At 65.3% G+C, this 115,343-nt stretch carries 100 protein-coding genes and 1 tRNA gene (2 of these 101 cut by a window edge); 55 read left to right on the top strand and 46 right to left on the bottom strand.

The window, feature by feature from the left end; translation table 11 throughout:
• Positions 1-1,563: the 3' portion of a preprotein translocase subunit SecA gene (secA, locus tag XI02_RS43980; RefSeq protein ID WP_172646372.1), read on the top strand. The gene continues 1,302 nt to the left of window position 1, outside the view; the window shows 1,563 of its 2,865 coding nt (coding positions 1,303-2,865); the start codon falls outside the window, past its left edge; the stop codon is at positions 1,561-1,563.
• A gap of 266 nt (positions 1,564-1,829) precedes the next feature.
• Here the strand turns inward: secA and XI02_RS43975 are convergent, their stop codons facing one another.
• A complete protein-coding gene (locus tag XI02_RS43975; protein WP_244980890.1) occupies positions 1,830-2,459 on the bottom strand; it encodes a TetR/AcrR family transcriptional regulator in 630 nt (209 codons plus the stop codon).
• A 147-nt stretch (positions 2,460-2,606) separates the two neighbouring features.
• Between XI02_RS43975 and XI02_RS43970 the strand changes: the two genes are divergently transcribed.
• Both XI02_RS43970 and XI02_RS43965 read left to right on the top strand, forming a co-directional pair.
• Complete coding sequence (locus XI02_RS43970) at positions 2,607-3,704, top strand: HlyD family secretion protein (RefSeq protein ID WP_244980891.1); 1,098 nt, start codon at positions 2,607-2,609, stop codon at positions 3,702-3,704.
• 81 nt (positions 3,705-3,785) lie between these two features.
• Positions 3,786-5,306: a DHA2 family efflux MFS transporter permease subunit gene (locus XI02_RS43965; RefSeq protein WP_016847406.1), complete on the top strand. Its 1,521-nt coding sequence runs from the start codon at positions 3,786-3,788 to the stop codon at positions 5,304-5,306.
• 145 nt (positions 5,307-5,451) lie between these two features.
• On the opposite strand, the gene XI02_RS43960 is transcribed toward XI02_RS43965, so the two are convergent.
• Positions 5,452-5,886, bottom strand: coding sequence for a VOC family protein (locus XI02_RS43960; RefSeq protein ID WP_172646373.1), 435 nt, complete (start codon positions 5,884-5,886; stop codon positions 5,452-5,454).
• A 165-nt stretch (positions 5,887-6,051) separates the two neighbouring features.
• Positions 6,052-6,495 (bottom strand): MarR family winged helix-turn-helix transcriptional regulator, encoded by a 444-nt coding sequence (locus tag XI02_RS43955; RefSeq protein ID WP_016847408.1) that lies wholly within the window; start codon positions 6,493-6,495, stop codon positions 6,052-6,054.
• Between the two features lie 178 nt (positions 6,496-6,673).
• Between XI02_RS43955 and XI02_RS43950 the strand changes: the two genes are divergently transcribed.
• The 8 genes from XI02_RS43950 to XI02_RS43915 all read left to right on the top strand — a co-directional run bounded on the left by XI02_RS43950 (position 6,674) and on the right by XI02_RS43915 (position 15,547).
• On the top strand, positions 6,674-7,855 hold the full coding sequence (locus XI02_RS43950) for a substrate-binding domain-containing protein (protein WP_172646374.1): 1,182 nt from the start codon (positions 6,674-6,676) through the stop codon (positions 7,853-7,855).
• A gap of 79 nt (positions 7,856-7,934) precedes the next feature.
• Positions 7,935-9,119, top strand: a complete 1,185-nt coding sequence (locus tag XI02_RS43945; protein ID WP_172648999.1) for a substrate-binding domain-containing protein — start codon at positions 7,935-7,937, stop codon at positions 9,117-9,119.
• A gap of 274 nt (positions 9,120-9,393) precedes the next feature.
• Positions 9,394-10,908 carry an amidase gene (locus tag XI02_RS43940; RefSeq protein ID WP_069280563.1) on the top strand — a complete coding sequence of 505 codons (1,515 nt, stop codon included), beginning with the start codon at positions 9,394-9,396 and terminating at the stop codon, positions 10,906-10,908.
• A gap of 42 nt (positions 10,909-10,950) precedes the next feature.
• Entirely contained in the window at positions 10,951-11,808 is an 858-nt protein-coding gene (locus XI02_RS43935; protein ID WP_018269185.1) for a branched-chain amino acid ABC transporter permease, read from the top strand.
• Positions 11,809-11,812: 4 nt separating this feature from the next.
• Complete coding sequence (locus XI02_RS43930; protein ID WP_018269184.1) at positions 11,813-13,030, top strand: substrate-binding protein; 1,218 nt, start codon at positions 11,813-11,815, stop codon at positions 13,028-13,030.
• Positions 13,031-13,037: 7 nt separating this feature from the next.
• Complete coding sequence (locus tag XI02_RS43925; RefSeq protein WP_244980892.1) at positions 13,038-14,132, top strand: branched-chain amino acid ABC transporter permease; 1,095 nt, start codon at positions 13,038-13,040, stop codon at positions 14,130-14,132.
• Positions 14,119-14,853: an ABC transporter ATP-binding protein gene (locus tag XI02_RS43920; RefSeq protein WP_018269182.1), complete on the top strand. Its 735-nt coding sequence runs from the start codon at positions 14,119-14,121 to the stop codon at positions 14,851-14,853. Before XI02_RS43925 ends, XI02_RS43920 begins: the two co-directional genes overlap by 14 nt.
• Positions 14,846-15,547, top strand: coding sequence for an ABC transporter ATP-binding protein (locus XI02_RS43915; protein ID WP_038387036.1), 702 nt, complete (start codon positions 14,846-14,848; stop codon positions 15,545-15,547). The genes XI02_RS43920 and XI02_RS43915 overlap by 8 nt, the downstream gene beginning before the upstream one ends.
• A 6-nt stretch (positions 15,548-15,553) precedes the next feature.
• Here XI02_RS43915 and XI02_RS43910 read toward each other — a convergent pair whose 3' ends face one another.
• Genes XI02_RS43910 through XI02_RS43900 form a run of 3 tightly spaced genes read right to left on the bottom strand, consistent with a single transcriptional unit; the run spans position 15,554 to position 17,006 of the window.
• On the bottom strand, positions 15,554-16,042 hold the full coding sequence (locus tag XI02_RS43910) for a DUF3147 family protein (RefSeq protein WP_069280516.1): 489 nt from the start codon (positions 16,040-16,042) through the stop codon (positions 15,554-15,556).
• Entirely contained in the window at positions 16,039-16,386 is a 348-nt protein-coding gene (locus tag XI02_RS43905; protein WP_016843568.1) for a DUF3147 family protein, read from the bottom strand. The genes XI02_RS43910 and XI02_RS43905 overlap by 4 nt, the downstream gene beginning before the upstream one ends.
• Entirely contained in the window at positions 16,383-17,006 is a 624-nt protein-coding gene (locus XI02_RS43900) for a phosphatase PAP2 family protein (protein ID WP_172646375.1), read from the bottom strand. Before XI02_RS43900 ends, XI02_RS43905 begins: the two co-directional genes overlap by 4 nt.
• 198 nt (positions 17,007-17,204) lie before the next feature.
• Here XI02_RS43900 and XI02_RS43895 point away from each other — a divergent pair, with 198 nt between their 5' ends.
• Together XI02_RS43895 and XI02_RS43890 are read left to right on the top strand one after the other, a co-directional pair.
• On the top strand, positions 17,205-18,281 hold the full coding sequence (locus XI02_RS43895; protein WP_172646376.1) for a flavodoxin family protein: 1,077 nt from the start codon (positions 17,205-17,207) through the stop codon (positions 18,279-18,281).
• A gap of 169 nt (positions 18,282-18,450) precedes the next feature.
• Complete coding sequence (locus XI02_RS43890) at positions 18,451-18,681, top strand: hypothetical protein (RefSeq protein ID WP_069280513.1); 231 nt, start codon at positions 18,451-18,453, stop codon at positions 18,679-18,681.
• Positions 18,682-19,118: 437 nt separating this feature from the next.
• Here XI02_RS43890 and XI02_RS43885 read toward each other — a convergent pair whose 3' ends face one another.
• The 4 genes from XI02_RS43885 to XI02_RS43870 form a co-directional block, all read right to left on the bottom strand.
• The gene (locus XI02_RS43885) at positions 19,119-20,612 is read right to left on the bottom strand and encodes a murein L,D-transpeptidase family protein (protein WP_172646377.1); all 1,494 of its coding nucleotides are present in this window, start codon (positions 20,610-20,612) and stop codon (positions 19,119-19,121) included.
• Between the two features lie 229 nt (positions 20,613-20,841).
• Positions 20,842-21,804 (bottom strand): acetyl-CoA carboxylase carboxyltransferase subunit alpha, encoded by a 963-nt coding sequence (locus XI02_RS43880; protein WP_018269178.1) that lies wholly within the window; start codon positions 21,802-21,804, stop codon positions 20,842-20,844.
• Positions 21,805-22,069: 265 nt separating this feature from the next.
• Positions 22,070-23,053 (bottom strand): site-specific tyrosine recombinase XerD, encoded by a 984-nt coding sequence (xerD, locus tag XI02_RS43875; protein WP_172646378.1) that lies wholly within the window; start codon positions 23,051-23,053, stop codon positions 22,070-22,072.
• A gap of 16 nt (positions 23,054-23,069) precedes the next feature.
• The gene (locus XI02_RS43870) at positions 23,070-23,216 is read right to left on the bottom strand and encodes a hypothetical protein (protein ID WP_016843561.1); all 147 of its coding nucleotides are present in this window, start codon (positions 23,214-23,216) and stop codon (positions 23,070-23,072) included.
• 145 nt (positions 23,217-23,361) lie between these two features.
• Here XI02_RS43870 and XI02_RS43865 point away from each other — a divergent pair, with 145 nt between their 5' ends.
• The 3 genes from XI02_RS43865 to XI02_RS43855 all read left to right on the top strand — a co-directional run bounded on the left by XI02_RS43865 (position 23,362) and on the right by XI02_RS43855 (position 26,557).
• Complete coding sequence (locus XI02_RS43865; protein ID WP_172646379.1) at positions 23,362-23,994, top strand: shikimate kinase; 633 nt, start codon at positions 23,362-23,364, stop codon at positions 23,992-23,994.
• Positions 23,991-25,133, top strand: coding sequence for a 3-dehydroquinate synthase (gene aroB, locus XI02_RS43860; RefSeq protein WP_172646380.1), 1,143 nt, complete (start codon positions 23,991-23,993; stop codon positions 25,131-25,133). Before XI02_RS43865 ends, aroB begins: the two co-directional genes overlap by 4 nt.
• A gap of 116 nt (positions 25,134-25,249) precedes the next feature.
• Positions 25,250-26,557, top strand: a complete 1,308-nt coding sequence (locus tag XI02_RS43855; RefSeq protein ID WP_016843558.1) for an HlyC/CorC family transporter — start codon at positions 25,250-25,252, stop codon at positions 26,555-26,557.
• Positions 26,558-26,735: 178 nt separating this feature from the next.
• Here the strand turns inward: XI02_RS43855 and XI02_RS43850 are convergent, their stop codons facing one another.
• Together XI02_RS43850 and XI02_RS43845 are read right to left on the bottom strand one after the other, a co-directional pair.
• Positions 26,736-27,185, bottom strand: coding sequence for a hypothetical protein (locus XI02_RS43850; RefSeq protein WP_069280507.1), 450 nt, complete (start codon positions 27,183-27,185; stop codon positions 26,736-26,738).
• A gap of 118 nt (positions 27,186-27,303) precedes the next feature.
• Positions 27,304-27,579 (bottom strand): BolA family transcriptional regulator, encoded by a 276-nt coding sequence (locus tag XI02_RS43845; protein WP_172646381.1) that lies wholly within the window; start codon positions 27,577-27,579, stop codon positions 27,304-27,306.
• A gap of 109 nt (positions 27,580-27,688) precedes the next feature.
• Here XI02_RS43845 and XI02_RS43840 point away from each other — a divergent pair, with 109 nt between their 5' ends.
• Positions 27,689-28,327, top strand: coding sequence for a J domain-containing protein (locus tag XI02_RS43840; RefSeq protein ID WP_016843555.1), 639 nt, complete (start codon positions 27,689-27,691; stop codon positions 28,325-28,327).
• A 257-nt stretch (positions 28,328-28,584) separates the two neighbouring features.
• On the opposite strand, the gene XI02_RS43835 is transcribed toward XI02_RS43840, so the two are convergent.
• Positions 28,585-29,679, bottom strand: coding sequence for a citrate synthase/methylcitrate synthase (locus XI02_RS43835; RefSeq protein ID WP_172646382.1), 1,095 nt, complete (start codon positions 29,677-29,679; stop codon positions 28,585-28,587).
• 76 nt (positions 29,680-29,755) lie between these two features.
• On the opposite strand from XI02_RS43835, the gene XI02_RS43830 reads away from it, so the two are divergent.
• Entirely contained in the window at positions 29,756-30,979 is a 1,224-nt protein-coding gene (locus XI02_RS43830) for a citrate synthase family protein (protein WP_194483344.1), read from the top strand.
• Positions 30,980-30,982: 3 nt separating this feature from the next.
• On the opposite strand, the gene XI02_RS43825 is transcribed toward XI02_RS43830, so the two are convergent.
• A complete protein-coding gene (locus XI02_RS43825) occupies positions 30,983-31,645 on the bottom strand; it encodes a DedA family protein (protein WP_069280504.1) in 663 nt (220 codons plus the stop codon).
• A gap of 292 nt (positions 31,646-31,937) precedes the next feature.
• On the opposite strand from XI02_RS43825, the gene cobS reads away from it, so the two are divergent.
• The 5 genes from cobS to XI02_RS43800 all read left to right on the top strand — a co-directional run bounded on the left by cobS (position 31,938) and on the right by XI02_RS43800 (position 37,595).
• The gene (gene cobS, locus XI02_RS43820; RefSeq protein WP_018269176.1) at positions 31,938-32,939 is read left to right on the top strand and encodes a cobaltochelatase subunit CobS; all 1,002 of its coding nucleotides are present in this window, start codon (positions 31,938-31,940) and stop codon (positions 32,937-32,939) included.
• A 3-nt stretch (positions 32,940-32,942) separates the two neighbouring features.
• On the top strand, positions 32,943-33,353 hold the full coding sequence (locus XI02_RS43815) for a GNAT family N-acetyltransferase (RefSeq protein WP_172646384.1): 411 nt from the start codon (positions 32,943-32,945) through the stop codon (positions 33,351-33,353).
• Positions 33,350-35,248, top strand: a complete 1,899-nt coding sequence (gene cobT, locus XI02_RS43810; protein ID WP_018269175.1) for a cobaltochelatase subunit CobT — start codon at positions 33,350-33,352, stop codon at positions 35,246-35,248. Before XI02_RS43815 ends, cobT begins: the two co-directional genes overlap by 4 nt.
• A 3-nt stretch (positions 35,249-35,251) precedes the next feature.
• A complete protein-coding gene (locus XI02_RS43805) occupies positions 35,252-36,346 on the top strand; it encodes an esterase-like activity of phytase family protein (protein WP_026191985.1) in 1,095 nt (364 codons plus the stop codon).
• 136 nt (positions 36,347-36,482) lie between these two features.
• Positions 36,483-37,595: an NADH:flavin oxidoreductase/NADH oxidase gene (locus tag XI02_RS43800; protein ID WP_069280502.1), complete on the top strand. Its 1,113-nt coding sequence runs from the start codon at positions 36,483-36,485 to the stop codon at positions 37,593-37,595.
• A 21-nt stretch (positions 37,596-37,616) separates the two neighbouring features.
• On the opposite strand, the gene XI02_RS43795 is transcribed toward XI02_RS43800, so the two are convergent.
• A complete protein-coding gene (locus XI02_RS43795; RefSeq protein ID WP_244981107.1) occupies positions 37,617-38,339 on the bottom strand; it encodes an FAD-dependent monooxygenase in 723 nt (240 codons plus the stop codon).
• Here XI02_RS43795 and XI02_RS45920 point away from each other — a divergent pair.
• Together XI02_RS45920 and XI02_RS43790 are read left to right on the top strand one after the other, a co-directional pair.
• On the top strand, positions 38,220-38,546 hold the full coding sequence (locus tag XI02_RS45920; RefSeq protein WP_069280500.1) for a hypothetical protein: 327 nt from the start codon (positions 38,220-38,222) through the stop codon (positions 38,544-38,546). The two genes, XI02_RS43795 and XI02_RS45920, sit on opposite strands and share 120 nt — an antisense overlap.
• A 104-nt stretch (positions 38,547-38,650) precedes the next feature.
• A complete protein-coding gene (locus XI02_RS43790; RefSeq protein WP_172646385.1) occupies positions 38,651-39,751 on the top strand; it encodes an LLM class flavin-dependent oxidoreductase in 1,101 nt (366 codons plus the stop codon).
• 85 nt (positions 39,752-39,836) lie between these two features.
• On the opposite strand, the gene XI02_RS43785 is transcribed toward XI02_RS43790, so the two are convergent.
• Positions 39,837-41,519, bottom strand: coding sequence for a phospholipase D-like domain-containing protein (locus XI02_RS43785; RefSeq protein ID WP_172646386.1), 1,683 nt, complete (start codon positions 41,517-41,519; stop codon positions 39,837-39,839).
• A 228-nt stretch (positions 41,520-41,747) separates the two neighbouring features.
• Positions 41,748-44,015: a DUF2235 domain-containing protein gene (locus tag XI02_RS43780; protein ID WP_172646387.1), complete on the bottom strand. Its 2,268-nt coding sequence runs from the start codon at positions 44,013-44,015 to the stop codon at positions 41,748-41,750.
• Between the two features lie 222 nt (positions 44,016-44,237).
• On the opposite strand from XI02_RS43780, the gene XI02_RS43775 reads away from it, so the two are divergent.
• Complete coding sequence (locus tag XI02_RS43775) at positions 44,238-44,657, top strand: hypothetical protein (RefSeq protein WP_016843507.1); 420 nt, start codon at positions 44,238-44,240, stop codon at positions 44,655-44,657.
• Here XI02_RS43775 and XI02_RS43770 read toward each other — a convergent pair whose 3' ends face one another.
• Positions 44,658-45,275, bottom strand: a complete 618-nt coding sequence (locus XI02_RS43770; RefSeq protein WP_172646388.1) for a TetR/AcrR family transcriptional regulator — start codon at positions 45,273-45,275, stop codon at positions 44,658-44,660.
• 53 nt (positions 45,276-45,328) lie between these two features.
• Here XI02_RS43770 and XI02_RS43765 point away from each other — a divergent pair, with 53 nt between their 5' ends.
• The 4 genes from XI02_RS43765 (at position 45,329) to XI02_RS43750 (ending at position 52,189) form a co-directional block, all read left to right on the top strand.
• Entirely contained in the window at positions 45,329-45,586 is a 258-nt protein-coding gene (locus XI02_RS43765; protein WP_172646389.1) for a hypothetical protein, read from the top strand.
• A 286-nt stretch (positions 45,587-45,872) separates the two neighbouring features.
• Positions 45,873-49,346 (top strand): acyl-[ACP]--phospholipid O-acyltransferase, encoded by a 3,474-nt coding sequence (locus XI02_RS43760; RefSeq protein ID WP_172646390.1) that lies wholly within the window; start codon positions 45,873-45,875, stop codon positions 49,344-49,346.
• A 75-nt stretch (positions 49,347-49,421) separates the two neighbouring features.
• Entirely contained in the window at positions 49,422-51,197 is a 1,776-nt protein-coding gene (locus tag XI02_RS43755; RefSeq protein ID WP_172646391.1) for an NAD(P)-binding domain-containing protein, read from the top strand.
• 29 nt (positions 51,198-51,226) lie between these two features.
• Positions 51,227-52,189 (top strand): alpha/beta hydrolase, encoded by a 963-nt coding sequence (locus tag XI02_RS43750; protein ID WP_172646392.1) that lies wholly within the window; start codon positions 51,227-51,229, stop codon positions 52,187-52,189.
• A 117-nt stretch (positions 52,190-52,306) separates the two neighbouring features.
• On the opposite strand, the gene XI02_RS43745 is transcribed toward XI02_RS43750, so the two are convergent.
• The 4 genes from XI02_RS43745 to rpmB all read right to left on the bottom strand — a co-directional run bounded on the left by XI02_RS43745 (position 52,307) and on the right by rpmB (position 55,126).
• Positions 52,307-53,512: an ABC transporter substrate-binding protein gene (locus XI02_RS43745; protein WP_069280492.1), complete on the bottom strand. Its 1,206-nt coding sequence runs from the start codon at positions 53,510-53,512 to the stop codon at positions 52,307-52,309.
• Positions 53,513-53,783: 271 nt separating this feature from the next.
• Positions 53,784-54,011: a hypothetical protein gene (locus XI02_RS43740; RefSeq protein WP_016843499.1), complete on the bottom strand. Its 228-nt coding sequence runs from the start codon at positions 54,009-54,011 to the stop codon at positions 53,784-53,786.
• Between the two features lie 354 nt (positions 54,012-54,365).
• On the bottom strand, positions 54,366-54,563 hold the full coding sequence (locus tag XI02_RS43735) for a hypothetical protein (RefSeq protein ID WP_125459358.1): 198 nt from the start codon (positions 54,561-54,563) through the stop codon (positions 54,366-54,368).
• 254 nt (positions 54,564-54,817) lie between these two features.
• Positions 54,818-55,126, bottom strand: a complete 309-nt coding sequence (gene rpmB, locus XI02_RS43730) for a 50S ribosomal protein L28 (RefSeq protein WP_016843498.1) — start codon at positions 55,124-55,126, stop codon at positions 54,818-54,820.
• A 354-nt stretch (positions 55,127-55,480) separates the two neighbouring features.
• On the opposite strand from rpmB, the gene XI02_RS43725 reads away from it, so the two are divergent.
• From XI02_RS43725 to XI02_RS43700, 6 genes are all read left to right on the top strand, one after another.
• Positions 55,481-56,311, top strand: coding sequence for a DUF3108 domain-containing protein (locus XI02_RS43725; RefSeq protein ID WP_172649000.1), 831 nt, complete (start codon positions 55,481-55,483; stop codon positions 56,309-56,311).
• A gap of 877 nt (positions 56,312-57,188) precedes the next feature.
• Positions 57,189-60,722, top strand: coding sequence for a helicase-related protein (locus XI02_RS43720; RefSeq protein WP_194483343.1), 3,534 nt, complete (start codon positions 57,189-57,191; stop codon positions 60,720-60,722).
• Positions 60,723-60,751: 29 nt separating this feature from the next.
• A complete protein-coding gene (locus XI02_RS43715) occupies positions 60,752-61,036 on the top strand; it encodes an RNA-binding S4 domain-containing protein (protein WP_172646395.1) in 285 nt (94 codons plus the stop codon).
• 136 nt (positions 61,037-61,172) lie between these two features.
• Entirely contained in the window at positions 61,173-61,511 is a 339-nt protein-coding gene (fdxA, locus tag XI02_RS43710) for a ferredoxin FdxA (protein ID WP_016844914.1), read from the top strand.
• Between the two features lie 411 nt (positions 61,512-61,922).
• The gene (locus XI02_RS43705; protein ID WP_018269166.1) at positions 61,923-62,729 is read left to right on the top strand and encodes a CarD family transcriptional regulator; all 807 of its coding nucleotides are present in this window, start codon (positions 61,923-61,925) and stop codon (positions 62,727-62,729) included.
• Between the two features lie 14 nt (positions 62,730-62,743).
• Positions 62,744-62,956: a hypothetical protein gene (locus XI02_RS43700; protein WP_172646396.1), complete on the top strand. Its 213-nt coding sequence runs from the start codon at positions 62,744-62,746 to the stop codon at positions 62,954-62,956.
• A gap of 111 nt (positions 62,957-63,067) precedes the next feature.
• On the opposite strand, the gene XI02_RS43695 is transcribed toward XI02_RS43700, so the two are convergent.
• From XI02_RS43695 to cyoA, 7 genes are all read right to left on the bottom strand, one after another.
• Positions 63,068-63,604 carry a response regulator transcription factor gene (locus XI02_RS43695; protein WP_018269164.1) on the bottom strand — a complete coding sequence of 179 codons (537 nt, stop codon included), beginning with the start codon at positions 63,602-63,604 and terminating at the stop codon, positions 63,068-63,070.
• Positions 63,594-64,979 carry an ATP-binding protein gene (locus tag XI02_RS43690; protein WP_172646397.1) on the bottom strand — a complete coding sequence of 462 codons (1,386 nt, stop codon included), beginning with the start codon at positions 64,977-64,979 and terminating at the stop codon, positions 63,594-63,596. The genes XI02_RS43695 and XI02_RS43690 overlap by 11 nt, the downstream gene beginning before the upstream one ends.
• Positions 64,951-65,757 carry an SURF1 family protein gene (locus tag XI02_RS43685; protein WP_172646398.1) on the bottom strand — a complete coding sequence of 269 codons (807 nt, stop codon included), beginning with the start codon at positions 65,755-65,757 and terminating at the stop codon, positions 64,951-64,953. Before XI02_RS43685 ends, XI02_RS43690 begins: the two co-directional genes overlap by 29 nt.
• 194 nt (positions 65,758-65,951) lie before the next feature.
• A complete protein-coding gene (cyoD, locus tag XI02_RS43680) occupies positions 65,952-66,344 on the bottom strand; it encodes a cytochrome o ubiquinol oxidase subunit IV (RefSeq protein WP_172646399.1) in 393 nt (130 codons plus the stop codon).
• Positions 66,341-66,970 (bottom strand): cytochrome o ubiquinol oxidase subunit III, encoded by a 630-nt coding sequence (cyoC, locus tag XI02_RS43675; RefSeq protein ID WP_069280487.1) that lies wholly within the window; start codon positions 66,968-66,970, stop codon positions 66,341-66,343. Before cyoC ends, cyoD begins: the two co-directional genes overlap by 4 nt.
• Positions 66,967-68,970 (bottom strand): cytochrome o ubiquinol oxidase subunit I, encoded by a 2,004-nt coding sequence (gene cyoB, locus XI02_RS43670; protein ID WP_172646400.1) that lies wholly within the window; start codon positions 68,968-68,970, stop codon positions 66,967-66,969. The genes cyoC and cyoB overlap by 4 nt, the downstream gene beginning before the upstream one ends.
• A 10-nt stretch (positions 68,971-68,980) precedes the next feature.
• A complete protein-coding gene (gene cyoA, locus XI02_RS43665) occupies positions 68,981-70,147 on the bottom strand; it encodes a ubiquinol oxidase subunit II (RefSeq protein WP_069280485.1) in 1,167 nt (388 codons plus the stop codon).
• 244 nt (positions 70,148-70,391) lie between these two features.
• Between cyoA and XI02_RS43660 the strand changes: the two genes are divergently transcribed.
• A complete protein-coding gene (locus XI02_RS43660) occupies positions 70,392-71,681 on the top strand; it encodes an MFS transporter (RefSeq protein ID WP_172646401.1) in 1,290 nt (429 codons plus the stop codon).
• 175 nt (positions 71,682-71,856) lie between these two features.
• Here XI02_RS43660 and XI02_RS43655 read toward each other — a convergent pair whose 3' ends face one another.
• Positions 71,857-72,666 carry a transporter gene (locus XI02_RS43655; RefSeq protein WP_172646402.1) on the bottom strand — a complete coding sequence of 270 codons (810 nt, stop codon included), beginning with the start codon at positions 72,664-72,666 and terminating at the stop codon, positions 71,857-71,859.
• A 192-nt stretch (positions 72,667-72,858) separates the two neighbouring features.
• Between XI02_RS43655 and XI02_RS43650 the strand changes: the two genes are divergently transcribed.
• Entirely contained in the window at positions 72,859-73,260 is a 402-nt protein-coding gene (locus XI02_RS43650; RefSeq protein ID WP_172646403.1) for a cytochrome c family protein, read from the top strand.
• A 173-nt stretch (positions 73,261-73,433) separates the two neighbouring features.
• Here XI02_RS43650 and XI02_RS43645 read toward each other — a convergent pair whose 3' ends face one another.
• Positions 73,434-74,927: a M48 family metalloprotease gene (locus XI02_RS43645; RefSeq protein WP_018269161.1), complete on the bottom strand. Its 1,494-nt coding sequence runs from the start codon at positions 74,925-74,927 to the stop codon at positions 73,434-73,436.
• Positions 74,928-74,997: 70 nt separating this feature from the next.
• Entirely contained in the window at positions 74,998-75,744 is a 747-nt protein-coding gene (locus XI02_RS43640) for a thermonuclease family protein (RefSeq protein WP_172646404.1), read from the bottom strand.
• A 478-nt stretch (positions 75,745-76,222) separates the two neighbouring features.
• Between XI02_RS43640 and XI02_RS46175 the strand changes: the two genes are divergently transcribed.
• The 5 genes from XI02_RS46175 (at position 76,223) to XI02_RS43615 (ending at position 89,192) form a co-directional block, all read left to right on the top strand.
• A complete protein-coding gene (locus tag XI02_RS46175) occupies positions 76,223-83,737 on the top strand; it encodes an Ig-like domain-containing protein (RefSeq protein WP_194483342.1) in 7,515 nt (2,504 codons plus the stop codon).
• Positions 83,738-83,895: 158 nt separating this feature from the next.
• A complete protein-coding gene (locus XI02_RS43630; RefSeq protein WP_026191980.1) occupies positions 83,896-85,101 on the top strand; it encodes an ABC transporter substrate-binding protein in 1,206 nt (401 codons plus the stop codon).
• Positions 85,102-85,243: 142 nt separating this feature from the next.
• The gene (locus XI02_RS43625) at positions 85,244-86,038 is read left to right on the top strand and encodes an enoyl-CoA hydratase (RefSeq protein ID WP_076832822.1); all 795 of its coding nucleotides are present in this window, start codon (positions 85,244-85,246) and stop codon (positions 86,036-86,038) included.
• A gap of 3 nt (positions 86,039-86,041) precedes the next feature.
• Entirely contained in the window at positions 86,042-86,797 is a 756-nt protein-coding gene (locus XI02_RS43620; RefSeq protein WP_016840374.1) for a hypothetical protein, read from the top strand.
• Positions 86,798-87,077: 280 nt separating this feature from the next.
• Positions 87,078-89,192, top strand: a complete 2,115-nt coding sequence (locus XI02_RS43615; protein ID WP_172646406.1) for an acetate--CoA ligase family protein — start codon at positions 87,078-87,080, stop codon at positions 89,190-89,192.
• A 43-nt stretch (positions 89,193-89,235) separates the two neighbouring features.
• On the opposite strand, the gene XI02_RS43610 is transcribed toward XI02_RS43615, so the two are convergent.
• From XI02_RS43610 to XI02_RS43575, 8 genes are all read right to left on the bottom strand, one after another.
• Positions 89,236-90,177, bottom strand: a complete 942-nt coding sequence (locus tag XI02_RS43610; protein WP_018271587.1) for an IS110 family transposase — start codon at positions 90,175-90,177, stop codon at positions 89,236-89,238.
• A 286-nt stretch (positions 90,178-90,463) separates the two neighbouring features.
• On the bottom strand, positions 90,464-91,264 hold the full coding sequence (locus tag XI02_RS43605) for an enoyl-CoA hydratase/isomerase family protein (RefSeq protein WP_018269159.1): 801 nt from the start codon (positions 91,262-91,264) through the stop codon (positions 90,464-90,466).
• Positions 91,265-91,304: 40 nt separating this feature from the next.
• Positions 91,305-92,465, bottom strand: a complete 1,161-nt coding sequence (locus XI02_RS43600; protein WP_018269158.1) for an acyl-CoA dehydrogenase family protein — start codon at positions 92,463-92,465, stop codon at positions 91,305-91,307.
• Positions 92,466-92,495: 30 nt separating this feature from the next.
• On the bottom strand, positions 92,496-93,563 hold the full coding sequence (locus XI02_RS43595; RefSeq protein ID WP_172646407.1) for an acyl-CoA dehydrogenase family protein: 1,068 nt from the start codon (positions 93,561-93,563) through the stop codon (positions 92,496-92,498).
• 230 nt (positions 93,564-93,793) lie between these two features.
• A complete protein-coding gene (locus tag XI02_RS43590; protein ID WP_016842392.1) occupies positions 93,794-94,645 on the bottom strand; it encodes an IclR family transcriptional regulator in 852 nt (283 codons plus the stop codon).
• 2 nt (positions 94,646-94,647) lie between these two features.
• Entirely contained in the window at positions 94,648-95,781 is a 1,134-nt protein-coding gene (locus XI02_RS43585) for an NADH:flavin oxidoreductase/NADH oxidase (RefSeq protein ID WP_172646408.1), read from the bottom strand.
• A gap of 58 nt (positions 95,782-95,839) precedes the next feature.
• Positions 95,840-97,054, bottom strand: coding sequence for an ABC transporter substrate-binding protein (locus XI02_RS43580; RefSeq protein ID WP_172646409.1), 1,215 nt, complete (start codon positions 97,052-97,054; stop codon positions 95,840-95,842).
• A 15-nt stretch (positions 97,055-97,069) separates the two neighbouring features.
• Positions 97,070-98,866 carry an AMP-binding protein gene (locus XI02_RS43575; protein WP_244980893.1) on the bottom strand — a complete coding sequence of 599 codons (1,797 nt, stop codon included), beginning with the start codon at positions 98,864-98,866 and terminating at the stop codon, positions 97,070-97,072.
• Positions 98,867-98,901: 35 nt separating this feature from the next.
• On the opposite strand from XI02_RS43575, the gene XI02_RS43570 reads away from it, so the two are divergent.
• Together XI02_RS43570 and XI02_RS43565 are read left to right on the top strand one after the other, a co-directional pair.
• Entirely contained in the window at positions 98,902-99,663 is a 762-nt protein-coding gene (locus tag XI02_RS43570; RefSeq protein ID WP_016842387.1) for an N-acyl homoserine lactonase family protein, read from the top strand.
• Positions 99,664-99,752: 89 nt separating this feature from the next.
• Complete coding sequence (locus XI02_RS43565) at positions 99,753-100,535, top strand: SDR family NAD(P)-dependent oxidoreductase (RefSeq protein WP_069280560.1); 783 nt, start codon at positions 99,753-99,755, stop codon at positions 100,533-100,535.
• 187 nt (positions 100,536-100,722) lie between these two features.
• Here the strand turns inward: XI02_RS43565 and XI02_RS43560 are convergent, their stop codons facing one another.
• Both XI02_RS43560 and XI02_RS43555 read right to left on the bottom strand, forming a co-directional pair.
• Complete coding sequence (locus XI02_RS43560; RefSeq protein ID WP_016842385.1) at positions 100,723-101,001, bottom strand: GlsB/YeaQ/YmgE family stress response membrane protein; 279 nt, start codon at positions 100,999-101,001, stop codon at positions 100,723-100,725.
• Between the two features lie 36 nt (positions 101,002-101,037).
• The gene (locus XI02_RS43555) at positions 101,038-101,634 is read right to left on the bottom strand and encodes a YidB family protein (RefSeq protein ID WP_069280559.1); all 597 of its coding nucleotides are present in this window, start codon (positions 101,632-101,634) and stop codon (positions 101,038-101,040) included.
• 148 nt (positions 101,635-101,782) lie between these two features.
• Here XI02_RS43555 and XI02_RS43550 point away from each other — a divergent pair, with 148 nt between their 5' ends.
• The 3 genes from XI02_RS43550 to XI02_RS43540 are packed head-to-tail and all read left to right on the top strand — an operon-like array spanning position 101,783 to position 103,497.
• A complete protein-coding gene (locus XI02_RS43550; RefSeq protein ID WP_172646410.1) occupies positions 101,783-102,805 on the top strand; it encodes a 2-dehydropantoate 2-reductase in 1,023 nt (340 codons plus the stop codon).
• Between the two features lie 40 nt (positions 102,806-102,845).
• Positions 102,846-103,052 carry a hypothetical protein gene (locus XI02_RS43545; protein ID WP_172646411.1) on the top strand — a complete coding sequence of 69 codons (207 nt, stop codon included), beginning with the start codon at positions 102,846-102,848 and terminating at the stop codon, positions 103,050-103,052.
• Between the two features lie 22 nt (positions 103,053-103,074).
• Complete coding sequence (locus tag XI02_RS43540) at positions 103,075-103,497, top strand: CAP domain-containing protein (protein ID WP_172646412.1); 423 nt, start codon at positions 103,075-103,077, stop codon at positions 103,495-103,497.
• Here the strand turns inward: XI02_RS43540 and XI02_RS43535 are convergent.
• The 3 genes from XI02_RS43535 to XI02_RS43525 all read right to left on the bottom strand — a co-directional run bounded on the left by XI02_RS43535 (position 103,487) and on the right by XI02_RS43525 (position 106,302).
• Positions 103,487-104,161 (bottom strand): hypothetical protein, encoded by a 675-nt coding sequence (locus tag XI02_RS43535; RefSeq protein ID WP_038378594.1) that lies wholly within the window; start codon positions 104,159-104,161, stop codon positions 103,487-103,489. The two genes, XI02_RS43540 and XI02_RS43535, sit on opposite strands and share 11 nt — an antisense overlap.
• 192 nt (positions 104,162-104,353) lie before the next feature.
• Positions 104,354-105,451 carry a response regulator transcription factor gene (locus tag XI02_RS43530; RefSeq protein ID WP_069280470.1) on the bottom strand — a complete coding sequence of 366 codons (1,098 nt, stop codon included), beginning with the start codon at positions 105,449-105,451 and terminating at the stop codon, positions 104,354-104,356.
• A 200-nt stretch (positions 105,452-105,651) separates the two neighbouring features.
• Positions 105,652-106,302: a TetR/AcrR family transcriptional regulator gene (locus tag XI02_RS43525; protein WP_172646413.1), complete on the bottom strand. Its 651-nt coding sequence runs from the start codon at positions 106,300-106,302 to the stop codon at positions 105,652-105,654.
• Between the two features lie 84 nt (positions 106,303-106,386).
• On the opposite strand from XI02_RS43525, the gene XI02_RS43520 reads away from it, so the two are divergent.
• The 6 genes from XI02_RS43520 to XI02_RS43495 all read left to right on the top strand — a co-directional run bounded on the left by XI02_RS43520 (position 106,387) and on the right by XI02_RS43495 (position 113,406).
• Positions 106,387-107,889, top strand: a complete 1,503-nt coding sequence (locus tag XI02_RS43520) for an NAD(P)/FAD-dependent oxidoreductase (RefSeq protein ID WP_172646414.1) — start codon at positions 106,387-106,389, stop codon at positions 107,887-107,889.
• Positions 107,890-108,008: 119 nt separating this feature from the next.
• Positions 108,009-108,085 (top strand) — tRNA-Arg (locus tag XI02_RS43515).
• A 158-nt stretch (positions 108,086-108,243) separates the two neighbouring features.
• Positions 108,244-109,671, top strand: coding sequence for a UbiA family prenyltransferase (locus tag XI02_RS43510; protein ID WP_172646415.1), 1,428 nt, complete (start codon positions 108,244-108,246; stop codon positions 109,669-109,671).
• Positions 109,672-109,673: 2 nt separating this feature from the next.
• On the top strand, positions 109,674-111,059 hold the full coding sequence (locus XI02_RS43505; RefSeq protein WP_172646416.1) for an FAD-binding oxidoreductase: 1,386 nt from the start codon (positions 109,674-109,676) through the stop codon (positions 111,057-111,059).
• The gene (locus XI02_RS43500; RefSeq protein WP_172646417.1) at positions 111,059-111,805 is read left to right on the top strand and encodes an SDR family oxidoreductase; all 747 of its coding nucleotides are present in this window, start codon (positions 111,059-111,061) and stop codon (positions 111,803-111,805) included. Before XI02_RS43505 ends, XI02_RS43500 begins: the two co-directional genes overlap by 1 nt.
• Entirely contained in the window at positions 111,805-113,406 is a 1,602-nt protein-coding gene (locus tag XI02_RS43495; RefSeq protein WP_172646418.1) for a hypothetical protein, read from the top strand. Before XI02_RS43500 ends, XI02_RS43495 begins: the two co-directional genes overlap by 1 nt.
• A 32-nt stretch (positions 113,407-113,438) precedes the next feature.
• Here the strand turns inward: XI02_RS43495 and XI02_RS43490 are convergent, their stop codons facing one another.
• A complete protein-coding gene (locus XI02_RS43490) occupies positions 113,439-114,689 on the bottom strand; it encodes a glycosyltransferase family 87 protein (RefSeq protein ID WP_172646419.1) in 1,251 nt (416 codons plus the stop codon).
• A 307-nt stretch (positions 114,690-114,996) separates the two neighbouring features.
• Here XI02_RS43490 and XI02_RS43485 point away from each other — a divergent pair, with 307 nt between their 5' ends.
• Positions 114,997-115,343, top strand: partial view of a lipopolysaccharide assembly protein LapB gene (locus XI02_RS43485; RefSeq protein ID WP_069280557.1) — the 5' portion only. 412 nt of this gene lie beyond the right edge of the window; the window shows 347 of its 759 coding nt (coding positions 1-347); the start codon lies at positions 114,997-114,999; its stop codon lies beyond the right edge, outside the window.

Raw genomic sequence — 115,343 nt, 5'->3', positions numbered from 1 at the left:
AAGCGGCTGCAGCCGGTGCTGGTCGGCACGGCGTCGATCGAGAAGTCGGAAGTGCTGGCCGAGTACCTGAAGAAGCACGGCTACAAGCAGATCGACTTCACGTCCGAATCCGGCATGGAGAAGCTCTATGCCGCGGCGCGCGCCGGCAAGCCGGCAAAGCTGTTCGCGGTGCTGAACGCGCGCTTCCACGAGCAGGAAGCCTATATCGTCGCGGAAGCCGGCGTGCCGGGCGCGATCACGATCGCGACCAACATGGCCGGCCGCGGCACCGACATCAAGCTCGGCGGCTCGCTCGAGATGCGGATCCAGCAGGAGACCGCCGCGATCACCGATGAGGCCGAGAAGGCCAGGAAGATCGAGCAGATCAAGGCCGACATCGAGCGCTTCCGCGAGATCGTGCTGAAGGCGGAAGAGGATTTCGAGGTCGAGCCCGCCAAGGGCAACAAGTCCGCGAAAACCGTGAAGAAGCCGGGCGGCCTCTACATCATCGGCTCCGAACGTCACGAATCCCGCCGCATCGACAACCAGCTGCGCGGCCGCTCCGGCCGTCAGGGCGATCCCGGCCGCTCGAAGTTCTTCCTGTCGCTGGAAGACGATCTGATGCGCATCTTCGGCTCCGACCGGCTCGACAGCATGCTGCAGCGGCTCGGCCTGCAGGAAGGCGAAGCCATCATCCATCCCTGGATCAACAAGGCGCTCGAGAAGGCGCAGCAGAAGGTCGAGGCGCGCAACTTCGACATCCGCAAGAACCTCTTGAAATTCGACAACGTCCAGAACGACCAGCGCAAGGTGATCTTCGACCAGCGCGTCGACCTGATGAAGGACGACAGCGTCGTCGAGACCGTGACCGACATGCGCCACGCCTTCGTCGAGGACGTGGTCGCCAAATACATTCCCGAGCACGCCTATGCCGAGCAGTGGGACACCGCCGGCCTCAAGGACGAGCTGAAGCGCGTGCTCGATGTCGATCTGCCGGTCGACGAATGGGCCAAGGAAGAGGGCATCGCCGACGAGGAGCTGCTGACCCGCATCGAGACCCATGTCGACGAGCGCATGGCCGCCAAGGTCGCGCAATGGGGTCCCGACGTGATGCGTTACGTCGAGAAGACCATCCTGCTGCAGACGCTGGACCATCTCTGGCGCGAGCACCTGATCATGCTCGATCATCTGCGCCAGGTGATCGGCCTGCGCGGCTATGGCCAGCGCGACCCGTTGCAGGAGTACAAGACCGAGGCCTTCAACCTGTTCCAGGAGATGAGCGCGCATCTGCGCGAGGCCGTCACCGCGCAGCTGATGCGGGTCGAGATCGTGCCGCCGGAGGAGCCGCCGCAGCCGCTGCCGCTGATGGAGGCACACAAGCTCGATCCCAACACCGGCGAGGACGAGTTCGCGCAGGCCCGCCTGACCGAGGCGACCTACGCCCAGGCCTCGCTGGCGCCCGGGATGATTGCCACCGACCGCAATCCGAACGACCCCGCAAGCTGGGGCAAGGTCGGCCGCAACGAGGACTGCCCCTGCGGATCAGGCAAGAAGTACAAGCACTGCCACGGGCGGTACGCGTAAGCCATCGCACGCGCCGGCGGCCATCTCAGGCACGCACGTGATGCAATGTGGTCTTCGCGCTATCCGGAGCGGGTGCCCGCAGGCATCGGTATCTAAACCAGAGGCAATAACGGGCTCGATGACGGAGCGGAGCGCTGCGTTGCGCTCGTCCGCTTGAGTCCTCAAGAGTGGACACGTCGTCGGGCTGGGCAACCGTTCTTGTTTGCCTCTGACATCGACATCACGCGGGGCACTCCAGCTTCTGTTCAAGCCGTTGTGCCCGTCGCTCACCGAGCCGCGCCGACCATGAAAACACGAACGGCCGATCGAACAGCCGCTTCGGCTTGTGCGGATGTCGGCGGCGGTCGCAATCCCAAAACGACCTGAAGGTGCAGATCGTCGCGGATCATGCCAAGGAAGTGCTCGGCCAGTCTTTCGCAATCGCGCTGTTGAAGGCCCCATTGCTTCGCGTTCTCGCGAAGAACCGCAGCCAGCCGAGCGCTCGCCCGACCCGGGCCGGCGGCAAAGAAGGTTTTCGCTAGATCAGGGAAGCGCGCGCCCTCGCCGACGACAGTACGGTAAAGCTGAAGAGCTTCCGGAGACATGACAACGTCGATGTACCTTCTGCCGACCTCGTAAAGGGTTGATTCAAGGTCGTTGCGTTCGAACGTGCTCTCCGAGAGAGGCGCCATGGCGCGCTGCGAAATCTCCCCCACGATCGTCGCGAACAACTGCTCCTTGTTGCCGAAATAGCTGTAGATCGTCCGCTTCGATCCTCCGACCTTCGCGATCACCTCATCGACGCTCGCTCCAGCAAAGCCGGAACGAAAAAACACTTCAGTCGCTGCCTCGAGAAACTCCGCGCGTCGCGCATCTCTTTTCCCCGAGCCGCTCGAAGGATCATCAACTTCAGCCAAGTTTGTGCACCTCTCTGCTGCCAGCCGCTGTTCGTCGCGTCTCGCGGGCCCTTCCAACCATAACCCTCTCATCTTGACCTGCATCTCTCAATACGGTACGGTACCGTACCGTAGCAAATCAATTAGCCGACGCAAGGAAGCCTTGAGATGAGACGAATTGGACGCCGTGTGATCGTCGGGGCAGCCGTTTCAGTGACGATCTTGGCGGTTGAGATCGGATGGGCGTGGTGGGAGTACGCCCAATCGACAGAGACGACGGACAACGCGTACGTCCACGGCGATATCACCGCGATCGCGCCGAAGGTTGCAGGTTACGTCGCGGAAGTCGCAGTACACGACAATCAGGCGGTCTCAGCCGGAGACATCCTCGTCCGAATCGCGGACGAGGATTATCGCGCACAGCGGGACCGGGCTACGGCTTCGGTCAGCCAGGTCCAGGCGGCCATCGAGAACCTTGCGAGGCGTAAGGACCTGCAGCAGGCAGTCGTTCGCGAAGCTGAGGCGTCATCCCAGATGGCCCAAGCGGATCTGGATCTTGCCGAACGTCAATTCGGTCGGACCAGCCATCTGCTGCAAACCGGCGCAGTCTCCGTCCGTGTCCACGACACCGCCATTGCGGATCAAAGCCGCGCGCGAGCTGCGCTGGCGCGCAGCCAGGCAGCGATCACCGCAGCGCGCGAGCAAGAGGCAGTGCTCGCATCAGAATCGGCTCAATTCGCGGGGCGTCTCGCGGAGGCCCGAGCCGGCCTTTCGCTTGCTGAGATCGCTTTGTCCGAAACCATTATCCGCGCTCCGGTCGCTGGCATCGTTGGAAATCGCCGGGTTCGGCTGGGCGAGTATGTTCGCCCCGGCGGAAGTCTGCTCTCGATCGTTCCGGTTGACGGCGTCTGGGTGGTCGCCAACTTCAAGGAAACCCAGATTTCCCGGATGCGAGTCGGGCAGCCCGCCGAGATAACTGTCGACGGCTACGCGAATGTCAGAATGCGTGGAACGATCGACAGTCTTTCACCGGGCAGTGGTGCCGCCTTCAGCCTCATTCCGCCCGATAACGCGACCGGAAACTTCGTGCGGATTGTACAGCGTGTCCCCGTCAAGATCCGCCTCGACCACGCGAACGCATTACACGGCCGGCTCGTTCCGGGAATGTCCGTCGACGTGTCGGTTGACCTCACGACGCATGCGAAGCCGGCCCCAGGCCGCGCGCCTGAGGATGCCACGGTATCGCTCTTTCGCGAGGCGCACTAGGTCATGAGCTGCTCTGCGCAATCTGTGGCGGAGGCCTCTTCAGGTGAACGATCTGCCTTGCGAGGATGGGTCCTCCTCCTCTTGATCCTTGCGACAGCCACAGATGCCATCAACAGCACGGTGCTGGTGATCGCGCGGGCCCAGCTCATGGGTTCTACCCACACCACGACCGATGAGATCGCATGGGTCAACATGGCCTACCTCGCGGCAAAGCTCACCTGCTTTCCCGTCGCTGCCTGGCTTTGCGTTCGGGTAGCTTCAGGAAAGCTCATCCTTGCTGCCACGACGGTGCTGCTCGTGAGCTTGGTCGGCTGTGCGATGACTCACCACCTCGAAGTTCTCATCATGTGGCGCATTCTCCAGGGTGTCGCCGGTGCGGTGCTGCTCGTCTGCAGCCAATTTGTCTTGTTCGAAGCCTTTCCACGACGGCAGCAGGGCGTCGTGCAAGCGGCCTTTGCATTCAGCGTCATCATGGCGCCGACGACGTTGACGCCAGCGCTCCAGGGATGGGCGGTCGATACCGGAAGCTGGTCATGGATATTTTGGGCCAGTTTCCCGCTCGCACTCTGCGGATTGATCGCCGCTCTCCTGCTTCCCCTTGCCGGCATACCCAGAACGGAAAGCAGGCCATTCGATTGGACCGGCGTCAGCCTTATGGCTACCGCCATGACGGCGATCGTGTTCGTCACCCAGGAAGGCAGCCGATACAATTGGTTCGATGAGCCCGAAATCGTCGTGCTCACGATTGTCGCCATGATTGCCACTGTGTCGTTCGTCGTCTGGCAATTTGCGTCGCAGCGCCGTGGCGCGCTGATCGACTTCGGCGCCTTTAGGGACGAGCATTTCAGCTTCGGCTTCCTGGTGAGCTTCGTCGCCGGATGCGCGCTGTTCGGCAGTGCGTTTATCATTCCGGCTTTTGCCACGAACGTCCTTGATTTCTCGCCGACCTATGCAGGCTTTCTGCTGTTGCCGAGTGGACTTTGCGTGTGCGCCGGCCTGCTCGCGGCGGGTTCGGCGATCCAGTTCAGATCGCTCGATCCTACGAGGCCAATCCCCATTGGCATCCTCTGCTTCATGACGGCGATGTGGGTGATGTCGGGATCGACCTCACAAAGCGGATTACCCGATCTGGTTGCTGTCCTGCTCCTCCGCGGCTTTGGCCTGGGTTTGCTGTTCGTGTCTCTCACGCTCGTGACGCTCAACGGATTGAACGGCGTGGCTCTCGCTCACGGAATTGCCTTGTTCAATGTAGGGCGCCAGCTGGGAGGCCAGGTCGGGATCGGCTGGCTCGCGACCTATCTTGATCATCAGAACGTGCTGAACAGGACTGTGCTCTCCCAATTCATCACTCCTGGAAATCCGGCCTTCATTCAGCGCCGGGAAGCTATCGAGACGGCGCTGATTTCGAGAGGCTTCAACCCCGAAGACGCGGGACAAGCCGCGATCAGGGTGATTCAGCAGGAATTCGGACGCCAAGTCGCAACCGTGTCATTCAACGAATGCTTTCTGGCGGTCGCGGTGTTATTTCTCGGCGCCGCTCCAGTCCTGATCCTGGCCAAGATCATGCTGCATCGCCTTTCTCCTCATCGACCCATGCCATGAGAGGCAGACTCTGCCGGTGCATCCGACAAGTCTGGCCGCAGTCACACCCGATCGATATGAAGGCGAGCCGCGGCAGGTCGGTGCTGCCGCTGGCAAAACCAGCGGCTTGCACGGGCCGTATCGCAAGGGCTAACGCAGGGAGAGCTTACCCGGCGAAGGCCTTGTCGAGATCGGCGATCACGATCTTCTGCATCTTCAGCATCGCCTGCATCGCGCGATCGGCTGCCTTGCGGTCAGGGGCGCTGAGATAGCGGCCCAGCGCTGATGGGATCACCTGCCAGGACAGGCCGAATTTGTCCTTGAGCCAGCCGCAGCGCGATTCCTGGCCGCCGTCGGTGAGCTTCTCCCAGAAGTAGTCCACCTGCTCCTGGGTCTCGACGCTCAGGAAGAACGACACCGCCTCGTTGAACTTGTGCTGCGGCCCGCCATTGAGCGCGTGGAACCGCTGCCCCTCGAGCTCGAAGGTCGCCATGAAATCGTTGACGGTCTCGATCTTGGCGTTCGGAAACACCGATTTGTAGAAGGCGACGGCATCGCGGACGTTGTTGTCGAGCCAGAGGAACGGCGTGATCGAAGTCATGACGGGAAGTCCTCGCTAATTGTCGATCGGGGAAGCCTGCGCAACGGCACGCGAAGGCTGCGCCGCAGGGCGCGCCCCAAGGACGCACCAAACCGCCGCATCCCGACATTTCCTGCCGGTCTTTTTTCGGTGGTTTCGATAGGAATGCGCCGGGCCGGCGCGGCCTTAATTGGCGCTGCCGATCAGGCTTTCCAGCAGGCGCTTGAGCTCGGTGGTCGACTTGTCGCCATAGCTCTCGACGATGTGCTCCTCTTGGCTCACCGCGAGCGAGTTGAGCCGCCGGCACAGCGCCTTGCCGCGGTCGGAGACGAACATCAGCACCTTGCGGCGATCCTTGGGATCCTGGACGCGATAGACCAGGGCGTCCGACACCATGCGGTCGATCATCTTGGTCAGCGTCGGATGGTTGAGCAGCACGGCATCCGCAAGCTCGCCCATCGAGTGGCCGTTGCCGTCGGACAGCACTTTCAGGATGCGCCACTGCTCGACCGGCACGCCTTCCTTGGCGAGCCGCGTCTCCAACTGCCGGTTGATCTCCCGGTTGGCTTGCGCCAGCAGGTAGGCGAGATGTTCGGTGATCGGGGAATTTTCTTTCGGCGGTTTAGCCACGGCGTGAGACCTGGTTCCTGACCCGGTGAATGAATGTCCGGCAACTCATGCCGTTTCTATATGCACTTCAATTGTTGAATATTCAATATTTTCACCTAGGATATTCCCCCAACCAAGGGGCGGATGCCGCGACCGCCCGCTGGCTGCGTTGCGTACTGCTTCCCAGACAGGAGTTGGCGTGCTCTCGACGGTCTCTTTCCAGGCGTATGGCGGCATGCCCGTCGCGCCGCCGCTGCTGTTTCGAAACCCGTCGTCCTGCGCGGCCGATCTCGCTTTGACCGTCAAGCCGGGCTCGTCGCGGCGTGGCGGCACCGACAGCAAGCTTCGAATCGGCAATTTCATCACCTTCTCCGGGGCGCCCGGGATCTGGGGGCCGATCTCCGCCAACAGCGTCATGCTCGCGGTCGCCGAGATCAACCGGCGCGGCGGTATCCGCGGCCGCGAGGTCGAATTGTCGATGTACGACGCCGGCGGCTCGATCGAGGAGGTGGTGCGCCGCGCCGAGCGGGCGATCGCCTTCGACGAGATCGACGTCATCATGGGCTCGCATATCTCGGCGGTGCGCCTCGCGCTGCGCAAGGTCACAGCCGGCCGTATCCCCTATGTCTACACGCCGGTCTATGAGGGCGGCGAGCGGACGCCGGGGGTGATGGCGATCGGCGAGACGCCGCGCGCGGAAAGCCGGCCGGCGATCCACTGGCTCACCGAGGTCAAGAAGGCGCAGCGCTGGTACCTGATCGGCAGCGACTATGTCTGGCCCTGGCAGTCGCATCGCGCGGTGAAGCGCTACATCAAGGAGGCCGGCGGCCATGTCGTCGGCGAGGAATTCGTCCCGCTCGGCGAGGACAATCACGAGCCGCATCTGGCGCGGATTCGCGCCGCCAAGCCCGACGTCGTGCTGATCAGCCTGATCGGCACCGACAGCATCACCTTCAACCGCGCCTTCGCCGAGGCCGGGCTTGCGGCGACCACGCTGCGTTACGCCGGCGCGATGGACGAGACCGTGATGCTCGGCATCGGCCCGGACTCGACCGAGAACCTGTTCTGCGCTTCCGGCTATTTCGGCTGCATCGATTCGCGCGCCAATGACGACTTCCGGACCAGCTACCGCGCGATGTTCGGCGAGCATGCACCGCCGATCGGCTCGGTCGGGCAGTCCAACTACGAGGGGATGCGCTTTCTCGAGGCGGCGGCCAATCAGGCGCGCTCGCTGTCGATCGGACCGTTGTCCGCCGCAGCGCACAACCTCGTCTACAGCGGCGCCCGCGGCACCGTCACCATTCGCGACGGCCGCGCCGAAATGCCGATCTATCTTGCCGAGGCCGACGGTCTCGACTTCAATGTGATCAGGACGATCTAGATGGACCGGGCGATGCCGCGCTCGCCGCGCGGCTTGCCGGTGCCAGACAGGAGCAGGTGTGCATTCGACGCCCTACGTCATGGCCCGAACCTCGAGCAACAGGTATGGCGGCCTTCCATGCCCGCCATCCCTGCTGTTCCGGAACCTGACGTCGGCGCGGTCCGATCGGGTGTTTTCCCCGATGGATCGGGACGGTTTCGGTCCGCGCGGCGCGCGCAGCCGGTTGCGGATCGCCGGCTTCGTCTGCTGCACCGGCTCGCCCGGGATGTGGGGACCGGCCGCGACCTCAAGCGCGCAGCTTGCCGTCGCCGACATCAACCGGCGCGGCGGCATCCTCGGCCGCGAGATCGAGTTCTCGGTCTATGATGCCGGCGGACCGATCGAGGAGGTGCTCGACCGCGCCGAGCAGGCGATCGCGTCCGACGATGTCGATCTCATCATGGGCATGCACACCAGCGCGGTGCGCGTCGCGCTGCGTGGCCTGATCACCCGCAGCAAGATCCCCTACATCTACACGCCGGTCTATGAGGGCGGCGAGCGGACGCCCGGCGTCATCGCGATCGGCGAGACGCCGCGCTGGCAGAACCGGCCGTCGATCCACTGGCTGGCCGAGGCGAAGCGCGCCTCGCGCTGGTACCTGATCGGCAGCGACTATGTCTGGCCCTGGCAGTCGCACCGCGCGGTGAAGCGCTACATCAAGGAGACCGGCGGCCAGGTGGTCGGCGAGGAGTTTGTGCCGGTCGGCGAGGACAATCACGAGGCGCAGCTGGAGCGCATCCGTGCCGCGAAGCCCGATGTCGTGCTGATCTCGCTGATCGGCACCGACAGCGTGACCTTCAACCGCGCCTTCGCCGATGCCGGCCTTGCCGCCACCACGCTGCGCTTTGCCGGCTGTTTCGACGAGACTGCGCTGCTCGGCATCGGCGCCGACAAGACCGAGAACCTGTACTGCGCCTCCGGCTATTTCCCCTCCGTCGGCTCGCAGGCCGGCGACGATTTCAGGGAGCGCTATCGCGCGATGTTCGGTGCGTTCGCGCCGCCGGTCGGCTCGTGCAGCGAGTCGGCCTATGAAGGGTTCTGCCTGCTCGAGGCCGCCGCCAAGCGCGCCGGCACGCTGGACATGCGGCCGCTGCTCGCGGCGGCGGACAACCTCGTCTATCGCGGCCCGCGCGGCCCGGTCACGGTGCGCAGCGGCCATGCCAGGATGCCGATGTATCTTGCCGAGGCCGACGGCCTCGACTTCAGGGTGATCAAGGCGATCTGAGTCTTTCTTCACCTCTCCCGCTTGCGGGGGAGGTCGCATTGCATCGAAGATGCAATGCGGGTGGGGGTTCTCTCCACGATATGACTCGCGGTGGCACCCCCACCCCAACCCTCCCCCGCAAGCGGGAGAGGGAGCCTTGCGAAATAATACTTGAAAAGGAAAATATTTCCGTTTTCAATACAGCAACGGGGTGAGCGGTTCGCGCGGGCAACGCGCCGCTGCACCCTGCGTCGAGGGATCAAATCCAAAGATCAAAAGCTATCAGGAGAGCGCCGTGACCGTCGTCCTTCCCACGCCAACACAACTTCGTGCCGTCGCCGAGCAGTGCGGCCTGTCACTGACCGATGAGGATGTGGCCTCGTTCCGCGGCCTGATGCAGGGCTCGATCGACGCCTACAACGTGATCGCCGCGATGCCGGACGAACTGCCCAAGGTGAAATATCCGCGCACGCCGGGCTATCGCCCGTCGGCGGAGGAAAACCCGCGCAACGCCTGGTACTACAAGTCGACCGTAAAGGGCGCAGCGTCCGGCAAGCTCAAGGGCAAGACGGTGGCGCTGAAGGACAACATCATGCTGGCCGGCGTGCCGATGACGAACGGCTCGTCGACGCTGGAAGGCTATATCCCCGATTTCGACGCCACCATCGTCACGCGCATGCTCGATGCCGGCGCCGAGATCGCCGGCAAGACCCATTGCGAGCACTTCTGCCTGTCCGGCGGCAGCCACACCAACTCCTACGGAGCGGTGCACAATCCGCACAAGATGGGCTACTCGGCCGGCGGCTCGTCGTCGGGCTCGGGTGTCGTGGTCGCGCTCGGTGAGGTCGACATGGCGATCGGCGGCGACCAGGGCGGCTCGATCCGCATGCCGTCCTCGTTCTGCGGCACCTACGGCATGAAGCCGACCTGGGGCCTCGTGCCCTATACCGGCATCATGCCGATCGAGATCTTCGTCGACCACACCGGACCGATGACCGCGACGGTGGAGGACAACGCGCTGCTGCTTGAGGTGATCGCCGGCGACGACGGCTACGATCCGCGCATCAAGGCGCCCAAGGTCGAGGATTACACCAAGGCGCTGGGCAAGGGCGTCAAGGGCATGAAGATCGGCATCCTCAAGGAAGGCTTCGAGCAGCCGACCGCGGAAGCCGCGGTCAATGAAAGCGTGCGCGAGGCGGCCAAGCGCTTCAAGGACCTCGGCGCGTCGGTCGACACCGTGTCGATCCCGATGCACATGGTCGGCCCCGCGATCTGGACCCCGATCGGCACCGAAGGCCTGACCCAGACCATGATGTTCGGCGACGGCTACGGCCTCAGCCGCCCCGACCTCTATTCGACCTCGCTGATGGATTTCCATCGCGGCTGGCGCCGCCAGGCGGACTCGCTGTCGGAAACCACCAAGCTGTTCATGATGCTGGGCACCTACATCAACAACAGCTTCGGTCCGCGCTTCTACGGCAAGGCGCTCAACATCTCGCGCCGCCTCACCGCGGCCTATGACAAGGCGTTCAAGGATTATGACCTGCTGCTGCTGCCGACCACGCCGATGAAGGCGCCGGCGCTGCCGGCGGCCAATGCCAGCCGCGAGGACTATGTCGCCCGCGCGCTCGAGATGATCACCAACACCGCGCCGTTCGACATCACCCATCACCCGGCGATGTCGCTGCCCTGCGGCATGGTCGACGGCCTGCCGGTCGGGTTGATGCTGGTCGGCCGGATGTTCGAGGAATCCACCATCTACCGCGCCGCCCACGCCTTCGAGCAGGCCGGCGACTGGAAGAAGATGTGAGGCGCCGCTTGTTGCAGACGCAGGCTGGATGGATCGAGCGCCATGGCTAGCACTTTTGCCGCGGCGTTCGAGATCGTGAGCTTCGGCGCGATCATCGTGCTGGTGGTGCTCGGGCTCGGCATCATCGCCAGCATGATGGGCATCTTCAACTTCGCGCAGGGCGAGTTCGTCCTGCTCGGAGCCTATGTGACCTATCTGGCCTACGCCCATGGCGCGCCGGTCTGGGTCGGCATGGTCGCGGCGCCCTTCGTGGTCGGCGCGATCGGCTTCGTGCTGGAGGCGCTGATCATCAGGCGGTTCTACGCCGCGCCGATTGTGGCGATGCTCGGCACCTATGCGCTCGGCCTGATCATCCGCGAGAGCGTGCGCGGCCTGATCGGCGGCTTCTATCTCACGGTGCCGGAGCCGATCGGCGGCTCGATCGACCTCGGCTCGGTCCACATCTCGGCCTGGCGCTTCACCATCATCGTGATCACGCTCTTGGTGATGGGCGCCTGCTATCTCTTGCTGGCGCGCACCTCGTTCGGGCTTCGGGTCCGCGCCACGCTGGAGAATCCGGCGCTGGCGCGCGCATCGGGCATCTCGACGCCGCTGATCTACGGGGCGACCTTCGCGTTCGGCGCGGCGCTCGCCGGGCTTGCCGGCGCGCTGATCGTGCCGGTGTTCAGTCTGTTTGCCGACCTCGGCATCCGCTTCCTGATCCAGGGCTTCGTCGCCGTGATGGTCGGCGGGGTCGGCTCCTTCATCGGTCCGGTCGCCGGCGCCGGTGTGATCGGCACGCTCAGCGCGGCGCTGCCCTGGGTGATGTCTCCGGTCGTCGCCGACGTCCTCGTCTTCGTGCTCGCCATTGCCTTCATCAAATTCCGCCCGCAGGGCCTCATATCGGGAAAAGGGGTTTAGTCAGATGTTCGATCGCACCAATCTCTCGCGCCGCCGCTTCATGAGCAATTTCGCCTTCGCGACCGGCGCGCTCGCGACCGGGGTCGGCAGCTGGGTGGTCAGGCCCGACTGGGCCAACGCCGCCGAGGGACCGATCAAGGTCGGCATCGCGACCGACCTGACCGGCCCGATCGCCTATGCCGGCAACGCCGACGCCAACGTCGCCAAGATGGTGATCAAGGAGATCAACGCCGCCGGCGGCCTGCTCGGCCGGCCGCTCGAGCTCTATATCGAGGACACCGCCTCGAACGAATCGGTCGCGGTCGGCAATGTCCGCAAACTGATCCAGCGCGACAAGGTCGACATGGTGCTCGGCGGCATCACCTCGTCGATGCGCAACGCGATCAAGGATCCGATCGTGGCGCGCGGCAAGACGCTCTACATCTATCCGCAGCTCTACGAGGGCAAGGAGTGCACGCCCTATCTGTTCTGCACCGGACCGACGCCGGCGCAACAATGCGACACCTTCATCCCCTGGCTGATCAAGAACGGCGGCAAGAAATTCGCGCTGCCGAGCGCCAACTATGTCTGGCCGCACACGCTCAACGTCTACGCTCGCAAGGTGATCGAGTCGAACGGCGGCGAGGTGGTGTTCGAGGAGTATTACCCGCTCGACCAGGTCGACTTCTCGGCCACCGTCAACCGCGTCATCTCCAACAAGGTCGACGTCGTTTTCAACACCGTGATCCCGCCCGGCGTCGGTCCGTTCTTCAAGCAGCTCTATGAAGCCGGCTTCCTCAAGAACGGCGGGCGGCTCGCCTGCGTCTACTATGACGAGAACACGCTCAACATCAACCAGGCCAACGAGATCGAGGGGCTGGCGAGCTGCCTCGACTATTTCAAGGTGCTAACCAAGGAAGATCCGTTCGACGCCAAGCTGCAGGCGGCCTATGAAAAGGATTTCCCCGGCAACTTCCTGTTCGCGGCCGGCAGCGCCGCCACCGGAACCTATCGCGGCCTCAAGCTGTGGGAGGCGGCGGTCAAGGAGGCCGGCAAGGTCGATCGCGACTCCGTTGCGGCCGCGCTCGACCACGCCAAGATCGCCGAAGGGCCGGGCGGACCCGCGGAGATGGTGCCAGGCAAGCGTCACTGCAAGATGAAGATGTACACCGCTGTTGCCAAAGGCGGGAACTATGAGATCGTGGCGCGCAGCGACGGTCTCGTTGATCCCAAGGAATGCTGAGCGATCAATGGTTGGAGCAAGAGAAGCGGTCGCACGCGTCGGTGAGGAACCAGATGCCGTGACGGGCGAGGGTGCACCGGCCGCAAGCGCGCCGGCGGGACGGACGTCGGCAGGATGGAAGGTCCTGCCGATCGTGGAGGGGCTGGTGCTGTTGATCGCACTGGTCCTGCCATGGGTGCTGCAGGATTATCTCACGGTGTTCGCCACCCGCGTGGTGATCCTCGCGCTGTTCGCGCTGTCGTTCGACCTGGTGTGGGGCTATGCCGGCATCATGAGCTTCGGCCAGGCGCTGTTCTTCGGCGCCGCCGGCTACGGCGTGGCGCTCTTGGCACGCGACCTCAACGTCACCTCGATCCTGCTGATCCTGCCCGCCGGCACCTTGATCGGGCTCACTGCGTCGCTGCTGCTCGGCGGCTTCCTGCTGCTCGGGCGCTATCCCTCGAGCGTGATCTTCGTCTCGCTCGGCACCCTGACCGGCTCCTATGCCGCGGACCGGTTGGCGCGCGGCTGGTACTATCTCGGCGGCCAGAACGGCATCCCGTCGATCCCGCCGCTCACCCTCGGCAGCTACGAGTTCGAGGAAGGGCCGATCTACTACTACATGGTGCTCGGCATCCTCGTGGTCGTCTATCTGCTCTGCCGCTTCCTGGTCCGCTCGCAATTTGGCCTCGCGCTCGCGGGGCTGCGCGAGAACGAGCAGCGCATCGCCTTTTTCGGCTACAAGGCGCAGCACCTGAAGGCGATCATCTTCGCGGTCGGCGGCACCATCGCCGGTCTCGCCGGCAGCCTCTATGCCTTCCACGAGGGCTTCGTCTGGCCCAACATGCTGGGCGTCGTGTTCTCGACCCAGGTCGTGCTCTACGTTTTGTTCGGCGGCTCCGGCACGCTGATCGGCGCCGTGATCGGCACCGTGATCATCGAGGGCGTCAGCTTCTGGCTGTCCGACAATTACCGCGACGTCTGGCCGATCATCCTCGGCGTGCTGCTGCTGCTCGTCATCATGTTCCGGCCGCTCGGGCTGATCTCCTTCGTGCTCGGCGAGCGCGAGCGGGTCGGCAGTTTCGGCAAGGCCCCGAAGGAGACCGGCAATGCCGCTCCTTGAGGCGCAAGGGATCAGCAAGGTGTTCGGCAAGCTCACCGCGCTCGACGGTGCGGCGCTGACCGTCGGCGAGAACGAGTTTCACGGCCTGATCGGCCCGAACGGCTCCGGCAAGAGCACGCTGATGAAATGCGTTGCCGGCGCCGAGGTGCCGACCACGGGCAAGGTCTCCTTCGTCAACACCGACATCACCGCGTTCACGCCGACCGAGCGCGCCCGCGCCGGCATGAGCCTGAAGTTCCAGATCACCTCGGTGCTGCCGACGCTGACGCTGTACGACAACATCCTGCTGGCGCTGCAGGCGCAGTGCTCGCTGTTTGATCTGGTGCTCTCGCGCACCCGCAAGAGGCTGCACGATCAGGTGATGACGATGCTGACCCAGTTTCGGCTCGCCGATCGCGCGCATGATGCCGCCGCGGCGCTGTCGCATGGCCAGCAGCAATGGCTCGAGATCGCGATGGCGCTCGCCGGCAAGCCGCGGCTGTTGCTGCTGGACGAGCCGACCGGCGGCATGAGCCTCGAGGAGCGCCGCGTCACCGGCGAGCTGTTGCAGCCGATCAAGCAGCATTGCTCGCTCGTCATCGTCGAACACGACCTCGATTTCATTCGCGACATCTGCGACCGCCTCACCGTGCTCGACCAGGGCAAGGTGCTGGCCTCGGGGACGGTCGCGGAAATCCAGGCCAACAAGAGCGTCCAGGAGATCTATCTTCGCCGTGCCTGAGCAAACCTTCCTCGATATCCGGCATCTCGATGCCGGTTATGGCCGCAGCCAGGTTCTGTTCGATGTCAACATCGGCATTCCCTGGCGCGGCGGCGTCGCCGTGCTCGGCCGCAACGGCGCCGGCAAGACCACGCTGATGAAGACCATCGTCGGCGAGCTCGCAAGCTCGCAAGGCGAGTTGTTCTTCGACGGCCGCGACATCACGCGCCGCCGCACCGAGGAGCGGGTGCGCTCCGGCATCGGCTATGTGCCGCAGGAGCATTCGGTGTTCGCCCGCCTGTCGGTGCGCGACAACCTCGCGGTCGGCTCGCTGTTCAATCCGGATGCCAGCGCGGTCGATCGCGTGCTGGCTATCTTCCCGAAACTCGGCCAGCGGCTCGACCAGCCGGCCGGCACGCTGTCCGGCGGCGAGCGCAAGATGCTGGCGATCGGCCGCGCCATGCTCGGCAATCCAAAACTGCTGCTGCTGGACGAGCCGACCGAAGGCGTCTGGATCGGCGTGATCGAGGAGATCACCGAGCGGCTGATCGAGCTCGCCAAGAGCATCTCGGTCGTGATCGTCGAGCAGCATCTCGACCTCGCGCTGCGCGTTGCCGACTATGCCTATGTGCTGGACCGCGGCCGCGTCGCGCTGCAGGGCGGCGCGAGCGAGGTGCGGAGCGATCCGGAACTGCTGCGCTATCTGGCGCCGTAGCAGGCTTCAATGCGGCAGGCGGTCGGCCTTGCGGCCGATCACGCCGTCGCCCGGCGTCCGCGTCCGCCGTGCCGATCGCATCTCGCGACGCACATACCAGGCAGCGACCGAGCAGATCAGCCAGGCCAGCGATGCGGCGATGAAGGCGGCCGGCACGCTGCGGTCCACCGTCAGCGCGTAGACGATGGCAAATGCCAGCATGCCGACCGCGCCGAGTGCTGCGCCTGCGGCATCGAGCGCCGCGGCCTGCTGCCCGCGCCACGTGCCATCGAGGCCGGCGTTCCGCTTGCGGCGGATTTCATGCTTCTCGATCAAGGTCGCGCTGGCGCAGAAGATGGCGGGGAGTGCAAGAAAGGCGCCGCCGACATAGGCGCCGCAGGTGCTGCTGATCAGGCCGGTCAGGACGGTGACGCCGCCACCGAGCACGAAGCGGATCAGATATTCGGTCCAGCGGCTTTCCCTGAGCGAGGACAGTGAGACGCGGACCGGTGTCATGCCTGCCCTCCGGCAACGCCCAGCAAGCCGAAGACGATCGCGAGCCAGACGACAAGCGCCAGCAAGGTGGCGGGGGCAGCGCGGAGTCTTGCGCGAATCAGCAGTTGGCAGACCACGAAGCTATAGATGGCCAGCGCAACGGCGCCGGCCATCATCGCGCGGCTCTGCAGGCCGGCGTAGTCGGCGCCGTGCTGGTACACGGCGATGCCGAGGGTGGCGAGCGCAACCGACGGCGCCGCGCCGAACAGGCCGGCAAAGCTCTTTGGACGCAGAATGTCGCCCAGCATCGCGAAGGCCGACACCACGGCTCCGCCCACGAGAAAGCGGATGACATATTCGCTCATCGCGCCTTGCCCCGCGGCGGATCGTGACCGGGATAGCCGGTCCACAATCGCAGCAGCCGCTCGAGAACCGCCCCGAGCCCAAATCCCGCGATCACGTCGCTCGTCCAGTGTGCGAGAACCACAATGCGCGTCAGCGAAAGGCCGATCGCGACGGACTGGATCGCGCGGCGCGCGCCGGCGGGCAATGTCGCGGCCGCCGACGCCAGCGCGCCCATATGCAGCGCGTGGCCGGATGGGAAGGCGTCGTCGCGCTTGCCCGAGATCGGGATGCCGTTGGCGTGGCCGGTCACGGTCAGGCGATCCGGGCGGGTCTGGTTGAACAGCAATTTCAGGCCATGCGGCAGCAGCGATGCTGCGACCGTCACCAGCAGCACGTGATTGCCGGCGCGCTCGAGCGAGGCACCGCGCCCGCGTGAGGCGAGCCAGCCGGCGGCGGCGAGCGCAAGCAGGACCTTTTCGTCAGCGCCCCAGGTCAGTCCGCGGGCGATCTCTTCCGGCGCAGGTGCGGTGTTGCGGGCGATCGCACGCGCGATCATGGTGTCCGCCGCGGTCGGGCGAATGGTGATCGGGAAGGGGGCGCCTTGATGGCGGCGTGCGCGAACTCTGGCTGTCGTATGCATGGTCAGGTTCCCATCCAACGCGCCAGCCGCGGCATGGGTCCTAACAGGGCATGCAAGGAACCAAATGCAGATCGATGCTCTTGAACTCTTGCCCGTCTCGACCTGATCCCAAGGCTCAATTCCGAGGCTTCATCCCGAGGCTTCGCGCGCCAACCGGGATGCACGGCGGGCGATGGCTGTTCTCAGGGAGAGGTGTCGATGACGGAGCCGGACGTTCGCAAGGGGATGCCGCCGGTCAAGCTTTCGCGCGATGAATTCGAGCGGCGCTACCGGATGCGATTTGCCGATCCGGTCTTTCAATCCATGCAGACGGAGCTTGCGACGATCATCGCCGGCGCCTGGGACGCCTATCGTCATTCGCGCAAGGCGCCGGTTACCCGCAAGGCCGGCCCCGGCTTTGCCGATCCCGACTATGATCTCGCGGTCGATTGGCTGTCCGCGCGCGATGCCATCGATGAAGCGCAGCGCAGGCACGACGATCCAAACGAGGCGCCGCATATCCTGCTGATCAACGGCTCCTCGCGCAGCGAACATACGTGTCCCGGCGAGATGTCGAAAAGCTGGCGCTTGGTCGAGATCGCGGAGGCCGCCTTTCGCGAGATGGGCCTCGCGGTCGATGTGCTCGATCTGTCGCGGCTGACGTCCGAGTTCGGCAGGGAGATTCATCCCTGCAAGTCCTGCGTCTCCACCTCGATGGCGCTCTGCCACTGGCCGTGCAGCTGCTATCCGAACTACTCGCTCGGGCAAACCGACGACTGGATGAACGAGATCTATCCGCTGTGGGTGCGCGCGCACGGCATCATGATCATCTCGCCGGTCAACTGGTACCAGACGCCGACCGGGCTCAAGGCGATGATCGATCGCCTGGTCTGCGCCGATGGCGGCAATCCCGATCCGACCTCAACCCACGGCAAGACCGCGAGCGAAGCCAAGGCGCTCGAACTCAAGGGCTGGCCATACCCCAAGCATTTGCGCGGCCGGCATTTCGGCATCGTGGTCCACGGCGACAGCGTCGGTGCGGAAACCTGCCGTCGCTTTCTTGCGGACTGGCTCACCGACATGGAGTTGATCTCGGCCGGCGGCAGGGCCGAGATCGATGGCTATGTCGGCTACATGAAGCCCTATGCGATGTCGCATCGCGATCTCGACGACGACAGGGCCTTCCAGGAACAGGTGCGCAATGTCGCGCTGGCGCTCGGCGCCGCCGTCGACCTCGCGCGCACCGGGCATCTGGAAGATCCCGGCAAGGGGCTCGAGGACCCGCGGCCGAAGTAGGGTGGAATCCGAGTTCCCAAAGGAACGAAGCGCCCCGGCTGCCCGTTAAAGCATGATCCGGAAAAGTGCGAAGCGGTTTTCCGAAAAGATCATGCTCAAACAAAGAGCTAAAGCGCGATGACGATTCAACCTAATCACATCGCGCTTTAGGCCGCGGGAGGAAGTCACAATGCGCTATATTTCGATTGCAGCTCTTGTTGCGGCTGCCGTGATGAGCAGCGGTGCCGCGTTGGCGCAGCATTCCGGTACGCCATCGGAACAGAACGCATGTTCGCGCGATGCCCAGCGTTTCTGCCGCAAGGACCTCGGCAATGACGGCGCCGTGCAGAACTGCCTGCAGATGAAGCGGGCCAGCCTGAGCACAAGCTGCAAGAAGGTTTTCGAAAGCCACGGGATGTAACGGTCAGCGCGCACGCGAAGGTGACGGAGCGTGGTGTTCGAACCTGCGAGCTGGCGGTGCGGCAGCGACGAGGCGTCTGCGCGCGGTACTGACGCCCTGGGTGCGATCGGCACCCGGCGGAAAGAAGAGCAAAGCTCGGGCAAATCATGTCGCGAGAACGTCGCGGTGTGACTCACAGACAGCGCCACACATTCAGTGTCGTCCTGGCGAAAGCCAGGACCCATTACCCCAAATGAGAGTTATTGCGCGACGCTGGGGCCACGATCCCATTCACGATCAAGTTCGGTGGTTATGGGTCCTGGCTTTCGCCAGGACGACGACAATATTTGCGGCGGCGGCGCACAACAGACCGCAATTGCGCACCAGGCAGGGACGACACTGTGAGCTGCTTGAAATGCTTATCGCAAACGACCGGCGGCGCGTAGGTGCCGCCCTTGCTACTTCACCGCCGAGAAGCGGGTGTCGAACGAGTTGGTCTGCACCACAGGCGCGGAGCCGGCGAGTTGGGTCGACGACGTCGGGGCCGGCGCGGCTGCGGCGGTGGTGACCTGCGGCTTCGGCGCGGGTTTGGCGGCCTGCTTCGGCTCAGCCTTGGGGGCGACGCGAACCACCGATTGCGGCTTGGCCTCGGCGACCTTCGGCTTGGCCGGTGCGGCAGCGGCCGGAGCCGGCGGCGCGGTCGTCTTGCTGGCGTCGGCGGTGCCGCCGATGCCGACCTTGCGCGCGAAGCTGGAGAAGAAGCCTTCGGATTTGTCAGAGGTGGATTTGTCAGAGGCGGATTTGTCTGACGCGTTCGCCGAGGCAACGCGGGTGCTGGCCGACGGCGTGGTGGACGACGTTGTCGCCACGACCGGCTCTTCCTGCTGGACCGCGAGATTGGGCTTCGGCGGATTGACCGTACCGGGGATCGTGCCGGGCGCGCGTGCCAGCGACATCGACGCCAGCGCCTGGCTGTCGCCGCCTTCGGAGAGGCCGGTGTTTCCTTCCGGAATCTTCGAGGCGAAGATCGCGTTCATGCCGCCGTCGATGCCGGTGTTGAGGCGCGCAACGGGCGTACCCTTGGACACCAGCTTGGCGGTCTCGGCGGCGTCCTTCTGCTCCTTCTCGTGCACGGCGCTCGCGATCTCCTCGGGGATCACATAGGCCGGGCACTTCGCAGAGGCGTCGAACACCGGATCGCGTGTCGCGCCCGGCGCCTTCACCGCGTCGAACACGTACTTCTTCTCGCAGAAATCGACCCTCGGCTCCTGCTTCGTCACCTCGAAATGATCGTAGCCTTCCTTGATCATCTTCCAGAACGGCATGTTCGGATTGTTGCGGTGCTTGGCCATGTTCACCGGCGTCATCCGGAACGGATAGGCCTGCAGCTGGAACGCCTTCTGGCCGCCGAAGAAGGATTCGCGGCCGAGCGAATAGATTTCCGCGATCTGCTCGTCGGTCATCGCGTAGCAGCCGCGCGAGGAACAGTCGCCATGCACCATCAGCTGCGAGCCGGTGCGGCCGAACGCCTTGTCGAAGGCGTTGGGATAACCGGTGTTGAACGACAAGTAATAGGCCGATTGCGGGTTCATCTGGCTCGGGTTGATCGAGTAGAACCCTTCGGGTGCCTGGCGGTCGCCCTCGCGGACCTTCGGACCGAGATCGCCCGACCAGCGGCAGATCGGATAGGTCTTGAGCAGCGCGAACTGGCCGGAGCGGTTTTGCTTCCAGACCTCGAGCTCGGCCTCCTGCTTGAACAGCCGCACCAGGATCGGCGACTGCATGTCCATGTCCTTTTCGGTCATGGCAGCGACGAGCTTTGGCGGGACCGGCTGGTTGGCCTTGGCGTTTTGCGCGAGCGAGATCTGGTCGCTGTCACAACCGGCGAGCATGACGCCTGCGGCGAGGACCGCCGAGGTCAGAAGCGCGCGTACGAGCGTGCGATGAGTCAAGTCCGAGCTCCACACCCACCGGGCGATTTTCGCGACCCCAACACGGCGAATATGCCCTGAAGCCATTGTCTAAAATATTAGCCTTCGACGACCCCTGCTCGCAACCTGAACCGGGGCGGACAGCCCTCACGGTAGCAGGCATGGTTCAAGGAATGTTAAAGACCCGGCTCGGGGCCCAATTAGGGCAAAATTGGTCGATTTGGGCGAAAAATCGGGCCGTTTGGGCGCCTCAGCCGAGCTTGCGGCCGATGTCGAGAAACTTCTGTCGCCGCTGTTTGCGAATCGCGTCCGGATCAAGATTTCGTAGGTCGTTGAGCGCCTGGGCGATGGCATCGCCCGTGGTCGCGATCATCGCGGCGGGGTCGCGATGCGCGCCGCCCGAGGGCTCCTTCAGGATCTGGTCGATCACGCCGAAGCGCAGCATGTCCTGGGCGGTGATCTTCATGCTGTTGGCGGCTTCCTGCGCCTTGGTGCCGTCGCGCCACAGGATCGAGGATGCCGCCTCCGGCGAGATCACGCTGTAGATCGCGTGCTCCATCATCAGGACGCGGTTCGCCGTGGTGATGGCGATGGCGCCGCCCGACATGCCTTCGCCGGTGACGATCGCGACATTGGGCACGCCGAGCGACAGGCAGGCGTCGGTCGAGCGGGCGATCGCCTCGGCCTGGCCGCGCTCTTCGGCGCCGATGCCGGGATAGGCGCCGGCGGAATCGACGATCGACAGCACAGGGATGCCGAACCGGTCGGCCATTTCCATCAGGCGCACCGCCTTGCGGTAGCCTTCGGGGCGCGCCATGCCGAAATTGTGCTTGATGCGGCTCTCGGTGGTGGCGCCCTTTTCCTGGCCGACCACGCAGATGCTCTCGCCGCGGAAGCGGCCGAAGCCGCCGACCAGGGCCTCGTCGTCGGCGAATTTGCGGTCGCCGGCCATCGGCGTGAATTCGGTGATCAGGCCGCCGATGAAATCGGTGAAGTGCGGCCGCTGCGGATGCCGCGCCACCAGCGTCTTCTGCCACGGCGTCAGATTGGAATAGAGCTCGGTGAGCGCCTGCGCCGCCTTGTCCTCGATCCGCGCGACCTCGTCGCCGATGTCGCTGCCGCTCGCGGCAAGCGCACGCAACTCGTCGATCTTGGATTCAAGCTCGGCGACGGGTTTTTCGAAGTCGAGATAGCTGCGCATCGGGTCGGGCATCAACTCAATATAGGGAGGAACGGTGCGAGGGGCGAAGCGGTTTCGGCGTCGGAAAGAGAAGCTTTGTAACTTCAAACGGTTAACGCGCATCCGGGTGGAATGCACGCTTCGGGATCGCAAGCAGGTGACGCTCTTTCTGCGGAGACGAAGCGGAAGTCAAGGCGGATTGCTCGTAGCCCGGATGGAGCGAAGCGCAATCCGGGAAGCTATATCGGCGGAAATACCAATCCCGGATTTCGCTGCGCTTCATCCGGGCTACGGTCCGCTACGATTTCTCCGCCAACGGATGCAGGTCGCGGACCAGGCTCTTCAGCCGCTCCTCGACCACATGGGTGTAGATCTGGGTGGTCGAGATGTCGGTGTGGCCGAGCAGGGTCTGGACGATGCGCAGGTCCGCGCCATTGTGCAGCAGATGGCTGGCAAACGCATGACGCAGCACGTGCGGGGAGACCAACCGCGGCGCAAGGCCGGAGGCGCCCGCGAGCTCCTTCAGGTCGCGGGCGAAATGCTGCCGGGTCAGATGACCGCTCTCGCCGGAGGACGGAAACAGCCATTTCGACGGCGCGGCCTTCTTCGCCTTCGGCTGCATCACCTCCAGCGCGGCGAGATAGTCCGCCATCGCCTGGCGCGAGGCGTCGTTCAGCGGCACCAGCCGTTCCTTGTTGCCCTTGCCGCGCACCACGATCATTCGCGCATCGCGCCGCGCCGCGGAGACCGGCAGCGACACCAGCTCGGAGACGCGCAGGCCGGTGGCGTAGAGCACCTCGAGCAGGCAGTAGAGCCGCAGCGCGCGCAGCCGCTGCGCCGGCGAGACGTCGGTCTGGGTCAGCTCCTTGGCCCGGGTCAGCATGCGGTCGACGTCGGCGATCGACAGCACCTTGGGTAGGCCGCGGCCGCGCTTCGGGCCGGACAGGATCGCGGCCGGATCGTCGCTGCGGACCCGCTCGTTGAGCAGGAAGCGGTAGAGATGCCGCATCGCCGACAGCCGCCGCGCCACGCTGGTCGACTTGAAGCCGCGGGTATCGAGGTCGGCGAGGTAGCCGCGCAGCGTCTCGGTGTCGGCGCTCGTGAAGTCGGCGCCGGCATGGCCGAGGTAGTCGGAGAAGTCGGTGAGGTCGCGCCGGTAGGCGTCGAGCGTGTTGGCGCCGGCGCCCTGTTCCGCGGCGAGCATGTCGAGGAACAACGCGGTCAGTTTGGCGTCGGAGGACTTGGCGAGGGTCTTGGCGGGATGTTTGGCAGCAGCGGGCATGCCAGAATCATAGCGCCTATTTCTTGAGGAACTTATCCGGTGGGATGGTCACCGTCATTTCCCGCGGTTTCGGGTGCACGAAATTCGCCAGCGCGAAGACGATGCCGTAGCCGATCCCGAAAATCACGGCGACGACCGTCAGGAAGCGGAACAGGCTGGGCATGGAGGCGACTCGGGCGGCGAATTAACCAATGAAATCATCCAACATGTTCCCCGCGCGGTTGCAAGAGTCGCTGGTAAGGGTGTCGCCGGGGGTAGTATAGGTGGCTCGAATTCCGAACAATTCGTCCCAATATCCGAGCTTTTTGATGTCCGACGCAGCCGTACCGGCGCCCACCCACCCGACCCTGGAGGCCGACATCGCGGCCGTGCTGGGGACGCGGTCGATCGTGCTGGTCGGCATGATGGGGGCCGGCAAGTCGACCATCGGCCGGCGGGTGGCGGCGCGGCTCAAGCTGCCGTTCGCCGATGCCGACACCGAGATCGAGGCGGCGGCGCGGATGACGATCCCGGAGATCTTCGAGACTCACGGCGAGCCCTATTTCCGCGACGGCGAGGCGCGGGTGATCGCCCGCATCCTCGATAACGGCCCGATCGTGCTGGCGACCGGCGGCGGCGCCTTCATGCGCGAGGAGACCCGCAACCGGATCCGCGACCGCGCGATCTCGATCTGGCTCAAGGCCGACAGTGATATCATCATGCGCCGGGTGCGCCGCCGCGCCGACCGCCCGCTGTTGCACACCCCCGACCCCGAGGCGACCGTCAACCGCCTGCTCAGCGAGCGCGAGCCGGTCTACGGCACCGCCGATTTGACGATTGCCTCGCGCGACGTGCCGCACGACCGCATCGTCGACGAATGCCTCGAGGCCCTGCATGCGCATCTGTGCGGTGCGCGCCCGGCCGACGAGCCACCATCTGATGGATTGAACGCGACCTCATGACTGCGCCCTTGAAACACTCCGCCTCCGTTACCGTCGACGTCGCGCTCGGCGACCGCGCCTATGACATCGTCATCGGCCGCGGCGTGTTGCAGTCGCTCGGCGAGCGTGTCGCGGCGCTGCGGCCCGGCGTGCGTACCGCCATTGTCACTGACCGCACCGTCGCCAAGCACTGGCTGGAGCCGACCGAGGCGTCGCTCGCAGCGGCCGGCGTGCCGACGTCGCGGATCGTCGTCGAGGAGGGCGAGGGTTCGAAGAGCTATGCCACGCTGACCGAGGTCAGCGAAGCGCTGATCGCGGCGAAGATCGAGCGCAATGACCTCGTGATCGCGCTCGGCGGCGGCGTGGTCGGCGATCTCGCGGGCTTCGCGGCCGCGATCCTGCGCCGCGGCGTCGATTTCGTGCAGGTGCCGACCTCGCTGCTGGCGCAGGTCGATTCCTCCGTCGGCGGCAAGACCGGCATCAACTCGTCGCAGGGCAAGAACCTGATCGGCGCGTTCCACCAGCCGGTGCTGGTCATCGCCGACACCTCGGTGCTCGACACGCTGTCGCCGCGCCAGTTCCGCGCCGGCTACGCCGAGGTCGCGAAATACGGCATCCTCGGTGACGAGGCCTTCTTCGCCTGGCTCGAGAAGAACCATGCCGACATCTTCGCCGGCGGCGCCGGGCGCGAGCACGCGATCGCAACTTCCTGCCGTGCCAAGGCCGGCGTTGTGTCCCGTGACGAGCGCGAGACCGGCGAGCGGGCGCTGCTCAATCTCGGCCATACCTTCGGCCATGCGCTGGAAGCCGCAACCGGCTTTTCGGACCGACTGTTCCACGGCGAGGGCGTCGCGGTCGGCATGGTGCTGGCGGCGGAATTCTCGGCGCAGCTCGGCATGATCTCGTCCGACGATGCGGGGCGCATCGCGCGTCATCTGTCCGCGGTCGGATTGCCGACGCGCCTGCAGGATATCGCAGGCTTCGCGCAGGAAGGTCTTGCCGACGCCGACGCGCTCCTGGCGCTGATGGCGCAGGACAAGAAGGTCAAGCGCGGCAAGCTCACCTTCATCCTGCTGGAGGCCGTCGGCCGCGCCGTGATCGCCAACAATGTCGAGCCGCAGCCGGTGCGCGACTTCCTGCAAGCCAAGCTGAAGGCCTAGAGCGGGATGAACTCTTCGGATCGTCATCCCACTCTATTCTTTTTGATTTGAGCATGATCTTTTCGGAAAACCGCTGCACATGTTTCCGGATCATGCTCTAACCACGGATCAATTCAGTGGGATGGTTCACCTTCTCGATCGTGCTGCTCTGTCTCTTCATCTCGGCGTTCTTCGCGGCGAGTGAGACGGCGCTGACCGGCGCCTCGCGCGCCAGCATGCTGCGGCTGTCGAAGCAGGGCAACACCGATGCCGGTGTGGTGTCGAAGCTGTTCAACATGCGCGAGCGCATGATCGGCGCGCTGCTGCTCGGCAACAACATCGCCAATATCGGCGCCTCGGCGCTGGCGACCGGCGTGTTCACCGCCTGGTTCGGCGACGTCGGCGTGCTCTACGCCACCGCTGTCATGACCGTGATGGTCGTGGTGTTCGCCGAGGTGCTGCCCAAGACCATCGCGATCAACGCGCCCGACCGCATCTCGCTGTTGGTCGCGCGGCCGATGCGGCTGACGATCTTCGTGCTGGGGCCGCTGCTCACCATCATCGAGACCATCGTGCTGGCGCTGATGAAGCTGCTCGGCATCAAGGTCGGGGCGCATCAGGCGGTGCTGTCGCCGACCGAACGTCTGCGCGGTGCGGTCGATCTGTTGCATCACGAGGGCAAGGTCGAGAAGCAGGACCGCGACATGCTCGGCGGGTTGCTGGATCTCAGCGAACTGCAGGTCTCCGACGTCATGGTCCATCGTACCGAGATGACCATGGTCAACGCCGACCTGCCGCCCGAGGAACTGGTGCGCGAGGTGCTGGCGAGCGAATATACCCGCATCCCGCTGTGGCGGGAGAAGCCGGAGAACATCGTCGGCGTGCTGCACGCCAAGGACCTGCTGCGCGCGATGCGCGCCAACGACGGCGACATGTCCGCGATCGATGCCACCGCGATCGCGCTGCCGCCCTGGTTCGTGCCGGAGATGCGTCCGGTCTCCGAACAGCTGAAGGCGTTCCGCCGCCGCAAGACCCACTTCGCGCTCGTGGTCGACGAATATGGCGAGGTCGAAGGCATGGTGACGCTGGAGGACATCCTGGAGGAGATCGTCGGCGACATCTCCGACGAGCACGACGTCGTCGTTGCCGGCGTGCGCGCCCAGCCGGACGGCTCGGTCGTGGTCGACGGCTCGGTGCCGATCCGCGATCTCAACCGTGCGATGGACTGGCGCCTGCCGGACGAGGAGGCGACCACGGTCGCCGGCCTCGTGATCCACGAGGCGCGCTCGATCCCGGAGCGCGGCCAGAGCTTCACCTTCCACGGCTTCCGCTTCCGCGTGCTCCGCCGCGAGCGCAACCGCATCACCGCGCTGCGCATCGTCGCCGTCCCGCGCGAGACCGAACTGGACGAGAAGAAGCCGAAGCGGGCGGGGACGGCATTCTAGGGCTGGGCGGCAAGCGCAACTCGACCCTATCACCGTCACCCCCGCGCAACGGCTTCGCCGTTGTCGCTGGAGGAGCGCGTAGCGCGTCTCGAAGGGTCGACGGCCATCGGCCGGGCCGTGCATCCTTCGAGACGCGCTGCGCGCTCCTCAGGATGACGGGTCTGATGGATGTGCCTCGCTACTCGATATCGATCGAGATACCCGACAGCTTCCAGGCGCCGTCGGAGGGGATGAAGCCGAGCTGATACTTCACCTGCTTGGGCGTGGTGTCGAAATGCCCCTTCAGCCGCAGCACGCCCTTGTCGTCGACCTTGGCGTCCTCATCGAGCACGATCGGCTTGGCCACCACGGCGTCGAACACCGCATGCTTGTCGACCAGATCCTTGAAGATGGTCTTGAGCTTGTCGGGCGGAAACTGGTCGCGGAACGGCTTTGAGATCTTGGCATGGAACACGGTGAAATTGTTGGCGGCCACCGCATCATTGAGCGACACCAGGATGCTCTTGATCAGCACCTCCTGGACGAACGGGCTCGGCATGTCCAGCGCCGAGGCCGGGCGCATCGCGCTGATCAGGAGCAGGCCGGCGGCGGTGACGATCGACCGGAAACGTGGCCAGCAAGGGATCATCAATGGCCCCATATCATGCGTGGCGGTGCAATCCGTGGTTTCACCTGCTCGCCTATGGAGCAGGTCCATCCTGTTCTCATAAAGGAAAACCACCGCTTCGTCTTGAGGCAAGCGCGAACTAGCGCGGCTTTTCCCCGGGGCCGTGGGCGTGGATCGCCAGCGCATGCACCGAGCCGGCGAGTTCCTCCGCCAGCGTCGCATTTATCATGCGATGGCGTTCGATCCGGCTCTTCCCTTCGAAGGCCGGAGACACAATATATACCCGGAAATGCGTCTCTCCGCCTGGCCTGTGGCCGGCGTGGCCCTCATGCAGATGTGACTCGTCGACCACGTCGAGGCTTTCCGGCAAGAAAGCTTCACGCAACTTGTTTATGATAGCGTCTTTGGTGTTCATGGCGGCGGAGTTAGGTTCGCGACAGCTTTTCGTCAATGGTGCAAGCGGGAAACGAGGTCTGCGCAATGTCAAGACTTGAAGATTTGTGCATTGCGTAGTCAAAGAGAACATGCCGATCGATTCATCAAAATTCTTCGACTCCATTCGCATCAAGCCGACCAAGGTGAGTGCGAAGCGCCAGGCGCAGGCCGGCGAGCAGGCTGTGACCTGCGAGTGGGCGGGTTGCCAGAACAAGGGCGCGCACCGCGCCCCGAAAGGCCGCGAGAATTCGCGCGAGTATTGGCACTTCTGTCTCGATCACGTCCGCGAGTACAACCAGTCCTACAATTTCTTCCAGGGCATGAATCCTGACGACGTCGCGCGCTACCAGAAGGACGCGCTGACCGGCCACCGTCCGACTTGGAAGATGGGTGCCAACAACGGCAAGAAGGGCGACAGCGGTCTCGATGCCGCTTCCGATCCGTTCCACGTGTTCTCCGAGCTCAACGGCCGTGGCCGCTGGCGCCCCGGACCGGGCGGCGCGGAGCCCAAGCCCGAGACCCGCAAGGTCATGAACGCCGAGCGCAAGGCGCTGCAGGTGATGGGGTTAGGGGCCGAGGCGACGCTCGAAGACGTCAAGTCGAAGTACAAGGCGCTGGTCAAGCAGCACCATCCCGACGCCAATGGTGGCGACCGTTCCACCGAGGATCGCCTGATCGAGATCATCAAGGCGTACAATTATCTGAAGACCGTGGTGCGCGAGGCCTGAGGTCTTGCCTTCGTCGCCCCTGCCTAGTGCGCAGTTGCGCACGGAGCAGGGGCCCCATAACCACCGGCCGTTATCGTTTGCACAAGATGTCTGCCCGATTGCCCCATCGATGGGCCGCGGCGTATGGGTCCCGGCCTTCGCCGGGACGACGGCGGAGTATGTGGCTCCGCCATCGTCCAACGGTGCAGTTTTGTAGCCCGGATGAAGCGCAGCGCAATCCGGGCTCTTCCATCCGGGCTAGGGTTCGCGGTTAGCTCTCACCCCTTCGGCATCGCCCCGACATAGGACGAGCTCGGCCGGATCAGCCGCCCGGTGCGCCGCTGCTCAAGCGCGTGCGCGGTCCAGCCGGCGGCGCGGGCCACCGCGAAGATTGGCGTGAACGCCTGCCGCGGGATTTCCAGCCCATCGAGCAGGATCGCGGTGAAGAACTCGACATTGGTCTCGAGTGGTCGCTCCGGATTCTTCTTCCGCAGCGCCTCGCGGATATAGGCCTCGACCTCGGCGGCAAATGGCAGGTCGGCACCACTGGCCTCGAGGCGCTCGATCGCGACCTTCAGCACGTCGGCGCGCGGGTCGCGCACGCGATAGACGCGGTGACCAAACCCCATCAGCCGTTCGCCGTGCGCCAGCGCGCCGTCGACCCAGGGCTTGATGCGCTCGCGCGTCCCGATCGCGTCCAGCATCTCGAGCACCGGCTCAGGTGCGCCGCCATGCAGTGGGCCGGTCAGCGCGCAGTAGCCGCCGGTGATCGCCGCGAACAGATCGGCCTGGGTGGACGCGATCACCCGCGTGGTGAAGGTCGACGCATTCATGCCGTGGTCGCATACGGTGACGAGATAGGCGTCGAGCGCGGCGACCTCGCGCGGCTCGGGCTTGCGGCCCAGCAGCATCCACAGCGTGTCGGCGGCGTGGCCGGCATTCGGGTCCGGCGCGATCGGGTCATGCCCTCTGGCGTGCTGGACCAGGGCGCCCGCGATCACCGGGAAGGCGCCGACGATGGTCGCCTCGTGCTCCAGCCCGTTCTCGCCGCGAAGGCCGGCGATCGCCGCGCGGAAGCCGTCGACGATCGACATGCCGCGCGTCGCCGGCAGCAGGTCCGGCAACCGGGCGAAGGCGCGTTCGCGGGCGGCGCCAAGGCTGGCGCGGACATTGGCTTCGCTCAGCGCCTTGCCGGTGGCGCCGTTCCACAGCCGCGCGGTGACGCCCTCGAAGCTCGACTTGCCCGCGAGGTCGGCGACGTGCTCGCCGGCGATGATCAACTCGCCGCGCTCGCCGTCGACATGGCTCAACACGGTCTCGGCGGCGGGAACGCCGTCCAGACCGATCTGGCTCTTGGTGAGATGCATATTCATGGCCTGATCTCCTTGCTTCACCCCTTCAAGGTCAGGCCTCTCGACGAGTTGATCAATCTTGATTATATAAATCAATATGAAAAAATCCGCCGAGCTCTATCTCTCCGCCCGGGAGGCCGCGGCCGAACTCGCGATCTCGCCGGCGACCCTCTACGCCTATGTCAGCCGCGGGCTGATCCGCTCCGAGCCGTCGCCGGATTCGCGCAGCCACCGCTACCGCGCTGAGGACATCAGGGGGCTGAAGGAGCGCCGCGTGCCGTCGCCGGAGCCGCGCGGCTTCCGTAATTTCGACGCCGACCTGCCGGTGATGGATTCGGCGATCGCGACCATCACCGAGCTGGGCCCGATCTATCGCGGCGTCAACTGCGTCGATCTCGCCGAGCGCGACACGCTGGAGCACACCGCGACGCTGCTGTGGGACGTCGCCGGCGTCGATCCGTTCGCACCGGACAATTGTCCGCAGGTCTCGGACGAAATGCGCGCCATCGCTGAGGCCGCGCGCCGCGCCCAGCCGATCGACCGGACGGTCGCCGTGCTGGCGCTGGCGGCAAGTGCCGATCCCGGCGCCTTCACCCGCGCGCCGGACGGCCGCGCGATGGTCGGCGGCCGCATCCTGCGGCTGCTGGTCGCGACCATGCTGAACGCTGCGCCATCGAACGAGCCGCTGCACGAGCAGGTGGCGCGGGTCTGGACGCCTGACAACAAGCACGCGCCCGACCTGATCCGCCGCGCGCTGGTGCTGCTCGCCGATCACGAACTGAATGCGTCGACCTTCACCGCGCGCTGCGCGGCATCGACCGGGCTCAATCTGTACGACGCTGTCATCGCCGGTCTCGTCGCGTTGAAGGGACCGATGCATGGCGGTGCCGGCGTGCTCGCCTCGCGCCTCGTCAAGACGATGCTCGACAACGACGTTGCGCCGGTGGTTCGCGAGCGCGTCGCGCTTGGCGAGCGTTTCGCCGGCTTCGGGCACGGCGTCTACAAGAAGGGCGATCCGCGCGCGATCTCGCTGCTCGAGGCCCTGACGCGGGCCGGCGCGCCGCGCAAATTCACCAGGGAAGTGCCTGACAGAATCGCGGAGGCGACCGGCGAATTCGTCAACATCGACTACGCGCTGGCGGTGCTGGTGCATGCGCTGCGGATGCCCGCGGGCAGCGAGCTCGCGCTGTTTGCGATGGCCCGCAGCGTCGGCTGGATCGCGCATGCCAGCGAGCAGCTTCAGCATGGCAAGCTGATCCGGCCCCGCGCGCGCTATGTCGGTCCGGCACCCGGGCGGGCCGGTACGACCAATAGTATTTAGCTGCTATTTTGCCGGCCTGGCCGGTTCGATCAGGCCGCCGCCATGGCGGCGGCGGATGGTCCAGATCGCCAGCGCCAGGATCACGGCGCCACCTGCCACCGCAAACATCCAGAGATGCTTGCCGACATGTTGATGATGCGGCAGGCCGGCATAGTCGTGCAGCGCGGTCACGGCCAGCACGCCGGGCAGCACATGCGCCGGCGCCCAGAGCAGGATCGCGGGGATGTTGACCGCATAGAAGCGGGCCGGCGGCATGTCGAGCGCGCCGGCCGTGATCGGCACGAAGGCACGGATCGGCGGCACGAAGCGGGCGAAGAACACCGCAAGCACGCCCCAGCGGTTGAAGAAGGCCTCGCTCTGCGCCACCACCCGCGGATAGTTGGAGAGCGGCCAGGCCGACAGGATCTCGCGCTGGCTGCGGTAGCCGATGAGATAGGCGGTGCCGTCGCCGAGCATCGCGCCGGCGGCCGCCGCGGCGAGCACCGGGAGCAGCTTCAGTTCCCCGCCCGGCACCAGCGCGCTCAACGCCAGGATGATGGTCGAACCCGGTACCAGGGAGCCGATCACCGGAACCGCTTCCAGCAGGGCGGCCAGAAACAGCGTCAGATAGGCAAGCCAGGCATGGGCCGAAACGAACGCGATGAACGGGTCAAGGAATGAAGTCACAAAATTCCCATGCGGCGGTGGTATCGATTTGAGAGCTAACAACTCTCTGCCGGGGTGAAAAGTGCCCTGGAAAGACAGGGCGCCCACGCGCTGCGGCGAAAGTACGGCGTGATTCGCAGGGCAGCCTTTCAAAAACCGGCGTCCGGACCTATCTTCATGATAGGACAACGGAACTTTGATTGGCCCGCGGGCTTCTGCCGGCCGTTGCTCTCTGCTAGGCTTGTGCTTAGCACCCCATCCGCAGCCAAACGATCAATCTGGTTTCGGGAATGCCCGGGACCTCGGAGGATGAATGACGACCGCCGTCCAGACCAAAGCACAAGAACCCGTGGTCGGCCTGCCCGACATGAAGGTGTCGGTCCGGCAGGTCTTCGGGATCGATAGCGATCTGGAAGTTCCCGCCTATTCGGAAGTCGATCCGCATGTGCCGGAAACCGATCCGGACTATCGCTTCGATCGCGCGACCACGCTCGCGATCCTCGCCGGCTTTGCCAAGAATCGCCGCGTGATGGTCACCGGCTATCACGGCACCGGCAAGTCGACCCACATCGAGCAGGTTGCGGCCCGCCTCAACTGGCCCTGCGTGCGCGTCAACCTCGACAGCCACATCAGCCGTATCGATCTCGTCGGCAAGGACGCCATCGTGGTCAAGGACGGCAAGCAGGTCACTGAATTCCGCGACGGCATCCTGCCCTGGGCGCTGCAGCACAATATCGCGCTGGTGTTCGACGAATACGACGCCGGCCGCCCGGACGTGATGTTCGTGATTCAGCGCGTGCTGGAAGTCTCCGGCCGCCTGACGCTGCTCGACCAGAACAAGGTGATCAAGCCGCATCCGGCGTTCCGCCTGTTCTCGACCGCCAACACGGTCGGCCTCGGCGATACCTCGGGCCTCTATCACGGCACCCAGCAGATCAACCAGGGCCAGATGGACCGCTGGTCGATCGTCACCACGCTGAACTACCTCGCCCATGACGAGGAAGTGGAGATCGTGCTGGCCAAGGCGCGCCACTACCGCACGCAGGAAGGCCGCGACATCGTCAACAAGATGGTGCGGCTTGCGGACCTCACCCGCAACGCCTTCGCCAACGGCGACCTGTCGACGGTGATGAGCCCGCGCACGGTGATCACCTGGGCCGAGAACTCGGACATCTTCAACGACATCGGCTTCGCGTTCCGCGTCACCTTCCTCAACAAGTGTGACGAATTGGAGCGGCCGCTGGTCGCCGAGTTCTACCAGCGCTGCTTCAACGTCGAGCTGCCGGAATCCTCGGTCAACGTGGCGCTCAGCTAGTCCATGCCGAAACTCTCCGTCGAGCGCACAGTCACACAGACGAAGAAAGCGGTGCTCGGCGGATTGCTCCGCTACAACAACGAGAAGATGGGGAAGCAGAAGTACAAGCGCTTCGCCATCTCGCTGCGGCAAGATGACAAGATTGTCGGCGGCATCGTCGGCGAGGTCTGGACCGCGGTGTTGTTCATCCAGTTGTTCTGGATGGAGCAGAAGTTTCGCAACAAGGGCTTTGGCGCGAAGCTGATCAAGGCGATCGAGGACGAGGCGCGGCGCTTCGGAGCGACGCGATCCTATCTGGATACGATGAGCTTCCAGGCGCCGGGCTTCTACCGCGCCAACGGATATAAAGAGTTCGGTTCGATTGAGGGGTATCCCGGCGGCGTCACGCGCCATTGGTTTACGAAATCGCTATGACAACCTCCAACATCAAATTTCGCCCCGGATCCAAGGAAGCGCCGACCGAGCCGTTCAAGCGCTCGGTGTCGGCGTGCCTGAAGGCGATCGCCAAGAAGCCGGAGCTCGAAGTCTCCTTCGCCGCCGAGCGCCCCGGGCTCGCGCCCGGCAAGGCGCGGCTGCCGGAGCCGGCGCGCAAGATGACCAAGCGCGATGCGGCGATCGTGCGTGGCCACGCCGATTCGATCGCGCTCAAGATCGCCTGTCACGATCCCAAGGTGCATCGCAAGCTGATGCCCGGCAATCCGCAGGCACGCGGCGTGTTCGAGGCGGTCGAGCAGGCGCGAGTCGAGGCGATCGGCTCGCGGCGGATGGCGGGTGTTGCCAAGAACCTCACCGCGATGCTCGACGATCATTTCCACCGCGGCAAGTATGACGAGATCACCGATCGCGCCGACGCGCCGCTGTCGGATGCGCTGGCGATGCTGGTGCGCGAACGTCTCACCGGCATGGCCCCGCCCGCGGCCGCCAAGAAGATGGTCGATCTCTGGCGTCCGACCCTGGAGGACAAGATCGGCTCGCGGCTCGACAAGCTCAGCCGTTTCACCGAGGACCAGGCGAGGTTCGGCGACCTCGTCCACGATCTGCTGTCGGCGCTCGATCTCGGCGACGACCGCAACATGGATTCCGACGATGACGACGACCAGGACGAGAACCAGGACGGCGAGAGCGATCAGTCCGGCGCCGAGGGCTCGCCCGACTCCGATGCCGCGCAGGAGATGAGCGCCGACCAGGCGCAGACGTCAGCGGAAGAGATGAGCGAAAGCGCGATGGAGAGCGCGCAGGCCTCCACGTCGGACACGTTCGACGACGGTGAGCTCGGCGACGACGAGACCCCGGGCGAGGCGACGCGGCCGAATGCGCGCGGCCAGAACGAGCCGCGCGGTCCGGAATATCACGCCTTCGCGCCGAAGTTCGACGAGGTGATCGCCGCCGAGGATCTCTGCGATCACGACGAGCTCGAGCGGCTGCGCTCCTATCTCGACAAGCAGCTCGCGCATCTGCAGGGCATCGTGGCGCGGCTCGCCAATCGCTTGCAGCGCCGGCTGATGGCGCAGCAGAACCGCGCCTGGGAGTTCGATCTCGAGGAGGGCATCCTCGATCCGGCGCGGCTGTCGCGCGTCGTCACCGATCCCTATCATCCGCTGTCCTTCATGCACGAGAAGGAGGCCACCTTCCGCGACACCGTGGTGACGCTGCTGCTGGATAACTCCGGCTCGATGCGCGGCCGCCCGATCACGGTCGCCGCCACCTGCGCCGACATCCTGGCGCGGACGCTTGAGCGATGCGGCGTCAAGGTCGAGATCCTCGGCTTCACGACGCGTGCCTGGAAGGGCGGGCAGTCGCGCGAAGCGTGGCTCGCCGCCGGCAAGCCGGCCAATCCGGGCCGCCTCAACGATCTCAGGCACATCATCTACAAATCGGCCGATGCACCCTGGCGTCGTGCGCGTAAGAATCTCGGGCTGATGATGCGCGAGGGCCTGCTCAAGGAGAACATCGACGGCGAGGCGCTCGACTGGGCGCACAAGCGCCTGCTCGCGCGTCCCGAGCAGCGCCGCATCCTGATGATGATCTCCGACGGCGCGCCGGTCGACGACTCCACGCTGTCGGTCAATCCCGGCAATTATCTCGAGCGGCATCTGCGTCACATCATCGACGAGATCGAAACCCGCTCGCCGGTCGAGCTGATCGCGATCGGTATCGGTCATGACGTGACGCGCTACTATCGCCGCGCCGTGACCATCGTGGACGCCGAAGAGCTCGGCGGCGCCATCACCGAAAAGCTCGCCGAGCTGTTCAGCGAGACTCACGGCTCGGCGCCCGCGCCGGGCGTCCGGCGCCGCCTCCACTCGTGAGACATGCGCTCACTCCCTAGCCGCCGCCGTTTCCTCCAGGGTATGGCGGCGGGGCTGTCGGCCGCCGCATTGCCGCGTCTTGCGCAGGCGCAGAGCGCGACCCAGCCGCCGGCAACGCCGAGGCCGGCTGCGAAGCCGAGCCCCTATCGGGTCAACGAACCGGTTTCGATCGACGTCAACGCACGGCCGCTGCCGTCGTTCGACATCCGCGATCGCGCGCGCACGCGGTTCGGCGCGCTGGAGTATCGCAGCGGGCTGATCCTGACCTCGTCGTTCTCCGGCTTCGGCGGCCTCTCCGCGCTGCGGCTCGATCCCAAGGGCGAACGCTTCATCGCGGTCAGCGATCAGGGCAGCTGGTTCACCGGCCGCATCGTCTATCGTGGCCGGGAGATGGTCGGGCTCGGCGACGTCGAGGCGGCACCGCTGCTCGGCGCCGACGGCAGGCCGATCACCGTGACCCGTGGCTGGTATGATTCGGAATCGCTCGCGCTCGACGGCTCGTTCGCCTATGTCGGGCTCGAGCGGGTCAACCAGGTGCTGCGCTTCGATTTCGCCAAGGGCTTTACCCGCGCGCGCGGCGAGGTGGTGGCGCTGCCGGCGGCGGCCCGCAAACTTCCGAACAACAAGGGGCTGGAGGGCCTCGTCTTCGTGCCCAAGGCCATGTCCACGGGCCAGCCGCTTGCCGGCACGCTGATCGCGTTCTCGGAACGCGGGCTCGATGCGAATGGCAACCTGATCGCCTTCCTGGTCGGCGGCAAGACGCCGGGTCAGTTCAGCGTCCGCCGCAGCGAGAATTTCGACATCAGCGACGCGGTCCTGCTGCCGTCGGGCGGTCTGTTGATTCTGGAGCGGAAATTCTCCTGGTTCGGCGGCGTCGGCATCCGCATCCGCCGTCTCGCGCTGTCCGAGATCGCGCCCGGTGCCGTGGTCGATGGCCCCGCAATCTTCAATGCCGATCTTGGCAACGAGATCGACAACATGGAAGGCATCGATGCCCATGTCACGGAGGAGGGCGAGACCGTGCTGACCATGGTCTCCGACGACAATTTCTCCCTGATCCAGCGCAATCTGCTGCTGCAGTTCACGCTGCTGGACTGAGGCGCCGTCCCGGAGAGACGCGGTCAGGACATTGCTGATCTGCGCCCCGGCCCGCGCGGCCTTCCGGACGGTTGGTGATCGGCCGCGGTGCCTCTATCTTAACCGGGCCCTCTCCCCGATCCCGGATATCCGCCGCATGAGCACCCTGTTTTCCCCGATCGAACTGCGCGACCTGAAACTCTCCAATCGCATCATGGTCTCGCCGATGTGTCAGTATTCGGCCATCGACGGCTCCGCCAACGACTGGCACTTCACCCACATCAACATGCTGGCGCTGTCGGGCGCGGCGATGTTCTGCATCGAGGCCACCCATGTCGAGGATATCGGGCGGATCACGCCGGGTTGCCTCGGTCTTTACAACGACGCCAACGAGGCGGCGCTGAAGCCGATCCTGGCCTCGGTGCGCAAGCATTCGAAAGCGGCGGTCGCGATGCAACTCGCCCATGCCGGCCGCAAGGCGTCGAGCCAGCGCCCCTGGGAGGGCGGGCAGTTGATCCCGATTGCCGAAGGCGGTTGGCAGACGGTCGGACCATCTGACGTCCCGCACAAGGAAGGCGAGGCTGCGCCGGCGGCGCTCGACGACGCCGGCCTGACGCGCATCCGCGAGGCCTTTGTCGCGTCGGCAAAGCGCGCCGACCGGCTCGGCATCGATGCGCTCGAGCTGCACGGCGCGCACGGCTATCTGCTGCACCAGTTCCTGTCGCCGATCGCCAACAAGCGGACCGACCGCTATGGCGGCTCGCTCGAAAACCGCATGCGCTTCCCGCTGGAAGTGTTCGACGCCGTGCGCGCCGTATTCCCGGATCACAAGCCGATCGGCATGCGGGTGTCGGCGACCGATTGGGTCGAGGGCGCCTGGGACCTTGCGCAGACCATCGAGTTTGCCAGGCAGCTGAAGAAGCGCGGCGTCGACTGGATGGATGTCTCCTCCGGCGGCGTCTCGCCGTTGCAGAAGATCCCGCTCGGGCCGGGCTACCAGGTGCCGGCGGCGCAGGCGGTCAAGGAGGCGACCGGCGTCACCACGATGGCGGTCGGCCTGATCACGGAAGCCAAGCAGGCCGAGGAGATCGTCTCGTCCGGCAAGGCCGACATGGTCGCGCTCGCCCGCGGCATGCTCTACGACCCGCGCTGGGGCTGGCACGCCGCCGCCGAGCTCGGCGGCGAGGTGAGCGCGCCACCACAATATTGGCGCTCGCAGCCCTCGACGCAGAAGGCGCTGTTCGGCAAGACCACGTTCGGGACGCGCTGACAGCGCATCTTGCTTGTGAGGTCACTGCATGGCGGGCCCGAACCAGCGCGTCAGCGCAGCGTCGAGGCCCGTCGTGTCGGCGTCGTCGGCCGCCCAGGCGATGCAGGCATCCGGACGGATCAGCAGCGAAGCGCCGCCGCGTCGCGGCACGCATCGGACCAAGATGTCCCAGCGCGCCGCGATCGCCGACGCAGCTCCATCAGTCGCATCGACCAGCACGGCCCTGCCGTCCTCCATCTGATCGAACAAGGTTGTTTCCGCGCAGTCGTCGCCGAGAGCAAAATTGCCGGAGAGCCGGCCGACCGATGGATGGTCGCTGCCAAGATCGTAACGGATCCTGATGCCGCTGATCATCTCGCCGAAGTAGCGGGTGCCCTCGTCGAGGCTCATCAGGTCCGCGACGATCTCGCGCAAGGCGTCCGTCATGACATCAGGCCGCATCAAGGCGACCTGGGCGCGGGTGTTGGCGAGTACCCTTGCCGCGATCGGATGCCGCTCTTCCGTGTAGCTGTCGAGCAGGCTTTCGGGCATGCGATCGCACACGACCGCCGCAAGCTTCCAGCCGAGATTGACCGCATCGAGCAGGCCGACATTGAGGCCTTGTCCGCCGAACGGCGAGTGCACATGCGCCGCATCGCCCGCCAAGAGGACGCGGCCCCTGCGATAGCGGTCGGCCTGCCGCGCATTGTCGGTGAAGCGCGTCGCGGTCTTGACGGCGGTGACACGAACGTCGGCCCCGCTGATCCGGCGCAGGGTGGTCTCGATCTCCTCGCGTGTGCCCGGCGCGCCGCGTCGATGGTGGTCCCGGCGCTGACCGTCGCCTATGCGGAAGGGCTTCGCGAGCACAAGGTCCGCAGGTCGGCCGCATCGTCACGCGAGACCTTCCTGCGGATCATGGAGCGAAGCTTTTCCGGTATCGCGATCATGCTGAAGGATACGCCCTACGCATAAATCCGGGCCGAGCTGATGCGACAAGGCCATTGTTCTGCCGCAGCCGGGGCAGGTACTCTCGAAGCGCGTGCGGAAGACACGCATCGAACAAAGAGAGGAAACCCATGGAACTCGGATACTTCGCGATGCCGTCGCATCCGCCGGAGTGCGGATTGAAGGAGGGCCACGACTGGGACCTGCAGGTGCTGCGCTGGCTCGACGAGCTCGGCTACCAGGAAGCCTGGATCGGCGAGCACCACACCGCGCCCTGGGAGCCGCATCCGTCGCCTGATCTCCTGATCGCGCAGGCGCTGCTGCAGACCAGAAACATCCGCATCGGGCCCGGCGGCTTCCTGCTGCCGTATCATCACCCGGCGGAGCTCGCCAACCGCGTCGCGATGCTCGATCATCTCTCGAACGGGCGGCTCAACTTCGGCGTCGCGGCCTCCGGCCTGCCGAGCGACTGGGCGATGTTCAACGTCGACGGCATGTCGGGACAGAACCGCGACATGACCCGCGAGGCGCTCGAGATCATCCTGAAGATGTGGACCGAGCCGGCTCCCTGGACTCACAAGGGCAAGTTCTGGACCGTGACCAAGCCGGACACGATGTTCGATTTCCTCAAACCGCACATCAAGCCTCAGCAAGCGCCGCATCCGCCGATCGGCGTCGCGGGGCTCTCCAAGAATTCGGACACGCTGAAGCTCGCCGGCGAGCGCGGCTTCATCCCGATGAGCCTCAACCTCAACCCCGCCTATGTCGGCAGCCACTGGGACTCGGTAGAGGCGGGCGCGGCCAAGACCGGCCGCACGCCGAGTCGCAGGGATTGGCGAATGGTGCGCGAGGTATTCGTCGCCGACACCGATGAGGAAGCATGGAAGCTGTCGACCGGCGACATGATGGGCCGGATGATGGGCGAATACTTCCTGCCGCTGCTCGGCCACTTTGGTTTCAAGGATTACCTGAAGGCCTCGCCCGACGTGTCGGATAGCGACGTCACGGTCGAATATTGCGCGCGCAACAACTGGATCGTCGGCTCGCCCGCGACGGTCACCGAGAAGATCGAGAAGATCTACCAGGAGGTCGGCGGCTTCGGCGTGCTGCTGGTGTTCGGCTTCGACTACAAGCACAAGCCGGAAGCCTGGCACAATTCGCTGCGACTGCTGAAGCACGAGGTGCTGCCGCGGCTGAAGCATCTCGATGCCTCGGTCGGCCGCGCGGCGTAGGACTCGGGACGACGTGGAGAACGCGGGGCAGCGGCAACGCCGCCCCGCGTTTCACACCATAACTCCGGTCGAACGATCGCTGGCGTCAGGTGGTGCCGAGCCAGAACCGCGTTTCGCTTTCCGCCCAGCCCTTGCCGATGCGGTTGCTCAGCCAGCTGTCGCTGCGCTTCAGACCCTTGTCCTTCTGGCCCTCCGGCGTGTTGCGCCAGGCCTGCCAGCGATACTGCCCGTAGATGCTGACGATGCGCGCCGCATAGGTCAGCGCCAGCTGCGAATCGCCCCTGATGATGACGAGGTTGTCGTCGTTCTTGGTGCTGGCGCGGTCGGAGAAATTGTGCGAGCCGGTCATGACCACCGGGTTCTTGCCGGCCGGATCCAGCACGATCACCTTGCTGTGCACGGCGATCATGAATTTGCCGGTGTTCTTGATCTCGTGCTCCCACCAGTCCGCGGTCTTGTCGATGCCGGCAGGCCGGATCACGTCGGCGATCTGCTTGCCCTTGAAGACCTGCTGCTGTCCGTCACCGGCCAAGAGCTGCAGCTGATCCTTCGGACTGTCCTTGCCCTGCGCCGGGAAATTGTTGAGCACCCCGCGCACATAGAGCTTCTTGTCCTGCGCCTTCTCCAGAATCGGGCCGAGCAGGCCCTTGTTGCCGGGATTGAGCATCAGGCATACCGCGCCATGCTCGGTGTCCTCGATCATCTTGGTGGCTTCCTTGAGGTCGCCGCTCTTGGTGGTCGGCGTGAACCAGACGCTGACCTTCGACTCGCCGATAGTAAAAGGCCATTCGTGATCGCCGGCCACGGCCAGCGCCTTCGGCGATTTGCTGCCGTCGGCGTAGATCGCTTTCCAATGGTCGTGATAGGCCGCGGCGACCTTGTCGTCGGTGATCTCGAGCCCGTTGTTGTTCTGGGTGCACAGTCCGGTCCGGGTCCAGTTGGTGCTGCCGGTCCAGACCACCTTCGGCTTCTGCGCGCCGTCGCAGAACACCGCGAACTTGTTGTGGGCGTAGCGGCTCGGCGCGATCTTGCGGCGGACGATGTCGACGCTGGCCTTCTTCAGCACGGTGGCGTTCTTCTCGGTGTCCTTGGCCGTGGCATCGGACTTGCCGGTGCTGTTGCCGAGCACGACGTGCGCCTTGCCCTTCATCGCGGTCAGTGCGGCGATCAGCTCAGGGTCGTTGAGCTCGTAGAGCGCGAGATAGACGTCGCGCTTGCTCTTCCTGGCATCGGCCAACAGCGCGAGCAGGCGGGCGCCGAGCTGGCCCTTGAGGAAGTCGCGGATCTTGTTGCCCTTGGTCGAGATCGACTTCTCCAGGGTTTGCGCCGGCTTCTTGTCCTTGCCGATCGCGCGCGACAGCCATTGCGCCGAGATCGTGCCGCGGTTGAACCACGGCTTGAGCGGGCCCGACGGCATTGCGGAGACGTATTCGGTCCATGTCGCTGGCGCACTGTAGGCGGGCCTCACCTTGGTGGCGCCGTCCTTGAGAACCGGAACGACGCCATAGCGGACCGGCGCATTAGTCGGCGCCAGAAAATCGGTCCAGTTCGTCTTCTGCACCGGCCATTCGGTGCTCGGCCGATGTTCGCCCGCCTTGTGGCCTTGCGCCTGGTCCTCGAACCCGACCCAGGTGTCGACCACAGTCGCGCTCTTGCCCTGCTGCTGGCGATAGAGCGCAAAGCCGAGACAGTCCGGGATCATTGCCGCCACCTCCCAGACCACGAAGATGCCGTCGGTGGTCGGGAACGCCTGAATTGCGGAAATCATGGTGATGCCTCCAAATCGCTGGTGAGAAATATCCGGTCGATATGAACTTGGCGCGTCGGCGCCGCAGGAGATCGGAGATGTCGCCTCGGATCCTTCGGGCGTCGGGCAGATGATCTAGCAGGGAGAGTATGACAGGTAATTTACAACCCGGTCTGTCGACTGGATCACAGATCGATCACGCCGTACGGACTACTTGGGCCGCGATGCAGTGAGCCCGGTCGCGGCGTCCTACAGCAACCGCACCGTGACCTTCGCCTTGCCCTTATGATCGCCGTAGAACCATCGGTAGACCCAGGGGAGACCGATGACGGCCTCGTTGACATAGAGGAAGATCTCGCCGCTGCGATCGGCGGTGAACCTCGCCTTGTAGACCTGCGGGTCGGTTTTCGACACCGGCAGGGGGTCGAGGAAATACTCGTCGACGCCGGTCTCTCCGACCCGCGCGATCAGCCGAAACCATGGCCGGAACAGGATCCGCCGCAGGAAGATCGTGGCGTATCCACGCCAGCGCTTTGTGCCTTCGATGGTCGAGGTCCGGTATCCGATCGGCGTCACCGCGCGGCCGGCGTCCTCCCAGGGCTCCGACATCGTGATCGCGATCTCGTATTCAAACCCGGTGCGGACCTTGAGGCCGGTCGGCGCGCAGATCGCGCCGGTGTCGAAGCCGGCCGCATCCTGCGGGATGCCCTTGTCGACGGCGACCAGCTTGTCGGCCGCGGTCCCCGTGCAGAAGGCGCCCATGGAATCGAAGGCATTGAACAGGAAATGGCTGAGCAGGGTTGCACCGAACCAGACCAGCAAGGCTGTCAGCGCAAACGGCACGACATGCCGCTTTCCGACATTGAGGATCCACTGATAGACCGCGCTGGTACGGAATCGATAGATCGCATCGTGCATGAACCCGGAGAGTGGCGTCGGCTTCGCGCGGTCACGCCAGATGATCCGCATCCTGTCCCGGATCGTCGCGCTGAGCGAACTGCCTGCACCCATCAGCACGATGACAGCGAGGATGCCGCCCGCGAACCATTCCGGGTTGCCGGCGTACCAATCGGACCACCAATGAAGGGAATCGGGCAGGAACGATTGAACGAAGCGCACCAGCTCAGAGATCATCCTGACATAGGAGCTGAACTCCTGCTCCTTGTGCTGGTTATGGAACAGCCAGAACGCGGCCAGATGCAGCGACGCCGCCAGCGTGGCGAAGTAGGCGATCCGGCGCATCCAGACGTAATTCCACAGCTTCTCCTGCGCGGCATAGCGCGCCGGTGCGCCCGCGGGCGTCTCAAACGTATTGGGGCCGAGCGGGATGACCTGGCCGCTGCGCGAGACGACCACGTAGTTCGGCGGAAGTCCGATCGGGGCATAGGCATTGGCGCCGCTGTCGATCCGCTCGAACACGCTCTCGTGGATCTTCGGCATCGGCACGCTGACGCCGGCATGGGGATCGTTGCAGAGGTCGGCGACCTTGCGCGGACCGTACCGGTAATACGCGCCGAGGCCCGCCCGCGAATCGTAGAGGCGACCATCCTTGTCCTCGGATGACTTGATTGATTTGATCGCGTCAGGGTCGGCGACCGGCGCGCTCTTGAAGGCGAGGCCGCGCTTGACGGCTTGGTCGACCAGCCAGGCCAGCGGCACGAACGCGACGGCGTCGTCCGGATAGCCGCCGCCGACATTGGCATGCATTCCGACGAACCAGACCTGGACGAGACGCTCGCCATCGATGCTGGCCGGCACCGCCGGTGCGGGCTGCCCCGGCTCTTGCTCGGTCCAGAGCACCGGATGAAAGGTCGTCCGCTCGTCGTCGAGCGCCAGCGCGTGTCGCGCGCACTTGACCTTCGGGCTGAGGATCCGGTTCGGCAGTTCAAGCGGCCACACCCAGTTGGAGATGCCGCGCGTCATCTCGTCGATCGGCAGGCCATAGGCCGCGACGGTATCCCAGATGCCGATGAATTCGATCGCAGGCACCGGTTTGCGGGCGATCCTTGCATACGGCCTGTTGCCTCGAAGGCGATCCCACAGCGGCACAAGAACATAATCGCGCAATGCGCGGAACAGCACCTCGATGCGCCAGATCGAGTGGTAGCCCTCGGCCCGGTATGCGCGATAGGCCTTCACCGCGCCGTCGTGCAACTCGGATTCGGTGTCCGCGACGATCAGGCCCTGATCGAGGATGAGTGCAGCGAGCGTGCGCACGGTGAATGCGCCGCGGCTGAATCCGAACAGGTAGATCTTCGAATCGCTCTCGTGGTCGTAGTTCCGGCAGATGAACTTGTAGGCATCGAGGATGTTGCGCTTGAGGCCGTAGCCGAAGGCGCCGCCGAGGATGGCCAGCGGAATGAATTTCGACGTGCCGACGCCGTCGTCATACTTGGCGGCCTGCGTATTGCCCTGCAAATCGAGCGACTGGAATATCCGCCAGACATTGGTGCGCCAGACGCTGGAAGCGGCGTTGCCGGTGCCGTCGGACAGAATAATGATCTTCGGACTCGGCATTGAAAGACGCTCGCTGAAATGAATGAAGCGGATGGCGCAGCGTAGTAGTGGCGAATTCGATTGCTACCTTGGATCGATATTTAGTCGTTCTGTGCCAAGTCGGCTGTGAACTGGCGCACAAAAGCGTCACGAGGTCGCGCCCATGTGAGACGTGGCGGCTTTCGCGATGCTGCGAAAAGGCCTAGCTTGATCCATGGTGCAATTCATTGATGAGGCAGAGCAATGCGCAGCCGCGTCAGAAAATTTGCCCATATCCTGGAACGCTTCGGCCTTGCGCTGGCGGGAGCCGCAAGCGGCTTGTTCGTCGCCATCCATGTCGGCTCCAGCGTATCAGCGCTGACTTCGCAGGCGTTCCTGCTGATCATGATGCTGGGCGGCGCGATCGGCTTCTATCTCGGTATCGATACGCCCCCCAAGCTTTTCCATCCGAAGGACACCGCATCGACGCGCAAGATTGATGCGGCAGAGCTGCTGAGCGCGGTCGGCACCTTCCTCGCGACGATGGTCGCGTTCTTCTCGGTGGGCGTCGTCGTGCTGCGGAGCGAGCCGGACATCGGCTGGACCGCGGCGATCATGGCAGGCTGGGTGCTCGGCGTCGCCATGCAGATCGTCGCCGGCACGATCGCGCGCACGCGCGTCTGACTAGCCGCGCGTGACGCCCAATCCCGCCAGATGCGTGTCGACGAACTGCGCGAGCCGCTCGCGCAGCATCTCGGGCGGCACCGCGACCATGCGCTCCTCGAGGCCGAGCGAGATGATGCCGTGGACCGCGGAGAACATCATCCGCGACAGCAGCGCGATGTCGTCGGGATCGCGATCGGGCAGCAGTCGCACCAGCGGCGCATGCATCAGCGCGAACGCGTCCATCACCATCGTGAGGATATCTTCCGGAAACGGTCGGTCGTCCTCCATCCGGTGCTCGAACAGCGAACGCAGCAGATTGGCGTGCTCGGTGGCGAAGCCGAGATAGGCGTCGGCAAGTCCGTGCAGCTGGCGCAGCGGATCGTCGGCCGGAACCGCCTTGAGCCGCGTGGTCAGGGCGTGAACGGTCTCCCGGTTCACGGTCAGGATCAGGCCGTCGAAGTCGCCGAACTCATTATAGACACTGCCGATGGAGCAGCCGGCGGCCTCGGCGACATCACGAACCTTGAGTGATCTCAATCCTTTAGTGGCAATTGACCGGCGCGCGATCTCGATCAGCAGGGCTCGCCGCTGAAGTTTTTTTCGATCCCGTCGCGATTCTTCTTGAACAATGTTCATTTTCACACTACTAATTTGAGCGTTGCTCAAGTTGGCATAGGAGGCCACTCAGAATGCAGACCCTAGCACTTCAATTGACCATCACCCTTGTCGATGACGCGATCGAGCTCGTGAAGGGCTTTGGCCGCGCCGTCCTCAATCTGGCGACCGCGCCGATCGAGCGGATCGCCCGTGCCTGCGACGTCGCTGGCATCCTGGAGCAGCGGCGCGCGGGTCGGCGCGCGCCGCGCCCGGCGGCTGCGAGCGGAGGCCGCTGCAAGTCGCGCAATTGCCGATGGTCGCCGTTCCGCGGCTTGAGCGAACTGACCTGAAGCGGGCCCCGGCAATTGTCGGCGAAACCTCAACAAAGCGCTCACCATGTCCTCTGCGAGCCCGTCCGGCGTCGATCAACCCCTGGTCTGGATAAGGTCTCGTACATCTCTGGCGGGCAATGTCGCGACGTCCCGGTGCGCCGGATTTTGCGCGCCTTCGAACCGATACGTTGCGGAAAAGACTAAAGGCTGCGGCATCTCCGTCATTTTCTCCACGCTCACCATTCTCTGCCACCCGAATTCGCAGACCTGCCAGCGCCGTGCGCGCTAACCCAAGGAACCGGTCATGATCAAGGAATTGATGACGTCCCGCCGCTTCGCGCCGCTGTTCTGGTCGCAGTTCTGTTCGGCGTTGAACGACAACGTGCTGAAGAACGCGCTCGTCATCATGCTGCTGTACGGCGTCGCCAACGAGCAGGGGCCGGCGCTGGTCCAGCTCGCGGGGGCGGTGTTCATCGCTCCGTTCTTCGTGCTCTCGGCGCTCGGCGGCGAGCTCGCCGACCGCTACATCAAATCCGTCGTCGCCCGCCGGTTGAAGTTCTTCGAGATCTTCGCCGCGGCCTTTGCCGCCGCCGGCTTCTTCACCCATTCGATCCCGCTGCTGTTCATCGCGCTGGCGCTGTTCGGCATCGTCGCCGCGCTGTTCGGCCCGGTGAAATATGCCGTTCTGCCCGACCAGCTGTCGGTGTCCGAACTCGCGACCGGCAACGCGCTGGTCGAGGGCGCAACCTTCATGGCGATCCTGATCGGCACCATCGCGGGTGGCATGTTCGTCGCCGGCGCCAGCCACATGGGCTGGATCTGCGCCGCGGTGGTCGGCCTGTCGGTGCTGTCCTGGGGCTTTGCGTCACGGATCCCGGTGACGCAGCCGTCCGCGCCCGATCTTCCGATCACCAAAAATCCCTGGACCTCGACCGTGCGCCTGTTGAAGTCGCTCTATGCCGAGCCGCGGCTGTGGGACGGCATGGTGATCGTGTCCTGGTTCTGGATGGTCGGCGCGATCGTGCTGTCGCTGCTGCCTGCGCTGATCAAGGAAGGGGTCGGCGGTACCGAGGGCGTGGTCACGCTGTGCCTCGCCGTGTTCGCGATCGGCATCGCCGCCGGCTCGCTGTTCGCCGCGCAGCTGAGTCATGTCCGCCCGAATCTCGCGCTGGTGCCGATCGGCGCCATCGTGATGGGCGTGATCGGCCTCGACCTCGCCTGGGCGATCGCCACCACCTCGCTCGGCAAGGACGTCACCGCGGCCGCGTTCGCGACCTCGTTCGGTGGCTTCCGCATGCTGGTCGACTTCTTCCTGTTCGCGTTCGGTGGCGGCCTGTTCGTGGTGCCGTCGTTTGCCGCCGTGCAGGCCTGGACTGCGCCGTCCGAGCGCGCCCGCATCATCGCCGCCGGCAATATCCTGCAGGCCGGCTTCATGGTCGCCGGCGCGGTGTTCGTGGGCGCGCTGCAGGCTGTCGGCCTGCCGATCGCCTGGATCTTCTTCGGTCTCGCCGTCGCGAGCTTTGGCACCGTCTGGTTCGTGCTGAGCAAGTGGGGCAAGGAGGGCGTGCGCGACTTCGGCGCGCTGCTGTTCCGGGCGCTGTTCCGCGTCGAGGTGCGTGGCATGGAGAACCTGCCGCCATCGGGCACGCGGATGCTGATCGCGCCTAACCATGTCAGCCTGGTCGATGGCCCGCTGCTGCACGCCACCTTGCCGATCGATGCGAGCTTCGCGGTCGACACCGGCATCTCGAAGGCGTGGTGGGCCAAGCCGTTCCTGAAGATGATCAAGCACTACACAATGGATCCGTCGAAGCCGCTGGCCGCGCGCGACCTGATCAAGCTGGTCGCCGCCGGCGAGCCCGTCGTGATCTTCCCGGAAGGGCGCATCACGGTCTCGGGTTCGCTGATGAAGGTCTATGACGGCACCGCGATGATCGCCGACAAGGCCGATGCGGTCGTCGTCCCTGTCCGCATCGAGGGCGCGCAGCGTTCGCATCTCAGCTATCTCAAGAATGGCGAGATCAAGCGTTCCTGGTTCCCCAAGGTGACGATCTCGATCCTGCCGCCGGTGAAGCTGCCGGTCGATCAGTCGCTGCGGGGCAAGGCGCGCCGCAATGCCGCCGGCGCCGCGCTGCAGGACGTCATGATCAACGCCATGGTCCAGAACGCGATGCTCGATCATACGCTGTTCGAGGGCCTCGGCCACGCCTATCGCGACCGCGACACCGGCAAGCCGATCATCGAGGATGCGCTCGGCACCAAGCTGACCTATCGCAAGCTGATCCTCGGCGCCCAGGTGTTGAGCCGCAAGCTCGAGCAGGGCACGTCGGTCGGCGAGAATGTCGGCGTGCTGCTGCCGAACTCGGCCGGCGTCGCCGTCGTGTTCATGGCGCTGCAGACCATCGGCCGCGTCCCGGCGATGCTCAACTTCTCGGCCGGTCCGGTCAACGTGCTGGCGGCGGTGAAGGCGGCGCAGGTGAAGACCGTGCTGACCTCGCAGGCCTTCATCGAGAAGGGCAAGCTCGACAAGCTGATCGCGGCGCTCGCCGGCCAGGCGCGCGTCGTCTATCTCGAGGATGTCAGGGCCGGCATCGGCCTTGCCGACAAGGTCGCGGGCTTCCGCGCCGGCATCGCGCCGCGCGTCGCCCGCAAGGCCAACGATCCCGCGGTCATCCTGTTCACCTCGGGCTCGGAAGGCACGCCGAAGGGCGTCGTGCTGTCCCATCGCAACATCCTCGCCAACGCGGCGCAGGCGCTGGCGCGGGTCGATGCCAATGCCAACGACAGGGTGTTCAACGTGCTGCCGGTGTTCCACTCGTTCGGTTTGACCGGCGGCATGATGATGTCGATCCTCGGCGGCATCCCGATCTTCATGTATCCGTCGCCGCTGCATTACCGGATCGTGCCCGAGCTGATCTACCAGACCGGCGCGACCATCCTGTTCGGCACCGACACCTTCCTCACCGGCTACGCCCGCTCGGCGCATGCCTATGATTTCCGCACCTTGCGGCTGGTGATTGCCGGCGCGGAAGCGGTGAAGGAGCGCACGCGGCAGATCTACATGGAGCGCTACGGCATCCGCATCCTCGAAGGCTATGGCGTCACCGAGACCGCGCCGGTGCTGGCGATGAACACGCCGATGGCCAACCGCCAGGGCACAGTCGGCCGTATCTCGCCGCTGATGCAGTACCGTCTCGATCCGGTCCCCGGCATCGAGGAAGGTGGCCGGCTGTCGGTGAAGGGCCCGAACGTGATGCTCGGCTATCTCCGCGCCGAGAATCCCGGCGTACTGGAGCCGCTGCCTGAAGGCTGGCACGACACCGGCGACATCGTCACGGTCGACGCGCAGGGCTTCATCGCGATCAAGGGCCGTGCCAAGCGCTTTGCCAAGATCGCCGGCGAGATGGTTTCGCTGTCGGCGGTGGAGGCGATCGCGGCTGCGATCTGGCCGCAGGCGATGTCGGTTGCGGTCACGCTGCCCGATCAGCGCAAGGGCGAACGCATCGTGCTGCTCACCACGCAGAAGGACGCCGACCGCGCCGCGATGCAGCGCCAGGCCAAGAGCGTCGGCGCTTCCGAGCTCGCGGTGCCGGCCGATATCCGCGTCGTCGACAAGGTGCCCCTGCTCGGCACCGGCAAGACCGACTATGTCGGCGCCACTGCATTGGCCAAGGAACTCGCTGCAGCCACGCCGGCGCCGGCGCCTGCGCCGCAGGCCGAGCCCGCCGGCGATGAGGGCGAGGCCGAGCCGGCGCAGCTCGCGCAACACGTTGCATGAGTCCTGGCATGATGGTTGTGCTTTTCGGGAGCATGTTGTCAGATAGACGGCAACTGCTCCCGAGAAAGCACGATCATGCTGGACAAACTGAACCCGGCTACCGAGGACACGCCTGAACTTGCCGCCGAGCAATGGATCGGCGCGCTGGATGCGGCGTTCGCGAGCCGCTCCACGGAGGCTCTCGCCGCGCTGTTTGCGCCCGAGAGCCACTGGCGCAATATCTTCGGCATCTCCTGGCAGTTTGCGACCTTCAGCGGGCGGCAGCGCGTCGTTGCCGAACTGCTTGCGCGCGCTGAAGCGGTCGGCGCGAGCGGATTTCGTCTCGATGACCGTGCCTTGATACCGCGGCGCGCCGTGGTGGCCGGACGCGAGGCGATCGAGGCTGTCTTCACCTTCGACACGTCGAACGGTCCCGGCATCGGCGCGGTCCGCCTGCTGCATGACAGGAACGGAAATTCCGCGGCGTGGACGTTCTCCACGATGCTCGACTTCAACCGCATCTGCGAGACGCGCACCGATCGCGCCGCCGAGCAATCCCACGCGCGCGATTTCGCCGCACCCGACTGGCTGGAGCAGCGGCAGGCCTCGCGCGCCTATGCCGACCGCGAGCCTGACGTGCTGATCGTCGGCGGCGGCCATGCCGGCATCGCGGCCGCGGTCGAGTGCAAGCGGATCGGGCTCGATGCCCTGATCGTCGATCGGGAGCGGCGCATCGGCGACAACTGGCGGCTGCGCTATCGCGGTCTCAAGCTGCACAACAAGACGCCGGTCAATCTGTTCCGCTACCTGCCGTTCCCGCCGAGCTTTCCGGACTACATCCCGAAGGACAAGATCGCGAACTGGCTGGAAAGCTATGTCGACATCATGGAGCTCGACTTCTGGACCGAGACCTCGTTCGAAGGCGCGCGCTATGACGATGCGACGCAGCGCTGGACGGTGACGCTGCAGCGGAGTGATGGCCTGCGCACGCTGCATCCGAAGCACATCGTGCTCGCGACCAGCGTCAGCGGCACGCCGAACATTCCCCGGATCGACGGCATCGAGAATTTCGAGGGGAAGGTGCTGCACTCCAGCGCGTTCGCGGCCGGGCGCGAATGGGCCGGGCGTTCGGTCGTCGTGTTCGGCACCGGCACCAGCGCGCATGACATCTGCCAGGAACTGCACGCCGCCGGCGCCGACGTCACCATGGTGCAGCGCAGCCCGACCATGGTGGTCAATGTCGAGCCGGCGCAGCTCTACGACAAGACCTATCTCGGCGACGGCCCGCCGATCGAGGTGCGCGATATCCTCAATTCCGGCGTGCCGCTCGCCGTGATGAAGATCGCGCACCGGATCATCACCGACGAGGTGAAGCGGCTCGATGCGCCCTTGCTGTCGCGGCTGGAGCGCGCCGGCTTCCGGCTCGAATTCGGCGAGGACGGCACCGGCTGGCCGCTGAAATTCCGCTCCCGCGGTGGCGGCTACTACTTCAATGTCGGCTGCTCCGAGCTGATCGCCGACGGCAAGATCCGCCTGATCCAGGCCGCCGACATCGCTGATATCACCGCCACCGGCCTTGCGCTGAACGACGGCACGTCGCTCGGCGCCGAGCTGTTCGTGCTCGCCACCGGCTACAAGGGCCCCGACCATCTGGTCGGCAGACTGTTCGGCGAGGACGTCGCCAAGTGCGTCGGCCGCGTCTGGGGCTTTGACGATGCGACCCAGGAGCTGCGCAACATGTGGACGCGGACGCCGCAGCCCGGCCTCTGGTTCGCCGGCGGCGCGTTCTCGCAGGCCCGCATCTACAGCCGCTTCATCGCGCTGCAGATCGCAGCGATCGAGGCCGGCACACTTTCCAAGCAACTCACCTGAACTCCACGCACTCACACTGAAGGACTCCCATGCCGCTTCCGCTCGACCCCGTCATTGAGAAGATCATCCCGCTGCTGCCGCTGCGCGATCCCGACACCATGACACCGCAGAGCTGTCGCGACTCGTTGCGGGCGCTGGCGGAGGCGCGCAAGGCGGTGCCGCCGCCGCCGGTCGACGTGGCGCGCGATATCGAGGTGCAGGGTGCGGCCGGTAAGCTCGGCGCGCGGCTCTATCGCAACGGCCGCGGCACGGTGCCGACCGTGATCTTCTTCCACGGCGGCGGCTGGGTCGCCGGCGATCTCGAGACCCATGATCGCCAGGCCCGCAACCTCGTGATCGATACCGGCGCGGTGGTGATCTCGGTCGATTACCGCCAGCCGCCGGAGACGCGCTTTCCCGGCGCCTTCGAGGATGCCTTCGCCGCGATCCGCGATGTGGTCGCGCGGATCGGTGAATTCGGCGGCGATCTCGCCCGCATCGGCGTTGCCGGCGATTCCGCGGGCGGCAATCTCGCCGCCACCACGGCGCTGGCCTGCCGCGACGCCGGCATCAGGCTCGCCGGGCAGCTGCTGGTCTATCCCGTCGCCGACGTGGTCGGCAATTTTGCCGATGCCGCCGAGAACGCCAAATTTCCGTCACGCGCCGAGAATGCGGACGGCTACTTCCTGACGCGTGCGACGATGCAGTGGTTCTGCGGGCACTATCTCGCCGACAAGGCTGAGGGCGCCGACTGGCGCGTCTCGCCGCTGCGTGCGAAGAGCCTCAAAGGTGTGGCGCCGGCCGTCGTCACCACAGCCTGGTTCGACCCGCTGCGCGACGAGGGGCATGCCTATGCCAAGGCGTTGCAGGCGGCGGGCGTGCCGGTCGCGTATCATTCCGGCGAGGGGTTGATTCACGGCTACTTTGGTCTTGGCGATGCATCGGAGGCCGCACGCGCCGAGGCGCAACGTGCGCGGGCGGATTTCAAGGTGTTGCTGGAGCGGGGCGCGTAGCCTCCTCGTTGCACCGGCCGTTGTTGGCAGAGGGATTCTAACCTCCGCGTCGTCCCGGCGCAGGCCGGGCCTGCGCCGGGACGACGATGTGGGTAGTTCTGCGTTCAACAACGCCCCTTAATCATTCCCGATGGTATCGCCGAACAGCTGCCAGGTCTCGCCGTTGAACTTCTGCAGCCGCATCGCCTCGACCGGGAAGTAGTCGGTCGGCGAGGTCTTCACCTTGATGCCGGGCAGGAACATCGGCAGCGCGATGTCGAGATTGGCCGCCTGCTTCATGATGTTCTCATGGGTGAGGTCGTCGCCGCACTGCTTCAACACCTGCACCGTCGCCTCCGCCACCACATAGCCGTAGACGATCAGCTGGTCCTGCAGATTGCCGTCCGGAAAATATGTCTTCATGAAGTCCTGCCACGCGATTACGTCCTTATCGTCCTTCCATTGCGGATCGTTCGGATCCTTCAGCGAGTAGGACGAGATGATGTCCCTGGAATATTCGAAGCCGGCGGGCTTCAGCACCGAGGACACCGAGGTCGAGGTCGCGGCGAGGAAGAACAAATCCGGCTTCCAGCCGATCTCGCCGATCTTCTTGATCGCCTGCGCCGCCTGCTTGGGGATGGCGTGCATGAACAGCACGTTGGCACCGGATGATTTCAGCTTCACGATCTGGCTGTCGACCGTCGGATCGGTCGATTCATAGGTCGTCTCCGCCACCACCATCTTGGCGGTGTTCTCCGGCCCCAGCCCCTTCTTGAAGCCATTGCCGTAATCCTTGCCGGCGTCGTCATTCTGGTAGAACAGCGCGATCTTCGCGTCCGGCTTGTTGGTCAGCACATATTTGGCGTAGACCGCGGTCTCGGCCTGGTAGGACGGCTGGAAGCCGATCGTCCACGGATAATGCGCGTAATCGCCCCACAGCGTGGCGCCGGCGCCAACGAACAGCTGCGGCACCTTCTTGTCGTTGAGATATTTGCGCACGGCAAGGCCGGTCGGCGTGCCCAGCGGATTGAGGATCGCGGCGACCTCCTCCTGCTCCACCAGCTTGCGGGTCTGCTCCACCGTCTTCGGCGGCGAGTAGCCATCGTCGAGCGTGATCAGGTTGATCTTGCGCCCGTTCACGCCGCCCTGGTCGTTGATCATCTTGAAGTAGGCGGCCTGCGTCTTCGCGATCACGCTATAGGCCGACGCCGCGCCGGAGAATGGCGAGGTCTGTCCGAGCTTGATCTCGGTGTCGCTGGCGCCAGTGCCATATTTCTTGTCGGCGGCGTGTGCCTGCGTCGCGAGCGCGAGCGCGATGGCTGCCGTGACGGCCTTCCAGATCATCGTGAGCCTCCCTGTGGCTTTTTTGTTTTGTTCGCGAGGGAGAGCTTACGTTAGGTGACGAGCGCGCGGCTTGTGGCGAGACGCCAGGGCAGGGATGCGAAAATGCGGCGGGGTAGCAATAATTACCGTCGTCCCGGCGAAGGCCGGGACCCATTACCCCGGCTGCTTATTTGGTGCGAGGCTGGGGCAACATTCCGCGCGTAACCGCAAACGTTGGTGGTTATGGGTCCCGGCTTTCGCCGGGACGACGACGATGACGAGAAAGCGCCCCTTACCGGTAGCGCACGCTGCCGGTGGTGACCGGATCGGTCGGCAGCACGGTGGCGCCGGCTCTGCTGGCGGCGGCGGAGGTGATCATGCCGGGCTCGGCCGCGGCCTGCACATTGCGAGGTGGGTTGAATTCGAGGATGACGAGGGCGGCCGTGGCGAGCACCGCCACGGCGGCGGTTGCAATCGCAGGCACCAGTCTTCCGCGCGGATCGGCTGCGCGAACTTGCATCGAGAAATTCCTTTATCGGGGTCGTTCTTTGGACGTGACATAGGAACGGCCAGGCTTCTTCCCAAGAGTGCGGCGCACCTGCCTCACAATCAGTTGTGCTGGCCGTGATGTCCCTCACGGTGTTCGAGACGATGCGGCGTACCGCGTCGAATCGCATTCGTGTCGGACGGCTTGTTTGCACACTAATATCTGGAAGAGATCGTGGCGTTTTGCATGCGCCTCATGCGCTCGTGATGATGCGCAGTGATGTTGTGATTAATGGCCACGCGAGAAGCTCGCTTTACCTTTATTTATAGGGTTTCTTTGTCGGTCGGGGCGCGTGCGTTAAGCGTTTCTTCACGCACTCTCGATGCTTCAAGCAGAAGATTCGTGTGATGTGCGCGTGATGGAAGAGATGATGCCGCTGTCATTGGCGGCAGCTGTCAGCGGACTGTCGTAGTCATTAGCGACGCCGTCATGGCGACGCGACGAAGCAATCCATCTCTCCTCACGCAGGGCAATGGATGATTTTACTTCGTTCGTCATTGCGCAAAGAAGATTCCACTTCGCCATCGCGCCTCGATCGCGGTCTCATTTCAATTCTATTGCTTCGATACCAATTCGACGAAATGCACTGACGCGTCGCTTGACGCGAGTGCCCGCGTGTCGCTTTCCGAAATTGGTCCAGCGTTCACGACATCAATGTGCGACGGATGCAACCAGAGCGACCATCTCGGTAGCCAGTTTGTTGGCCAAGCAAAAACGGCCGGGTCATCCGACCCGGCCGTTCAAAACTCTCTCCGCGAATTCCGCGTGTGTGGCTTAGCTCAGCTTGCCTTCTTCACCGGCGCAGGCTTGCCGACCTTCTTCTCGATCGCGCGCTTCAGTTCGAGGGCGCGGGGCGAGAGCACGTCGGCCTTGGCCTTGAGCAAATAGGCATCGAGGCCGCCATTGTGGTCGACGCTCTTCAGCGCATTGGTCGAGACGCGCAGGCGCACATTGCGGCCGAGCGCTTCGGAGATGAAGGTGATGTTGGCCAGGTTCGGCAGGAAGCGCCGCTTGGTCTTGATGTTCGAGTGGCTCACCTTGTGGCCCGTCTGGGGGCCCTTGGCCGTCAGTTCGCAGCGCCGGGACATCTTACAAAATCCTTATTGCATCCCCGCCGCTCGAAGGGCGTGCAATCACACGGCCCGCGCGGGGGTTTTGAATTCGCGTCCATTTTCCAGGAACCGCGGGTGTATAGGGGGAGAATACCCGAGCGTCAAGATTATATCGCCGCATGCGGGGCACCGGAATTGCCGGTTCATAAGGTCTTCCAGCCACTTAACGGCGGATATGGCAACCATATAAAGGGCGTATTCGGCTGCAAGTCTAGGTTCCATACAAGATGCGCCTTGTTGTCCGGCCGAATTGAACGCCGAGATGGACAACGGATAGAGCGCCGATAGCAGGACCGTCAGGTAGGTTAAGTGACCACCGCCATTGCCATTTTGCCCCCGCTCGGCCGGCTGCTCGGCCTGTGCGCGGGCGCATTGCTGCTGTTCTGCGCCGAGCGCGCCAGCGCGCAGGGTCGGCTCGACGCCCAGTACGAGGCGACCCTGGCCGGTATCCCGGTCGGCAAGGGCAGCTGGACCATCGAAATCGGCGACGACACCTTCTCGGCCTCGGCCCAGGGCGGCACCGCAGGCCTGCTGAAGGCGTTTTCCGGCGGCTCGGGCGCGGGCGCCTCGCAGGGCCGCGTCGTCAACGGGGCGCTGGCGGCCTCCTCCTACACCGCGACCACCACCACCTCGAAGAAGTCGGAGACGATCCGGATGGTGCTGGCGAATGGCGGCATCAAGGAATCGGCGATCGAGCCGGAGCCGCCGGTCGATCCCGACCGGCTGCCGGTGACCGACGCGCAGAAGAAGAACGTGTTCGATCCGATGACCGGCTCGTTCCTGCGCGCACCCGGCAATGCCGAATTGATGAGCCCGGATATCTGCCGCAGCGGCGCCGGCATCTTCGACGGCCGCATGCGCTACGACCTCAAGCTCGATTTCAAGCGGGTCGAGATCGTCAAGGCCGAGCGCGGCTACCACGGCCCGGCGCTGGTCTGCGCGCTCTATTTCGTGCCGATCTCGGGCTACATCCCGGATCGCCCGGTGATCAAATATCTCGCCGCCCAGCGCAACATCGAGATCGCCTTCGTGCCGATCGCCGGCACCCGCCTGCTGGTGCCGTTCCGCATGACGATCCCGACCCCGCTCGGCCAGGCCATGCTGGAAGCGACCTCCTTCGTCACCACAGCCGCGCCGCCGCGCGTGGCGAAGACGCAGTAACCCCCTGTCGTAGCCCGGATAAGCGGAGCGCCATCCGGGGACAGTCGTCCCGCATATCGCTTCGCTCATGCGGGCTACGCGGTAGCCAGACCGTCACCCTGAGGAGGCCGCGTAGCGGCCGTCTCGAAGGGCGACGCCGCCGGCGGGGCCGTGCATCCTTCGAGGCTCGCTCCGCTCGCACCTCAGGATGACGGAACTGAAAAAGCGCGAGGAGTTCTTCCCTTCTCCCCTTGTGGGAGAACAAGAGATGAGGGTCTCTATCCGCGGAGACAGACCCCTCACCCGGCGCCTGCGGCGCCACCCTCTCCACAAGGGGAGGGGGTACTTCGGAGGCGCTACGCGGCGCGCGGAATGCAACGAACGTCACCGGAATCCAGTTGACTCTTGTCCGCTTCTGATTCGACTCGGTCACCCCTGGAACTTAAGGAATTCAGTCCGCATATCCTGTGCTTGTGGAGCCCTCTCAAACTTGATCTAGTGCCGCCGCCGTCAGCCTACCCGAGATGTTGCGGTGAACGTTTCGAGCCCGGAATGGAGTCAGCGATTCGGCCGCGATTCGTTCTAGACTCGTTCCAGAGCTTAAGCCGGGCGCGGAAAGCGTCGCATTGTGAGACAGATTTTGTGAAAGGACGCGTGAAGGCGTGAAGACCGGAGCGTCAATCTCTCACCGTCACCCTGAGGAGGCCGCGCAGCGGCCGTCTCGAAGGGCGACGGCCCTGCTGTCTCATCAAGATCGCCGCAAACGGATCGATCTCGGCCGTGCATCCTTCGAGACGCGCTGACGCGCTCCTCGCAGGTACAACGGCGAATTCGCCGTTGTACCTGGGATGACGGGATCGAGTATCCAGCCAACAAATTCAAGAAACATCTGCAAAACATGGCTTTCTCAACTTCGTTCGGAAATGACCGCGTGCCCGGTGCAGGCGTCACCGCGGTGCTCGGGCCGACCAACACCGGCAAGACGCATCTCGCCATCGAGCGCATGCTGGCGCATTCGTCGGGCTTGATCGGCCTGCCGCTGCGGCTGCTCGCGCGCGAGGTCTACAACAAGATCGCGGACCGCGCCGGCGTCGACAACGTCGCGCTGGTCACCGGCGAGGAGAAGATCAAGCCGAAGGCGCCGCGCTTCTGGGTCTCGACCGTGGAAGCGATGCCGCGCGATCTCGATGTGTCGTTCCTTGCGGTCGACGAGATCCAGATCGCCGCCGATCTCGAGCGCGGCCATGTGTTCACCGATCGCATCCTCAATCGCCGCGGCCGCGACGAGACGCTGCTGCTGGGCGCGGCGACGATGCGGCCGATGATCGAGCGGCTGCTGCCGGGCGCCTCGATCATCACGCGGCCGAGGCTGTCGCAGCTTGAATTCGCCGGCGACCGCAAGATCACGCGGCAGCCGCGCAGAACAGCAATTGTCGCGTTCTCGGCGGACGAGGTCTACGCGATCGCAGAATTGATCCGCCGCCAGCATGGCGGCGCGGCCGTGGTGCTCGGCTCGCTGTCGCCACGCACGCGCAATGCGCAGGTTGCGATGTTCCAGAACGGCGACGTCGATTACCTTGTCGCCACCGATGCGGTCGGCATGGGGCTCAATCTCGACGTCGATCACGTCGCCTTTGCCTCCGACCGCAAGTATGATGGCTATCAGTTCCGCCGCCTGACGCCGGCCGAATTCGCGCAGATCGCGGGCCGGGCCGGCCGCGCGACGCGCAACGGCACCTTCGGCACCACCGGGCGCTGCGCGCCGTTCGAGCCGGAGCTCGTCAACGCGCTGCAGAACCACACCTTCGACGCCGTCAAGGTGCTGCAATGGCGCAACGCGAAGTTGGACTTCGCCTCGCTCGGCGCGTTGCAGGTGTCGCTGGCGCTGACGCCCAATCATGAGGCACTGACGCGGGCCCCGGTGGCCGAGGATCTGCGTGTGCTCGAGCATGTCGCGCGCGACGCCGATGTGCGCGAATTGGCGCATGGGGCTAAAGCGGTCGAGCGGCTGTGGGAGGCCTGCCAGGTTCCGGACTACCGAAAGCTGTCGCCGGCCGCCCATGCCGAACTCGTGACCACGCTGTATGGCTTCCTGATGCAAAAGGGGCGTATCCCTGACGCATGGTTTGCCGCCCAGGTCGACCAGGCCAACCGGACCGATGGCGATATCGACACGCTATCGGGCCGGATCGCGCAGATCAGGACCTGGACCTTTGTTGCCAACCGGCCGGACTGGCTTTACGACCCGGACCACTGGCAGGGGATCACGCGCGAGCTCGAAAATAAATTATCCGATGCGCTGCATGAACGGCTCACGGAGCGTTTCGTTGACAGGCGGACCAGTGTATTGATGCGCCGCCTGCGGGAGAACTCAGTTTTGAATACGGAAATTGGCAAGACCGGTGAAGTGATCGTGGAAGGCCACGTGATCGGCCGGCTCGATGGTTTCACCTTCGCACCTGATGCGGCCGAGGCCGGCAGCGACGCCAAGGCGCTGCAAGCCGCCGCCCAGCAGGTGCTGGCGCGCGAGATCGATGCGCGCGCCGAGAAACTGGGCGCCGCGCCCGACGAGCAGTTCGTGCTGACCTCCGACGGCACCATCCGCTGGACCGGCGATGCGGTCGCCAAGCTGGTGGCCGCCGACGACGCGCTGCATCCGCGGCTGCGCATCATCTCCGACGAGCGGCTGACCGGCGCCTCACGCGAAGCGGTGCAGACCCGGCTCGATCTCTGGCTCAAGACGCATATCGAAAAGCTGCTCGGGCCGCTGTTTGAACTGTCCAAGGCCGAGGACCTGCAGGGCATCGCCCGCGGCATCGCCTTCCAGCTGGTCGAGGCGCTCGGCGTGCTGGAGCGCAGCAAGATCGCGGCCGAGATGAAGGATCTCGACCAGCCCTCGCGCGCGGCCTTGCGCAAATACGGCGTGCGGTTCGGCGCCTACCACATCTATTTCCCGCAGCTGCTGAAGCCCGCGGCGCGCTCGCTGGCCTCGCTGCTGTGGGCCGAGAAGCAGAGCAATGTCGACATGGCTGCGTTGTCGAATGTGCAGCATCTGGCGAGTAGCGGCCGCACCTCGTTCCCGGTCGACAAGCAGCTCGCCCGCGATGCCTATCGCGTGCTCGGCTATCGCCAGTGCGGCGAGCGCGCGGTGCGCGTCGACATCCTGGAGCGGCTCGCCGACCTGATCCGCCCGGCGCTCGCCTGGCGCGAGACCTCGCCGGGCGAGAAGCCCGCCGGTGCGTTCGATGGCCGCGGCTTTGTCGTGACGCAGGCGATGACCTCGCTGACCGGCTCCGCCGGCGAGGATTTTGCCTCGATCCTGCGCGCGCTCGGCTACCGCATGGACCGCCGTCCGCCGCTGCCGCCGAAGCCCGTTGAGGCCACACCAGCAGAGACCAGCGAGGCCGTCGCCGGGACCACCGAGGCCGTGGCCGGGACCACCGAGACGGTCGCTGCCGAGACGCCGCCGGTCGAGGCGACGTCCGACGCCGCCGTGGATGCGCCGGTCGGGGCCACTGCCGAGGTTGTGGCCGATGCGCCGGAGGCTGCCACGGATCAGCCGGTGTCCGGCGATCCCGCACCGTCGGCCGCGCTGCTGCCCGATGTCGGCTTTGCCGAGGTGGTGCCCAGCGAAGCGACGCCGGTCGTCGTCGAGACCAAGCCCGAGCCGGAGGCCGAAGTTGCCGCGGCGCCCGCCGCTGTCGCCGAAGAGCCCACTGCCGAGGCGCCCGCCGCGGAAGCGGCATCCGAGCCCGCGCCTGCCGCGGAAGCCACTGCCGAGACGCCGTCCGAGACCGCCACTGAGGCGGCCGCGGAGACCGCGGGTGCCGAGGCAGCACCGGCTGAAGCAGCTTCCGCCACCGCGGAGACGCCGGCCGAGCCGCAGCTGGTCGAAGTCTGGCGTCCCGGTGGCCGTTCCGACGAGCGCCGCCCGCATCATCGCGGCCATGATCGCAACCGCGGCCGTCATCAGGGCAAGCCCGCCGAGGGCGCGCAGGCTGCTGAAGGCGGCGGTGAGGGCGACAGCAAGCGCGAGCATCATCGCCGTCCGCGCCGTCACCAGGATTTCCGCACGCCGCGCCCGGGTGCGCCCGCGGATCCGGCTGCGACGCCCACCGAGGGCGCGCAGGCGCGCGACAACAGGGACGACAAGGGCCAGCGCCGCGAGCGCTTCGAAGGCAAAGGTCGCGATCGCGACAATGAGCGTCGCCGCGACAACAAGTTCGGCGGCGATCGCAAGGGCGAGCGCGGCGATCGTGACCGCGGCAGCCGCGATTTCGGCAAGGGCGGCCGCGACAAGCGCGAGGGCGGCCCGTCGCATCGCCCTTACGCCTCGAGCGCGCCGCGCGAGCGCGACCGGCCGATCGATCCGAATTCGCCATTCGCCAAGCTCGCTGCCCTGAAAGAGCAGCTCGCCGGCCGGAAGGAATAGTCCACCCTTGGTTTAACGCTTGGTCTAGTTTGGATCGACAGCGCCTCGACAAATGGCTGTGGCACGCGCGCCTGGTGAAGGCCCGCACCAGCGCGGCTGAACTCGTCGCGTCAGGTCATGTCCGCGTCAACGGCACGCGCGAGAAATCGCCGGGCCATCCGGTGAAGGCGGGTGATGTCGTCACCGTCGCGCTCGACAACAGCGTCCGCGTGCTGAAGGTAACAGGCTTTGCCGAGCGGCGCGGCGATGCCAGTTCGGCGCGTGTGCTGTACGAGGATTTGCAGGCCGGCAATTTGCAGGCCGGTAAGGAGTAGTTATCTAGCGCTTGCTATCTCAATTTGGGGTGGCAGGAGCGTGAGAATACTGGCGTTTTTCGAGGGCCGCTTCCCTTGCGGCCCCGGTATTCCTGCGCTACGCAACCCCAGAAAATCGATCGTTCCGGAGTTTTGGATGACCTACGTCGTCACTGAAGCCTGCATCAAGTGCAAATATACCGACTGCGTCGAGGTCTGCCCCGTCGATTGCTTCTACGAGGGCGAGAACATGCTGGTCATCCATCCCGACGAATGCATCGATTGCGGCGTGTGTGAGCCGGAATGCCCGGCGGACGCCATCAAGCCGGACACCGAGCCGGGGCTGGAGAAGTGGCTCGAGGTCAACCGCGACTACGCCAAGAGCTGGCCGAACATCACCCAGAAGAAGGACTCGCCCGAGGACGCCAAGGAGTGGGAAGGCAAGGAAGGCAAGTTCGAGAAATATTTTTCTCCGAATCCGGGCAGCGGCGACTGATTCGCCAGGGATTACCACGGTAAGGGTGGGCTTCAGTCCGCCGCGGCCCTCCGTTCGGCCGCCGATTTAACCCTAATGACGGACATATGACCTGAACGGCCCTTGTTATGCCCGGAATCGGGCGTAAATCATTGATTTTTGCGGAAAATGTGCTATATCTGACACATTACAGGCCAAGAACCCCCTGCCATGCGTACCTTATGGCTTCGAGGTTCCCGCAAACTCGAACAGGGGCGTGGCAGTTTCCGCGCGCAGGCTGTGTCACAGAAAACGCGTAAAAAGAGTGCTTCAAAGACGACGAAAAAAGCCGCTGTCGTTGCTCGCAGCGCAACCAAGGGCCGTGCCAAGGCGTCCGTGAAGGGGGCCAAGAAGGCGGCGGCTGCAAAGTCCTCAAAGAACAAAAGAAGCGTGATGCCAGAAAAGACTGCCAAGACTGCCGCGAAAGCGGCAGCTGCGAAGCCCGCTGCTCCCAAGGTCGCCCCCAAGCCTGCCGCGACCAAGACGGCTGCTGCGCCGAAGCCGGCCGCCCCGAAGACTGCCGTCCCCGCCGCTGCTCCGAAGGCCGCCGCCAAGCCGGCCGCCGCGCCGCGCCCCGAAGAGAAGAAGGTCGTGACCCAGCGCCAGGGCTTCAAGGCCAACGAATTCGTGGTCTATCCCGCTCACGGCGTCGGCCAGATCCTGGCGATCGAGGAGCAGGAGATCGCGGGCGCCAAGCTCGAACTGTTCGTGATCAATTTCATGAAGGACAAGATGACGCTGCGCGTCCCGACGGCGAAGGTCGCCAATGTCGGCATGCGCAAGCTGTCGGAGCCGGCGCTGGTCAAGAAGGCGCTGGAGACGCTGAAGGGCCGCGCCCGCGTCAAGCGCACCATGTGGTCGCGCCGCGCCCAGGAATATGAAGCGAAGATCAACTCGGGCGACATCGTCGCGATCGCCGAGGTGGTCCGCGATCTCTATCGTTCGGAATCGCAGCCCGAGCAGTCCTACTCTGAACGCCAGCTCTATGAAGCGGCGCTCGACCGTCTGTCGCGCGAGATCGCGGTCGTGCAGCACTCGACCGAGACCGAGGCGATCAAGGAGATCGAAGGCCAGCTCGCCAAGAGCCCGCGCCGCGGCGCCAAGGCCGAGTCCGCTGAAGGCGACGCCGAGGGCGATGCCGACGGTGAGGATCTCGACAACGATGGCGACGACACCGCCGTCGAGGACGAAGCCGCCTGAAAGGGTTCGACGGATTGAAAACAAAAGCCCGGTCGCAAGACCGGGCTTTTTGTTTTGGCGTCGAGCGGGCGGCTTCTGCTGCCGACGCGATGCAGCGGATCGCCGCCGCGATCATGGTCGCGTCGTCGGCATCATCCGCGCTGGGCTGGAAGAGGTTGTCGGCACTGCTCATGCCGCCGCTATACATCGGCGGCGAGGCGAACGGCAACGGCGCGCCGGATCCGTAGCCCGTAGCCCGGATGGAGCGCAGCGAAATCAGGGGCCGCTGCAACCGCCGATGAAGCCGTCCCGGATTGCGCTGCGCTCCATCCGGGCTACGGGTGCCAGCGGGGCCTGCGTTACTTCACCCGCTGCTTCTCGAGCTTGCGCGCCAGGGTGCGGCGGTGCATGCCAAGGCGGCGGGCGGCTTCCGAGATGTTGAAGTCGGTCTCGATCAGGGTCTGGTGGATGCGCTCCCATTCCAGCGTCTTGATCGAGGTCGGCCGCGCGCCGAGCTCGATGGCGGCGTTGCCGGCGGCCTTCTGGAACGCAGCCTCGATGTCGTCGGTGTTCGACGGCTTGGCCAGATAGTGGCAGGCGCCGAGCTTGATCGCCTCGACTGCGGTCGCGATGCTGGCAAATCCGGTCAGCACGACGATCAGCATCTCGGGATCGTGCGCGTGCAGCGCTTCGACGCAGGCAAGGCCCGATGCACCGCCGGCGAGCTTCAGGTCGACCACCGCATAGCCGGGCGACTGCTGCTCCAGCAGCTGGCGGACCTCGTCGAGCGAGGCCGACACCGCCACATCATAGCCGCGGCGCTCGAACGAGCGCTTCAGTGTGCGGGCGAAACCCGTATCGTCCTCGACGATCAGGAGCTGGCGTTCATCCGTCAAGATGGTCTCCGATCGCGAGCGTCGAGAGCGGCAGCTCGAGCCTGACCGCGGCGCCGATGTCCGGCCGGTTGCGCGCCGTCACCACGCCGCCGAGCTTGCGCACGACGTTGACCACCAGGAACAGGCCGAGGCCGCTGCCGGGGCTGCCCTTGGTCGATTGATACGGCTTGCCGATATGCGCCAGCATCTCGCGCGAGAAGCCCGGGCCGCGATCGGTCACCGACAGCACCAGCCGGTCGGCATTGCGCTCGGCGGTCAGCTCGATCCAGTCGCGCGAGACCTCGGCGGCGTTGTCGAGCACGTTGAAGATCGCCTGTTTGAGCGCGATGTCGGATACGATCGCAAGATCAGAGCCGAAGGCGTTGCGGAAATACAGCGTGGCCGACGGCCGCGTCGTCCGCCATTCTTCCACCAGCGCGGTCAGGAACGCCGCGACCGTGGTCGGCGAGGAGCCTTCGCCGCGGGCTTCGCCCGCCGACAGCAGGATGCCCGTGACGATCGACTTGCAGCGCTGCACCGAGATCTCCATCTCGCCGAGGTCTTGCGACATTTCAGGGTCGGAGGCGAGCGCGGGCATCCGGCGCCAGTCGCCCAGGATGACCGAGAGCGAGGCGAGCGGCGTGCCGAGCTCATGCGCGGCGCCGGAGGCCAGGAGGCCGATCCGGACGATGTGATCCTGCTCGGCGGCGTGCTGGCGCAGCGCCGCGAGGCGCAGGTCGCGATCGCGCAGATTGCGGTTGATCCGGGTCATGAACACCACGAGCAGCACGGCGTCGAGCACGAGGCCGATGAAGGTGCCGGCGATATAGAGGTTGAAGGCATCGGCGAAGCCATGCAGCGGCAGCTCCAGCGGCCGGAAATAGCTGGTCAGCCAGGCGAAGTTCATGCACACCAGCGCCACCAGCGACCAGGTCGAGGGCGCATCGAGCAGCACCGCGCCAAGTGTCACCTGCAGCAGATAGAGCGAGGTGAAGGGGTTGGTGGCGCCGCCGCTGAGATAGAGCAGTGCGGTCAGCGCCGCCACGTCGAGCGCCAGCGCGACCAGCAGCTCGCGGTTGTTGATGTCGGCGCGGTAGCGCAGCCACAGCAGGCTGACGACATTGAGTGCCACCAGCCCGGAGATCACGGCCGCCAAGGGCAGCAGCGGCAGTGCGACGCCCATCCAGAACTGCACGAAGCCGATGGTGGCGATCTGGCCGATCACGGCGATCCAGCGCAGCTGGACCAAGAGGGCCATGTTCTTGCGATTGGTCGCGATGTCGGCGGGCGCTGCGAGATCGAACGGCATGCCGGCGGCCGCGCCCGCCGCGGACGGCATCACCGCCGTGCCGGTCGCGGCCTTGTCGTCATGCAGATCCGATGTGCGCTCGAGCATCTGGGCCTGTGTCGCGAGACAGATTGCGGGCTGCGCCGATCAGGCGGCGCACGGCGGCGCGTCGTGAGTCCCACCTTGGATCGGAGGCGCCGGCGCGGCTCCTTCCGCTGATGACGCGCAGGAGCGCGCCCGCCAGCATAAGGGCCAGTGCGAACCATGTCAGCGCGTAAATCAGGTGGTTGTTCGGAAACCGCACGATCGTGAGCCCGCCGATTGGGTAGCCGCCCGGATTTGGCGTCGCATCGGCGTCGATGAAGAAGGGGGCTACGTGCGACAATCCGTGCACGGCGGCGATCGCGGCGACGTCGCGGGAATACCAGCGGCCGGCCGAAGCGTCGTTGCTGCGCAGGAAGCCGCCCTTCGGTTCCGACATCCGCAGCAGTCCGGTGACGCTGACAGCGCCCTGCGGCTCGCCATCGCGCCGCGTCGCGGGATCGCGCCTGTCAGGGGAAACAAAACCGCGGTTGACCAGCACGGTGGTTCCGTCGTCCGCTTGCAGCGGGGTCAGTACCCAGAAGCCGGGGCCCTCGGCCGTGACGGCCTGCACCAGCGTTTCATCGGCGTTGAGGAACGTGCCGCGTACGGTGACGCGGCGGTATTCATCGCTCGCGGCCGTGACGGACGGCCATGACGATGGGGGCGGCGGCGCGACCGGCGCCGCATGCTGGCGCTGCTCGACCCGCTCGATCAGCGCCAGCTTCCAGCTCCTGCGTTCGACCTGCCAGACGCCGAGCGCGCCCAGCAGCACCACGCCCAGCATGCCGAGCGTGAGCAGCACATAGCGACGGAGAGTAAAGTTGCGGCCGCGTCGGGACTGCGCTCCCTCCCCCGCTTGCGGGGGAGGGTTGGGGTGGGGGTGTCGCCGCGAGTCGGACCGTTCGGAATGGAGACAGCCCCCACCCGCCGCGCTACGCGCGTCGACCTCCCCCGCAAGCGGGAGAGGTGAAGAGGGGCCTACGGCACCCCGCATCGTCACGGCATCTGGCTCATGTCGTGCACCGGCATCATGTTGATGTTGAGGTGGTGCATGACCCACAGCGAGCCGGTCAGCGCGATCACCACCATGACCACGGTGAAGATCATCGCCATCATGGTCCAGCCGTTCTCGGACCGCGTGTTCATATGCAGGAAGTACACCATGTGCACGACGATCTGCACCGCGGCGAGCACCAGCACGATCAGCGCGGTGACCTGCTTGTCGGCGACGGCACCGGTCATCACCAGCCAGAACGGCACCGCGGTGAGGACGACGGAGAGACCGAAGCCGATCAGATAACTCTGCAGCGAGCCATGGGATGCCCCGCCGTGAGCGTCGTGGCCGTGCCCGCCGGCGTTGGCTTCGAGAGCGTGAACTTCTTTTGTCATCGCAGCATTCCCAGGAGATAGACGAAGGTGAAGACGCCGATCCAGACCACGTCGAGGAAGTGCCAGAACATCGAGAGGCACATCAGACGGCGCCGGTTGGCTTCGGTGAGGCCGAAGCGCGCGGTCTGCACCATCAGCGTCACCAGCCAGACGAGGCCGAAAGTGACGTGCAGGCCGTGGGTGCCGACCAGCGTGAAGAACGACGACAGGAAGGCGCTGCGCTGGGGCGTCGCACCCTCATGGATCATGTGCGCGAACTCGGTGAGCTCGATGCCGAGGAAGGCGAGGCCGAACAGCCCGGTGATGGCGAGCCAGAGCTGGGTCGCCCTGATCCTCGATTTCTCCATCGTCAGCATGGCAAAGCCATAGGTGATCGAGGAGAGCAGCAGCATCGTCGTGTTGAGCGCGACCAGCTTGAGGTCGAACAGATCCTTCGGTGCCGGTCCGGCGGCATAGTTGCCGCCGAGCACGCCATAGGTCGCAAACAGCATCGCGAAGATGAGGCAATCGCTCATCAGGTAGATCCAGAAGCCCAGCATGGTGCTGGCGCCTTCCGGATGATCATGCTCGTCGATGACGTGGAAGACCGGCTCGGAGTCCTGTGTGGTTATGATTGCAACGCTCATGTCCGGGCTCCCGCGGCAAGCACGCGTGTCCGCGCGTCTTCAGTCCGCACCACCTCATCCGCCGGGATGTGGAAGTCGCGGTGATAGTTGAAGGTGTGGCCGATCGCGACCGCGAGCAGCGCAACGAAGCTGACGGCGGCGAGCCACCAGATGTACCAGATCAGGCCGAACCCCATCACCGTCGCAAGTCCGGCGAGGATGATGCCGGTGCCGGTGTTGGACGGCATGTGGATCGGCTTGAAGCCGGTCAGCGGGCGCCTGTAGCCGCGGCGCTTCATGTCCCACCAGGCGTCGTTGTCGTAGACCACGGGCGTGAATGCGAAGTTGTAGTCCGGCGGCGGCGAGGAGGTCGCCCATTCCAGCGTCCGCGCGTTCCAGGGATCGCCGGTGGTGTCCTTCAGCTGCTCGCGGCGCAGAATGCTGAACGCGAACTGCACCAGCATCGCGACGATGCCGAGCAGGATCAGGAAGGCGCCGAAGCCCGCGATGATGAACCAGATCTGCAGACTGGGATCGTCAAACACGCGGAGCCTTCGGGTCACGCCCATCAGGCCGAGCACGTAGAGCGGCATGAAGGCGAAGTAGAAGCCCGAGACCCAGAACCAGAACGACAGCTTGCCCCAGAACGGATCGAGCCTGAAGCCGAACGCCTTCGGGAACCAGTAGTTGATGCCGGCGAACAGGCCGAACAGCACGCCGCCGATGATCACGTTGTGGAAATGCGCGATCAGGAACAGGCTGTTATGCAGCACGAAATCGGCCGGCGGCACCGCCAGCAGCACGCCGGTCATGCCGCCGATCACGAAGGTCAGCATGAATGCCACCGTCCACATCATCGGCAGCTCGAAGCGGATGCGGCCGCGATACATCGTGAACAGCCAGTTGAACATCTTCGCGCCGGTCGGGATCGAGATGATCATCGTGGTGATGCCGAAGAACGAGTTCACGCTGGCGCCGGAGCCCATCGTGAAGAAGTGATGCAGCCAGACCAGGTAGGACAGGATGGTGATGACGACGGTCGCGTAGACCATCGAGGTGTAGCCGAACAATCGCTTGCCGGAGAACGTCGCGGTCACCTCGGAGAAGATGCCGAACGCCGGCAGCACCAGGATGTAGACCTCGGGGTGGCCCCAGATCCAGATCAGGTTCACGTACATCATCGGGTTGCCGCCGAAGTCGTTCGTGAAGAAGTTGGTGCCGATGTAACGGTCGAGCGACAGCAGCGCCAGCACCGCCGTCAGCACCGGGAAGGAGGCGACGATCAGGACGTTGGTGCAGAGCGAGGTCCAGGTGAACACCGGCATCTTCATCATCGTCATGCCCGGCGCGCGCAGCTTGACGATGGTGCAGATCAGGTTGATGCCCGATAGCGTCGTGCCGACGCCGGCGACCTGTAGTCCCCATATGTAATAGTCGACGCCGACATCAGGACTGTAGCCGATATTCGACAGCGGCGGGTAGGCGAGCCAGCCGGTGCGGGCGAATTCGCCGACGAACAGCGACATCATCACCAGCACGGCGCCGCCGACCGTCATCCAGAAGCTGAAATTGTTGAGGAACGGGAAGGAGACGTCGCGGGCGCCGATCTGCAGCGGCACCACATAGTTCATCAGGCCGGTCACCAGCGGCATCGCCACGAAGAAGATCATGATCACGCCGTGCGCGGTGAAGATCTGGTCGTAGTGATGGGCCGGCAGATAACCGTCGGAGCCGCCAAACGCGATCGCCTGCTGCAGCCGCATCATCAGCGCGTCCGCGAAGCCGCGCAGCAGCATCACGATGCCGAGGATCATGTACATGATGCCGATGCGCTTGTGGTCCACGGTGGTGAACCACTCGCGCCACAGATAGGTCCAGAGCCGGAAGTAGGTGACGATCGCGAACAGCGCGAGGCCGCCGGTTGCCACCACCGCGAAAGTGCCGACCAGGATCGGCTCATGGATCGGCAGCGCCTCCAGATTGAGGCGGCCGAAGACCATCTTGACGAGATCGGGATTCATGCGGTCCTCCTCAGGACTCTGATTTCGGACGCTGACCGAGCAGCAGGGATGTCGATGACGGATGCGCGGGCGAGAACGGCGGGCGCTTCAGCCCGAAGCCGCGCAGCGGCGTCAGGTCGAGCGGCGCGGTGACCTCGTGCGACGGCGCGTCCTTGATCTCGTCCATCGAGCAGATGCCGGCGACGAAGGTCGGCTCAGAGCCGAGCGGCGCGCCGCGGCGGGCGTATTTGTCGTAGGTCAGCGGCAGCGTGTTGTTGAAGCCTTCGCGGCCGAGGCCGCCCTTGGCGTCGATCGCCATCATCTCGCTCATGCACATCTTGCCGGGCTCGACGCACATGTTGAGGATCGCCTTGTAGAGATCGCGGTCGACCGAGCGGTAGAGCCGCACCGGATCGTTCTGGCTCGGACGCTCAAGCTGCAGATAGTCGGTGCGGCCGAGCATGTTGGCGCTGGTCTTGGCGGTGGCGATCCACTTGTCGAAATCGGCGCTCGACAGGCTCTTGAAGTCGAAGTGCATGCCGGAGAAGCCGGCGCCGCTGTAATTGGCGGAGAAGCCGCGATAGGTGCCTTCCTTGTTGGCGACCGCGTGCAGCTTGGTCTCCATGCCGGGCATCGCGTAGATCTGGCCGGCGAGCGCGGGGATGTAGAATGAGTTCATCACGGACGACGCCGTGATGCGGAAGCGGATCGGGCGGTCGACCGGAGCCGCGAGCTCGTTGACGGCGGCGACGCCGTAATCCGGGTAGATGAACAGCCACTTCCAATCGAGCGCGACCACCTCGACATTGAGCGGGGCGTCCTTGCTCTCGATCGGCTTGTCGGCGGCGATGCGGCCGAGCGAGCGGTAGGGATCGAGCAGATGCGTGCCCATCCAGGTCAGCGCGCCGAGGCAGATGATGATCAGCAGCGGCGCCGACCAGATCACGAGCTCGAGCTGGGTGGAGTGATCCCACTCCGGCTCATAGGGGGCCGCGGCGTTGGACTGGCGGTAGCGCCAGGCGAAGAAGACGGTCAGCGCCATCACCGGAAGCACGATGATGAGCATCAGGACGGTCGAGATGACGACGAGGTCGCGCTGCTGCGCGGCGATGTCGCCGGCAGGGGCCAGGACGACGAAATCGCACCCGCCAAGGAGCGCCGCGAACGGCAATAAGGCCAATAATTTCAAGGCGCGCACGGCTCACCCCACTGGAATTTTATGAGTTCCGCCAAGGGGTAGCTGCGATGCAGCAAAGTTCACATTGGACAATTTGTCCAATGTTGCACTGCGGGATGAGAGATCAGAAGGTGAGGTGGACCGCGTGGCAATCTGCCCGTGGCCTCAATCTCTTGCTTGAGCATGATCGATTCGGGAAACCGGCTCCGCTTTTCCGGATCATGCTCCAAAGGACGGTTCTCCGGCGATGGCACAAGCCCCAGCAATGGCTCACGGCACCCCGACCGCATCAGGTCACGCGCAGGCGAAACCCGGCGATATCGCCATTGGCGTCATCATCGGACGCACGTCGGAATTCTTCGACTTCTTCGTCTATGCGATCGCCTCGGTCATCGTGTTTCCGAAGCTGGTGTTTCCGTTCGTCAATGAACTGACCGGCACGCTCTATTCGTTCGGTATCTTCGCGCTGGCCTTCGCCGCGCGGCCGCTCGGCACCGTGATCTTCATGGCGGTCGACCGCCGCCACGGCAAGGGCGCCAAGCTCGTCATCGCGCTGTTCCTGCTCGGCACCGCCACGGTCGCGCTCGCCTTCCTGCCCGGCTACGACACGATCGGCGTCGCGGCGATCTGGCTGCTGGCCGCCGCGCGCGTGCTGCAGGGCATCGCCTGGGGCGGCGCCTGGGACGGTCTTGCCTCGCTGCTCGCGATGAATTCGCCGGCGCATCGCCGCGGCTGGTACGCGATGGTGCCGCAGCTCGGCGCGCCGCTCGGGCTGATCGTGGCCAGCGCGCTGTTCGCCTTCTTCGCCGGCAACCTCTCGGCGGATGATTTCTTCGACTGGGGCTGGCGCTATCCGTTCTTCGTCGCCTTCGCCATCAACGTGGTGGCGCTGTTCGCGCGGCTGCGCATGGTGGCGACGGATGAATATTCCGAGCTGTTCGAAAGCCGCGATCTCGAGCCGGCACGGGTCGGCGAGACCGTCGCGCAGGAGGGCCGCAACATCCTGCTCGGCGCTTTCGCGCCGCTGGCGAGTTTTGCGCTGTTCCACATGGTCACGGTGTTTCCGCTGTCCTGGGTGTTCCTGTTCACCAAGGAAAGCCCGGTGCGCTTCCTGATCATCGAGATGATCGGCGCGATGGTCGGCGTCGTCGCGATCGTCGCCTCCGGCATGATCGCCGACCGCGTCGGCCGCAAGCCGCTGCTGCTGGGCTCGGCGGTCGCGATCGCGGTGTATAGCGGCTTCGCGCCGCAGCTGCTCGACGCCGGCGCGTTCGGCGAGACCGTCTATATGGTGCTCGGCTTCGTGCTGCTCGGCCTGTCGTTCGGCCAGTCATCGGGCGCGATCGCCTCGAGCTTCGCGCGCAACTATCGCTACACGGCCTCGGCACTGACCTCGGATTTCGCCTGGCTGTTCGGCGCCGGCTTTGCGCCGCTCGCGGCGCTGCTGCTGGCGACGCATTTCGGCCTGATCTCGGCGGGCGCCTACCTTCTGTCGGGCGCGGTGTGGACGCTGCTGGCGCTGTGGCTGAGCGGATTGCGCGAAGCCGAGGGTTGAACTCTTCTCCTTCCCCCTGAAAGGGGGAAGGTCGGGATGGGGGTCTGCCGCACGCGCAGGCGTGTGTGGAGAGACAAGATCCCCACCCGCTTTGCTCTGGCGAGCAAAGCGACCTCCCCTTTTCAAGGGGAGGTGGATAGGCCTCGCGGATGGTGCCCGATACCCATCTCCATCCTCAGCGAAACAGCCCGTCGACGCGGAACGAATACCCCACGCCGACGATGGTGTTCGGCGAGTTGCGGTTGAGTCCGAACGCGACATGGAAGTCGACCTGCTGGGTCGGCGTGATCCGGTACAGGCCGCCGGAGTTGATGAGCTGGGTCGGCCGCGCGCCGTCGGGATAGTCGCCGACATATTCGGTGAACACGCTGATCCGCTCGGTCAGCTTCTTCTCGATCACGAAGGTCGCTTCCGACATGTGCCGGCCGGTCAGTTCGGCAGGGCGGAAGAATTCGGTGAACATGCCGCTGACGCCCCAGCCGTCATGCAGCTCCCATGACCACGGCAATTGGACATAGGGCTGCGCGCCGCGCCCGGCGATTTCGGCTGCGCCCGTCGGCAGCGCGACGCCGGCCGTGATCGAGAGGTCGATCTTCCCCGGCAACGGGCTGATCTGCCATTTGATCCCCGGCGCGACGTCGGAAAAGCCCGAGGCGCCGGGCGACTTCACAGTGCTGACATAGCTCGGCAGGTCGACCAGCACTTCGAGGCAGGGCGCAATCCCAAGCCGCCAGCGGCTGTTGCTGCCGTCGATGCTGCGACCACTGCTGCGGCCGGTCAGGTTGATGCCGTTCTCGTTCTGCAGGCTCCCGACCGGCACGACGATACTCGAATTGGTGACGTCGGGCCGGTCGGTCGCGATTTCGTCGCTCGGCTTGGGACAGCCGTCCGCGCGCGCGGCGGTGGCTGCTGCGAGCGTGAGCGCAGCAAGCACGCACCCGAGTTCGGCAAGTCGAGCGACGGCGCCGAACCGATTCTGAAACACTGGGGATGCTCCAATAGCCCGGCGCCGCTGCGGAGGTGGCAGCTTCGATAGAGATCGGCGGCGCGCGGAGAAATTCCCGGCTGGCTCAAAAATCTTCGTCAGTCGCCGGCCGCGCGAAGCGCACGGCATTTCAGGGAATAGAATGGTAGCATGGCTGCTCCTGTTGTGGTGGCAAACAGGAGAGCCCCGGGAATGACCATTCGTTCGATCGCAGGCGTGCTGGCGCCGCGGCAAGCCAAAATTGCCGCGATGGCGGCGATCGCGATTCTGCTCGCCGTGAACAGCGCCCGTGCCGCCGGAGATGCGGCGCGCGGCGCCACGCTGTACCAGGGCTGCGGCGATTGCCATTTGATCGAGAAGAACGACGTCGGCCCGATGCACAGGGGCGTGGTGGGCCGGCTTGCCGGCTCCGTCGCGGGCTACAATTACTCGGACGCGCTGAAGAATTCGAAGATCGTGTGGACCGAGGAGAATCTCGACAAATGGCTCACCGGTCCGGACGCCATGGTTCCCGGCACCAAGATGTTCTACGAGGTTCAGGATCCGAAGGACCGCGCCGACATCATCGCCTTCCTCAAGGAGAAGGCGAAGTAGAGCGCTCTCTCCACGTCGTCCCTGGGGAAGCAGGGACCCATGATCACTGGAATATGTTGTTAGGGCGCGCTGTGGCCCCAGCTTTTTTCAATCAATCGATAGCTGTGGTTATAGGTCCCGGCCTTCGCCGGGACGACAGCGGTAGTGAGGCGCGAGCGCGACGCCTCGCAGCCTCAATCCACCACGATCTTGACGCGGTCGCGCGGCTTCACCTGGGCATGGGCGTCGAGACCGTTGAGCACGCGGAAGCGCTCGGCCGGGTGATCGACGCCGGACATGCGGTGCGACAGCGATTCCACGGTGTCGCCGGGCTGCACGTTGATGACCTTGATGCGCAGCGGGCGCGCGGCCTGGATCTCGTCGAGCGTCAGGCGGCGGAACGAATTGACGGTCTCGCGCGCGTTGCGCTCGCTCTCGGTGGACTTCTGCTTGGCGGCGAAGATGAAGCGGTAGACGTCGCTGCCGAAGCGCAGCGCGTAGACCTTGAATTGCCACTGGTCGCCATGCGCGGTGGCCGACGCCGCCGGAAAGCCGTTGATGTTGAGGTCCTCGGTCGAGGACTTCTCGACGCCTTCCATCCAGCCCGAGTTCAGGTAGTCGCCGAGCGACTGCTCGGCCGGCACCCGCACCACGTCGAAGCGCATCGCCTGGCTGCCGCCCTCGCGCACGCCGATCACCGCCTGCGCGGTGTTGTCGAGCGTGAAATTGTCGGGCGCGGTGAAGGTGAAGCCGAGCTTCGGATGCAGGAAGCGGCGGCCGCGCACGAAGCCTTCGCTGGGATCCTCGCCATAGACGATGTTGTCGATCGCGGCGAGATAGGTCTCGCGGTCGCGCTCGTTGCTCTCGGGCGACGAGTATTGCCGTGCGGTGGTCTGCGCGTTGTTGATGCGCTCGGGCGTTGCCGGATGCGACGAGGTGAAGTCCTGCGCGCGCGGATCGAGCGCGGTCTTGCCGATCTTGAGCGCGGCATTGCGCTCCATCGCGGTCAGGAAGCGCGCCGCGCCGTAGGGATCGAAATGTGCGCGCGCGGCGATCCCGACGCCGATGCCGTCGGCCTCGAACTCCTGCTGGCGCGAGAAGCTCGCCATCGTCAGCTTGGTCTTGGCGAGCGCCAGCGCGGTGAGATCGGGATCGGTGCTCATGTCGGTGACGACGCGCGTCACCACCGCCGCCTGGCGGGCCTGGTCCTCGCGCATCGCCGCGTGCTTGGCGAGCACATGCGCCATCTCGTGGCTCAGCACCGAGGAGAGCTCGGAGGTGTCGCTGGCGAGCGCAATCAGGCCGCGCGTGACATAGAGCTGGCCGGTCGGCAGCGCGAAGGCGTTGACCGCGCCGGAATTGAGGATCGTGACCTTGTAGGCCTGGTCGGGCCGTTCGGAGGCGGCGACCAGCCGCTCCACGGTCTTGCTGATCAGGGCCTCGAGCTTCGGGTCGTCATAGGCGCCGCCATAGGACGACAGGATGCGCTCATGCTCGCGCTCGCTCGTGGGCGTCTGCTGCACCACGCGGTTCGGCTTCACCGGCGCCGCCGCTGCCGTCGGCGTGGCCTGCTCGAACCGGCCGATATTGCCGCAGGCCGATAGCGTCAGGGCGGCGCAAACGAGCGCCGGCGCAGCCGAAAGGCGGCGGCCAGTCCCCTTTTCACGCCGTCCTGCGCGCTCAATCACGTCAAAAACTCACAAATTGTCCCGTAAAAAGACCGGGGCAGGGCCCTTGGGTTTCTTGAGTCCCTTGGGCCTAGTTCCCGCCGAGCACTTCAAGCTGCCCCACCCGGAGCAGTTCGATTCGCGGCCCACGTCGTGCTTCCACCCAGCCTCGTACACGAATCTTACGATTTTCCAGAGACTTGGGCGCAAGCCCGGCCGCCTCGAACGCAGGGACTATGCGCCTTGAAATAGTCACAGCAAAGTCCCGTGTCCAGTTTCGGCCGAAATTCAGGTAGGTCGTCGCCCCGGCCTGACGCACGGACAAAACCCTGCCCTCGACCACCGTAAAGCGCCCGATCCCGGCCAAAATATCGTCCGGACTTTCGGCGTTTTTTATGACGGTGGCCTCGGCCCAGGTTCCCGATCGGGCGGCCCTGGCCTCGGCCTCGGCCGCCATCAGCGCCGTGGCGCAGTCCTTGTCGGCGACTTCGGATGACGCCAGCGCGAGACCCTGGCGCAGCAGCTCGCTTTGCACGGGCTTTTCGCTGCCTTCGAGGAATGCGTAGGCCGGCTGCCGGCCGTAGCGGTCCGGCGTGTCGTCCTGTCCGCGCAGCGTCACCTCGCGGCCGACCAAAAGCGCCGTCAGCGCTGCCGTGGCTTTCGTCTTGTCGGCCACCTCGATACCGGCGAGCTTGACCTCGCGGCCGTCGTCGAGCCGAAGGCTGCGCGTATCAACGACAGCTGCGACGCGACCCTCGCCCTGAATCTCGAAATTGCAGCCAGTCGCTTCGGCGCGTCCGATGCACGTGCCGATCGCAAGGGCGCATGCTGTCATCATCACCGCCCGCGGACGGCGACGCCATGCTCTATCGCGTGGAGGCGTCATGCGGCACTCGTCACTCCGGCGCGCTCCGTTCGGAGCGTGGTCGCCAACAAGGACAGTCTGACGGAAAGATCGCTTCGGAGCCACCACAAGCAAAGCGAGATCGCATCGAAGAATGCCATCGTTGATTCGGTGGACAATTTTTCTGCGGCGCTTCTCATCGCGTGCACGGGCGAGATTGGTGTTTCACATCAATGCGTGCCTGTCGCGGGACGAACTCGTCTTCAGCGCCCCTCGTCGTGACGGAAATTGCCGTCCGATCGTGCGTCGAGCGGCCCTCACACGCGTCAACCTTACCCCTTGACCATCTCAACTCCGTGCGCAGAATGAGAATTCGTTATTGTTGCCAATGACTTGCGGCGCAAGATAACTATTCGGCAATTTTTTGAAAGGCGACCGATTGCGGTCGCTCACGCATATTGCCGAGGTCCTTGTGTCGAATCCCGTTGTTCTGACGCTGACGACCAGCGATCCGCTCCACGATTATCTCCAGCTCTACAACGCGATCTCGGCGATCAGCGTCGGCGGCGGACTAGCGTCGGCCAACACCGACTACGTCATCAACTTCTCGACCTCCGGCAGCGCCCGCACATTGCAGCTGCTCGACGATCTGCCGGCCATCAATCTGATGAACGGCTCGACGCTCACCTTCGACGGCAACACCGACTACAACAACCAGCTCGGCGGACAGGACTACAGCGACGTCATCGACGCGCGCGGCTATCAAGGCTTCGTCGTCGTCGCGGGCAAGGTGACGTTCAAGAACCTGACCATCATCAATGCGGTGGCAAGCGGCGGCAATGGCGGGGTCGGCGGTGGCGGCGGCGGCGCGGGTCTGGGCGGCGGCCTGTTCGTCGGACAGAACGCCGACGTCACGCTGAACAACGTCAACTTCGGCAGCAATACCGCCAAGGGCGGCAATGGCGGCACGGTCGATCCAGCCGGCGGTGGCGGTGGAGGCGGCGGCATCGGTGCTGACGGCGGCAGCGGCAATGGCGGTGGTGGTGGCGGCGGCGGCTTCGGCGGCCAGGACTATTACGGCTACCACGGCAATGGCGGCAGCGGTTACAGCGAGGCGGGCTCCGACAGCCAGCATCCCTCGACCGGGGCGCAGACCGCGGGTGGCACGCCGGCGACGATAGAAGGTGCGGCGGGCGGCGGACAGGGCGCCGACAATTACGGCGGCTCAGGCTACGGCGCACATGCCGGCGGTGGCGCGAGTGGCGGCGGTGGTGGCGGCGGTGTCGGTGGCGGCGGCGGCGGCATCGGCGGCGCCAACTCGGTGGGCGGCGGCCCCTCGGGCACCCTGATCGGCTTCGGCGGCGCCGGCGGCGTGGGCGGCGGTGGCGGCGGCGGCATTTATGGCGGCGGCAACGGTGGTTTCGCCGGCGGTGGCGGCGGCTCCGGCAACGGCAGCGGATACGCGCATACCGGCGGCAATGGCGGCTTCGGCGGCGGTGGCGGCGGTTCGAACGGCACGCCCGGCACCGGCGGATTCGGCGCCGGCAGCGGCTCGCTCGCCGGCGGCGGTGGCGGCGGCCTCGGCGCCGGCGGCGACATCTTCGTTCAGCAAGGCGGCAAGCTGACCGTCATCGGCGGCACCTTGATGGATGCAACCGAGACCGGCGGCACCGGCGCCAACGGTGCCGGCAACGGCTCGGCCTATGGCGACATCTTCATCCAGGGCACGATGGTCGTCACGCCGACGCACACCGTTTCCACGCTCTTCCAGGGCTTGCAAACCGTCACCACGCTGACCATCGCCGACACCATCGCGGATGAAAAGGGCATCAGCGGCACCGGCGCGAGCGGAAAGCTGCAGGTCTCCGGCGGCGGTACGCTGACGTTGACGGGTGCGAGCAGCTATGTCGGCGGCACGCAGATCGATGCCGGCAACACGCTCTCGATCACGGCCGACAACAATATCGGCGGTTCGGCCAGTGCACTGATCCTCAACGGCGGCACGCTGACCACGACCGGCGGCTACACCTTCACTCACGATATCCAGGTCACCGCCGCTGGCGGCACTTTCGACATATCCTCCGGCACGATCGTCGACACCGGCTCGATCAGCGGCTCCGGAACGTTCACGCTGTCCGGCGCCGGCACGTTGCAGCTTGGCCTTGGTCAGCTCGCGAGGCTGACCGGGACGCTCAACCTGAGCGGCGGGCACCTCGGATTGACGACCGGCGGAATTTTTGATGACGCCATCGTCGTAGGTGGCAATTCCGTTGTTGCGGTCGGGACCAGCGCGACCGTCACGGACACTGACCTGATCAGCGGTGGCGGCAATCTCGGCATCGACGGCGGCGGCACCTTCGTGCTCAGCCATGCCAACACCTATGGCGGCACGACGATCTATTCGGGCACCGCCTGGCTCACGACCTATGGCGCCGCCGGCACCGGCAACATCTCCTTCAGCACCGGGCTTGCCGGCACGCTGAAGATCGACAACGCCGCGCTGAACGGCAACGCCTTCACCAACACGATCTCGAACTTCAATCCCGGCCAGAAGATCGATCTGACCGGGTTGGCGTATAACACCCAGAACCCCTCGCTCAACACGGTCAGCCTGTCCGGCAACACGCTCTCGATCTCGAACGGCACCACGACCGACACGCTGACCGTGACCGGGCTCGACGGCGGCACCCGCTTCCAGCTCACGCAGGATGCCAACGGCGGCACGGTCGTGCAGATCGTCTCGACGCGGATCTTCAACGTTTCCAGCGTCGCCGAGCTCAATGCCGCCATCACGCAGATGGATTCCGGCGGGCAGAACGCAGCCCAGAATGCCAACTACACCATCAACATCACCGCCGACTTCAGCCTGACGTCGGAGCTGTACGCGTTCAACCTCTTGAGCGGATCGAGCGTGACGATCAACGGCAGCGACGGCCACGGCGGCACGCACACGATCGACGGCCTCAACGCGCAACGCGGCTTCTTCGTCTATGCCGGCAACGTCAACCTCGAGAACCTGACCATCCAGAACACGGTGGCGGTGGGCGGTGGCGTCAGCCGTGGCGGCGGTGGCGGCGGCGCCGGGCTTGGCGGCGGGCTGTTCATCTCGTCGAACGGCAGCGCGACGATCGACAATGTCACCTTCCACAACAGCGCGGCCATCGGCGGCAACGGCGGTCCCGGCGGGAGTGGAAGTCTCGCCAACATCTACGGTCTCGGCGGTGGTGGCGGGATGGGCGGCCGCGGCGGAAGCAGCGGCGGCGGCGGCATTGGCCTTGGCGCGCGAGCCCCGGACAATGACGCATTTTCCAACGGCGCTGGCGGCATTGTGCTCGGCGCGGCCTCGGCCGGCCGCGGCAGCTACGGATACGACTACCCGTACATGGACGGGTACATTCATAACTACGACGCGGGCGGCATCGGCGGCGCCAATGGCGGTGGCGGCGCAGCCGGAGGCTACGTCGGCCTCGGCAGCCGTGCGAATGGGGCGGGCGGCGGCATCGGCGGCGGAAACTCGCTGGACGGCGGCAACGGCGGTTACGGCGGCGGCGGCGGCGCGGGCGGCAATGGCGGCTTCGGCGGCGGCGGTGGCTACGGCGGCAATGGTGGCTTCGGCGGCGGCGGCGGCATCGGGGCCATGGGCGGGTTCGGCGCCGGCAATGGCGGCACCAACGGCAACGGCGCGCCGGGCGGCGGCGGCGGGCTTGGTGCGGGCGGCACGGTCTTCGTTCAGCAGGGCGGCTCGCTGACCATCAAGGGCGGCTCGCTTTCAAACGATTCTGGCTTCAACGCCGTCAAGGGCGGCACCAACGGGAGCGGCCAGGCCAGCGGCTCGGGCATCGGCTCCGGCATCTTCATCCAGGGCAACAGCAATCTCAGCTTCACGCCTGGCAGCGGCCAGACGCTGACTGTCGCCAACGACATCGCGGACCAGAGCGGCAATGGCGGCACGGGTGCGAATGCCGGTATCGGCGGCCTCGTCATTAGCGGCGGCGGCACCGTCATCCTCGGTGGCAACAATACTTACACCGGTAACACCACGGTCAGCGGCACCGGCACGAGGGTATCGATCTCCGCCAATGTCAATCTCGGCGCGGTCACCAGCGTCCTGAAGCTCGGCGACGGCACCGGCATCAGCTTCACCGATGGCTTCACGCAGACCCGCAACATCACCGTCGCCGGCGATCCGGTCTTCAATGTCGCCGCCGGCGAGACCGTCACCCAGAGCGGCGTCATCTCCGATGGCGCGACGCCTGGTGATGTCGAGGTGACCGGCGGCGGCCGGCTGGTGCTGTCCGCGCACAACACCTATTCGGGCGGCACCGTCATCAAGGGCTCGATCCTCGAGCTGGCGGCGAACGGCGCGGCGGGAACCGGCGCGATCGCCTTCACCGACGGCAGCACCGAGAAGCTCGTGCTCGATGCCGCGGCATTCTCCGGCACCTCGTTCAGCACGTCGATCACCGGCTTTGCCGGCGGCGATACTCTCGACTTCGGCAACATCGGCTATGACGCCACGGCGACGCTGTCCTATGCGAACGGCGTCTTGCTGGTGAAGAGCGGTAGCGGCACGACGCTCGCCTCGCTGAACCTGAGTTTTGGCGCCGGCGCCTCGGCCGGCTCGCTGCTTCTTGGTTCCGATGGCTCAGCGACGCCGCATCTGGAAACCCGGTCGCAGGCAAGCATCGCCTCGGTGACGGCTGACACCACCGATCACCTCACGACGCTGAACGCCGGCAAGGTCGTCACCATCACAGTCAATTTCAGCAACACGGTGAGCGTGACCGGCGCGCCCGAGTTGCTGCTCAACGACGGCAAGGCCGCGACCTATCTCAGCGGCAGCGGCTCGCAGGCGCTGGTGTTCAGCTACACGGTGCAGGACGGCGACAGCACGTCCGATCTGCAGGTGCAGAGCCTCTCGCTCAACGGCGGCACGATCAGGGATCCCGGCGGTCAGGACGCCGACGTGACCCATGCGGCGACCGATTTGCATCTCGTGATCGACGCGATCGCGCCGACTGTGTCGGTTGCGGCGAGCTCGACCGCGCTGCTGGCCGGGCAGACTTCGACCGTCACCTTCACCTTCTCCGAGGCGGTCACCGGCTTCGCGCTGACTGACACGACGGTGAGCGGCGGCGCGCTGAGCAACCTCGTGCATGTCGGCGTCAACGCCGCGCACCAGGACATCTACACGGCGACCTTCACGCCCGACGTGACCAATGCCGAGGCTGGCTCGGTGCAGGTCAACGCATCGAGCTATACCGACAGCGCCGGAAACGCCGGCGCGGCAAGCAGCGCGATCACCTTCACCGGCGATACCAAGGCGCCAACGGTGGCGGTTGCGGCCGATCACATCACGCTGACTGCCGGCGATAGCGCGCTCGTCACGTTCACCTTCTCCGAGGCCGTCGGCGGCTTTGGATTGGGGGATGTCACCGTCCAGGGCGGTACGTTGGGCAATCTCACCCATGTCGGCGTCGATGGCGCCGGCCATGACGTCTACACCGCGACCTTCACGCCCGACGTGACCAATGCCGAGGCTGGCTCGGTGCAGGTCAATGCATCGAGCTATAGCGATACGGCCGGCAATTCCGGCTCGTCGAGCAACACGATCAGCTTCACCGGCGACACCAAGGCGCCGACCGTGTCGGTCTCAGCTGACCATGGCACGCTGCTCGCCGGTCAGACCGCGGTCGTGACCTTCACCTTTTCCGAGGCGGTCGTGGGCTTCGCGCTCGGCGACGTCAGCGTCAGCGGCGGCGCGCTGGGCAGCTTTGTCCATGTCGGCGTCAACGGTGCCGGCCAGGACATCTACACCGCGACCTTCACGCCCGACGTCACCAATGCCGAGGCTGGCTCGGTGCAGGTCAATGCATCGAGCTATGGCGATACGGCCGGCAATGCCGGCGCCGCCGGCAACGTCATCAACTTCACCGGTGACACGCTGGCGTCGACGGTCTCCGTCACGCTCAATCCCGACACGGTGCTGGCCGGCGACCTTTCGGTCGCGACCTTCACCTTCTCGGAGGCCGTCTCGGGCTTCGCCCTTGGCGACATCACCGTCCATGGCGGCGCGCTGAGCAATCTCGTGCATGTCGGGCTCAACGGCGCTGGGCAGGACGTCTACACTGCGACCTTCACGCCCGATGTCGGCGACACCGAGACCGGCTCGGTGAAGGTGAATGCGTCCGGTTACAGCGATGTGGCCGGCAACGCCGGCGCGGCAAGCAACACCGCGACGATCGGCGGCGATACGCTGGCGCCGACGGTGTCGATCGCGGCGGATCGTAACGCGCTGCTGGCGGGCCAGACCGCGCTGGTGACGTTCACTTTCTCCGAACAAATCGCGAGCTTCGCGCTCGATGACGTCACCGTGCATGGCGGGGCGTTGGGCAATCTGGTCCATGTCGGCGTCAACGCATCGGGCCAGGACGTCTACACGGCAATTTTCACGCCGGCTGAAAGCAACACTGAAGCAGGCTCGGTGCAGGTCACCGCCTCGAGCTATACCGATATTGCCGGCAATACCGGCGCGGCGAGCGGCACCATCAGTTTCACTGGCGATACCAGGGCGCCGACGGTGTCGGTTGCCGCGAGCCCGAGTACGGTGCTTTCGGGCCAGACTTCGGTTGTCACCTTCACCTTCTCCGAAGCGGTCGCGGGCTTTGCGCTCAGCGATACCGTCGTCGCCGGCGGCACGGTGACCAACCTGGTCCATGTCGGGCTCAATGGTTCAGGCCAAGACGTCTACACCGCGACCTTCACGCCTGACATCAATGACGTCGTCGCAGGCTCGATCCGGGTCACCGCCGCGAGCTATGCCGACGTATCAGGCAACACCGGCGCGGCGAGCAATACCGCGACGATCGGTGGCGATACGCATCCGCCGACGGTAACGGTGGCGGCCGATCACACCCTGCTGCACGCCGGCGACGCCGCGCTGATGACGTTCACCTTTTCCGAGGCGGTCGCCGGTTTCGGACTCGGCGACGTCACCGTCCATGGCGGCCTGCTGGGCAGCCTCGTCCATGTCGGCGTCAATGGCGCAGGCCACGATATCTACACCGCGACCTTTACGGCCGATGTCACCGACCATCTGTCGGCTAACCTTTCGGTTGCGGGGGCGAGTTACACCGACATCGCCGGCAATGCCGGCGGAGCAAGCAACGCGGTCAGCTTCACCGGCGACACCAAGGCGCCATCGGCGCCGACGCTGGCGCTGCACCGCGACACCGGCGTCTCCAGCGCCGACCACATCACCAGCGATCCGCTGATCGATTACACCAAGTTCGATGCGGCCGACACGCTGCGCTACAAGGCCGACGGCGCGTCGAGCTTCTCGACGACCGCGCCTGTCTTCACGACCGACGGCGTGCATTCCGTCACGGTGCAGGAGGTCGACGCCACCGGCAATGTCGGCGCGTCGTCGAGCCTGACCTTCACGCTCGACACCACGGCGCCTCATCTCACCGGAATCACGGCGACGCCCTCCGGTGGCGTCGCGACGCCGGGTTCGCTGGTGCAACTGACGGTCGGCTTCAACGAGGCGGTTCACGTCAATGGCGGTGCGCCGAGCCTGACGCTGAACGATGGCGGCACCGCAATCTACGACGCCGCGGCAACGGCGTTGCTCGGCGATTCCTCGAAGCTGGTGTTCGATCACATCGTGTCGTCGACGGATCGCGCTGGCTCGCTGGCGGTGACCGGCTTCGCCGCCAATGGCGCCGATGTCGTCGACCTGGCCGGCAATGCGGCCTCGCTTTCGGCGGTGTCCGCCGTCTTCGACGCCCTGCACATCAACGAGACCATCGTGCCGGCCTACACACTCGGGGCCATTACCCGGCCGGAATTGCATCTGGATCTGGGCGGTCGCATCATCATGGATGCAACGGCGTCGGCATTCGCCGGACATTATGGCATGCAGTACCTGTTCCTCGGCCTGCCGGCGGGAACGCCCCATCAGACCGTTCCCGACTTTCATCTCTGATCGCAGCGTGGCTGGAAGCTCCGGCGCGGCGCTTCATTCCGCTTAGCGGAAAACAGATTGCTGCCGCCGCGGCTTGCTGCAGTGCAGGCCATGCGGCATGATCCGGCCCTCGAAACGGACCTGATGGAACGAGGTCCGCGCTGCAAGGGAGGATTGGAATGAGACGAGTTTTGGCCGGCGTGTTGGCCTGTGCGTTTGCGATCTCGGCGAATGCGTCGCTGGCGCAGGACAAGCCTCCGCTGAAGCTCGGCGGCATCCTCGATATGTCGAGCCTCTATGCCGACATCACCGGCTCGGGCAGCGAAACCGCCGCCAAGATGGCGGTGGAGGATTTCGGCGGCGAGGTGCTCGGCCGCAAGGTCGAGATCGTGGTCGGCGACCATCTCAACAAGGCAGACCTCTCCGCCAACATCGCCCGCGACATGATCGACAACCAGGGCGTCGAGATGATCTTCGACGTCGCGGCATCCGCGACCGCGCTCGCCGCTGCCGAGATCGCCAAGGCGCGCAACAAGATCATCATGTTCAACGGTCCGGGCTCGATCCGCCTGTCCAACGAGGCCTGCGGCCCCTATACCGTGCACTATGTGTTCGACACCTTCGCGCAGGCCAATGTGACCGGCCTTGCCGCGGTGAAATCCGGTCTCGATACCTGGTTCTTCCTGACCGCGGACTACGCGTTCGGCCAGGACCTGGAAAAGGACACCAGCAACGTCGTGGTGAAGTCGGGCGGCAAGGTGCTCGGCAGCGTGCGGCATCCGATCAACACCTCGGACTTCTCCTCCTTCCTGCTGCAGGCGCAGGCCTCGAAGGCCAAGGTGATCGGCCTTGCCAATGCCGGCGGCGACACCATCAACGCGATCAAGCAGGCGGCGGAATTCGGTCTCACCAAGAGCGGTCAGAAACTGTCGCCGCTATTGGCCTTTGTCACCGACATCGACAGCGTCGGGCTCGATACCGCGCAGGGCCTGTTGCTGGCGGAAGCCTTCTACTGGGATCTCAACGACGACAGCCGCGCCTTCACGAAGCGCTTCATGGAACGCACCAAGCGGGTGCCGACTTCGGCACAGGCCGGCGTCTATTCCTCGGTGACGCACTATCTCAAGGCGGTGAAGGCCGCCGGCACCACCGATGCGGCCGCCGTCATGAAGGTGATGAAGGAGACCCCGATCAACGACATGTTCACCAAGAACGGCAAGATCCGCGAGGACGGCCGTATGGTGCACGACATGTATTTGTTCGAGGTCAAGAAGCCGTCGGAATCGAAGGGCCGCTGGGACGACTACAAGCTGGTGGCGACCGTGTCGGGCGACCAGGCCTTCCAGCCGCTGTCGGAGTCACGCTGCCCGCTGGTGAAGAAGTGACGCGAAGCGTCATTCCGGGATGGTCCGAAGGACAAGACCTCAGGTGCGCAACTACGCACCGGGGAATCTCGAGATTCCGGGTTCGATGCGTTGCATCGCCCCGGAATGACGAATTCAAAACAACAACGAAAGGCAAAACGCCATGAGCGATAATCAGATGGTCCTCCAATCCCTCGACAAGGGCCTGCTCACCATCACCATGAACCGTCCCGATCGACGCAACGCGCTCAATCCCGATATGACGCGCGGCCTCGTCGAGGCGGCGCGGCGGGCGCAGGACGATACCGAGGTGCGCGCGGTGCTGATCCGGGGCGCCGGCGGCACCTTCTGCGTCGGCGGCGACGTCAAGTCGATGGCGGAAGGCCGCGCCCCGCTGCCGTTCGAGGCCAAGATGGCCAACCTGCGCCGCGGCATGGAGGTCTCGCGCATCCTGCACCAGATGCCGAAGCCGGTGGTGGCGCAGCTCGACGGTGCGGCGGCCGGCGCCGGGCTCTCGATCGCGCTGTCCTGCGACCTCCGCGTTGCCGGCGCCTCCTGCAAGATCACCACCGCCTTCGCCAAGGTCGGCTTCTCCGGCGACTATGGCGGCACCTATTTCCTGACCAAGATGCTCGGCAGCGCGAAAGCGCGCGAGCTTTACATGATGTCGCCGGTGCTGTCGGCGCAGGAAGCCTACAACCTCGGCATGGTCTCCAAGGTGGTGCCCGATGCCGATGTCGAGGCCGAGACGTTGGAGCTGGCCCGGTCACTGGCGCAGGGCCCGTCGGTGGCGCTCGGCTACATCAAGCGCAACATCAACAATGCCGAGACCATGACGCTGGAGGCCTGCTTCGACGGCGAGGCGATCCATCACACGCGTGCCGGCGAGACCACGGACCACAAGGAAGCGGCAAAAGCCTTCGTCGAGAAGCGCAAGCCCACCTTCCAGGGGCAGTAGACCATGGCCGAGTACATGCGGCTGCGGCAGATCTGCCTGGTGGCGCCGCAGCTTGCGCCCGTCATCGCGGACATCTCCGCGATCATGGGCCTCGACGTCTGCTATCGCGACGGCAACGTCGCGAAATACGGCCTCGAGAATGCGCTGCTGCCGGTCGATACCATCCTGCTCGAAGTCGTCGCGCCGTTCCAGCCGGGGCCGGGCACGGCGGCCGGGCGCTTCATCGAGAAGACCGGTGGCCGCGGGGGCTATATGGCGATCTTCGCTTGTGAGGATCCCGACGCGCGCGGCGCCAAGGCCAATGCGATGGGCGTGCGCACCGCGAATGTCATCACGCACGCGCCGTATCACGGCGTGCAACTGCACCCGCGCGACTGCCGCGCTGCCTTCATCGAGTTCAACCACACCGACGGCAGCGATGACATCCTGGGGCCGTATCCGCCGGCCGGCCCGGACTGGCAGAAGTCGATCCGCAAGGACACGACGCTGTCGCTGACCGAGGTCGAGATGCAGAGTCCCGAGCCTGAGGGGTTGGCGGCGCATTGGGGCAGGATCATCGGCATTCCCGCCGATGGTCCCGTGGTGAAGCTGCCGAACAACACCTTCCGCTTCGTCAAGGGCGACAGCGAGATCATGAGCGGCTTGACGTTCAAGGTCGTCGACAAGGCGAAGGTGCTGGAGGCCGCAAAAGCCAGAGGCTGTGCGGTGAAGGGCGACGAGTTCCTGCTCAGCGGCGTGACGTTCAAGCTGACGGCGTGATTTCGTAGCCCGGATGCAGCGAAGCGAAATCCGGGACCGGGCTCTTCGCGGATGGAGCGTTCCCGGATTGCGCTGCGCTCCATCCGGGCTACGGGACTACAAAACCCGTCATCCTGAGGAGCGCGTAGCGCGTCTCGAAGGATGTACGGCCGTCGGCCGGACCGTTCATCCTTCGAGACGGCCGCTGCGCGGCCTCCTCAGGATGACGGGCGAATGGTTGAGCTCGCTGTAGCGATCCAATATCGTCAAGAGCAACAACAATAATCGGGAACACGCCCCCATGCCGCATTCGCTCGATACCTTCTTCGCTCCAGAAAGCATCGCGCTGATCGGCGCCTCGCGCGATCACGAGAAGATTCCCGGGCGGCTGCTCGCGATGCTGCGCAAGAACGACTATCCCGGCGCGCTCTATCCGATCAATCCGAATTATGACGAGATCGACGGGCTGAAATGCTTCAAGTCGGTCGCCGAGATCGGCGCGCCGATCGATCTTGCCGTTATCGTCATTCCCGCGCGTGCGGTACTGCCGGCGCTGGAGCAATGCGCCGCAGCCGGCGTGAAGAATGCGGTCATCATCTCATCCGGCTTTGCCGAAGAGGGCGGCGACAGCGCTGACATGCAGGACGCGATCGTGGCGCTGGCGAAGCGGACCGGGATGCGGATCTCCGGGCCCAATGCCGAAGGGTTTTACAGCCAGGTGCAGAAGGTCGCCGCGACCTTCAGCCCGACCGTCGACGTCAAGCCGGATGCGCCCGATCTGGCCGCGAGCAGGCGGCGGATCGGCATCGTCGCGCAGAGCGGCGGCATCGGCTTTGCGATCTATCATCGCGCCAAGGCGCTTGGTGTCGCGCTCAGCTATGTCGTCAGCGCCGGCAATGAGAGCGATCTCGGCGCCGGCGAGTTCCTCGACTACATGGTGCAGGATGCCTCGACCGACGTGATCCTGCTGTTCATCGAGGGCATCAGGGACGTCGACAAGTTCCTGGCGGCGGCGAGGCGCGCGGCAGAGCTCAGGAAGCCCGTCATCGTAACCAAAGTGGGCCGCTCCGGCGCCGGCGAGCGCGCGGCGGCCTCGCACACCGCGAGCATGGCGGGCTGGTCGGCGGCCTATGACGCGGTGTTCGCGAAATACGGCTTCATCGTCTCCAACGATCTCGACGAGGCCGTGACCATTGCCGCGGTTCTGACCACCAATCCGCTGCCGAAGGGCGATCGCGTCGCGGTGCTGACGGTGTCCGGCGGCGCCGGCATCTGGGGCGCCGATACCGTCTCGATGCAAGGCCTGCGCGTGCCGGAGCTATCGGCCGCGATCCAGAGCCAGATCAAGCAATGGATGCCGTCCTATGGCGCGGCGGGCAATCCGGTCGACGTCACCGCGCAGGGCGTCTCCTCCGGCGGGCTGCAGAAGAGCATCGAGCTGTTCGACACATCTGATGAAGTGGACGCGACGCTGGTCGTGCTGTCGCTGTCGAGCGAGACGCGGATGCCGTTCAAGGAAGCCGAATTGAAGCCGGTGATCGCGGCGCAGCACAAGCCGGTGGTGTTCTATTCCTACACGCTGCCGTCGCAGTTCGCGCGGCAGGAGCTGGTCAAATCGGGCGTGGTGGTGCTCTCGGGGCTGACCCATGTTGGCGTCGCGATGCGGCGGCTGGCGGACTATGCCGCCTTCAAGCCCGCGCCGGAGATCGCGGCATCCGCGGCGCAGGCGCGCGATCTCTCCGCGCATCTCAAATCGAAGACGTTGTCCGAATATGACAGCAAGGCGCTATTGCGCGCGGCCGGGATCGCGTTGCCCGACGAGGTGCTGGTGACCGACCGCGACGGGCTTGATGCTGCGATCGAGCGCGCCGGATTTCCACTGGTCATGAAGATCCAGTCGCCCGCGATCGCACACAAGAGCGAGGTCGGCGGCGTCCGCGTCAACATCGCCGCCAAGGGCGCGGCGTTCACGGCCTATCGCGACATGCTGGAGGCGGTGCAGAAGCAGCGGCCGGGCGCTGAAATCCAGGGCGTGCTGGTCGGGCCGATGGCCAGGAAGGGCGTCGAGATCATCGTCGGCACCATGACGGATGCGACCTTCGGGCCGATGGTGATGGTGGGGCTCGGCGGCATCACCACCGAACTGTTCAAGGACGTGGTCTATCGCCCCGCGCCGGTGAGCGCGGCTGAAGCGGCCACGATGCTGGAGACGCTGAAGGCCGCGCCGCTGCTGCACGGCTTCCGCGGCGCGCCGAAGACGGATGTCGCGGCACTCGCGCGATTGATCTCGCAGATTTCAGTGCTGGCGGCGCAGCACGCAAGCGAGATCGCCGAGATCGAGGTCAATCCGGTGCTGGTGCATCCGGAGGGACAGGGCGTCACGATCGTCGACGCGCTGGTGGTACCGAAGGGATAGCGCGCCATCTCCCCACCGTCGTCCCGGCGAAGGCCGGCAACTGTTATGTTGGTTTGGTCTGCAGGTACGGCTTTCGGTCTCGCATCATGGCATTGAGGACCGTGAGCAGCTTCCTGGCGACGGCGATGAGGGCGAGCTTGGCTGGTTTTCCGGCCTGTCGCAGTCGTGCATAGAAGGCCTTGAACGGATCAGCTCTGCGAACTGCGTTGAGGGCCGCCATATAGAGGGCGTCACGAACGCGCTTTCGGCCGCCCGCAATCTTGCGCTTGCCGCGGAAGGTGCCGCTGTCGACGTTGAAGGGAGCAAGGCCAGCGAGCGCTGCGAGTTGTTTCGGTCCGACCCGCCCGAGTTCCGGCATCTGCGCGATGAGCTGCATGCAGGCCACGGGACCCACGCCGGGCAGCGAACGCATTAACTTCGCATCGTCCGCGATCTGCGCTTCGGCTTTAATCAATGCGCTGATGTCGGCCTCGATCTCGGCGATCTCGCTGTCGAGGACCTCGATGAGGCGGCCGATGCGTTCGGCCATGGCGCGATCGTCGGCCTCGCTGCGCCGGTTCTTCTCCTGGGCGCGCATGAGGACCAGCTGATCCCGCCGTTTTGCAAGCCTCGCCAAGGCGCCCCGTGCAGGATCGGCGACCTGCTCGGGGGCGGGCTGCATGGCCCGCGCAAAGGCCGCCAGCATCCGCGCATCGATCGGATCGGTCTTGGCGAGTAGGCCGCTGGCCCGTGCAAAGTCGCGGGCACGGGCCGGGTTGATCCGTGCGAACTGGATCCCGGCCTGACGCAGCGCCTCGCGAAGCGCGAGGTCATAGATACCCGTCGCCTCGAAGACCACCAGCGCATCGCATTGCCAACGCGCCACCTGCTGTGTGATGGCCTGTGTCGCGTTGGCAATGCGCCTCGGCACGCCGTCAGCCTCATCAAAGATATCGAGGTGTTTCTTGGAGATGTCGATTCCGACGTAACGAAGAGCTATGATCACGGTGCCTGTCCCTGTGATGCGAGGTCTGTTGGTGCAGCCTCGTGCAACTGTTCAGGTTGATAGATGGAACGGGCGGGAGACCGAGCCGGCTCACGGCGTCAAGCGCCAAGGACCCAACGGCTTCCCGCCCACCCTCATCCTGACACACTTCCAAGACACAGGGACCCATACGCTGCGGCCCGCGGAAAGGGCACAAGGGGAGACGGCTTGTCGCGCCACTCGCATCGGTGGTTATGGGTCCCGGCTTTCGCCGGGACGACGTGTTGAGAGAGACGGGCGCGCAGCTTCACCGCCCCTTGAAATTCGCGACGCGGCGTTCGGCCGTCGCCTTGACGCCTTCCTTGAAGTCTTCGGTCGCGCGCAGCTTGGTCTGCTCGGCGAGCTCATGGTTGGTGGCGGCGAGCACGCGGTCGGCGAGGCCGGCGCGCATGGTGGCGCGGGTCGAGACCAGGCCGAGCGGCGAGCATTCGGCGATCTCCTGCGCGAGCTTCATGGCTTCGGCCCGCACCTGGTCCTGCGGCACCAGCACGTTGGCGAGGCCCCAGCGATAGGCTTCTTCGCCGGTGACACGGCGGCTGGTGTAGAACATCAGCTCGGCGTTGTTCTTGCCGATCAGCTCCGGCAGCGTCGTGGTCAGGCCGAAGCCCGGATGGAAGCCGAGCTTGGTGAAGTTGGCCGAGAAGCGCGCTTCGGGGCAGGCGACGCGGAAGTCGGCGGAGACGGCAAGGCCGAGGCCTCCGCCGATCGCGGCGCCATGGATCGCCGCGACGATCGGCTTCTTGTTGCGGAAGATCCGCACCGCCTGAACGTAGAGATGGTTGATCGGCAGGTTGGATGCCGGATCGCTCTTGGCGCGCTCTTCCTGCTCCTGGCGGGCCGGATCGCCGAAATTGGCGCCGGCGCAGAACGCCTTGCCTTGCGCCGCCAGCACCGAGGCGCGGATCTCGATATTGTTGTCGAACTCCTCCAGCGCGTCGGCGATCTGGTTGATCAGCGCGACGTCGAAGAAATTCAGCGGCGGCTTTCGGATTTCGATCAGGCCGACATGGCCGTGGGTTTCGACGCCGATATCAGTGTACTTGGTCATGATCTGTCCTCGTTGAATTAGCGAAGGCGAGCCCGCGCGGCTAGCGCAGACCAAGTCCGCGGGCGATGATGCCGCGCAGCACTTCCGTGGTGCCGCCCTGGATCGTCAGCTTGGGCGCGGTCTTGATGGCGAAATCGAGCTGCTTTTCCAGCGTCTCGCGGTTGGTCGCGGTCTCCTCGACGAAGGCGGCGAGATCGCGCACGCGATGCGGCAGCTGCTGCTCCCACACCGTGCCGATGTCCTTGACGATCGAGGCTTCGACCACCGGCTCCTTGCCGGCCTGCAGCATGCCCGCGACCGACACCGACATGCGGCGCATGGTGTGGACCTGCGCCACCAGGCGTCCGATGCCCTCGGCGCTGCGGGTGTCCGGGTTCTTGCCGACCGCGCGCACGAGCTCGGTGAGCACGTAGTAAGTCTCGAGGAAGCGCTCGGGGCCGGACCGCTCATAGGCGAGCTCCGACGTCGCCTGCTTCCAGGCGCCATCGACCTCGCCCAGCACGTGATCGTCGGGCACGAAGTAGTCGGTGAACACGACCTCGTTGAACTCGAACTGGCCGGTGATCTGGCCGATCGGATTCACCTGGATGCCCGGCTGCTTCATCTTGACCAGGAACTGGGTCAGGCCGTGGCGGCGGTTTTCCTTGGTCGGCGGCGAGGTGCGGAAGATCGCGATCATGTAGTCGGCGATGTGCGCCGACGAGGTCCAGATCTTGGTGCCGTTGATCAGATAGCCGCCGTCGGTCTTGGTCGCGCGGGTCTTCGCCGCGAACAGGTCGGAGCCCGAGTTCGGCTCGCTCATGCCGATGGCGAAGCAGACCTCGCCGCGGCAGATCCGCGGCAGGATATCCATCTTGATGTGCTCGGGGGCGTATTTCAGAAGCACCGGCCCGCTTTGGCGGTCGGCGACGAAGAAGCGCCGGGTCGGCGCGTTCGCCACTCGCATCTCCTCGGTGACGACATAGCGCTCGAGGAACGAGCGTTCCTGGCCGCCATATTTCTTCGGCCAGGTCATGCCGAGCCAGCCCTTGGCGCCGACGCGGCGGGAGAATTCCGGCGCGTCATTGTCCTCGCGGTTCGGCGCGTGGGGATCGAAGGTGCCGGCGGCGATTTCCTCGGCGAGGAAGGCGCGCACCTCCTTGCGGAGCTGCTCGCATTTTTCCGGCAGGCGGATCGGATCGAAACGAAGGGCTGCGGTCATGATGTCCAGTCCTGATCTTTTTGCCTGATCTCAGCGCGAAGCCACCAGCGGCCACAATTCATCGGCGCCGCGATTCGCGACGAGCTTGCCGAGCTCGACCGCCCAGTAGCTCTCCGAGCCGAAATCGTCGCGCCAGGCCAGCGCCCGCAGCGAATAGCGGTGCAGGATGTGCTCGATGGTGAAGCCGATCGCGCCATGCACCTGGTGCGCGATGCCGCTGCCCTTCTCCGCCGCCTCGGAGCAGCGGATCTTAGCCGCTGCGGCCTCCAGGAACACCGCATCGGTGTCCAGCGACTTGGCGCTGACGATCGTGTCGGCGGCCGAGGTCGCGGCAGCCAGTGCTGCGGCATTTTCGCCGGCGAGCCGGGCGAGGTTGTGCTGCACCGCCTGGAATTTCGAGATCTTCTTCTCGAAGGCGACGCGCTCGTTGGAATAGCGCACGGAGATGTCGAGCATCGCTTCAAGCGCGCCGGCGATCTGCAGGCTGCGCACCACGCCGCCCATCAGCATCAGCGTGGTCTGATCAAAACCCTTCGGCGCCGGCCTGGTCGTGACCGGCTGCACCTTGTCGAGCGTGACGGTGTCGTTGTGATCGCCGCCGAGCCCGATGCCGGATTCGATCCGGCACTTCGCGGCATCGACCAGCGCAATCGACACCCCGCCATTGCCAACAGCCAGCACCGCGAAATGCTTTGCGTCCTTGGCAAACGGCACGCCGCGGGCGCGGCCGGAGAGGCTGCCGTCGGCGTTGAGCGTGACGCGGTCCCTCGGGCTTGCCGGCAGCACGGTCATCTCGCCTTCCGGAGAGTTGATCTTGCCTTGCGTCAGCAACCAGCCGGCCAGCATTGTTTCGGCCAGCGGAACGGCAATCGCATGCCGTCCGGCGACGTTGAGCACGCTAAACCCTTCCGCAAGACTGGCGCCGGAACCGCCGAGATCGTCGGGCACCCAGGACAGCGGCAGGCCGGCTTCGGTCAGCGCCTGCCACAGCGGCGCCTTCCATGCGCCCTGCTTGTCGTGATTGATGGTTTGGGCATCCGCGAGATCGGCGAAAATCTTTTCCGCGGTCTCGGCGACGATGTTCTCACTCTCCGCCACAGCGTTCCTCGTGTTGATTGGCTCGGGCTGGCCGTTCGGCCATGCCCTGCTTGTGATGTTGTCTTGCGCTCAATGATGGGGAAAAGCCATAGCCGTGACAAGCGCTGCCCGCAGGGCCACTTGCGCGGATGGCATGAAGCCGGACGCTTTGCACGAATTCCGCATTGTGAACTTTCGATGGTCCCTGTTTGCATGCCACGCGCGGGAGCGGATCGGCCAGCGACATCTGTTCAGTCCGCCAGATGAAACTCGATCGCCTTCCGCATCAGGTCGGCGAACTCGGTCTCCTGGGTGACCAGCGCGTCGTTCAATCCTGCGACGCACAGCACCAGCGGTTCGTTCGATTCCGCAATCGGCGGCAGGTTCATGGCGACGGCGCCCGCGCCCGGCGTGACCAGGCCGAGCGAGAAGGCGTGCCCCTTGGCGCGGACCTTCTTCAGCTCCAGCAGCAGCGCCTTGATGTCGACCTGCCGGTCGGGCCGGGTCTCGTTGGCGTTGATCAGGCGCACCAGGCGGCGCACCTCCTTGTCCGGATAGGCCGACAGCAGCGCATACCCTGATGCGGATCGCGCCAGCGGCCGCAGCGTTCCGGCCTTGACATACAGCCGCATCGGCAGCTTGGCCTGAATGATATGGACATACTGCGCGCTGAGCCCGTTGCGCACCGCGAGCATGATGGTCTCTCCGGTCCGCGCAGAGAGCTCTTCCATCAAATTGACCAGGCGCCCTTTCGTGAACAGCGTCGGGCTCAGCCAGTGCCCCAGCATCGAGATCCGCGGCGTCGGGATATAGGTGCGGCGGCTGGTGTCATAGTGGAGATAGCCGAACGCCGTCATCGTTCGCATCAACGCCGAGGTGCTGGACTGCGGGAACTTGAGGGCGGCCGCGACTTCGATCGCGGAAGCGGCGCGCTGGTGCTCCTCGAAGAATTCGAGCACATCGAACACGCGCCGCGCCGACTTGACCGCATTGTCCATTTTCGGCAGGTCGCGCGAGGTGTCGCCGGGGAAATCGGGGCCGTCGAAAGTCCGCGCGCCGGCAGCCGCGCCGGCCTTCGCCAATTCTTTCTTCGCCACCGGCATCGCTATCGTCCCTGCTGCGCCACCCGCCGCTTCAGCCACCAGCCATATTGCTCGGGCCAGCTCGTCCACTCCGGATCGCATCCGAGCGCAAGTGCCGTCTGCGCGGGCCAGTTCGGATTCCACAGCAGTTCGCGGCCGAGCGCAATAAGCGTCGCCTTGCCGTCCCGCAAAATGGCTTCGGCGTAGTCCGGTTCGCGGATCAGCCCGACCGCCACCGTCGGCATGCCGACTTCCTTCTGGATGCGCTCGGCGAACGGCACCTGGAAGCCCGGTGTGCGCGACACCAGCGAATTGCCGCGCGGCAATTTCATGCCGCCCGACGAGCAGTCCACCATGTCGATCCCGATCGCCTTCAGCTCGGTCGCAAACGCGATAGAGTCCTCGATCGACCAGCCGATGTCGACGCCGTCGACCGACGAGATGCGGACGAAGGCCGGCAGATGGTCCGGCCATTCCTCGCGCATGATCGCCGCGATCCGCAGCGGCAGGCGCATGCGATTCTCGCGCGACCCGCCATAGTCGTCGTTGCGGTTGTTCGCCAGTGGCGACAGGAACGAGTGCATCAGATAGCCGTGCGCGCAATGCAGCTCGATGACGTCGTAACCGGCCGCCCTGGCACGGCGAAACGCCTGGCGATAGTCGTCGACCAAGGCGCCGATCTGCTCTGCGGTCATCATCTGCGGCGCCGGCCAACCGTCGTCGAAGGGAGTGCCGCTCGAGGCCGCGATCTGCCACGGGCCTTCGCTGCGCGCCTTGATGTCGGCCTCGCCGAGCGGATTGCCGCCTTCCCACGGTCGCTGGGAGGAGCCCTTGCGGCCGCCATGGGCGATCTGGATCGCGGCCTTGGCGTTGAAGCTGTGGATCAGCCCGGCGAGGGCGGCGTGGTCCGCGATGTGCGTATCGTCCCAGATGCCGAGGCAGCCATGGGTGATGCGCCCCTGGGTGTTCACCGAGCTCTGCTCGACGAACACGAGACCGGCGCCGCCGGCGGCGAGCTTGCCGATATGCGCGGTGTGCCAATCGGTGGCGCGCCCCTCCCGCGCCGAATAGGTCGCCATCGGCGAGACCATGATCCGGTTCTTCAGTTCGAGGTCGCGCAGTTGCAGCGGGGTAAAGAGCAGCGGCAGTTCGGTCATGCGATCTCCAGCCTTGCCTGTGGTTTCTTGCCTGTGGTGTGTGGATTCGTGCGCGCAATCATTTCTTCAGCAGCGGGCAGGCGCTCTCCTCGGGCGTCGCGAACGCCTCCTTGCCCGGGATCACCTGAACCAGCTTCTCGTAGTCCCAGGCGCCCTTCGATTCGGCCGGCGACTTCACCTGCACGAGATACATGTCGTGGATCAGCTGGCCGTCCGAGCGCAGGAATGCGTTGCGGGCGAAGAAATCGTCGATCGGCATGTCCTTCATCTGCGCGATCACCCTGGGGCCGTCGTCGGTGCCGGATTTCTCCACCGCCTTGAGATAGTTCATGACCGCGGAGTAGAGACCGGCCTGCACCATGGTCGGCCGCTTCTTGGTCCTGGCCATGAAGCGCGCGGCAAAGTCGCGGGTCTTGTCGTCGAGATCCCAATAGAAGGCGGTCGCCAGCTGCAGCCCCTGGGCGGCCTGCAAGCCGATTGCGTGGATGTCGCTGGTCTGCATCAGGAAGGCTGCGAGCTTTTGCGTGTGCGCCATCCCGAATTCCTGCGCCTGCCGGATCGAGTTGGCGAGGTCGCCGCCGGTGTTGGCAAACGCGATCACATCGGCCTTCGAGCTCTGGGCCTGCAGCAGATAGGACGAGAAATCCATGCTGTTGAGCGGATGCCGCACCTCGCCGGCGATGCTGCCGCCGACCTTCTCCACGGTCCTGGCCGCGTCGTTGCGCAGCGCATGGCCGAAGGCGTAGTCGACCGTGACGAAGTACCAGCTCTTGGCCCCCGATTTGGCCAGCGCCCGAACCGTGCTGTTGGCGAGCGCATAGGTATTGTAGGTCCACTGCACCGAATTCGCCGAACAGCCCTTGCCGGTCAGATCGGATGAGCCGGCCGACGACACCAGCATCGCCTTGTTCTTCTGCTTGGTGAGCTCGAGCACGGCGAAGGCGACCGCGGAATTGGCGAAATCGACGATGACGTCGACATTCTCCTGCTCGTACCAGCGCCGCGCGATGCCAGCGCCGATGTCCGCCTTGTTCTGATGGTCGGCATCGACCATCGCGATCGGCTTGCCCAGCACCTTGCCACCGAAATCCGCGATCGCCATCCGGACCGCTTCGACCGCGCCGGGGCCGGCAGCATCGGCGTAGAGGCCGGCCTGATCGGTCAGCACGCCGATCTTCACCGCGTCGTCGGAAATCTGCGCGTGGGATGGCGCGGCGAAGGCGACTGAAAGGATTGCAGCGCTCGCGGCGACCCATCCGTATCTCGATATCATTGTCCTTGGTTTCCTCTAGTTCGATTGCCTTATGGCGTTGGTCTTGTCTTGCCGCAGGTCGATCATGCCCGGATGCGACTGCGGATCCCTGTCCGCGCCGAGCAGCACGTGCTTCTGGATCTTGTTGGTCGAGGTCAGCGGCAGCTCGGCCACGAAGGCGATCCACGCCGGCAGCTTGAACGCCGCCAGGCGTTCGCGGCAGAAGCGAAAGATGTCTTGCGCGAGCTCGCGTGAAGCATCGGTGTCGTCGTTGCTCACGATGAAGGCCGCAACTTCCTCGTCGCGGATCGGATCGCGCGCGGCGACGACCGCCGCCTGCTTGACCAGAGGCGACGTCGTCAGCACGGCCTCGACCTCCGCCGCCGAGATGTTTTCGCCGGCGCGCCGGACCAGGTGCTTTAGCCGGTCGACGAACACGAAGGCGCCGTCGGCGTGCTGCCAGGCGCTGTCGCCGGTGTGAAACCAGCCGCCGCGCCAGGCCTGCTCGGTGGCCTCGGGGTCCTTCAGATAGCCGGAGAAGAAGCCGCGCCGCGGCGTCGCTTCCGAATGGCGCACGCAGAGCTCACCGACTGCGCCTGCCGGCAGCGCATTGCCGTCGGCATCGAGGATCGTCATTTCGAGCCCCGGCACGCTGCGGCCGATCGTGTTGGTCTCGAGATGGCGCGGCTCGACCGTGTTGAACGGACTGCGTCCGGTCTCCGTCATGCCCCAGCCTTCGACGAAGGGGATGCCGAAGCGCTCGCCGGCCCGCGCGCGCTGCTCGGGATTGGCGCCGACGCCCATCGAGAAGCGCAGCGCATGGGCTTTCTCGTCCGGCGTCTCCGGCTGCGCCAGCAGGGCCGCGACGATCACGCCGAGATAATGCAGCACGGTTGCCCGGCACGCGACGATGTCGCGCCAGGCATGTTTCGCGTTGAAGCGTTCCGGCAGGATCAGGCAGCCGCCGGTCAGCATCATCGCGATCGGGGTCAGGGTCAGGCCGGCCATGTGGAACAGCGGCAGCGGGCTGTAGAGGCGCTCCGTTCCGGCATGATACGTGGCCTCGCCGCCGTGGCTGACGTACCAGCGGCCGGTCGAGACCACGTATTCATTGGTCAGGATGCATCCCTTCGGACGCGCCGTCGTGCCTGATGTGTAGAGCAGCGCAGCCTCGGTCGCGCTTCCCGGCTCGCCGGCGCGTGGTGGTGGCCTCCGGGCGTGCGGGACTTTCTCGACGCTGGCGCCGAGATCGTCGCCGGAGACGATGAGCATCGGAACGTCGCCGGTCAGCGCCCTCTGCAATTCCTTCTGATCGGCCAGCGTGACGATCAGGTCGGGTTCGGCATGCGTGATCAGGTACGCGATTTCCGCCGCGCGATAGGCCGGGTTGATCGGAACGATCGAGACGCCGATGCCGTTGAGCGCCAGCCAATGCACGATGAAATCGGGCCGGTTCTCCAGCAGCAGGCAGGCGCGGTGTCCGTGGCCGAAGCCTGCTGCGCGGTACAGATCGCGCAATGCGCAGACCTGCCGCGCGATGGCGCCATAGGACATTTCGACGCCATCGGGAAAGTATGCGCGGTCGGGACGCGCGGGAATGCAGAGAAAGGGTTTGAACGCTGCCGCATCGGATGTCGCAGCAAACGTGCTGAACACGGTGTACATCGTGGCGAAACTTCCCTTTGACGGCCGCTGATCGATGTCAACGATGCAGATCCGAAGGAGCCCGGGTGCTTCGTTGAGCGCATTTGTCATGCGATCGCGACATTGCGCGGAAGCTATAAGGACGAATAATATGCTGTCAAATCCATTATGAGTTTCCATAAAACTCATATGTAGTTTGAAGTCGAAATCGGAGGTAACGAGAGATGAAGATGCACATGTTGTCGGGCGGCCGTCTCCAGATGTCGAAGCGGACCTATCTGCCTGACGCGGCGCGCGGCGAGATGATCGAGCTTCCGGTGTCCTGCGTGCTGTTGCGGCACACGCAAGGCAATGTGCTGTTCGATACCGGATGCCATCCCGATGTCGCGACCGATCCTGAAGGACGGCTCGGCACGCTGGCCAAATACATGCGCCCGATCATGCCGGCGGATGATCATGTGCTGACGAGCCTGAAGGCCGTTGGCCTCGGCGCCGACGACATCGACGTGGTGATCTGCTCCCACCTGCACACCGACCATTGCGGCTGCAACGCCTTCTTCAAGAAGGCGACGATCTTCGTCCACGCACTCGAGGTCGAGGCCGCGAATGCCGATAACGCGTTTGATCGCGGATACATCAAGGCGGATTGGGATCATCCGCTGAAGATGGAGATCTTCGATAAGCAGGTGGATGTGTTCGGCGACGGCAAGCTCACGCTGGTCCCGCTGCCCGGCCACTCGAAGGGAACGACCGGCGCGCTGGTCAAGCTCGACAACAGCGGCGAATTCCTGCTCGCCTCCGACGCACTCAGTGTGCGCGCCAATCTCGACCAGCGGACTTCACCGAGGAACAGCCTCGATGTCGACCAGTTTCTGAAGTCGCTCGACGAGATCGCCAGGCTCGAGGCGTCCGGCGTCAAGATCATCTGCGGCCATGACGAGGCGCAGTGGGCCAGCCTGCAAAAGGGGCCGAACGCGTATACGTGAGGGTTGGCGCGGTTTGCAGATGCTGTCTCACGCGATATGGTGTGCCGCCGCCGGAGTTCATCTGGCTCACAACAACAAGGAAAATGCAGATGTCCAAGGATGGTTTGTGCGCGATCGTGACGGGATCGGCATCGGGACTCGGCGCCGCCACCGCGCAAATCCTCGCCACGCAGGGCGCGCGCCTCATCATCAACTATTCCAACAGCAAGGCGGAAGCCGAAGCGACCGCGGAAGCCTGCCGCAAGCAAGGCGCCGAGGTGCTGGTGGTGCAGGGCGACGTCTCGCGCGATGAGGACTGCAGGAAGATCGCGGCCGCCGCGCAGGGCTGGGGCCGCCTCGACGTGCTCGTCAACAATGCGGGCACCACCAAGCACGTCCCGCATCACGATCTCGACGGCCTGACCGCGGAGGATTTCCAGCGCATCTATGCCGTCAACACCATCGGCCCGTTCCAGATGGTTCGTGCCGCGCGCGCGCTGCTCGAGGCCGGCGCGAAGGCATCCAGCCGTCCCTCGGCGGTGGTCAACGTCTCCTCGGTCGCCGGCATTTCCGGCGGTGGTTCGTCGGTCGCCTATGCCGCGAGCAAGGGCGCGCTCAACACCATGACGCAGTCGCTGGCGCGCGCGCTGGCGCCGTTGATCCGCGTCAACACGGTGTGTCCGGGCTATATCGATACGCCCTGGTTCACCAAGGGCCGCGGCGAGGCAGGCGCCAAGCAGGTACGCGATGCCGTGGTCGCGCGGGTGCCGCTGAAGGTCGCCTCCACGGCCGAAGACATCGCCAATCTGGTCTGCTTCCTGGCAAGCCCGGCGTCGAGCAACATGACCGGCGAGTTCGTCCGCATGGATGCCGGCATGCATCTGATTCAGTGACGGAGCGCCGTTGCACAGATGAAAAATGCCCGGGCCTGGCCCGGGCATTTTGATTTTGAACCGGTCGTTGCCCCGTCATTCCGGAGCGATGCGTTGGCATCGAACCTCAGGTGCGCAATTGCGCACCGGGGAATCTCGAGATCCCGGATTCGATGCTTCGCATCGCTCCGGGATGACGCCTACGGCGTCACCTGTTTCCGATATCCGGGATCACGCGCGCCGCGACCAGCCGGTTCCAGATGAACAGCACCACCAGCGCGCCGACTGTGGCGGTGATGAAGCCGGCGCCTTGCTCGGGACCGTAATGGCCGATCGCCTGGCCGATGAAGGTCGCGAGGAACGCGCCGGCGATGCCGAGCACGGTGGTGAGAATGAAGCCGCTCGGATTATTCGGCCCCGGCGACAGGAACCGCGCGATGATCCCCGCGACAAAGCCGACGATGATGACCCAGATGATGCCGCCCATGACTGTCGTCCTCCTCAGATGGAATCAACGTTGCCGTCAGAGCCTGCGGTGCAGTTCGTCGCCGCTCGGCAGCCGTCCGTCCGGCGTCAGATGATTGATCGCGTCGGGCAGGTACTGGCTCAAGCCCTGCAGCAGCTCGTCGCGCGACATGCCGCTCTGCGATGCCAGCGAGTTGATCTGGTCGGCGCCGAGCGCGCTGGCGAGATCGCCGGGCGCGATCTGCTTGTTGGGACCATTGCTGACCCAGGAATTGGCCGCATCGCCCTGACCCTTGTCCTGCAACTGCTTGAGCAGGTCGCTGAGACCGCCGCTGAGCACGGTGCCGGCTGCGCCGCCGGCGAGCAGGCCACCAAGGCCGCCCTTCAGCAGATCGCCGAGCCCGCCGCCACCGGGCAGGCCTGCGGTGACGTTGCCGGGAGGAAGCGGCGGCGCCTGCGCCGGCTTCGGCTCGGGGGCGCTCGTCTCCGCCTGGCCGCCGGAGAAATGCTTGACCGCCTTCCATGCGAGCAGCGCGAGGATCGCCATCGTCATCGGCGACATTCCGCCGCCGCTCGAACTGTCCGATGATGTGCTTGGCCCGCTCGGACCGCGGGGGCCGTTCTGCATGCCGTTGAGTACGTCGAGTAAACCCATGATCGTCTCCTGCCGCAACCGTGCCCCGAGCGGGAAACATAGCTTCCGCCCATGACGGTTACAAGGCGGGCCACCCGGCCTGCGGTGCGTCGAAATAGGCAGGCAACCCAAGGTCTGCTATCGAGCCAATGATGGATGGACGTTGCAGATGAACAAGGACCGGCCGATCGGCATTGCGGGCGCCGGAAGCATCGGCTGCTTCGTCGGCGGCATGCTCGCGGCCGCGGGGCGCCGAGTCGCGCTGCTGGCGCGGCCGCGGCTGATCCAGGAGATCGCAGGCAACGGCTTGCGGGTCAGCAGCTTTGACGGCTCCGAGCGGACGGTATCCGCGGACCGGCTGATTGTGTCCGACGATCCGTCGATCTTGTCCGACGTTGAAATCGTGCTGGTGACGGTGAAGAGTGCCGATACCGCCGCGATGGCCGATGTGATCGCGCGCCACGCGCCTGGCGATGCCGCGGTGATCAGCCTGCAGAACGGCGTCGGCAATGTGCCACTGCTGCGCGACCGTCTGCCGGGCCGCAAGGTGCTCGGCGGCATGGTGCCGTTCAACGTGGTCGCGCTCGGCGACGGCCGCTTCCATCGCTCGACCTCCGGCGACATCGTGATCGCGCAGGATGACGCGGGCACCGCGGCGCGGCTGTCGGTGCCCGGCCTTGCGATCAAGGCGACCTCCAATATCGATGGCGTGCAGTGGGGCAAGCTGATCGTCAATCTCAACAATGCGCTCAATGCGCTGTCCAATATTCCGCTGCGGCAACAGCTCGCGCAGCGCGGCTGGCGACGACTGCTTGCCGATCAGATGGCCGAGGGTCTGGCCGCGGTGCGCGCCGAAGGCATTGCGCCGGTGTCGCCGACGCCGCTGCCGTCGAGCTGGATGCCGCCCTTGCTGCGGCTGCCCGATGCGCTGTTCGACATGCTGCTCGGCCGCACCATGAAGATCGATCCCGAGGCGCGCTCCTCGATGTGGGAGGATCTGCAGCGCGGCCGCCGCACCGAGATCGACTATCTGCAGGGCGTGATCACCGCGATCGCGGATCGCCGTGGGCTCGCGGTGCCATTGTCGCGCCGCGTCATCGCGCTGATCCGGAACGCGGAGGCCGACGGCAAGGGATCGCCGGGGCTGACGCCCGAACAGATCCGCGATGGCAGCGACCATGAACGCCGATGATCGTCTGCCACGTCGATCGAACAACAGAGGAGGTGACATCATGAAACGGTCCAGCATCATGCTGCTCACGCTTGTTGCGCTCGTGGCCGGCCCGGTCCGTGCGGCGCCGCCGACCGTGACACCGTCGCCTGGCTATGATGCGCGCTTGCAGGAGCAGCGCGCGGCGGCCGCGGCAGCGAGCCGAGCGGCCGCGCCTGCGCGCAAATCGGTCGCACCCCGACACTACAAGCGCTCCCGCGCGCACTGATCCATGACAGAGACGACTTCAGATGAAGCTGCTGTTCCTCGCGCTCACCTTCGTGTTTGGCTTCACCACGGCCGCAGGCGCCGACGACTATGCCGGCTCGATCAGTGCCTACCGGCGCGCCAACCGCATGCCCGCGGTGAAGCTCGACGCGAAGCTGAACGCGATGGCGCTGAAGCAGGCGCAGGCGATGTCGGCGACCGGATCGGTCAGCCACTCCGCGGGCGGCAGCTTCTTCACGCGCATCGCGCCGCTCAAGAAACAGCGCGCCGCCGAAAATATCGGCGCCGGCTTCATCGCCTTCGTCGAGATGCTGAAGCAGTGGGAGAATTCGCCGGGCCATCGCGAGAACCTGTTGATGCCGGGCGCGAAGCGCGTCGGCGTCGCCTTCGTCGACAATCCGAAGTCGCCGTACCGGAGGTTCTGGGCGATGGTGATTACCGATTGACGTCGGTTCGCTTCGCAACCTTGGTCGGTGGCGGCGGTGTCGGCGTGAACAGCTTCTTCAGGCCGTCCAATCCCTCGGAAAGCCGCGGCCATTCGCAGGAGAACGTACCCTTCACGCAGTTGCTTGCCCGCGGCCGCGGCTCGGGAAGAGGGACGGCAGCGCCCCGCGGCTTGACCGGCCTTGCGGCGGGGACGGGGACTTTCGCAGTCTCACTGCGCACCGGCTCATTGTGCAATGATGCCTGCTGGATCTGCGGCGGCGCCGGCTGTGTTTCCTGACGCTCGAGTTGCTTCGCATTGAATGCCGCGACGATACGCGAGCGGCGCTGCTGCTCGAGATAGCCGGTGTATTCCTGGTCGATCTTCTTCTGCTCGTCCGGCGTCGGATTGGGACCGGCGATGTCGAAGCTGCGGTCCTGCATGAAGTCGTAATAAGTGTAGCCGCCGCCGGGCTTGCGGCGGCCGGCGAACTTGGCGTTGCAATCGGCGAGTTGCGCGGTCTTGTCTTCCCTGGTCTTCGCCTTCTCGGCGAGGTCGGCGCAGTCCTCGAAGTCCTTCGGCCCGCCGCGCCACCATTGCGCGTGCGCGCTCATCGGCGCCAGCACGCAAGCGACGGCGTAAACGGCAACAGCCAACGTCGATGATCGTGACGGCATCACGGACATTGAGACCAAACCCGAACGACACAGAGTGAGCAGATTGTCGCCATTTTAGTGACACTTGTCACCCGGGAACCCGACGATTTTCCTGACCTGTGGAATGTTGCCTCATCTGATGGAACATAGCCTTTCCGATTGGAATAATTGAAGAATTCCCATCGTAGGGGGCGGAGATCAGAACAATTCGCCTTGAATCGTTCACTTCACCCTGTGCAGCAAAGCGACCAGTTCCGCCTGCCGGTGCGTGCCGGTCTTCTGGAAGATCGTCTTGAGCTGATTGCGCGCAGTGGCAAGGGCGACGCCGGCCTCCTGCGCGGCCGCTTCGACCGAATCGCCGCGCGCAAGCCGCGTGGCGAGACGCGCCTGTGCCGGCGTCAGCTCGAACGTCGCCGCCAGCAGCGCCTGATCGAACGCCGCGCTGCCTTCGAGATCGCGGATCAACAGGATCGCGCGCGCGCCCAGGAACGGCGAGCGCGCGGCCGGCGGCACCTGCTGGATCTGGATCACGATCGGCCGCTTGTCGATCCTGCGCACCACGATCGGCGACGACGGTAATGGGTGCAGGTCCGAGCTGTGGGCCAGCTGATCGATCAGCCTGGTCAGATCGGCATTGGCCTGCCGGTCGAGCAGGGTGAGGCGATTGTTGCGGATCGCAAGGTCGTGGCCGAGGCAGCTCTCCGCCTGGCTGTTCATGCCGATGACGGTGCCGAAGCGGCCGACGGCAATCGCGGCGACCTGGATCAGATCGAGCGCGCTGGTGATGCCCGAGAGCGCGGAGCGGCCGACGACGGCGGACAGCGTCGCGGCTTCCGTGAGCGGCGCCGACACCCTTCGCAGCGCCTTGATCTCGTCGGCGTCGAACAGGCCTTCCCTGGGTGAGCGCTGGATCGTCAGCGCCCACAATGCCGGGCCGGAGTGGAAGCCGACGGCCGCGAACCATTTCAGTCCGAACTCGCCAAGCGTGGCGTAGAGCGGATCGCGCAGCATCTCGGCTTCGGACTCGAACAGATCCGCATCGGTGATGACATCGACGCCGGCGTGCATCAGCGGCACGCCGCGGGCGGCGCGGATGTCGGTGAGATGAAGATTGTGCGGGAAGTAGGTCTTGGTGAAATACTCGGTGATCGAGTCCGTGCGCGGAATGTCCTCGGTGCGGATATCGCTCTGAAGCATCGCAGCGCCGGTCGCGCCGACGGCGGCGCAAACCTCGTCCATGAAGGACGGCCAGGTCGAGGGATCGAGAACCACATCGCCGAGGCGCGCGGTCACATCGTCAAGCCTGCGCAGATCGACCAAAATTCAGCTCCGCCGATGCAAACAACGTTGTTTTGTCAGGCGAAACAGGCTGCACCTCGTTGCGCCCGGTACCGTGCATAAAAAAACCGAGGGGCCCGATATGCAAGTTAAATCAGCGACAGGCTAGGGGCCGGGTCCGCGAGTGCTGGCGAAACATGATCGAAAATCGGCGGGTCCCGCTGGCCGGTGCGATCCGGCCGCTACGATAAGTGACCATCCTCACGGTGGTCGGCTTCGGTCAGCGCCACGCGGCAGAAGCTGGCGGCGATCGCGACGACCTCCTCGACGGCCTGCGGGTATTGCTTCGACACCCAGCGCCGCGCGATCGAGATGACGGCGCCGACCATGCCGACCGAGAGCAGCGAGGCGGCCGCGCCCTTGTCGCTGCGCTTCGGATCGAGCGCCGGCGGCACAAGGATGTCGCTGAACACGCGCAGGGCGTCGAGCTTCACGGCATCGACCGCCGGACTGATGCCGGAAATTTCCAGCAGAAAGACCCGGGCGGGCTTCGGGTGCTGCTTCAGCCGCGTGAAATAGAGCGTCAGCGCCGCGCGCAGCCTCATCTCGGCATCGTCGCCTGCGGCTGCGGCGGCAGCGGTCATTTCCTCGTGCAGGTGGCCGACGACATGGCCGTAGGCGGCGATCAGCAAAGCCTCGCTGTTGGCAAAGGACTCGTAGAAATAGCGCTCGGTCAGCTCGGCCGCCTCGCAGATCGCCTTCACGGTGGCGCCGCGATAGCCGACCTCGCCATAGATCTCGATCGCCGCATCGATCAGCTTGAGCCGCCGCTCGGTGCGGCGTTCCTCGGCGTCCATACCGCCATAGAGGCGGGCTTTCCGGCTGCTTGCCATGAAAGTGTATTGACACGAGGCATTGTCAGATGTCAAGTTATCTGACAATATCTATTGTCAATACTGCCACGGGAGGGTCAGGGCGTGTCCGTTCATTTCGACGTGTTGATCGTGGGCGCGGGACTGTCGGGCATCGGCGCCGGCTATCATTTGCAGGCCAACTGCCCGGACCGCAGCTACGCCATCCTCGAAGGCCGCGATTGCATCGGCGGCACCTGGGACCTGTTCCGCTATCCCGGCATCCGTTCCGACTCCGACATGTACACGCTCGGCTATTCGTTCCGGCCGTGGACCGAGCCGAAGGCGATCGCCGACGGCCCCTCGATCCTGAACTATGTGCGCGAGACCGCGCGCGTCTACGGCATCGACAGGAACATCCGCTTCAACCACCGCGTCGTGCGCGCCGACTGGTCGTCCGCCGACTCGCAATGGATGGTCGAGGTCGAGCGCGGGCCGGAGAAGACGATCGAGCGCTTCACCTGCAACTTCCTGTTCATGTGCAGCGGCTACTACAAATATGAGCACGGCTACACGCCCGACTTCCCCGGCATCGCCGATTTCGCCGGGCGCGCCGTCCATCCGCAGAAATGGACCGACGACATCGACTATGCCGGCAAGAAGGTGGTGGTGATCGGCAGTGGCGCGACCGCGGTGACGCTGGTGCCAGAAATGGCCAAGACCGCCGCCCATGTCACGATGCTGCAGCGTTCGCCGACCTATGTCGTGGCGCGTCCGGACGAGGACAAGGTCGCCAACTGGCTGCGCGCGCGGCTGCCCGCCAAGCTCGCCTACGGCCTCACGCGCTGGAAGAACGTGCTGTTCGGCATGTATTTCTACCGGCTCTGCAAGCGCGATCCGGAGCGCGTGAAGAAGCTGATCCTCGGCGGCGTGCGCCACGCGCTCGGCCCCGACTACGATGTCGCCACCCATTTCACGCCGCGCTACAATCCGTGGGACCAGCGGCTTTGCCTGGTGCCGAACGGCGATCTGTTCCAATCGCTGCGCAACGGCAGATCGTCCGTCGTCACCGACCAGATCGAGACCTTCACGCCGGGCGGCATCAAGCTCAAGAGCGGCAATGTGCTCGACGCCGACATCGTGGTGACCGCGACCGGCCTCGACCTGCAGGTGCTCGGCGGACTCGAGATCAATGTCGACGGCGCGCGCGTCGATCTGTCGAAGACCATGAACTACAAGGGGCTGATGTATAGCGGCGTGCCGAACCTCGCCGCCGCCTTCGGCTACACCAATGCGTCATGGACGCTGAAATGCGACCTGACCTGCGAATATGTCTGCCGCATGCTCAATCACATGAAGGCGAACGGTTACGCGCAAGTCACGCCGCGGCGGAACGATCCGACAGTGACCGAACTGCCCTGGGTGGATTTCTCCTCGGGCTATATCCAGCGTGCCGCCGCCAAGTTCCCCAAGCAGGGCTCGCGCCGGCCGTGGCGGCTCTACCAGAATTATGCACTCGATATCATGACGCTGCGCTTCGGCTCGCTGAAGGATGAAGCCATCGAGTTTCTGCCGGCACGTCGGGCGCGCGCGGATGGCGCCTCGAATCCGGCCCGGCAGGTGGCGTAACGCGCGACGCGCCAAACGCCATGCAACTTCGCGCGCGCCCGATGTGGCGCGGGCTGGCGATCACCCGGCAGCTCTGCTATGGAATGGCGACGCCCGCATGCCTGCGCTGCGGGCGGTGCGGTCCCGTAGCTCAGCCGGATAGAGCGACGGTTTCCTAAACCGTAGGTCGGAAGTTCGAGTCTTCCCGGGATCGCCATTTTTCGCTCGCCGTGCGCTGTCGGCGAGGCTTTTCAACACGCATTTCGGCGCCATTTGCCCGGCATTCGCTCCCCCCAAGTTCACCCGAGATCAAGTTCACCCCAAATTAGGGAAAGTCCGGGACAATGGGGAGGGGGGCACCGGAAGACCGCGCGTATGCGAGCTAGCGTTCCAGAACGGGTTGAGCAGGGGGGCGGCGATGCCGTTCGCGAGCCGCTGCGTTCAAAGGCCCGGCCGCTCGTCGTCGATGTCGACGAGGTCATGGTGCGGGGAAGCTCCGTCCCGGCCGATCTCGCATCCGACTTGATCCGCCGCCTTCGCGCGTTCGCCGTGGCGATCACGGCTTTCTTTGGACCGCAAGCGCAATCGACCCATGGTGATCCATCGGGGTTCGATCCATCCCGGGCGCAATTCGACCGCGACGCGGTGAGGTTCCTGCTGCAGGTGCTGGGCGAAGGCCGCCCGGTCTACCTTTGCTCGGAAACCCATCCCGAGCCATTCGTCAGCGCGGTCGCTCAGCACCTTGGCGTCTTCACGGCCTGGGCCGCCGCGCCGGGACGCCAATTGCCGGCGGCACGGCGCGAAGAGTTACCGCCCGTGCTTCGCCAGGGTTTTGACTATATCGGCAGCGCGGCGGTCGCGTTGCCCGATTCCGCATCGCGCCTCGCGCGCCCCGCTCGATCCGAGCCGTCCGCGCCCGCGCAGGTCGGCATGCGCGTCAATATGCGCAGCTGGCTGAAGCTGTTCAGGGTGCATCAATACGCCAAGAACGCCCTGGTGCTGGTGCCGCTGCTGACCGCGCACAAATTCGCATTGGGATCGGCGGTGACGTCGCTGCTTGCGGTGATCGCATTCTCGCTCTGCGCGTCGGGCGCCTACATCCTGAACGACCTTCTCGACGTCGAGGCCGACCGCGCGCATCCGACCAAGCGTGGCCGCCCGATCGCAAGCGGCGCCATCCCGGCATCGCGGGCCGTCGGCGCGATGGCCCTGGCGCTGGTCGCCGCATTTGCGATCGCAATGTCGATATCGATCGAGTTCGGCGGCGTCCTGCTCGGCTATTTCGCGCTGACCACCTCCTATTCGTTCTGGCTCAAGCGCATCGCGACCGTCGACGTCGTCGTGCTCGCCACGCTTTACACCGTCCGCGTGATCGGCGGCGCCGTCGCGATCAGCGTGCCGATGTCGGAATGGCTGCTTGCGTTCTCGCTGTTCATCTTCATGTCGCTGGCGCTGGTGAAGCGCTATATCGAGCTCGCCGGCCAGCCGGACGGCGCCGTGCTGGCGGCGCGCGGCTACCAGGTCGGGGACAAATCGATGATCGCGATCCTCGCCGCCGCGTCAGGCTTCAACGCCGTCGTGATCTTCACGCTCTACATCTCGTCCGATACGGTGCGCGCGCTTTACAGCCATCCGCAACTGCTCTGGGTCGGTTGCCCGATCTTGATGTACTGGATCGGCCGCGTGATGCTGTTCGCGCAGCGCGGATTGATCGACGACGATCCGGTCATCTTTGCGCTGAGGGATCGCGTCAGCTGGGTCGCGCTCGGCGCGATCGGCGCCATCATGCTCGCCGCCATCTAGCGATGCCCGCGGCTGCGTTACCAGCACCTGTGCCATCGGCCTCCAATCCGGGCGGGATTGGCCTGTCCGGCTGGGGCAACTATCCCAGGGCGTCGTCCGAACTGCTGGCGCCGCAGACGCCCGCGGGCGCGCGGGACCACCTGCTTGCGCGGTCCGGCGTGGTCGCGCGCGGGGCCGGGCGGGCCTATGGCGATGCCGCGATCGGAACGCAATCCACGATTTCGTCGCGCGGCCTGAACCGGATGCGGAGCTTCGATGCCGCAACCGCGCGATTGACGGTCGAAGCCGGCGTGACCATCGCGGACATCCTTGCCGTTTTCGAGCCGCGCGGCTTCTTCCTCAAGGTCGTGCCCGGCACAAAATTCGTGACGGTCGGCGGCGCGATCGCGGCCGACGTTCACGGCAAGAACCATCATCGCGATGGCGGTTTCGGCACCATCGTCGATTCGTTCCGCCTCGCGCTGGCGGGCGGCGAGATCGTCACCTGCTCGCGTTCGGAAAACGCCGCGCTGTTCGCGGCGACGCTGGGAGGCATGGGCCTGACGGGCATGATCCTCGATGCGACGCTGCGGCTGCTGCCGATCGAGACTGCGTGGCTGCGGCAGGACACCCGCGTCGCAAGCAATCTCGACGCGGCGATCGATCAGCTGGATAGCCGCGCATCGAGCACCTATTCGGTGGCCTGGATCGACTGCCTGGCGCGCGGCGCGGCGCTCGGACGGTCGCTGGTCTATCTGGCCGAGCACGCCACGCGCCGCGACAAGGATATGCTGGGGCCCGACCTCGAGACGTTTCCCAGGCTTCGCACGTCGCGGCTCGCGGTCCCGGAGCTGTTTCCGGGATGGCTGCTCAATCGCGCATCGATGCGGGTGTTCAACGAGCTGTACTTCCGCCGCGGCGCCGCGCATCCGGGCCAGCCGCGGCTGGTCCATTGGGACCCGTATTTCTTTCCGCTCGATGCGGTCGCCGACTGGAACAGGATCTACGGCCGGCGTGGCTTCGTGCAATATCAATGCGTGATCCCGCTCGACCGCGCGCGCCGCGTTCTCGCCGAAATTCTCGATCGCGTGTCGCGGCGCGGCGATGCGTCGTTTCTCGCGGTGCTCAAGCAGCTTGGCGAAGGCAGCGGGCCGATGTCGTTTCCGCTCCGCGGCTATACGTTGACGATGGACTTTCCGGTCAGCGACGCGCTGTTCGGGTTTCTTGACCAGCTCGACGCGCTGGTGGTCGATGCCGGCGGCCGGCTCTATCTCGCCAAGGACGCGCGGCAGTCCCGCGCGACATTCGAATCCGGATATCCCGGCCTTGCGGCCTTCCGGGACATTCGCCAGCAGACCGGGGCGAGCAACCGCCTCGTGTCCCATCTTTCAGCACGGCTTGGAATTTGATGACCGGCACAAAATCAATTCTGGTGATTGGCGGCAGCTCGGACATCGGGCACGCGACCGCGCTGCGCTATGCGAGCGAGGGATGGCGCGTGATGCTCGCCGCCCGCGATATCGAGGCGGCACAGCGCAATGCGGACGACATCAAGACACGAAGCGGTACCGAAACCTCGGTTGTCGCGCTCGACGTGCTGCAGACAGGGCAGCTTGCCGGCTTCGTCGCCGGCCTTTCCGCACTTCCTGACACCGTCGTATGCGTCGTCGGAGAGCTCGGCGATCAACCGCGCGCCGAGACTGATCCCGAGCTTGCGACGAGGATCATTCGCACCAATTTCGAGGCGCCCAGCCTGCTGCTCGAACTGTTCGCGCAAGCCTTCGCGACGCGCGGCTCGGGCACCATCGTCGGCGTGAGCTCGGTTGCCGGCGATCGCGGGCGGGCCTCGAACTATTACTACGGCGCGGCCAAGGCCGGCTTCTCGCAATTCCTGTCCGGCTTGCGCAACCGCCTGGCGCTTGCGGGCAAGGTCCGCGTCGTCACCGTCAAGCCGGGATTCGTGCGGACCAGGATGACGGCGCATATGAAGCTGCCGGCTCCCCTGACGGTGCAGCCGGATCGGGTCGCGGAGGATATCTTCCGGGCCGATGTGACGAGTCCGCGTGACGTGATCTATGTGGCCCGCCGCTTCCGGCTGGTGATGGCGATCATCTGCGCGCTGCCGGAGACGATTTTCAAACGGATGCGCATCTGATGCCTGGCGTCGCCGCCAACCACGCGTCGTTCCCGCGATCCGGTGCGATCCGGCAGAGCGTCCCGCTTGTGACGGCATTGCTGTGGCTCGTGCTGTTCGCGGCGACGCTGATCTTCAGCGTCATGCTCTGCGACGGCCGGCTGATCTTCACCCTCGACGATTCCTACATTCACCTTGCCGTCGCCGATCACATCCGGTCCGGCGGCTATGGCGTCAATGCGTCCGAGGTCTCGTCGCCAAGCTCGTCGATCATCTGGCCATATCTGCTGGCCGTGACCGAGACGCTGCATCTTGGCGCATTCGGTCCGCTCCTGATCAATGCCGCGGCCGCGACCGCGACCGTCGTGGCTTTCCTGCGCATTCTTGAATCGGCTGAACTGCTCGATCCTGGCCGAGAGAAGCCGCTGCTGTTTTTCGTCGCGCTGCTCGCCATTTTTTCGTCAAGCGCGATCGCCCTGCCGATGACCGGCATGGAGCACAGTCTTCACGTTTGGGCCACGGTCGCGACTTTCGGCGGCCTGACCGAAGCCGCGCGCGGACGGTCGCCGACCGCCATGCATTTCGCGGCGCTGGTGCTGCTGCCGCTGATTCGCTTCGAGGGAATCGCGTTTGCCGTCGCGGCGATGATGGGGTTTGCTCTGCTCGGCCAGCGCCGTTTTGCCGCCGCGGCCGCCGCCGTGACGCTCTGCGCGTTCGCCGCGTACTTCGCGCGAATGGCCTCGCTCGGTCTGCCGCTTTTGCCGAGCTCGGTATTGCTCAAATCGCGCATCGCCGAATCCGGCTATGAAGGAAGCGGCGTGTTCGCCTCCGTCCTCCGCAATCTCGGCGACAGCTTCGCCGATCCTGCCGGCTTCAGGCTGATGCTGCTCGGCCTCGCGCTTGCCGGCGCGATGGCGCTGCTGCGCTCCGACCGAAGCACGCTGATCGTCTGTGCGACGGTGCTCGCCGCGATCGCTGCGCATCTCGGCTTTGGCCAATATGGCTGGTTCTACCGGTATGAAGTTTACATCGTTGCGCTTGCGGTGCTGGCGTTGCTCTACGCGGTTGCACGCGCGAGAGCGCTCTTGAGCGTCCCGCAATGGACTGCTGCCGCGCTCGCCGGCGTCGGGCTAGCCGGTTTTGCCAGCGTGGGCTATGTCAGCGCCGCCCTGGAGACGCCGTTTGCCTCGCGCGGCGTCTACGAGCAGCATTATCAGCTGGGCCGCTTCGCCCAGCAGTTCTACCGGCGGCCGGTTGCCGTGAACGATCTTGGGCTCGTTGCCTGGGGAAATCCGAACTTTGTCCTGGATCTGTGGGGGCTCGGTTCGGAGCGCGTGCGCAAGGCGAAGCGCGCCGGCCGCTACGGCCCGGCCGAGATGGCCGCGCTCGCCGACGAGTATCATGTCGGCGTCACCATGATCTACGACAGCTGGTTTGCGCAGGGCGTGCCGGCGAGTTGGAGGAAGGTCGCGATCCTGCACACGATTCCGGTGACCGGCGCACGGGGTGACGTAACCTTCTACGTCACGCCCGCCGCGGAGCCGAAGCTCGTCGCCGGCGCCCTGAAGGCCTTCGCGTCGACCCTGCCGGCGCGCGATCGCCTCGAAATGATGGCGCCGTAAGCGCGCGATCGCGGGGATGTCGCGCCGGGTGCTCAAATCCTCGCGAGCGGCGCCTGCGCCGGAACGGAGGCGGCGCTTGACCCGCGCAGCAGCAGGATTCCGACGATCAGCGTGATCAGCGCGGCGATCCCGAAGCCTCCGATCGAAAGCACGTCGACCCAATGGGCGTCGGTGCGGGGCGTGTTGTTATGGACCGTGTGCATGTAGCCGAAGGCTCCGATCGGTATCGGCGCGGCATAGATGACCGCTCGTTCCCACTCGCGCGCCTTGGCCTGAAGCGCCGGCAGCAGCAGCGCCATTCCGACACTGAAGATCAGGAAATCATAATCATACGCATAGGGGCTGATGCAGACCGATACGATCGCGGTCAGGCCGAGGCTCTCGCGCGCAGGCATCTTGCGGTAGGCCGCGACCAGCACCACGCCGAGCGCAAGGACGGCGACGACGCCCTGGCCGACAAACGCTGCCGATGCGGAGAACCCCGTGGTTCGCAACGCGGCATAGGCCGAGACCATTCGATACAGCGGATAATAGGCTTCCCGCAGGAATACCGACGAATCATGCACGCTCTGCAGCATCACGGTCCAGATCTGCATGCCGAACAGCATTGTGCAGATCGCCGAGCTGATCAGCACGACGGCGCCCGCCGTCATCACGACGATCCAGGAGCGCCGCAGGATGGCATAGAGTGCGAAGGCAACGGCGAAATGCGGCTTGATGATCATGAGACCAAGGGCCACGCCCGCGAGCATCGGTCGCTCTTCGTAGTACAGGCACACCAGTCCGATCAGTGCGGCGGTAAGGAAGCTGTTCTGACCGCATGCCAGCGTGACCCCGATCGTCGGAAAGAAAACGATGAGCACGAGCACGAACCGGTTTCCGGCAATGCGCCGCAGCACGGCGAGGTAGAGAGCCAGCGTCGAGGCCATGAACAACAGATAGGCCATTCCGAACGGGACCAGCGCGAACGGAGCCAGCAGCAGGTTGAATTGCGGCGGATAGGTCCATGGCATGAAGCCGTCGTGCCCGCCCGACGCCTGCTTCTCGATGATGGCGAGCTTCGCGAATTGATAGGCCTGGTCGAGGTCGCCGAGCCACACCAGCTTTGCGGTAATGTAGAAGGCGGCAAAGTCGACCAGTTCGCGGCCGCGTCCCAGCCCCAGCTGGGAGAACCACACAACCTTGAACAGGAGGGCGGCGACCAGCATCACGAGGATTCCGCGCGTGTAATTGGTGCGCTTCGAGTCCGTCGACTGAATGGTTTCGAGCGTTGTTGCGAGCATCAAGCCGGGCCCTGTTATGGCAACCCAAGCTAGATTGAATAGGTTAAGCAGTCGAAAAATTGCAGGGCGAGGGCGGTTGGTCCCTGTCGCCTGAGAGCCGCAGGGATGCATGAAATCGGACGGTGGGGGCGGAACCGGACGGTATCTCGGTGTCCGGATGCGACTTTCGCTGGACGCTCCGTCGGAGGCAGTGATAACGGCTGACAAGACCCATCTCACGACGGACCGCATGCCGAAACCGCCGCCTCCTTCCAATCGCGGGCCCAGCCCATCTCCGGTCCTGCAACGCGCCGTGGTCGCATTGCAGATGGGACAGGTCGTCGAAGCCGAGCGGCTGGCGGCAGAGGTCTTGAAGGCAAACCGGACCGATGTCGGCGCGGCCTCGATCCTGGCACGGGCGCTGATGATCCAGAACCGCAACGAGGAGGCGATCGCGCCGCTCGAGCGAGCCGTGCGTCGCGTCGAGGATCCCGGCCTCGAGACCCTGCTCGGCGCAGCGCTTGGCGGCGCCGGTCGCGGCAGCGAGGCGATCGATGTGCTGCGGCGAACCACCGCGCGGCGGCCGCCTTACCTGCCGGCATTCCAGGCGCTGGCAGGGCAATTGCACTCGGCCGGTCGCATCGACGAGGCGGTTGCCGTCATCGAGAGCGCGCT

Source organism: Bradyrhizobium sp. CCBAU 21365 (genome assembly GCF_015291305.1).
Lineage (GTDB): Bacteria > Pseudomonadota > Alphaproteobacteria > Rhizobiales > Xanthobacteraceae > Bradyrhizobium > Bradyrhizobium elkanii.
This window is presented reverse-complemented; position numbering and strand designations above follow the sequence as displayed.

Bases quoted from the DNA above. Each gene is read 5' to 3' on its own strand.
- XI02_RS43735 (WP_125459358.1), bottom strand. From the start codon at position 54,563: ATGGCGAAGTGGAATCTTCTTTGCGCAATGACGAACGAAGTAAAATCA.
- XI02_RS43925 (WP_244980892.1), top strand. From the start codon at position 13,038: ATGGTTGGAGCAAGAGAAGCGGTCGCACGCGTCGGTGAGGAACCAGAT.
- XI02_RS43775 (WP_016843507.1), top strand. From the start codon at position 44,238: ATGCGCAGCCGCGTCAGAAAATTTGCCCATATCCTGGAACGCTTCGGC.
- XI02_RS43900 (WP_172646375.1), bottom strand. From the start codon at position 17,006: ATGCATACGACAGCCAGAGTTCGCGCACGCCGCCATCAAGGCGCCCCC.
- XI02_RS43570 (WP_016842387.1), top strand. From the start codon at position 98,902: ATGAAGATGCACATGTTGTCGGGCGGCCGTCTCCAGATGTCGAAGCGG.
- XI02_RS43760 (WP_172646390.1), top strand. From the start codon at position 45,873: ATGATCAAGGAATTGATGACGTCCCGCCGCTTCGCGCCGCTGTTCTGG.
- XI02_RS43630 (WP_026191980.1), top strand. From the start codon at position 83,896: ATGAGACGAGTTTTGGCCGGCGTGTTGGCCTGTGCGTTTGCGATCTCG.
- XI02_RS43565 (WP_069280560.1), top strand. From the start codon at position 99,753: ATGTCCAAGGATGGTTTGTGCGCGATCGTGACGGGATCGGCATCGGGA.
- XI02_RS43500 (WP_172646417.1), top strand. From the start codon at position 111,059: ATGACCGGCACAAAATCAATTCTGGTGATTGGCGGCAGCTCGGACATC.
- XI02_RS43495 (WP_172646418.1), top strand. From the start codon at position 111,805: ATGCCTGGCGTCGCCGCCAACCACGCGTCGTTCCCGCGATCCGGTGCG.
- XI02_RS43895 (WP_172646376.1), top strand. From the start codon at position 17,205: ATGACGGAGCCGGACGTTCGCAAGGGGATGCCGCCGGTCAAGCTTTCG.
- XI02_RS43590 (WP_016842392.1), bottom strand. From the start codon at position 94,645: ATGCCGGTGGCGAAGAAAGAATTGGCGAAGGCCGGCGCGGCTGCCGGC.
- rpmB (WP_016843498.1), bottom strand. From the start codon at position 55,126: ATGTCCCGGCGCTGCGAACTGACGGCCAAGGGCCCCCAGACGGGCCAC.
- XI02_RS43490 (WP_172646419.1), bottom strand. From the start codon at position 114,689: ATGCTCGCAACAACGCTCGAAACCATTCAGTCGACGGACTCGAAGCGC.
- XI02_RS43615 (WP_172646406.1), top strand. From the start codon at position 87,078: ATGCCGCATTCGCTCGATACCTTCTTCGCTCCAGAAAGCATCGCGCTG.
- XI02_RS43525 (WP_172646413.1), bottom strand. From the start codon at position 106,302: ATGGCAAGCAGCCGGAAAGCCCGCCTCTATGGCGGTATGGACGCCGAG.
- XI02_RS43750 (WP_172646392.1), top strand. From the start codon at position 51,227: ATGCCGCTTCCGCTCGACCCCGTCATTGAGAAGATCATCCCGCTGCTG.
- XI02_RS43550 (WP_172646410.1), top strand. From the start codon at position 101,783: ATGAACAAGGACCGGCCGATCGGCATTGCGGGCGCCGGAAGCATCGGC.
- XI02_RS43785 (WP_172646386.1), bottom strand. From the start codon at position 41,519: ATGATTTCCGCAATTCAGGCGTTCCCGACCACCGACGGCATCTTCGTG.
- XI02_RS43755 (WP_172646391.1), top strand. From the start codon at position 49,422: ATGCTGGACAAACTGAACCCGGCTACCGAGGACACGCCTGAACTTGCC.
- XI02_RS43770 (WP_172646388.1), bottom strand. From the start codon at position 45,275: ATGAACATTGTTCAAGAAGAATCGCGACGGGATCGAAAAAAACTTCAG.
- XI02_RS43580 (WP_172646409.1), bottom strand. From the start codon at position 97,054: ATGATATCGAGATACGGATGGGTCGCCGCGAGCGCTGCAATCCTTTCA.
- XI02_RS43555 (WP_069280559.1), bottom strand. From the start codon at position 101,634: ATGGGTTTACTCGACGTACTCAACGGCATGCAGAACGGCCCCCGCGGT.
- cyoC (WP_069280487.1), bottom strand. From the start codon at position 66,970: ATGAGCGTTGCAATCATAACCACACAGGACTCCGAGCCGGTCTTCCAC.
- XI02_RS43800 (WP_069280502.1), top strand. From the start codon at position 36,483: ATGAGCACCCTGTTTTCCCCGATCGAACTGCGCGACCTGAAACTCTCC.
- cyoB (WP_172646400.1), bottom strand. From the start codon at position 68,970: ATGAATCCCGATCTCGTCAAGATGGTCTTCGGCCGCCTCAATCTGGAG.
- fdxA (WP_016844914.1), top strand. From the start codon at position 61,173: ATGACCTACGTCGTCACTGAAGCCTGCATCAAGTGCAAATATACCGAC.
- XI02_RS43815 (WP_172646384.1), top strand. From the start codon at position 32,943: ATGCCGAAACTCTCCGTCGAGCGCACAGTCACACAGACGAAGAAAGCG.
- XI02_RS43910 (WP_069280516.1), bottom strand. From the start codon at position 16,042: ATGACACCGGTCCGCGTCTCACTGTCCTCGCTCAGGGAAAGCCGCTGG.
- XI02_RS43690 (WP_172646397.1), bottom strand. From the start codon at position 64,979: ATGCTCGAGCGCACATCGGATCTGCATGACGACAAGGCCGCGACCGGC.
- XI02_RS43575 (WP_244980893.1), bottom strand. From the start codon at position 98,866: ATGAGTTTTATGGAAACTCATAATGGATTTGACAGCATATTATTCGTC.
- XI02_RS43705 (WP_018269166.1), top strand. From the start codon at position 61,923: ATGCCAGAAAAGACTGCCAAGACTGCCGCGAAAGCGGCAGCTGCGAAG.
- XI02_RS43585 (WP_172646408.1), bottom strand. From the start codon at position 95,781: ATGACCGAACTGCCGCTGCTCTTTACCCCGCTGCAACTGCGCGACCTC.
- XI02_RS43890 (WP_069280513.1), top strand. From the start codon at position 18,451: ATGCGCTATATTTCGATTGCAGCTCTTGTTGCGGCTGCCGTGATGAGC.
- XI02_RS43660 (WP_172646401.1), top strand. From the start codon at position 70,392: ATGGCTCACGGCACCCCGACCGCATCAGGTCACGCGCAGGCGAAACCC.
- XI02_RS43650 (WP_172646403.1), top strand. From the start codon at position 72,859: ATGACCATTCGTTCGATCGCAGGCGTGCTGGCGCCGCGGCAAGCCAAA.
- XI02_RS43880 (WP_018269178.1), bottom strand. From the start codon at position 21,804: ATGCCCGACCCGATGCGCAGCTATCTCGACTTCGAAAAACCCGTCGCC.
- cyoD (WP_172646399.1), bottom strand. From the start codon at position 66,344: ATGACAAAAGAAGTTCACGCTCTCGAAGCCAACGCCGGCGGGCACGGC.
- XI02_RS43865 (WP_172646379.1), top strand. From the start codon at position 23,362: ATGTCCGACGCAGCCGTACCGGCGCCCACCCACCCGACCCTGGAGGCC.
- aroB (WP_172646380.1), top strand. From the start codon at position 23,991: ATGACTGCGCCCTTGAAACACTCCGCCTCCGTTACCGTCGACGTCGCG.
- XI02_RS43600 (WP_018269158.1), bottom strand. From the start codon at position 92,465: ATGACCGCAGCCCTTCGTTTCGATCCGATCCGCCTGCCGGAAAAATGC.
- XI02_RS43510 (WP_172646415.1), top strand. From the start codon at position 108,244: ATGCGAGCTAGCGTTCCAGAACGGGTTGAGCAGGGGGGCGGCGATGCC.
- XI02_RS43835 (WP_172646382.1), bottom strand. From the start codon at position 29,679: ATGAATATGCATCTCACCAAGAGCCAGATCGGTCTGGACGGCGTTCCC.
- XI02_RS43535 (WP_038378594.1), bottom strand. From the start codon at position 104,161: ATGTCCGTGATGCCGTCACGATCATCGACGTTGGCTGTTGCCGTTTAC.
- cobT (WP_018269175.1), top strand. From the start codon at position 33,350: ATGACAACCTCCAACATCAAATTTCGCCCCGGATCCAAGGAAGCGCCG.
- XI02_RS43640 (WP_172646404.1), bottom strand. From the start codon at position 75,744: ATGATGACAGCATGCGCCCTTGCGATCGGCACGTGCATCGGACGCGCC.
- cobS (WP_018269176.1), top strand. From the start codon at position 31,938: ATGACGACCGCCGTCCAGACCAAAGCACAAGAACCCGTGGTCGGCCTG.
- XI02_RS43625 (WP_076832822.1), top strand. From the start codon at position 85,244: ATGAGCGATAATCAGATGGTCCTCCAATCCCTCGACAAGGGCCTGCTC.
- XI02_RS43560 (WP_016842385.1), bottom strand. From the start codon at position 101,001: ATGGGCGGCATCATCTGGGTCATCATCGTCGGCTTTGTCGCGGGGATC.
- XI02_RS43745 (WP_069280492.1), bottom strand. From the start codon at position 53,512: ATGATCTGGAAGGCCGTCACGGCAGCCATCGCGCTCGCGCTCGCGACG.
- XI02_RS43605 (WP_018269159.1), bottom strand. From the start codon at position 91,264: ATGACCAAGTACACTGATATCGGCGTCGAAACCCACGGCCATGTCGGC.
- XI02_RS43540 (WP_172646412.1), top strand. From the start codon at position 103,075: ATGAAGCTGCTGTTCCTCGCGCTCACCTTCGTGTTTGGCTTCACCACG.
- XI02_RS43780 (WP_172646387.1), bottom strand. From the start codon at position 44,015: ATGCCGAGTCCGAAGATCATTATTCTGTCCGACGGCACCGGCAACGCC.
- XI02_RS43905 (WP_016843568.1), bottom strand. From the start codon at position 16,386: ATGAGCGAATATGTCATCCGCTTTCTCGTGGGCGGAGCCGTGGTGTCG.
- XI02_RS43545 (WP_172646411.1), top strand. From the start codon at position 102,846: ATGAAACGGTCCAGCATCATGCTGCTCACGCTTGTTGCGCTCGTGGCC.
- XI02_RS43840 (WP_016843555.1), top strand. From the start codon at position 27,689: ATGCCGATCGATTCATCAAAATTCTTCGACTCCATTCGCATCAAGCCG.
- XI02_RS43970 (WP_244980891.1), top strand. From the start codon at position 2,607: ATGAGACGAATTGGACGCCGTGTGATCGTCGGGGCAGCCGTTTCAGTG.
- XI02_RS43850 (WP_069280507.1), bottom strand. From the start codon at position 27,185: ATGATCCCTTGCTGGCCACGTTTCCGGTCGATCGTCACCGCCGCCGGC.
- XI02_RS43505 (WP_172646416.1), top strand. From the start codon at position 109,674: ATGCCCGCGGCTGCGTTACCAGCACCTGTGCCATCGGCCTCCAATCCG.
- XI02_RS43960 (WP_172646373.1), bottom strand. From the start codon at position 5,886: ATGACTTCGATCACGCCGTTCCTCTGGCTCGACAACAACGTCCGCGAT.
- XI02_RS43930 (WP_018269184.1), top strand. From the start codon at position 11,813: ATGTTCGATCGCACCAATCTCTCGCGCCGCCGCTTCATGAGCAATTTC.
- XI02_RS43740 (WP_016843499.1), bottom strand. From the start codon at position 54,011: ATGCAAGTTCGCGCAGCCGATCCGCGCGGAAGACTGGTGCCTGCGATT.
- XI02_RS43920 (WP_018269182.1), top strand. From the start codon at position 14,119: ATGCCGCTCCTTGAGGCGCAAGGGATCAGCAAGGTGTTCGGCAAGCTC.
- XI02_RS43805 (WP_026191985.1), top strand. From the start codon at position 35,252: ATGCGCTCACTCCCTAGCCGCCGCCGTTTCCTCCAGGGTATGGCGGCG.
- XI02_RS45920 (WP_069280500.1), top strand. From the start codon at position 38,220: ATGCGCCGCATCGCCCGCCAAGAGGACGCGGCCCCTGCGATAGCGGTC.
- XI02_RS43935 (WP_018269185.1), top strand. From the start codon at position 10,951: ATGGCTAGCACTTTTGCCGCGGCGTTCGAGATCGTGAGCTTCGGCGCG.
- XI02_RS43620 (WP_016840374.1), top strand. From the start codon at position 86,042: ATGGCCGAGTACATGCGGCTGCGGCAGATCTGCCTGGTGGCGCCGCAG.
- XI02_RS43845 (WP_172646381.1), bottom strand. From the start codon at position 27,579: ATGAACACCAAAGACGCTATCATAAACAAGTTGCGTGAAGCTTTCTTG.
- XI02_RS43765 (WP_172646389.1), top strand. From the start codon at position 45,329: ATGCAGACCCTAGCACTTCAATTGACCATCACCCTTGTCGATGACGCG.
- XI02_RS43720 (WP_194483343.1), top strand. From the start codon at position 57,189: ATGGCTTTCTCAACTTCGTTCGGAAATGACCGCGTGCCCGGTGCAGGC.
- XI02_RS43870 (WP_016843561.1), bottom strand. From the start codon at position 23,216: ATGCCCAGCCTGTTCCGCTTCCTGACGGTCGTCGCCGTGATTTTCGGG.
- xerD (WP_172646378.1), bottom strand. From the start codon at position 23,053: ATGCCCGCTGCTGCCAAACATCCCGCCAAGACCCTCGCCAAGTCCTCC.
- XI02_RS43830 (WP_194483344.1), top strand. From the start codon at position 29,756: ATGAAAAAATCCGCCGAGCTCTATCTCTCCGCCCGGGAGGCCGCGGCC.
- XI02_RS43790 (WP_172646385.1), top strand. From the start codon at position 38,651: ATGGAACTCGGATACTTCGCGATGCCGTCGCATCCGCCGGAGTGCGGA.
- XI02_RS43945 (WP_172648999.1), top strand. From the start codon at position 7,935: ATGGCCCGAACCTCGAGCAACAGGTATGGCGGCCTTCCATGCCCGCCA.